This window comes from Bradyrhizobium sp. Gha, from assembly GCF_900113735.1.
Classification (GTDB): Bacteria; Pseudomonadota; Alphaproteobacteria; order Rhizobiales; family Xanthobacteraceae; genus Bradyrhizobium.
The window spans coordinates 1-111395 of the sequence record NZ_FOQM01000005.1; the positions used below are offsets into that span (position 1 = coordinate 1).

The window sequence follows — 111395 nt, forward strand, 5'->3', positions numbered from 1 at the left end:
ATCGCGATCGACTTTTTTAAAATGTCGCGCTCCATGCGCAACTGCTCGTTTTCCCGCTGTAACCGTGCGATCACGTCAGCCTGGTCCGCCGACGGCACCGACGCTTGCGACGTGGGCGCCGCGGCGCTGCCGCCGGCTGCTACCGTGCTCCGCTCCTTCACCCATCGACTGAGCACGGAGCCATCGAGCCCGAGCTCTTTCGATACCGACTTCGCCGAGCGACCGCTCGACAAAACCAGATCAACTGCCTGCCCCTTGTACTCGTCCGAATATGACCGACGCTGCCGTTTCGCCATCCGACACCTCTCTCTGCCTAAGCTATAGGTGTCCACCAATTTAGGGGAGGCCCAATTCTGGATTGCGTCGCTTCGCCCGCAATGACGATGCGGGAGCCGTCGAGCACAACCATTAGCTATGAAACTTCAACCCATCGACGATCTTGTCGATCACCTTGCGCTCGGCGCGCATCGCGATGCCGACAAGATTGAGATCGGCGCGCGCAACCGCCCTCACCGCCTCGCGATTGGCGGCATCATGCGTGGTCCTGAACATGTCGTCGGTATAAACCGCCGGGGTGACGTTGCGCGTCAGCGCTCGATCGAGTGCGCGTGACAATTGCGGAGCGTCGGCCCCATAGATCAGGATCGGTTGGCCGATCAATGCAAGATATTTCGTGGACGAGGCGTCCTCATAGGCATCACCGATGCACTCCGGAAAGGCGGCAGCGACTCCGCTCGTCAGGAACGATGCGACATTAAGTTTCTGCCAAGCCTGGAGGTCGTTGCGAATGACAACGGCGATTTTGGTATCGAATTGCATGAATTCTCCCACGCTCATCCAAGCGCCTGAAAAAAAAAGAAAATTCCGAGCGTTGGACTGTAGGCGTGAATGTAACGCGGATTGCCCCATCGATCACAGCGCGGAATTCGATGAGGCTTGCTATCGGCTGCGCTTCTCTCCGCGGTTCAAGTCGGGTATACGTCGACGTCTTGTCACTGAACTGTCATAAACACTGCGAATGTCGGAAATCGACGCCATCAAGCGAGCCCTCGAACCGGTGCGGCGTCCCGCCGGGTCAAACAATCGACTTGTCGTGGACGATAAGACGATCAGGACCTCCGCCAGACCAGGCATGGAACAGAAGCCCGGTTCCGATAGTTCCGGCGAGAGCTCCCCGCGCGACGAATCTTCAAGCACCAATCTGCCTGCCGACGAGGCGGCGACACCGAACATCCCTTCCCACGCCGCCGCGCCTCACGCGATTGAAATCGAACTCAAGCTGCTCGTGTCTTCGGATCGGCTGGCGGATTTCAACGATGCGCCGATCATCGCGACGAATGCGCGCAACAAGGGCACGCGCAAGCACCTCAAGGCGGTGTATTACGACACGCCCAAACGCGCGCTTCGAGCCGACGGGTTCAGCTTCAGGGTTCGCCAGAGTGGCGCGCGGTTCACGCAGACGGTGAAAGCCGAATCCGGTAACGATCCGCTGCGCCGCGGCGAGTGGGAGGCAGCCGTCCCGTCGATCGAGCCTGATATCGCGCTGGCCATGCCGCTGGTTTCCGACAAGTTGCGAGGCGATCTCGAACGTCACTCGGTCGAAGCCGTCTTCAACAGCGACATCCACCGGCATCAGCGCCTGGTCGACCTGCCATCGGGCACCATCGAGGTCGCCTTCGATCAGGGCCAGCTCACGTCAGGCGGTCGCTCGCTGCCGGTCAGCGAGATCGAGCTGGAGCTTAGGACTGGCAGCCCGTCCGCGATCTGGGAGCTGGCGCTGCGGCTTGCCGAGCACGGCTCCGTGAAACCGTCGATCCGGACCAAATCGGCGCGCGGATTTGATCTCGCGGCCGACACGCCGCCGCGGGCACCGAAGCCGCCAAAGCTTCGGCTCGATCCCTCGATCTCGCTTGACGAGGCCTTCTCCGAGATCCTGCGGTGCTGTCTTCTGCATTTGCTTCAGTCGTTGCCATCCGCCGAGGACGGCCGCGATCCTGAAGGGATGCATCAGCTGCGCGTCGCGCTGCGACGTCTGCGCTCCGCGCTCGACCTGATGCGGTCGGTGGTGTCGCTGAACAAGCTCGACCTGCTGCGCACCGAGGCGAAATGGCTTGCCGGAAGTCTCTCCGGCGCACGTGATTGGGACGTGTTTCGAAAGCAGACGTTGCCGACCGTCGCGGATGGCTGTCCGGCGGTCACCGGCTTCGACAGGCTTGGGGAACTCGCCAACGAGCGCCGCGCGGCCTGCTACGACAAAGCCCGCCTCGCCCTCGCCGACCGGCGCTGTTCCTACTTCATCCTCGGGCTCGGCGCCTGGATCGAAGCGCGCGGCTGGCGCAGCGAGGTGACCCCTGAAGGTCTGGCACGACTGGCCGAGCCTGCGGTCAACTTCGCCCGCAACATCCTGTCGGCTCAGCATGCGAAGGTGCTGAGGCGGGGCCGCAGATTCAAATCGCTGCCGTCGGAGGAGCGGCACCGAGTCCGTCTCGCTGCGAAGAAGTTGCGCTACCTCGCCGACTTCCTGCTGCCGCTCTGCGGACAGCGCAAATCGGCAAGGCGCTTCTCACGCCGGCTCGCCGATCTCCAGCAGGAGCTCGGGATCTACAACGACATGGCGACGACGGCGTCACTGCTTGCAGACGTCGATGCCAGAGCGACCGGCGGCACGGCAGCGGCGGCGATCGCCGGCTGGCAGGCGCATGCCATGGTCGGCATCGAAGCGCGCCTGCTCAAAGCCTGGTCGGAATTCGCGGGAGCCAAGGTGCCCTGGTCGATCGACGCGCCAGAACATCAGGCCAAACTGGTGCAAACCAATGCGGGATGGCTACGCTAGACTTTGATGGCTGCGCCTAACCCTTGGCGTCGCAGGCCCAGGCGCGGATCACGCATTCCTTGCCGCCATATTTGTAGCATTCGCGGGTGGCGGCATTGAGCGTCGCCGAGATCTTCGGCTTCACCGCATAGCCATAGGCTTCACAGGGATTGACCATATCGACCGACATGGCCGCGCAGGCGCGCTTCATCGTCACCGTGGTGCAATCGCCCTTGCACTGCTTTTGTGCGGCGGCACGCGCCTCGCGCTCGGCGCCGTAATCATAAGCCTGGCCATAGGCTCCGCACTTGCCGACGGCAAAAGCCCCGGCCGCATGAGCTTGCGTAATATAACGGGCGCCGGCGACACAAACCGACAGCACAAAGAAAAACATCGCGCAACGGCGCGCGACGACATCAGAACCCATGGAAAAACCCCTCCCCCCAGGCAGGTGGAGGCGACCTTAAGCGCCGGTCGTTTCCACTTGGTGAACGAGGCGTTGAAATTGGACCATCGGGAGCTGTCGTAGGCTGGATTAGCGTAGCGTAATCCACCGAATGTGTCGCCGCGGAAACAGTAGTGCTGGGTTATGCCAGCGGACTGCGCTTCGCGCAGCCGCTGTCTAACCCACCCTACGAAGTGACGGCACCGTCATCCCCGCCGCGCCGCTTCCAGCGCCTGCGGCGTGTCGATGTCGAGGAAGGCGCCTTCGCCGTCGACGGGGACTTCAACGACCGCTTCGGCGTGCTTGGCGATCAAATGCCGCGCGCCGACATCGCCGTCGAGCGTCATCAACTCGTTGAAGAAGCGGCGCGACCACAGCACGGGATTGCCGCGGCGGCCTTCGCTCACGGGCACGACGATGAGATTGCCACGATCCGGCGCGAAGCCGTCGATCAGGCGATCGATGAGGCCGGCATCGATCAGCGGCATGTCGCCAAGGCAAACCACGGCGCCGTCGCTCGCATCAGATACGGCTGCTATCCCTGATTTGACCGAGCTCGCGATGCCGCCGGCGAAATCCGGATTCTTGACGAAACGCACCTTCAGGCCTTGTAGCGCCTGCTCGACCAGCTCGGATTGATGGCCGGTGACGACTATCACCTCGGACGCTTTCGAAGCCAGTGCCTGCTCGGTCGCGATCCGCACCAGCTTCCTGCCGTCGAGCTCGGCCAGCAGCTTGTTCGGTCCGCCCATGCGGGTGGAGCGACCCGCCGCCAGCACGATGGCGGCGACCTGGCTGTTGCCCTCGGTCTCGGGATTCGCGCGCGGCTGCGGGCGCGTGACGATTTCCATCAGGAGGCCACCGACGCCCATGCCCATCAGCTCGGAGCGCGTCACCTCGATGCCGGCGAGGAGCCGCATCAGCACCCAGTCAAAACCGTTTTCGACCGGCGAACGCGCGCAGCCCGGCGCACCCAGCACCGGCACGCTGCCGGCGCGTGCGATCAGAAGCAGATTGCCGGGATCAACAGGCATGCCGAAATGCTCGATCTCACCGCCGATTCCCGTGACCGCGGCTGGAATCACGTCGCGGCGGTCGGCAATGGCCGATGCGCCGAACACGATCACGAGCTCGGCGCCGAGGCCGAGCAATTCCTTGATCGCGGCCGATAGCGCGCGTTCATCGTGTTGCACCCGCCGCTCGGCGATGATGCTGGCGCCGGCCGGCGCGAGACGCTCGGCGGTGACGCGCAGCGTCTTGTCGACCACCTTGGACGACAGGCCCGGCAGCAGCGTCGAGACGACGCCGACGCGCTTGATCACATAGGGCGCGATTCTGAGCACGTCCTTGCCCGCGGCCTTGACGGCGGCATCGCGCAAGTCACCTTTCACACCGAACGGGATAATCTTGACGGTGCCGACCATCTCGCCTTCGACCACCGGCTTGTAAGCGGCGAGGGTGGCAAAGGTGATGGCCTCGTCGATATTGTTGATGCGGTCGACCGCAGGGCGGTCGATCACCAGCAGGCCCGGGCGGGCGGCAAACAGATTGGCGCGGCCGGTGAAGGCGCGCTCGACATGAATGCCCTCGCCGCCGATCGCAAGCGCGATACTGGCGGCCGCAACGTCCTCGGAGACGTCGCCCTCTTCCATCCGCACCACGACGATGTCCTTGATGCCGGCACGCTCCAGCGCTTCGACCTCGGCGGCCCCGATCGTCGTGCCCTTCTTCAGCACCAGCGGACCCTGGCGCAAGGTGTGGACGGTCACCCCGCCGATCGCATCCCTGGGGCTCGCCGGTCCAAACTTCATGCCGCTTCTTCTTTCGGTGGCAGCCGAAGCACCGCCGTGATCTCGGCCATGATCGCCACCGCGATCTCGGATGGCGAGACCGCGCCGATCGCGAGCCCAATTGGCGCGTGGATGCGCGCGATGTCGCTATCCCTCGCGCCCTGCGCCCGCAACCGGTCGCCGCGCTTGGCATGCGTCTTCCGCGAGCCGAGCGCACCGATATAGAAGCAATTGCGCTCGAAGGCGTGGAGCAGCGCGGGATCGTCGATCTTGGGATCGTGCGTCACCGCAACGAAAGCGGTGTAGGCATCGACATTGAGCGGCGGCAGCGCGGTATCGGGCCATTCGGCGACCAGCGGAACATCGGGAAACCGCTCGGGGCTCGCGAACGCCGTACGCGGATCCACCACGGTGACGTCATAGCCGAGCGAGCGCGCCAACGGCGCCAGGGCCTGGCTGATATGGACGGCGCCGACGATGACGAGCTTTGCGGTCGGCGCGTAGACGTTGAAGAAAAGCTTCTTGCCGCCGGCCTCGACGTTGGCGCTCTTGCCCATGCGAAGCTGCTTGTCCAGCTCGGCGCGCAGCGGATCCTTGGCGAAGTCAGCTGCTTTCACCAGCCGCTGCTCGCCGCTCTCGGTGTCGGTCACCAAAATCACGGGGCGGCGCGCGGCCCGCTCTGTGTTCAGTTCGTGCAGGATTGCGAGCTTCACGGCTAGCCGACCTTCTCGACGAAGACGCGGATGGTGCCGCCGCAGGACAGACCGACGTTCCATGCGGTCTCGTCGGCGACGCCGAACTCGAGCATCTTCGGCTTGCCGCTCTCGATCACGTCCATGGCCTCGGTGACCACGGCCCCCTCGACGCAGCCGCCGGAGACGGAGCCAAGAAACGTGCCCTCGTCGTTGATGACGAGGCTCGAGCCGGCCGGGCGCGGGGCCGAGCCCCAGGTCTCCACAACGGTGGCCAGCGCGACGCCACGGCCGGCCTTGTGCCAGTCCTCCGCCGCCTTCAGGATATCCTCGTCGCGATCGAGCATGGGCTTGGCCTCTCAGGCTGCGGGGCGGATCAGGCTGCGGTGATGCGGCGGCAGCGGCCGGGACAGGGTGGTGATCAGCTCCTGGATCGAACTCAAATTATGCACGGGCCGGAATTCGTCAACGTGCGGGAGCATCATTTTGATGCCCTGGGCCTTGGCCTCGAAGCCGCCGAACCGCAACAAGGGGTTGAGCCAGATCAGCCGCCGGCATGAGCGGTGCAGCCGGTCCATCTCGAAGGCGAGCCTGGAATCGGCCTCCCGCTCCAGCCCGTCGGAGATCAAGAGCACGATGGCGCCCTGGCTCAGCACCCGCCGCGCCCACAATTTGTTGAAGTTGTGCAGCGAAGCCGAGATCCTCGTGCCGCCGGCCCAATCCTCGACCGCGGCCGAACAGCTCGCCAGCGCCTCGTCCGGATCGCGCTGCCGCAGCGCGCGGGTGACGTTGGTGAGACGCGTGCCGAACAGGAACACCGAGACACGCTTGCGCGCATCGCCGATGGCATGCAGGAAATGAAGGAAAAGACGCGTGTACTCGCTCATCGATCCCGAGATGTCGAGCAGGGCGACGATCGGGGCCGGCTTTTCGATTCGTCCGAGGCGATGGATGTGGATGATATCGCCGCCGGTGCGCAAGGATGCGCGCAGCGTGCGGCGCATGTCGAGCCGCAAGCCCCGCGCATCGGGCTGGTGCCGGCGCGTCAGCAGCTCCGCCTGCGGCAGCCGCATCATCTCGATGGCACGGAGCGCCTCGGCGATCTCGGCTGCGCTCATCTGCGCAAAATCCTTCTTCTGAAGGATCTCCTTGTCGGAGACCGAGAGGCGCAGATCCTGTTCCTGATGCTGCGGCGTCTCCGTCATCCGCGGCTGCGACATTGCTTCCTGCACGCGCCGAGCGCCGGCCTGCGGCTTCTTCTTGGCCTGCTCCGGCAGCGGCACCGAATCCAGCATGTGCTTCCACTCTTCCGAGGCGCGGAAGAACAGGTTGAAGGCCTGCTTGAATATCTGCGCATGCTCGTGGCGCATGACGAAGATCGATTCCAGCGTGGTGAAGACGTCGGCACGGCTGCCGATGTCGATCACCTGAAGCGCATTCATGGCGTCGATCACCGCACCGGGGCCGACCGGCATGCCGGTCGCGCGGAGCGCGCGGGCAAAGCCGACGATGTTGTCGGCGAATTGCTCGGTTTGCTCGGGTGCAAGGTGGTTGACGGCCATGGTCTCGTATCCATCCCCTCGTCATTCCGGGGCGATGCGAAGCATCGAGCCCGCAATCCCTTCATCCACCGTCACCGCTGCACAATGGATTCCGGGCTCGCGACTTCGTCGCGCCCCGGAATGACGAGCGCAATTGTGACGCGACATCAATTGTCGCTCGTCGCTTCCTTCAGCACCTTTTGCAAGGTGTCGCCCTGCATCCGCGTGATGTCGTCCTGGTATTTGAGCAGCGCGCCCAGCGTGTCGCCGACCAGCTGCGGGGTCAGGGAGCGGGCATCGAGCTCGGACAGGGCTGTCGCCCAGTCGATGGTCTCGGCAACGCCGGGCGACTTGTAGAAGTCCTGGTTGCGCAACGCCTGCACGAAGCGAACCACCTGCTGCGACAGCTTCGCCGAGATGCCGGGCACGCGCGACTTGACGATCGCGAGCTCGCGATCGGCGGCGGGATAATCGACCCAGTGATAAAGGCAGCGCCGCTTCAGCGCGTCGTGAATCTCACGGGTGCGGTTGGAGGTGATGATGACGATGGGCGGATGCGGCGCCTTCACGGTGCCGAATTCGGGGATCGTCACCTGGAAGTCGCTGAGGATCTCCAAAAGATACGCTTCGAACGCCTCGTCGGCGCGGTCGAGCTCGTCGATCAGCAGCACTGGGGGACCGGCCACATCAGGCTCGAGCGCCTGCAGCAGCGGCCGCTTGATCATGTAGCGGTCGGCGAAAATGTCACTCGAGAGCTGCTCGCGATCGGTATCGCCGGCGGCTTCCGCCATCCGGATCGCGATCATCTGCGCGGCGCTGTTCCACTCGTAGACGGCGGACGAGACGTCGAGGCCTTCGTAGCACTGCAGGCGAATCAGCTTCCGTCCCAGCGCCGCCGACAGCACCTTTGCGATCTCGGTCTTGCCGACGCCGGCCTCGCCTTCGAGAAACAGCGGGCGGCCCATGCGCAGCGAGAGATACGTCACCGTCGCCAGCGACCGCTCGGCGAGATAGCCGCGCGACGTCAAGAGTTCGAGCATCGCATCGACCGATGCCGGCAAGGTCGCTGAAGTCATGAATGAGCCAGTCTCGCTACGTCCCGTGAGGGACAACGTTTGACCGAGGCGTGAGGTTCGCTCACTCCTTGGCGTTGGCGGCATCGAGGGCGCGCCGCGTCAGCACGCCGATCAGATGCGCGCGGTATTCGGCGCTGCCGTGGATATCGCTGTTCAGCCCTTCCACCGGCACGTCGATGCCATCGAGCACCTTGGAGGAGAAACGCTTCTTCAGCGCCTCCTCGAACGCCTCGACGCGGAACACGCCGTTCGAGCCGGCACCGGTGACGGCGACGCGCACGTCCGAGGGACGCCGCGCCACGAACACGCCGACCAGCGCGTAACGCGAGGCCTGGTTGCGGAACTTGACATAGGCGGCCTTCTTCGGCAGCGGGAACATCACCTTGGTGATGATCTCGTCGGCTTCGAGCGCGGTCGAGAACAGGCCCTGGAAATACTCTTCGGCCTTGAGGCGGCGCTTGTTGGTGACGATGGTGGCGCCGAGCGCGAGCACGGCGGCCGGATAATCCGCGGTCGGGTCGTTGTTGGCGAGCGAGCCGCCGATCGTGCCCTTGTGGCGCACCGCGGGATCACCGATCTGGCCGGCGAGATTGGCCAGCGCCGGAATGGCCTCGCCGACGATGGCTGATGTCGCGACCTCGGCATGCTTGGCGGTCGCGCCGATCACCAGCGAACGGCCCTTCATCTCGATCGTGTCGAGCCCCTCGATATGGGAGAGGTCGACCAGATGCGGCGGGCTTGCGAGCCGCTGCTTCATGACCGGAATCAGCGTGTGGCCGCCGGCGATGACCTTGGCGTCTTCGTTCTTGACCAGAAGATTGGCGGCCTGCCGGACGGTGCCGGGGCGGTGGTATTTGAATTCGTACATCTGGGTGTCCTGATCGCGGAGGGCGCGCGGTTACGCGAGATCGGATTTCGCCATCGCCTTCGCGCCGGCGGCGATCGAGGCGACGATGTTCTGGTAGCCGGTGCAGCGGCAGAGATTGCCTTCCAGTTCTTCCCGGATCGTATGGTCGTCGAGCTCGTGACCCTTGCGATGCACGATATCGATCGCGGTCATGATCATGCCCGGCGTGCAGAAGCCGCACTGCAGGCCATGGTGCTCACGGAAGGCCTCCTGCATCGGATGCAGCGGCGCGCCATCGGCCGCCAGTCCCTCGATGGTCTTGACCTCGTGGCCGTCGGCCATCACGGCCAGCGTGGTGCAGGATTTCACGGCCTTGCCGTCGAGATGCACGACGCAGGCGCCGCACTGCGAGGTGTCGCAGCCGACATGGGTGCCGGTCAGGCGCAGATTCTCGCGCAGGAACTGCACCAGAAGCGTACGCGGGTCGACATTGCCGTTGACAGGATTGCCGTTCACGATGAGGGAGATTTTTGCCATAAGCACTCTCTATCAGCACCCCGACGGGTCCCGTCGAAGCGGTTCTTTCTTATAATTATTCCAACCCATCATATGGGCCATTATGGCCGGGGGCAACATCGCCCCGGCCGCACGGTGCCATGACGAAAGTGGGGGCGTTCAGCCCTGCACCGCCTTGGCGAAATTCGCGAAAAACTCGTCGGCCAGCTTCTTGGCGGCGCCGTTGATCAGGCGCTGGCCGAGCTGCGCCAGCTTGCCGCCGATCTGCGCTTCGACCTCGTAGGAGAGCAGCGTGCCGCCATCCTTCTCGGCGAGCCTCACGGCCGCGCCGCCCTTGGCGAAGCCGGCCACGCCGCCCTCGCCCTCGCCCGAGATCTTGTACCCGTTCGGCGGATCGAGATCGGAGAGCATCACCTTGCCCTTGAAGCGCGCCGAGACCGGCCCGACCTTCATTTTCGCCGTGGCGCGAAAGCCGCCGTCGTCGGTCTTCTCCAGCTCCTCGCAGCCGGGGATGCAGGCCTTCAGCACCGCGGGGTCGTTGAGCTTTTCCCACACGGTCTCGCGCGGCGCCGCAAGCTGGACTTCGCCGTTCATCGTCATGGCCATGGGGCGCCTCCCGGGATCGCATCGGAACAAGATTGCTCAAGTAACGCAGGGAGGCCGCAAAGGAAAGAGCGGCACCCGCTCACTTGCAATGCATATTCGCACCTGCAAAAAGCCTTGTACGCTCACTCAGGGATTGGCACAGCCGGGTCGTGGTGGTTAGGTCCCGCGCAACATGAGTACAACCCTCTCTCCCCTGCTTGCGCCGATGCTGTCGAGCGCCGCCATGCGCGCCGTCTGCGACGACCGCGCAGCCCTGCAAAACATGCTCGATTTCGAGGCAGCCCTGGCCCGGGCCGAGGCTGCGACGGGTGTGATTCCGGAAGCCGCGGTGGGCCCGATCCAAACCGCCTGCATGGCCGACAGTCTTGACGTCAACGCCCTGGCCGAGGCCGCGACCCGGTCAGGCAATCTCGCCATCCCCCTGGTCAAGATGCTGACCGCCCATGTTGCAAAGACGGACGCCGAGGCTGCGCGCTACGTGCATTGGGGCGCAACGAGCCAGGACGTCATCGACACCGCGACCATGCTGACCTTGCGCGCAGCAATCGATGCGCTGGACGCCGACCTCGGCCGCGCCATCAAGGGGTTCGCCGCGCTGGCTCGCACCCATCGCAACAGCGCGATGGTGGCGCGGACCTGGCTCCAGCATGCGCTGCCGATGCCGTTCGGGCTGAAGGCCGCTGAATATGCCGCAAGCCTCGCCCGCGCCCGCTGCCGGCTGCGGCGGCTGCGGCGTGAGGGCCTCGCCCTGCAATTCGGCGGTGCCGCCGGCACGCTCGCCGCCCTCGGCGACAAGGGGCTCGCAGTGGCCGAACGGCTGGCGCAGGAGCTGAACCTGCCGCTGCCCGAAGCGCCCTGGCACACCCATCGCGACCGCATCGCGGAGGCAGCTTCGGCGCTTGCGATTCTCGCCGGCAGCTGCGGCAAGATCGCGCGCGACGTCTCGCTGATGATGCAGACCGACGTCGGCGAAGCCTTCGAGCCCGCCGGCGAAGGCCGCGGCGGCTCCTCGACGATGCCGCACAAGCGTAACCCGGTCGCAGCCGCAAGCGCGCTCGGCTGCGCAACCATGGCGCCACAGCTCGCCGCGACGATCTTTGCAGCCCAGGTCCAGGACCACGAGCGCAGCGCCGGCCCCTGGCACGCGGAATGGCCAACGCTGCCGCAATTGATGCTGGTCACATCGGGCGCGCTTGCCGCCATCGTCGACATCGCCGAAGGGCTCGATGTCGATGCCCCGCGCATGCGCAGCAATCTCGATGCCACGCATGGGTTGATCATGGCGGAGGCCGTCACGTTTGCGCTCGCCGACAAGATCGGCAAGAGCGATGCACATCATCTGATCGAGGCCGCGAGCAAGCGCGCGGTTGCCGAGAAGAGGCATCTTCGCGAGGTGCTCTCGGCCGATTCGCAGGTCACCGCGCATCTGACGCCTGAGAAACTTGCGGCATTGTTCGAGCCGATGGCCTATCAAGGAGCCTCGCAGGCTCTGATCGACCGGCTGCTTGCTTCGTTGGATCTCTCCTGATGTCATTGCCGGGCTTGACCCGGCAATCCATCGTCTAGGATAGATTCACTTTCTAGATGGATGCGCGGGTCAAGCCCGCGCATGACAAGGAACATGCAATGCCCATGATCGATGCCGACGGTTGCCTGCTCAACGTCTCCGTCGAGGGCCGCGATGGCGGGCCGACCCTGATGCTTTCCAACTCGCTCGGCTGCACGCTGCAGATGTGGGAGCCGCAGATGAAGGCGCTGACGCAGGTGTTCCGCGTCATCCGCTATGATCGGCGCGGTCATGGCAAGTCCGGCGTACCGCCCGCGCCCTATACGATGGAGCGCTTCGGCCGCGACGTGCTGGCAATCCTCGACGACCTCAACATCGAGAAGGTGCACTGGTGCGGCCTGTCGATGGGCGGCATGGTCGGGCAATGGCTGGGCGCCAACGCGCCTGAGCGGTTCGGCAAGCTCATCCTCGCCAACACCTCCTGCTACTATGCCGAGCCGACCAGATGGCTGGAACGCATCGACGCCGTGAAGAAGGGCGGCCTCGCTGCGGTCGCCGACGGCGTGATCGCCGGCTGGCTCACCCAGGATTTCCGTGAGCGCGAGCCCGACATCACCGCGAAGATGAAGGCGATGCTGCTGGCCACGCCGGTGGAAGGCTATCTCGCCTGTTGCGAAGCGCTGTCGACGCTCGACCAGCGCGCGCTGCTGCCTGAGATCAAGAGCCCGACGCTGGTGATCGCCGGCCGCCACGACATGGCGACGCCGATCTCGGCGGGCGAATTGATCCGGTCGAACATTCCCGGCGCCAGCATGACCATCATCGACGCCGCCCACATTTCCAATGTCGAGCAGCCGCATGCGTTCACTGACGCGATCGTGGGATTCTTGACGCAACGCTAGCAACAACCGTCATTGCGAGCGAAGCGAAGCAATCCAGAAATCCGTCCACGGTGACAGACTGGATTGCTTCGTCGCTTCGCTCCTCGCAATGACGGAGGGGAGGAGACAACATGGACGACCAGAAGCGCCGCGATGCGGGCATGACCGTACGCCGCAAGGTGCTGGGCATTGCCTGGGTCGACAAATCGATCGCCAACCGCAATGCCTTCAACACCGACTTCCAGGACATGATCACCCGCTACGCCTGGGGAGAGATCTGGACGCGACCGCATTTCGACGAGCGCACGCGCCGGGTGCTCGTGATCGGCACCATGGTCGCGCTCGGACAATGGGATGAATTCCGCCTGCATGTGCGTGCGGCACTCGCCGAAGGTGGCTTCACCCCCGACGACATCAAGGAAATTCTGTTGCAGCAGGCGATCTATTGCGGTGTTCCGGCGGCGAACCACGCCGTCAAGGAGGCGTCAGCCGTTGTGCAGGAGCTCGGCTTGCTCGAGAGCTAGCGGCGCGGTGTTGGTGACGTCGACGGTCTTCGGCGCCGGCGCGGGCCGCTCGATCACCAGCACGACCGCGGCACCGAGCAGCAGCAGTAGCTCGGTCGCATGCAGCCGGAGCGCGGCCATCTCGCCCACCTTCGAGGCCATCACCATGCTCGCAAACGAGATCAGGCTCCCGATCGCAAGCGCGATGCCGAGCGCCTCGTCGCTGCTCCCGCTCCTGCGGGTGCGGGGAATGGCGAGCAGCGCAAGATAGATCGCGAGGAACGCCACGACGGTCAGTCGCCCGAGCGCCAGCAGCCAGGCGGCGCGCACGGTGCTCATGCCCGACATCTGGAGCTGGTCGCTGAGGAACAGGGCCACGGCAACGCTCGGCCGCTCGTAGAGGCCGTGCACCGGCGCCACGAAAATGTTGAAGGCGACCATGATCCAGGCCGGAATGAAATAGGTCGCCAGCAGCGCGCCGTTGATCGAGCCGATCCGCCAATTCCTGAACATGCCGCTTCCCGTTTCGTCACTGCCCTCGGACAGAGGGCTTTGCCGGGAGCTAACGCGCATCGGACTGGAGCGGCAATTTAAACCCTTTGTTTACCTTAACTGGCCCGTTGACCCGTCTCCCCCAAAGAGTTGGCCCGTTTCCCCCAAAGAGAAGGGGCCCTGCCTTCCGGCGGGCCCCTTCCTGCTACTCCCTCGACCTTCAATCCAACCTATTGTCCTGCTGACCACCCTGCTGCCGGCCCGGCTTGTTGTCGCCCTGGCGCATCGGGTCCTGCTGCTGCTGTCCGGGTTTCTGGCCACCGCCCTGCTGCCCTGGTTGCTGACTTGGGCGCTGCTGACCGGGGCTCTGGCTCTGCTGGCCCGGATTCTGGTTCTGCTGCTTCGTCATTGGGGGGAACTCCCTTGTTGGACGTCACTAGGGATAACAGCCGGCGGCTGATTTGGTTGCCCTGCAGAGCCGGTTCCTCGCAGTTGCGGGAACCAGATTTTGGCAGCCGGCACCGAAATGACTCTGTACAAGCCCTTAATGCCGAGGCCGGGCAGTTGCAGGCACCAGTTCCCTCCTGTTACAAAACGGGAAGAACGCTCGAGGGGCTGCCGGGGCCCGAGAAGAAGCGTAAGCACTCTCTCGAAGGCTTCCCTTTCAGTCGCGTCAGGTTTGGTAACGGCAGCGCATGGATTATTTCGCCCAGCAGCTCATCAACGGCCTCGTGCTTGGCTCCATCTACGGCCTGATCGCGATCGGCTACACGATGGTCTACGGCATAGTCGGCATGATCAATTTCGCCCATGGCGACATCTTCATGATCGGCGGCTTCATCGCACTCATCACCTTCCTGATCCTGATCTCGGTCGGGTTGACCGCGATCCCGGTGATCCTTCTCGTGGTGCTGCTGGTCTCGATGGCAATCACCGCCCTCTATGGCTGGACCATCGAGCGCATCGCGTATCGGCCGCTACGCCACTCCTTCCGCCTTGCGCCGATGCTGTCCGCGATCGGCATGTCGTTCGTGCTGACCAACTACTCGCAGGTTGCGCAAGGCGCGCGGGTCAAGCCGATCCCGCCCTTCATCAAAGGCGGCTACACGCTGCATGAGAGCGCCAACGGCTTCGTCATCCAGCTCTCGAACATCCAGATCATGGTGGTCCTCACCACCATCGTGCTGCTGGCCATCTTCACCTGGCTGGTGTCGCGCACGAGGCTCGGGCGTGACATGCGCGCCTGCGAGCAGGACCAGACCATGGCAGCGCTGCTTGGCGTTGACGTCGACCGCACCATCTCCATGACCTTCGTGATCGGGGCCGCGCTCGCCGCGGTCGCCGGGCTGATGTACCTGCTTTATTACGGCCTGGTCGATTTCTTCATGGGCTTCGTCGCCGGCATCAAGGCCTTTACCGCCGCCGTGCTCGGCGGAATCGGTTCGCTACCCGGCGCCATGCTCGGCGGCCTCGCGATCGGCCTGATCGAGACGTTCTGGTCGGCCTATTTCTCGGTCGAGTACAAGGACGTCGCGGCATTCTCGATCCTGATCGTCGTGCTGATCTTCATGCCGACCGGCCTGCTCGGCCGTCCCGAAGTCGAAAAAGTCTGACGGACCGCCCCGCGTGACAGCCACCTCGCACGAGACCACCAAGACACGTCGCAGCGCCGGCATCCCGTTCCTGCTGAAGACCGCATTCATCAACGCCGTCATTGCGCTGGTGCTGTTCTCGCTGATGATCGGTATCCGCACCGAGGCGGGCTCCGACGGCCAGCTCACCTATTGGACGCGATTCGGCGACCTCGCTTCGCTCGTCGCCGCGGTGTTCGGCGGCTCGATCGTGATCGAGCTGCTGCGGCAATGGATCGGCGCGACCGGCGCCGAGAAGCTCGTGCCCGCTTCGGTGCAGAACGGCGTCTCCTTCATCGGCCGCTACCTTGCGCCCGCGCTCCTGATCTTCACGCTGCTGGTGCCTGTCATCTTTTATAACCAGCGCTACATCCTCGACCTCGCGATCCTCGTGCTCACCTATGTGATGCTGGGCTGGGGCCTCAACGTCGTGGTCGGGCTCGCCGGCCTGCTCGATCTCGGCTACGTCGCCTTCTACGCCGTCGGCGCCTATTCCTACGGGCTGCTCGCCACCAATTTCGGCTGGTCGTTCTGGGTCTGCCTGCCGCTCGCCGGCATCCTTGCCGCGTTCTGGGGCGTGCTGCTCGGTTTCCCCGTGCTGCGCCTGCGCGGCGACTATCTCGCAATCGTGACGCTCGCCTTCGGCGAGATCATCCGCCTCGTCATCATCAACTGGCAGGATCTCACCGGCGGGCCCAATGGCGTCTCGGGCATTCCCCGCCCCTCCTTCTTCGGCATTCCGATCGACAACAGCGACGACGGGCTGGCTGCGAAACTCGGCATCGAATATTCGCCGACCCATCGCATCGTCTTCCTGTTCTACCTGATCCTGGCGCTGGCGCTGCTGACCAACTGGGTGACGATCCGCCTGCGCCGCCTGCCGATCGGACGCGCCTGGGAAGCGTTGCGCGAGGACGAGGTCGCATGCCGCGCGCTCGGCATCAACACGACGACCACGAAGCTCACGGCGTTCGCGACCGGCGCCATGTTCGGCGGCTTCGCGGGCGCGTTCTTCGCGACGCGCCAGGGCTTCATCAGCCCGGAATCCTTCACCTTCCAGGAATCGGCGCTGGTGCTCGCCATCGTCGTGCTCGGCGGCATGGGCTCGCAGCTCGGCGTCGCACTGGCGGCGCTCGCCATGATCGGCGGCTTCGAGCTGTTCCGCAGCCTCGAGACCTACCGCATGCTGGTGTTCGGCATGGCCATGGTGCTGATCATGATCTGGCGGCCGCGCGGCCTGATCGGCCATCGCGCGCCGACCGTGTATCTGACCAAGGCGCAAGCGATCTCCTCCGACCTGGTCAAGGAGGGGCACGGATGAGCGAAGAGACAATTCTCAGCGTCGACCGGCTCACCATGCGTTTCGGCGGCATCGTCGCCGTGCAGGATCTGTCGTTCGCGGCCGAACGCAAGAAGATCACCGCGCTGATCGGACCGAACGGCGCCGGCAAGACCACCGTCTTCAACTGCATTACCGGCTTCTACAAGCCGACCGGCGGCGCCATCCGCCTTTCCCATGATGATGGGCGGCAGATCGCGCTGGAGCGGCTCAACGATTTCCGAATCGCCAAGCTCGCCAAGGTCGCCCGCACCTTCCAGAACATCCGGCTGTTTCCCGGCATGACCGCGCTGGAGAACCTGATGGTGGCGCAGCATAACGCATTGATGCGCGCGTCCGGCTTTACGCTTCTCGGCCTGATCGGCGTCCCCACCTATGGCGAGGCCGAAAAACGGGCGATCGCGCTCGCCACCGACTGGCTCAGGCGGATCAAACTGCTCGATCGTGCCGACGACGCCGCCGGCAATCTCGCCTATGGCGACCAGCGCCGGCTCGAGATCGCGCGCGCGATGTGCACCGAGCCCGCGCTTCTGTGCCTGGACGAGCCCGCCGCCGGCCTCAATGCTCGCGAGAGCGCCGCGCTCAGCGAGCTGCTCCTCTCGATCCGCAGCGACGGTACCTCCATCCTGCTGATCGAGCACGACATGTCGGTGGTGATGGAGATCTCAGACCACATCGTGGTGATGGATCATGGTGTGAAAATCGCGCAAGGCACGCCGCAGGAGGTGCGCGACGATGCCAAGGTGATCGCGGCCTATCTCGGCACCGATGAGGAAGAGGCTGCGGCCGTGATGGAGGGCGGCACGTGACGTCCGCTCCCCGCCCCCTGCTCGCGATCCGCAGCCTGCGCGCCGCCTACGGCAAGATCGAGGCGCTCAAGGGAGTCGATGTCGAGATCAATCCCGGCGAGATCGTCGCGCTGATCGGCGCCAACGGCGCCGGCAAATCGACGTTGATGATGACGATCTTCGGCAGGCCGCGTGCCCGCGCCGGGCAGATCATGTACGAAGGCCGCGACATCACGGACGTCCCCACCCACGAGATCGCGCACTTACGCATCGCGCAGTCGCCGGAAGGCCGCCGTATCTTCCCGCGCATGAGCGTGGCGGAGAACCTGCAGATGGGCGCGGACGCCACGGAGTGCACCGATGCGGAACGCGAGGCGACGCTGGAGCGCGTGTTCACGTTGTTTCCGCGCCTGAAAGAGCGCTATGCGCAGCGCGGCGGCACGCTCTCGGGCGGCGAGCAGCAGATGCTGGCGATCGGCCGTGCCCTGATGAGCCGCCCGCGCCTGCTGCTGCTCGACGAGCCGTCGCTGGGCCTCGCGCCGCTGATCGCCCGACAGATCTTTGACGCCATCCGCGTCCTGAACCGGCAGGACGGCCTGACCGTCCTGATCGTCGAGCAGAACGCCAATCATGCGCTCAAGCTTGCCCACCGCGGTTACGTCATGGTCAATGGCCTGATCACCCTGGCCGGAACCGGTGCCGAGCTGCTGCAGCGCCCCGAGATTCGCGCCGCCTATCTGGAAGGCGGCCGTCACGGTTGAGGCCGCCCGGTCCTGGCGGAGCCGGGTTCAGCGCGGCCGAATGCGCCGAAATATCTGCGCTCATGCCCGTATTTTGCCGGTGACTTCTCCCGGGATTCATTCAAGAATGGCGCCGGTTTGAACCGGGCCAACCCGGCAACTTCCACAGGCGATCACCCGCGAGGTATCTCATGAAGTCACTGAAACTCATCGGTCTGGCATTCGGCGCGTCGGTCGCGCTGTCGAGCGCGGCATTCGCACAGGATGTCACCATCGCAGTCGCAGGTCCGATGACCGGCACTGAATCCGCCTTCGGCCGCCAGATGAAGAACGGCGCCGACATGGCCGTGGCAGACATCAACGCCGCCGGCGGCGTCAACGGCAAGAAGCTCGCGCTCGATGTCGAGGACGACGCCTGCGATCCCAAGCAGGCCCGCTCTGTCGCTGAAAAGATCGCCAGCGCGAAGATTCCGTTCGTCGCCGGGCACTATTGCTCGTCATCGTCGATCCCGGCGTCCGAAGCCTATGCCGACGGCAACGTGCTCGAGATCACGCCGGCTTCGACCAACCCGCTGTTCACCGAGCGCAAGCTCTGGAACGTGGCGCGCGTCTGCGGCCGTGACGATCAGCAGGGCCTGATCGCCGCGCAATACATTGCCAAGAACTTCAAGGGCAAGAACATCGCGATCCTCAACGACAAGACCACCTACGGCAAGGGTCTGGCGGATGAGACCAAGAAGGCGCTCAACAAGGCCGGCATCACCGAGAAGATGTACGAGTCCTACAACAAGGGCGACAAGGACTTCAACGCGATCGTGTCGCGCCTGAAGAAGGACAACATCGATCTCGTCTATGTCGGCGGTTACCACCAGGAAAGCGGCTTGATCCTGCGCCAGATGCGCGACCAGGGCCTCAAGACGATCCTGATGGCCGGCGACGCGCTCGCCGACAAGGAATACGCCTCGATCACCGGCCCCGCCGGCGAAGGTACGCTGTTCACCTTCGGTCCCGATCCGCGCGAGAAGCCGACCGCGAAGAAGATCGTCGATGCCTTCAAGGCCAAGAATATCGACCCCGAAGGCTATACGCTCTACACCTACGCGGCGATGCAGGTCTGGTCGCAGGCGGCCAAGAAGGCCGGCACGACCGACCCCAAGAAGGTCATGGAAACGATGAAGGCCGGCAAGTGGGACACCGTGATCGGCCCGATCGAGTATGACGCCAAAGGCGACATCAAGCAGCTGGACTACGTCGTCTACAAGTGGGACGCCAAGGGCGGCTACGCCCAGATCAAGGGCAACGGCACCTGAGACAGGGCTCCTGACCTTTTAACCCCACCAACGTCAAACGCCCCGGCTCGCCGGGGCGTTTTCTTTCGGCACGCCGTCAGACGGCTGCGAAAAGTTCGTCGCCCGCCGCCTCCTGCGCCTTCCGGAGCGCCTGCAGCAGGTCGTTCGGCCGAAACGGCTTTTGCAGGCATATCACGCCGTCGAGGCCGGGCGCCTCGCCCATGAAATCCAGCGCCGTCATCCCGGAAATTGCCACGATCGGAAATCCGGGAATCCGTTCGCGAATGGCGGCCATGACCTCGATCCCGCTGGCATCGGTCAGGAAAATGTCGATGATCGCCGCATCGAAAGCGTTCTCGCCGAACGCCTTCAGGCTTGCCGCGCCGCTCTCCGCTTCCACCACGTCATATTGGTTCACCCGAAGAACAATCGAGACCATGGCACGGACGTCCTTTTGATCATCGACAACAAGGACACGGGGCATGGGAACAACTCCCGGATTCGTATCATTAATTGGTTCAATTCAACACCGGCGGGCGCCCAGTCACTATGGGGTCCGTCCAGTAAAGCCAACCTTACCGATTCCCTATTCCGATTCCCTGTCCGAGTTAAGTAAGCTGTAACCCTCGGTTGAGTCGTGGGCACGTTCCCTCAGGACACGCGCCCGGAGCCGGCTACCATGGAAGCCAGAGCCGACCAACCAAGGCAGCCGGCCAACGAAGCCAGGTGGACTACCCCATCGACCCAGCGAGAGGTTGACGTGCACGCAAAGAACGATCGAAGCACATTCCTTTCGACCTTGCCGGCCACGCAGCGCGATCGCACTGGAGCATTGGCGATCGTCGGGGTCTCCGCGATCCTGTTCGCGCTCGCCGTGCCCTTCGCGGGCATGCCGCTGGCCCAGGTACCGGGCTTCGTGGCGAGCTATCAATCGGCGCTCACGGTCAGCGACATCATCACTGCCGTTCTGCTGCTGTCGCAATTCTATGTCCTGCGCAGCCGCGCACTGCTGCTGCTGTCCACCGGTTACCTGTTCACCGCGGCGTCCGCGGTAACCCACGCCCTGACCTTCCCCGGGCTGTTCGCGCCGGCCGGACTGCTGGGCGCCGGCTCCCAGACCACGGTCTGGCTCTACATGATCTGGCACAGCGGTTTCCCATTGCTGGTGCTGGCCTATGGATGGCTGAAGGATGTCGATGGTGGCCCCAAGGTCGAGGGACCGACCGGGCGCTCGATCGTGATCGCCGTCCTCGGCGTGATCGCCGCGATGATCGTCATCGCCTGGATCGTCACGGCGCAGCACGATCTGCTGCCGGTCCTGTTGAAGGACGGTCGCTACACCACCACCATGATCGGCGTGGTATCATTCGTCTGGTCCTTGAGCTTCGCGGCGCTGATCACGTTGTGGCTCCGCAAGCCGCATACGGTGATCGACGTCTGGCTGATGGTCACCATGTGCGCCTGGCTGTTCGACATCGCATTGTCGGCGATCGTCAACGTTGCGCGCTACGATCTCGGCTTCTATGCCGGCCGGCTCTACGGCCTTGGCGCCGCGAGCTTCGTGCTCGCCGTGCTCCTGATCGAGAACGTTCGCCTCCAGGCCACCACGATGGGCCTCCTCGGCCGGTTGCGCGAGCAATCGGCTTCGGAGCGCGACTTCTACGACAAGCGCCTCGCGCTCTACGGTGCGGTCGTCGAGTCCTCCAACGATGCCATCATCACCAAATCCCTCGACGGCATCATCACGGGCTGGAACAAGGCCGCCGAGCGCCTGCTCGGCTATTCCGCCGCGGAGGCCATCGGCCAGTCGATCGAGATGATCGTGCCGCAGGATCGCAAGGCAGAGGTCAGAAGCATTCTCAACCGCGTCAGCAACAACGAAACGATCGCCCAGCAGGAGACCGTGCGCGTGCGAAAGGACGGGCGCCCGATCGACCTCGTGCTCAATATCTCTCCGTTGAAATCAGTCAGTGGTGAGATCATCGGCGTCTCCAAGATTGCCCACGACATCACCGAGGAGAAGCAATCACGAGAAAAGCTGCGCCGCGAGATCGAGGAGCGTCAGCGCATCTTCGAGACCTCGCAGGACCTGATCCTGGTCACCGACGGTTTTGGCAATTTCATCCAGGTCAGCCCGAGCGTGACGGAGATCCTCGGCTTCGCTCCGGAAGACATGATCGGGCACAGCGCGACTGAGTTCATCCACCCCGACGATCTCGAGAGGACGCGCGAGGAGATGCGCGCGGCGCGCCGCGGTCGTATCAAGCGCAGCTTCGAGGCGCGCTATTATCATTACGACGGACACGAGGTCACGCTGAACTGGATGGGCACCTGGTCGGAGCCGGTGAAGCGCCATTTCTTCATCGGCCGCGACCTCACCGACAAACAAGCCGCAGAGGCCCAGCTCCGGCAGGTTCAAAAGATGGATGCGATCGGCCATCTGACCGGCGGCGTCGCCCACGACTTCAACAACGTGCTCACCGTCATCACCGGCACGATCGGCATCCTGGCGGACGCAGTCGCCGACCGACCGGAGCTTGCCGCCATCACCAAGCTGATTGACGATGCCGCCGAGCGCGGCGCGCAGCTGACCAGGCATCTGCTCGCCTTTGCCCGCAAGCAGCCGCTGCAGCCGCGCGAGATCGACGTCAATGCGCTGATCCTCGAGGCCACCAAGCTGCTGCACCCCACGCTCGGCGAGCAGATCACCATCATGCCGCAGCTCACCGAGGACGCCTGGCCCGCTTTGGTCGATCCGGGCCAGCTTTCCACCGCGATCCTCAATCTCGCGCTGAACGCACGCGATGCCATGCCGGACGGCGGCACCCTGGTGCTTGAAACCCGCAACATCTTCCTCGACGACGGCTATGCCAGCATGAATGTCGACGTCGTCGCCGGCAATTACGTGATGATCGCGGTCAGTGACACGGGATCGGGGATTCCGGCGGCCCTGCTCGATCGGGTGTTCGACCCTTTCTTCACCACCAAGGAGGTCGGCAAGGGCACGGGCCTCGGCCTCAGCATGGTGTTCGGCTTCGTCAAGCAGTCCGGCGGTCACATCAAGATCTACAGCGAGGAAGGCCACGGCACGAGCGTGAAGATCTATTTGCCGCGCTCCACCGGCGTGCAGGAGACCGAATACGAGGTGCTGCAGAATGTGCCCATCGCCGGCGGCGACGAGAAGATCCTGATCGTCGAGGACGACGCGCTGGTGCGGCAGTATGTCGTGACCCAGGTCAAGAGCCTCGGCTATGCCGCGCTCGAAGCGGCCAACGCGGCCGAAGCCCTCGACATCATCGATGCGGACAAGGACATCGACCTGCTCTTCACCGACGTCATCATGCCCGGCAATATGAACGGCCGCCAGCTCGCCGACGAGGCGGCACGACGGCGCCCGGAGCTGAAGACGCTGTTCACCTCGGGCTACACGGAAAACGCCATCGTCCATCACGGCCGGCTGGATTCCGGCGTGCTGCTGCTGGCGAAGCCCTACCGCAAGTCGGAACTCGCCAGGATGCTCAGGACGGCGCTGGCGAGTTGAGCCCGTCGCTGGCGTGCGCTATCGCTGAAGCCATGCTAACCGCACGGAGTGCCGCCCTTGAAAAACCTCCTCACTGATATCGCCGCAGTTCGCGTCGGCCATGCCCATGACGCGAAGCTCGCCTCTGGTGCCACGGCCATCGTGTTCGACCAGCCGGCGGTGGCGGCGATCGACGTCCGCGGCGGCGGCCCCGGCACCCGTGAGGATGCTTTGCTCGGCCTCGCCAACACGGTCGAGCGCGTCGACGCGATCGCACTGTCGGGTGGCTCCGCCTTCGGTATCGAGACCGGCGGCGGCGTGCAGGCCTGGCTCGCCGAGCAGGGCCGCGGCTTCCGCGTCCGCGAGGCGCTCATTCCGATCGTGCCGGGCGCGATCCTGTTCGATCTGCTCAACGGCGGCGACAAGGCCTGGGGCCGCTTCGCGCCCTATCGCGATCTCGGCTACGCCGCGGCGGTCGCCGCCGGAACGGGGTTTGCGATCGGAAGCGTCGGCGCCGGCCTGGGGGCCACCACCGCGACATTCAAGGGCGGGCTCGGCTCGGCCTCCGCGGTGACCAGCAATGGGGTCACGGTCGCGGCGCTCATCGCCGTCAACGCGGTCGGCAGCGCCACCGTCGGCGACGGACCATGGTTCTGGGCGGCGCCGTTCGAGGTCGATGGCGAGTTCGGCGGCCGCGGGCTGCCTGAGGCGTTCACGGACGACATGCTCAAGATGCGCATCAAGGGCGGGCCCGCCGCAAATGAGCGCGAGAACACCACGATCGGCGTCGTCGTCACCGACGCAGTGTTGACCAAGCCACAGGCCAAGCGGCTGGCGATGATCGCGCATACCGGCTTTGCGCGCGCGATCTACCCGGTTCATGCCCCGACGGATGGTGACGTTTTGTTTGCCGCCGCGACGTGTGGAAAGCCGATCGATCCGGTCGTCGGCCTCACCGAGCTCGGCATGGTCGCCGCCAACGTGGTCGCGCGCGCGATCGCCCGCGGCGTTTACAGCGCAACCGCGCTGCCGTTCCCGGGCGCGCAGCCTGCATGGAAGGACCGGTTCGGCTAAGGTCTCAAAACGCGCGTCAGACGCTCATCGAGATCGAGGAAGAGGCCGCGTTCGACGATGATCCCTGTCCCTGGCTCTGCATCATCTGCGCGAACCAGTCATAGGGCGTATTGCCGGCGCCGGAGCCATTCGAAGAGCTGGAGGCGCCCGGCACGGTCGTCGTCATCTTGAAACCGTCGGCGTAGGTGACGGTGGTCGTGGTCGAGCCGTCGGCGCTGGTCGAGGTGGTCGTGGTCGACCCGCCGCTCGACGATGACGACGAGGAATCCGAGCCGCTGCCCGACGCATCGCCGGAGCCGCTCGCCGCATGCGCGTGGTGGTGGCCGCCATGATGACCGCCGGCGCCCTTCAGCGCCTTCGACATCTCGTCGAGGCCGACGCTGCCGTCGGAATTGGTATCCAGCTTGGAGAACACGTCGTCGGCCTGCGCCAGATTGGTGCCGCCGGCGCCCAGCGCATTCTCGAACTCCGACTTGCTGATCTGGCCATCGCCATTCGCGTCGAGTTGCGAAAACAGATCTTTCAGCGCGGCGTCGCGGTCCGTCGCAGTCGAGAATGTCGAGCTGGCCGGGTCCGTCGACTGGCTTTGCGCGGCAAACAACGCGTTCATCGTGTCCGGCGAGATCTGCGGATGATAGCCCGCATTCACCGACGACGCCGCACTGCCTGACCTGCTGCTGTTGCTGCCGTCGATCGCAAAGGGATTGGTCGCCGCACTTGGCGACGAGCCCGTCTGCTGCGTCGAGGACGATTTCGAGCTCGTCAGCGATTGAATGACATCGAGCGCACTCGAGACCGCACCAAGAGCAAACAACATTGCACAACTCCAACCGATGCGGCATGCCGCGGCCAATGTTCCGCCGTTGAGGTCAGCAAGCCTCGTGCCAGCGCGAAAAGCTCAATGTAATCCAGCCCGGCCGCGCTTTGTGGGCACCGGGAACATCGGCAATTCATGCCGCCACCGGCAGAATTTTCCGCCTACAGGAAGCTGATCCTCCGCGCATTGCCCGGCCGGGAGGCCCATGTTAGGCGAGGCCGTTCGTCCTTCCGCCGCCACGGGAAACCGCGCCATGACCCAAGCCTTCGCCCCACGCCCCCTGGCCATCGCCCCCTCGATCCTGGCTTCGGATTTCTCCAGGCTCGGCGAGGAGGTTCGCGCGGTGGACGCGGCCGGCGCCGATTGGATCCATCTCGACGTGATGGACGGGCACTTCGTGCCCAACATCTCCTACGGCCCCGACGTCATCAAGGCGATGCGCCCGCACACCAAGAAGATCTTCGATGCGCATCTGATGATCGCGCCCTGCGACCCCTATCTGGAAGCCTTCGCCAAGGCCGGCTGCGACCACATCACCGTGCATGCCGAGGCAGGTCCGCATTTGCACCGCTCGCTGCAGGCGATCCGCGCGCTCGGCAAGAAGGCCGGCGTCTCGCTCAATCCGGGCACGCCGATCAACGTGCTGGAATACGTGCTCGACCTCGTCGATCTCGTGCTGGTGATGTCGGTCAATCCAGGCTTCGGCGGCCAGGCTTTCATTCCCGCCGCGATCGGCAAGATCCGCGACATCCGCGCGATGACCGCGGGACGCCCTGTTGACATCGAGGTCGACGGCGGCGTCGGCCCCGACGTCGCGGGCGCGCTCGCAGCGGCCGGCGCCAATGCCTTCGTCGCCGGCACGTCCGTGTTCAGGGGCGGCACGCAGGAAGCCTACAAGACCAACATCGCGGCGATCCGCAACGCCGCCGCGGGCGCACGCGGCGAAGCGATCTGAAGCCGTAGCGGGCTCCGAAAGCGCCGAAAACCTGCGGCTTTAACGGCGCGCATTGCTTAAAATTGCAACTACGATCCGTACTCATCCGGGCTTCACTGATTCGCGCAAATCACCGCTACTAACTCCTGTCTGCTTTTGACGGGAGCACATCATGACGAGGACCCTGGTTTGGACTGGCGTGGCGTTGTGGATCGGTTTCAGCGCGTTCGTTGTGTTTGGCCCATCGGCCGGCCCGGACAAAGTCCCGGCGCGTTCGGCGCGTATCACCCGCCGCGACAGGGCCTGATCCCATGCCGATCGCCCTCACCAAGCTTCAGCCGAGGCGCCGCTGCCGAATCCCGCGCCGTCCGCATCCGAACCTCGATTATTTCTTCGGCCGCCTCGAGCGCGCCGGAGGCACGCGCGACGGTGATGTCCGCCCCGACAATGCAGACCTCGATCATTCGTTCGTTTCACAGCATCGACACTGAGACCCCTTTTTCCGGATTGAAACCATGAAACCGCACTGCCCGAATTGCTTCAAGGAAATGGACAAGGCAGCCGCGTCGCGTAACCTCTTCAGCTGCGAACCCTGCCGCGAGATCATTCAGTATTTTGGCGGCAGCCTGGATCACGGCGAACCCGCTCCCCCGTTCTCCTGGCCGATCCGCCGCAAGCGCGCCGTGCACACCGCCCAGGCGGCCTGATCTGTCCTAGCCCCACACCACGCCGGCATCCGGTTCTGGCAGAGCCATTCGCGGCGGCCGCACGACGGTGACGGTGCAGGTCGCCTCCGCGGCGACCTTGGCCGAGACGCTTCCGAGCAGCATGCGCCTGAACGAGCCTTGCCGGGCACCGATGATGACGTGGTCGACCTGATTGGCCTCGGCAAATTCCAACACGGCGGCGGCAGGATCGACGGCTTCCAGCACATGAACCGATAGCCGGTTTTCGTCGAGCTTCAACGGCGTCGCCCAATGGCGGAGCGCGACGAGGCGGTCGATATGCTTGTTGGAGCCCTGCTCATCCAGCGTCTTGTCGATGGCGATGCGGTTGAGCTTCAGCACGTTGACACAGGCCAGCCGTGCCGACGGCAGGGTCGCGAGGATGCGCTCCGTGGTGACCCGCAGCGCCTCGTTCAGTTCCGGCTCACCCTCGGCTGTATCCAGCGCGACTGCGACGATCGGACTCATCGCAATTTGCGTCGCGAGATCGGATCTCGCGCCCTGCGGCTTGACGTCCGGGTTGAAGCGGCGCCGCCAGGCCACACTGAGAGGATCGCGCTTCAGGCGTTCCGCGCGCGCGGTGAGCTTGACATGGTCCGGATGGGTCAGATCGAACGCCAGCTGAGCTGCCGTCGGATAGCGCCATTCCGGCTCGATCTCGAGGCACCGCAGCACCACCTCCTGGAGCCAGGGCGGATAGTCGCTGCGCAGCGCGCGCGGCGGGTAAGGATCGCGCCACAGCCGGCGCCGCATCGCGCGCAGCGTTTCGCCCTCGCCAAAGGGACGTTCGCCGGTGCTGAAGAAATAGAGCAGCACGCCGAGGGAAAACAGGTCGCTGCGCGGATCGTCGCGCACCCCTCGAAGCCGTTCCGGCGCCATATAGGGCGCAGTGCCGTAAGGCAGGCGGAACTCCGCCTGCAACAGATCGGGCAGATGATTGTGATGAGACAGGCCGAAGTCGATCAGCACGGCTTCGCCCCGCGCCTTCTCGTCACTCCCGCGGAACATGATGCTGCTCGGCTTGATATCGTGGTGGATCACGTTCTGCCGGTGCAAATCGGCAAGGGCGGTCGCGATTTTTGCGACGAGCAGCCGCACTTCCTCGTAAGGCAGCGGCAGGTCGGGCAGCCGCTTGTAGAGGGTCGTTCCCGAAATGCGCTCGATCACGGCATAGGCTTGATGCGCGAAATCGCCGGTGCCGTAGCAGTGCGGCACATGGGGTCCCGTCAATCGGGGCAGGATCATCATCTCCATCTCGAAGGAGACGATCGCGGCCGGATCCTCGCCCTCGGACGCCCTTGGGATCTTCATCAATAGCGGCGCGTCGATACCGGCATGGGTGACGGTCCAGAGCGTCGCCATGCCGCCGGCATGCACGCATTCGCCGATGGTGTACCCGTCGATGACGGCGCCTGGCTTGACGAGAGGTATCGGCATCGGTCTCTACCGCCCCTCCGACAGCCGGTCGGCGAGCCAGTGCGGCAGGCCGTTCTCGCGGATCCGGTTCGCCGCGCTCGCGATGTCATAGGGCGCGCGGCAATACGTGATTTGGCATGATGCCGTATCGAACAGCGCGAACGCCGCCGACGGATCGCCGTCGCGCGGCTGGCCCACCGCGCCCAGCACGGCGAGCCATTGCCGGCCGCGCAGCAGCGGCACCGAAACGTCGGTCTTGGGCACGAGGCCGGTCATCTTCGCCGTCACCGACATCGAATAGAGCGCGGGGCGATGGATGTGGCCGCAGAAGGTCACGTGAGCCGTGGTCGCTATCAGGCTCTTGGCAGCATCCGCCGTCGAGCGGATGTAGTGCCAGCGCTGGGGATGCGAGGCCTCCGAGTGCACGAACAGACGGTCGCCGTCCTCGACGAGCATCGGCAGTTCGGCGAGAAACCGGCGCTGCGCGGCGTCGAGCCGTCCGCGCGTCCATTCGATTGCGATCTGCGCTTCATTGTTCATGGTCTCGGACGAGGAGTTCACCGCCTGGTCGTGATTGCCGCGGACGGCGACGGCGCCCTGGGCGACCAGCTCCATCACGGTATCCACGACCCATTCCGGGTCGGCACCATAGCCGACGAAATCGCCGAGCAGGACGAAGCGTTCCGCGCCCCTGGCGCGGGCCACCTTCAGGCACGCCTCGAATGCCTGCCGGTTGCCGTGGATATCCGAGAAGACAGCGAGAAGCACGCACCCTCCACCCTCAAACTCTTACTGGGCTGACGAAGCCAATTTGAGGGAGTCAACAACATGCGCCTGCGCGAGGCGCTTTACCAGCCGCCCACCGAGGTGATGGGGACTATTGCTCGTCCTTTGGCGCATCCGGGATGGCGGCAGGGATGTAAAGACGACGCCCTTGTGCGCCCGGCGGCGGCGCATCGAACTCCCGGTCGAGGAATCGCCGCCGCTGGCTGCCGCGACGGCCTGGATGAGGCTTTCCCATCTGCCGAGCTGATTGGAACGAAGACCGTTCAGCTCCGGTTAATGGCAGAGCGAAGGAGTAGGCCTCATGAGTACGGGTCATCACAAGGAAACCGCCCATCCTCCGATCATTACAGTAGGCGAACTCATCGACGAACTCTGTCGCCTGCCTGACACCGCCGTCGTCCGCTTCCGGTGTCCCATGCTCAATCAGGAGCTGACATTCTATCACCTTCGGAAGCGGTCGAAGGACACCGTCGAAATCGCGATCAATGCCTATCCGGAGAGTCCGCCCATCGTGCCGACATCCAACGGCGGGTTGCACGCGCGCAGGCATGCGGCAGCTTCGCCCGCGGTTCGCGAGGACGCGCGTCTTCACAAGGCGAGAGGGTGAGTTGGGCGTAGCGGCCTAGCCTGCCTTCAATCCGCGCAGCAACAGAGCGAGCGTCGCATCGACACGCGCCGGCAGCTCGGCATCCTTCCACTCATCGGCATGCGCCGGATGATGGAAGCGACAGGTCGCATCGAACAATGCGCGTGCCGTGACCTTGACGTCGTCAACCGCGAACACGCCCTGCTTGACGCCGTCGGACAGGATCGCCGCGATCTGGTCGATCATGGTATCCTTGTGGCACCTGACGGCCGCACAGGCCTCGCGCGCCAGCGTCAGATAAGTCTCGAACATTTCAGGGTCGTCGAGCACGCGCGAACGTTTTGCAGCAAACAGCGTGCGCAGCCAGCGGTCGAGCCGATCGGCCGCGGGGCCCTGCTCCCTGGCGATTGCCAGAAGCGGCGCGTCGATGCGGTCGAGCCAGCGTTTGGCGACGGCTTCGCGCAGCGAGGCTTTGCTCGGAAAATGGCGGTAGACGCTGCCGTGGCTCACATCGAGCGCACGGGCAACATCGACCACGGTGGCCTTGGCAAGTCCGTAGCGCCGCAAAACGTCCTCGGTGACTTCGAGGATCCGCTCCGGCGTCAGGATAACGGCTTCGTTCATGCCAGCACCTTGTTCCCGTTCAGGGTTCACCCGGCGATGGAGCTGCTTCCGAAGCGCCCCAGCCGGTCGTTTCGGAAAGCTCTCGCCTCAATGAGGCAGTTTTGCAGCCTGCGCCGCGATCTGGCGCGCGACCAACAGATTGAGCCAATGCCCAATCGTGCCGGTGAGATTGATGATTTCGATCGTCATTGTCTTGTGTCTCCATTCGTCCGCGACCCTCGCCCTTGATTGACGACCCTCGATCCGAGTGGACTTCGGACGTCGGGCTCCCCCCGGAGTGGTCACGGGACGCCCAATCGGAGCGTCCGAGAACGGATATACACGTCTCGCTGACAGATTTCAATATCTGTCAGTCAATGATCCGTGATTGACAGTTAACTTTTGCCATCAGGAGGGCTCCCACCCCACCAGCGGGTCTGATCGACAAGCGGCTGTGACACAGTGGTGGCTTGCGCTACGCTCACCCGCCGACGAACTCATCATAAGAAACGGATCCCCCATGCCCATCGTCAACCGCATCGCCGCCCTCTCCGACGAAATGGCCGCCTGGCGCCATGACTTTCACGAGAACCCTGAGTTGCTCTACGAAGTCCATCGGACCGCCGGCATCGTCGCCGAGAAGTTGCGCGCGTTCGGCTGCGACGAGGTGGTGACGGGCATCGGCCGCACCGGCGTCGTCGGCGTGATCCGCGGCCGCAAATCCGGCTCCGGCAAGGCGATCGGGCTGCGCGCCGACATGGATGCGCTGCCGATCATGGAAGCCGCCGATGTGCCCTACGCCTCGAAGGTCCCCGGAAAGATGCATGCCTGCGGCCATGACGGCCACACCGCCATGCTGCTGGGCGCCGCAAAGTACCTCGCCGAGACGCGCAATTTCGACGGCACCGCGATCCTCATCTTCCAGCCCGCCGAGGAAGGCGGTGGCGGCGGCAAGGCCATGGTCGAGGACGGCCTGATGACGCGCTGGAACATCGAGCAGGTCTACGGCATGCACAACATGCCGGGCCTGCCCGAAGGCCATTTCGCCACCACGTCAGGCCCGCTGCTCGCCTCTTCCGACAACATCCAGATCACCGTCCGCGGCAAGGGCGGTCATGCCGGCGCCACGCCGCACCAGGCGATCGACAGCGTCTTGATCGGCTCGCAGATCGTGAACGCGCTGCAATCGATCGTCGCCCGCAACGTCGATCCGCTGAAATCGGCGGTGATCTCGGTGACGCAATTCCATGCCGGCACCGCTTTCAACATCATCCCGGAGACCGCCGAGCTCGGCGGCACCGTGCGCACGCTCGACCCCGAGGTGCGCGATCTGGTCGAGCGCCGCATCGGCGAAGTCGCCGACAGCGTTGCGCGCGCCTATGGCGGCACTGCCGAGACGAAATACTCACGGATGTATCCGGTGACGATGAATCATCCGCGCGAAGCCGGTGTCGCCGCCGACGTGGCCCGCGACATCGTGGGTAGCGAGCGCGTCAACGACCGCATCATTCCGATGATGGGCGCGGAAGACTTCTCGTTCATGCTGGAAGCGCGCCCCGGCGCGATGGTGCTGGTCGGCATGGGCGACAGCCCGGCGTGCCACCATCCGGCCTACGTCTTCAACGACAACATCCTCGGCCACGGCGCCTCGTTCTGGGTGCGCCTGATCGAGACGGCAATGCCGGCGGGCTAGATACGCCGTTTTGCCGAGCATCAGGACGTGCGGCGACGCACGTCTTGCAGATCCGCATCCATGCCGGCGGCAAGCCCGTCGGCGACGATTCGCGCGATCTTCGGGAACGGCTTGCGCGCATCGATGGCCACACTCACGGTCTGCGGATCGGCCCCCTTGTCACGTACGGGCACGAACACCAGCGCGCCGCTGACGAGCTCGGGGGCGGCATCGAGCTCGGAAGTGAAAGCAACGTAGTTGCCGCTCCCCGCGAGGCGCTTCACCAGTTGCAGCGAATTGGTCTCGATCGTCCCCTCCGACAACAGCCAGCCATGGCGTGCCTCGAGGTAGCGCCTGATCGCCAATGCCTTGTTTTGCAGGACGATGGGATGGCCTGCCACCTCCTGCATGCTGGTGGTCTTGCGCTGGGCCAGCGGATGGTTCGGCGCGACTACGCAGCCGAATGGCAGCTCACGGCGCCACAGCACATGGATCTCACGGTGCGGATTGAGATTGAAGGCGGCAATCAGATCGGCGGCTCCGGACAGCAGCGCGGTCTGCGCATCATCCGTGCTGGCGACCTGAATCTCGAGCGAGATACGCGGATGGCGCTCGTTCAGCTCGCTCACGAACCGCGGCAGGAACCCGTTGACATGGCTGTCCATCGCAACGAGGCGCACATGGCCCTGGTTGACGCCCTGCAGCTGCTTGAACTCGGCATTGGCCCGCCGCTCGTCCGAGCGCCAACGGCGCGTCAGCGCGACCAGCGCGTCGCCGGCCGGCGTCAGCCGCATGCCGCCGGTCACGCGCTCGAACAGGGTGACGCCGAGATCGCGCTCCAGGAGCAGGATCTGCCGGTTGATGGCAGACGCCGCGATATTCATTTCCCGGGCAGCGCTCTGGATTGATCCGGATCGCGCCACCTGGTCGGCATAGCGCAATGCCGCCGGAACGAGCGACCCTCTCACGTGACCTGCACCTGCCCGCACCCCATTCTAATTTTGCGAATGGAGAATTGCCTATTCTGTGCTGGACGGCAATGGGTGATTGAGCCGAACATGTGCGCCGAGGTGATCTCCTTCGACCGCTGCAAGGTCCCCGTCGCAGGTTTTGGGGCAAAACGTTCATGACCGCGTCTCGCTCGCATCGGCTCCGGCTGGACGCCATCACGCACCGGTTCGGCGCGAGCACGGCCGTGCGGGATATCAACCTCGATATCGCTGGCGGCGAGCTCGTCGCCCTGCTCGGCCCGTCCGGCTGCGGCAAGTCGACCTTGCTGCGGATCATCTCCGGCTTCATCCGGCAGAGCGAAGGCCGCGTCCTGTTCGACGACAGCATAGCCGATGCCCTGTCGCCCGCGGAGCGCGGCGTCGGCATCGTCTTCCAGAACTACGCGCTGTTTCCGCACATGAGCGTCGGCGAGAACGTCGCTTACGGCCTCCAGGCGCACAAATGGCCGCGCGAGCGCATCGCCAAGCGCGTCGCCGAAATGCTCGATCTCGTCCATATGGGCGAGTTCGCCAGCCGCAGGCCGCGAGAACTGTCCGGTGGCCAGCAGCAGCGCGTGGCGCTGGCCCGCTGCCTCGCCATCGATCCCAAAGTTCTGCTGCTCGACGAGCCCTTCGGAGCCCTCGACAAGAATTTGCGCCTCGACATGCAAATCGAGGTCAAACGCCTCCAGCGCCAATCCGGCATCACCACCATCCTGGTCACCCACGACCAGGAGGAGGCGCTGTCGATGGCCGACCGCATCGCCGTGATGTCGCGCGGGCGCATCGAGCAGATCTCGACCCCGACCGGCATCTACGACACGCCGCAAACGCTGTTCGTGAACGAGTTCGTCGGAACCACCAACGTGCTGCGCGGTGAATTCATCGAAGATTCGGCCGTTCGGCTCGAGCACGGCCACGTTCTCCCCGTCAGCCCGAACAAAACACTTCAGCAGGGGCACGCGGTCATCGTTTCGATCCGTCCTGAGCAGTTGCGCTTCCGACCAGCTCCGTCCGCTGGCGCCTTCACCGCGATCATCACCACGGTGCTGCCGCTCGGCGCGCAGGTCGTCTACGACGTCGCGCTGACCGCGGGCCCCTCGCTCAAGGTCGCGGAGACCCGCGATGCCGAGGGCGCGCTGCGCCCGGTCGGCGCGACCGTTTATCTGGCGCCGGCCTCACCGGCGGCCTGCCATGTATTCCCCGCATCCTGAACCCGGAGAGAACGCCAGCCATGACATCATTCAGGACCATTACGATCGATCGCCGGCGCGTGTTGCGCAGCGCCGGCGGCCTCGCGCTCGCGGCGAGCCTGCCGCCCTTCGCGCACGCACAGAACAAGACGCTGATCGCGGCAACCTTCCCCGGCACCTGGAACGAGGCGGACCGCGACGTCATCGCGCCGGCGTTCAAGCAGCTGACCGGCGCCGCCGTTACGCAATCCATCATCCTCGGCACCGACCAGGTATCGCGGCTCGTTGCCGCCAAGGGCAATAAGCCGCCGTTCGACGTCGCGTTCTTCGACGCACCGCAGGTGATCGATGCGGTCCGCGACGGCCTGATCGTGGAATATCCCATCGCGCAGTCGCCCAACTACAAGGACTTGCTGCCGACCGCCCAGGACAAATGGGGCCCGAAGATCACCATGCAGGTGATCGGCCTCGGCTACAATCCCGACAAGATCAAGACTCCGCCGACGAGCTGGGACGATCTGCTCGATCCAAAATACAAAGGCCGCGTCGGCCTGACCGCGCTCAACAGCCAGCTCGGCATCGCCTTCCTTGCCGAGCTCAACCGCCTCAAGGGCGGCACCGACGAGGATTTCGAGCCGGCGTTCAAGTTCCTGAAGCAGCTCTTGCCGAATGTCGGTGCGATCGGCGCCAATCTCGGCGCATTTGCGACGCTGTGGCAGCAGGAGCAGATCGACATCGCTCCCTACAATTTCAACTTCGTCCAGACGCTCAGGGCCAAGGACGTGCCGGTCGAATTCACGGTCCCGGCGACCGGCCCGGTCGGCTGGTCGACCAGCCTGCACGTCGTCGCAGGCGCCGCCGAGCCCGAGCTTGCAGTCCAATATATCGACCTGCATCTGGCCGCAGCGACTCAGGAGAAGCTGCTGAAGCCGCCCTACGACGTCATTCCGACCAATGCGAAGGTCGAGCTCGAGGGCGCCATCACCAAGTCGCTGGCCAGGACGCTCGACGATGTCGCCAAGATCCGCACCATCAATTGGGAAAAGATCAACCCCCAGCGCGGCGCGCTGATCGATCGCTTCAACCGCGAGATCAAGCTCTAAGGGGGAGACCTGGCGATGGAGGCCGATTCAAGGCTCGTCCTGCCGCTTGCCGCCCTCTTCACGGCATTCTTTGTCGCGCCGCTCGTCGTCCTCCTCCTGCTGTCCCTGCATGGCGACATCGCCATGCGGGGCTGGACGCTCGGCAACTACGTGAAGTTCTTCAGCGATCCCTTCAGCTACTCGATCCTGATCGATACGCTCCTGCTCGGCGTCAAGGCGACGTTAGTGTGCCTGTTGTTCGGTTACCCCGTCGCCTGGCTCTGCGCACGCGCAGGCGCACGTTGGCAGAGCGTGCTGGTGTTCCTGGTCATCCTTCCCATCCTGACCTCAGTGGTGGTCCGCACCTTTTCGTGGATCGTGATTTTGGGCCGGCAGGGCCTGCTCAACCAAATCGTCATGGGGCTCGGCCTCAGCAACGAGCCGCTGCGACTGCTCTATACCGAGATTGGTGTCGTGATGGTGCTTGCCCAGGTGCAGATGCCGCTGATGGTGCTGCCGATCCTCACCGTGCTGTCGAAGCTCGACCCGAATCTCGGCGATGCCTCGCGCGTGCTCGGGGCCGGCGAATGGCGCACCTTCTTCCGCATCACGCTGCCGTTGTCGATGCCCGGCATCATCGCCGGCTGCATCCTGACCTATGCGGCGAGCGTGACGGCCTTCGTCACGCAGACTCTGATCGGCGGGGCGCGGCTGATCTACATGCCGCTTGATATCTACCAGCAGGCGGTCGGCGCCAATAACTGGCCGTTCGCCGCGGCGCTGTCGATCATCTTCATGGTCACGGTGATGATCGTCGTCGGCGTGCTCGGCGCCATCGGCCGCAGGAGCGAGATTCATGGCCGGGCCTAGACGAATCCGCTGGGAAGCCCTGTCGCTCAAATTCGTCTTCGGGTTGCTTGCTGCCATCGCCTTGCTGTTCCTGGTGTTGCCTACCGCAGTCGTGCTGCTGACCTCGCTCACTTCATCGCAATCCCTGCGCTTTCCGCCACCCGGGTTCTCATTGCGCTGGTATGTCGCGCTGCTCGATGCCGACCAGATGCAGCGCGCAGGGCTGAACAGTCTCATCGTGGCGTTCTGGACCACGCTGCTGTCGACGATATGCGGCACGGCCGCAGCGCTCGCGATCGCGCGCAGCCGCTCGCCGATGATGCGCGCAGCGGACCTGCTGTTCATGTCGCCGCTGCTCCTGCCTGCGCTGTCATTCGGCTTTGCCGCGCTGATCTTCATCAACAGGCTCGGCCTCTCGCCGAGCATTCCCCTCCTGGTGCTCGGCCATGCCATCGTCTGCGTGCCTTTCGTACTGAGAACGACCCTCGCCTCCCTGTCGCAGCTCGATGCCAGTTTGCTCGAGGCCTCCGAGAGTCTCGGCGCCGATCGCCTGACGACGTTTCGCCGCATCACCCTGCCGCTGATCGGGCCCGGCATTGGCGCGGGCGCCTTTCTCGCCTTCATGGCCTCCTTCGACAACGTTCCGGTGTCGCTGTTCCTCGCCGACGAGCGCACCGAGATGCTGCCGATTCATCTCTGGCAACAGATCGAGACCAATCTCGACGTTCGCACCGCAGCCGCGTCGGGCGCGATCGTGATCGCCACCCTGATCCTGATGCTGCTTGCCGAACGCTTCGCCGGACTGACCCGGCGGATGCGCTGAACGGAGATTTTCGTGCCAGGACAACTCACGCTCGACAGCCTCAACCGCGCCAGCACGGCCGACTTCGTGGCAGCGCTCGGCGAGATATTCGAATACTCGCCCTGGGTCGCAGCGGCAGCTGCCGCGCGGCGGCCGTTCAAGACGCTTGCCGCCTTGCGCGATGCGATGGTTGCTTCGATCGCGAACGCGCCAGCCGAGCAGCGCCTCAAGCTGATCCGCTCGCATCCCGATCTCGCCAACAAGGCCCAGCGCGCTCAGGGTCTCACTTCGCACTCGACGCGCGAGCAGGACGGGGCCGGCCTCGACCGATTATCGGACACCGAGTTCGCGATGTTCGAGACGCTGAACAACGCCTACAAGGCGAAGTTCGGCTTTCCTTTCATGATCTGCGTGCGCCGCCACACCAAGGATTCGATTCTCGACGCTTTCGCGCGCCGGCTGAACAACGACCCCGCGCAGGAGGAAAAAGAGGCGCTGACCGAGATCGCGCGCATCGCGAGCCTTCGTCTTGCCGGCATGATCGCGAGCGACGAGCCGTTGGCGGTCCACGGCACGCTGTCGGTCCACGTCCTCGACACCCATCGCGGGCTGCCGGCCGAGGGCATGAAGTTCAGCCTGGTCGAGCTGTCACGCCGTGGCGATGAACGCCTGATCGCCGACCTCGTCACCAATGCCGACGGCCGCACCAGCCCTGAGCCGATCGAGGGGCGGCCCGTGCCGATCGGCACCTACGAGCTGCGCTTTCAGGCAGCCGCCTATTTCGCTGGCCGCGACGTCCCGCTGAGCAATCCGCCCTTTCTGGACGTCATTCCGCTACGCTTCAGCGTCTCTGAGCCGGAGCAGCACCTGCACGTGCCGCTCCTGGTCACACCCTGGAGCTACTCGACCTATCGCGGTAGTTGAGGCGAAGGCGAGCCCAGCGCTGCCTCACCTACGCCTGCACCACCTCGTGCCGCATCACGAACGGTGCGAGCAGCGCGTGCACCTCGCCGGCGACGGCGTCGCGCTGATCCGCAGGAAGCCCTGTCAGCGTCACGGTCGCGATCGAGCCGTGGCTGCCGTGCGCGCCGACCTTCACCTTGCAGTCGATGCCGCGCTCGAGCAGCGGCATCAGCACCTTGGTGAACACGCGCTGCGCCGCATCCCAACGCAGCTGCGGCTTGAATACCTTGCCGACTCCGGTGACCGGCATCGGATCGATCGGAATGACCTGCACCGGAACGGCGGCGCGCTCCGGCGTGCGCTCGCGCACCCACGCCTCGAGCTCGCCCGGCTCGACGGACGCGCCCGGCTTCAGCTGAACATAACCGACAGGCAGCTCGCCGGCGTAGGCATCGGGCTGGCCGACCACGGCGGCAAAGCCGACCGCAGGATGGCGAAACATGATCTCCTCGATCGGCGCCGGATCGATGTTGTGGCCGCCGCGGATCACGAGGTCCTTGGCGCGGCCGGTGATCCAGAGATAGCCGTCGGCATCGAGCCGCCCGAGATCGCCGGAATTGACCCAGACCTCGTCGACGAAGGCACCTTTGTTGTGGGCGTCGTTGAGATAGCCGCCGAACACGCCGGGCCCGGCCATGATGACGACGCCGATCTCGTCAGGCTTGCAGTCGCGGATCAGGCGGCCCTCGGCGTCGAGCTGCACGATGCGCACGCGCGAGTAAGGCATGGGAAGACCGACCGAGCCGAGCCGGATCGGTCGTGACGGATAGGCGAGCGTGTGCACGCTCGAGGTCTCGGTCATGCCGTAGACCTCGACCACCGGCAGCTTCAATTTCTCTTGGATCGCAGACCCGACGGCAACCGGGATCGCCGAGCCTCCGCCGGCCGCATATTTCAGGCTGGAGATGTCCGCATTCCCCGGAGGCACCGCGAGCGCTGCAGCCAGAACCGTCGGCACGCTCGACAGCGCTTCGACCTTGAAGCGCTCGACGAGGCCCCAGATGTTCTTCACCGCGTTCGGATTGCGCCAGCCGCTCGGCGACAGCACCACCAGCGAGCCGCCGGCAGAGAGTGTCAACAGCACCTGCGTCAGCGATCCGCCGACGTGAAACAGCGGCATGCCGAACAGCATGTTGGCACCGGGCTTCGACTTCAGCAGTAGGTTCAGCGCCCAGGCTTGATAGACCTGGTTGGCATGGGTGTGCCGCACCAGCTTCGGCGTGCCCGTGGTGCCGCCGGTGTGGAAATAGGCGGCGATGTCGCTGCCGAGAATGTTGCGGCCGCTGACAAGCCGGTCGGACGGTTGCTGCTTGATCAGCTCGTTGAACGCGTAAATTCCGTTCGCGGGATCACCGTCGCCTGCCACCTGCACAATCACCTTGAGATGCTTGAGTTGTGGGCGGATCTGCTCGACCTTCTGCCAGATGTCGGTGCCCGGCATCGGTCCGAGGGCCACCAGGACTTTCGTCTTCGCCGCTTCCAGGATTTCCGCGATCTGGTGCGGCTCGAGCAGCGGGTTGACGGGGTTGGCGATGCCGGCAGCCTCCGCACCGAACAGCGTCACGAAGGCATCGGGCAGCAACGGCAGCATGAAGGAGATGACGTCGCCCTTCTCGACGCCGAGCGCGTGAAACATGTTGGCGGCCTGCGTCACGCGGGCGATCAACTCGCGATAGCTGACCACGACGGGCGCATCGGCCGGATCGGCATTTTGCAGAAACTGGATCGCCGCGCCGTCGGGATTGCGCGCAGCACCCAGCTTGATGGCATCATAGGTGCTCTCGGCCGCAACGCGATCGGCGTAAGGGACCTGCTCGAAGACCCGGACCTCCTCGTCCGTCAAAAGCTCCGGATATTCGTTGCCGATGAGCCGATCGAGCGCGTGGATGCCCGCCATGGAATTCCGTCCTCCCCCAGCTATCGTCCCTCGCCGCCGGTCTTTTGACATTCGGTTCGGCGGGACCGCGACCGATTGACCGGTCGAGCGGACCACAATGATGGATGATTTGGCGTTCGTCCATTGCCTGCCGGCTGCGGCGATAAACCTAGCCTGAAAGGCTTTGAACCTCCCTGCCCGATCCGGGTACCAAAGAACGGGAATTGAGCTCGTCCGCCAGCGTCCTGCCGCAAGACTTGAGGTGACCATGACTACGCCCTTGCGGGACCGCGCCACGCGGCTGACCCTCCCGCTCGCCATGGCATCGGCGATCGCCCTGCCGCGTGCGGCGCCCGCAGAGGACAGCCAGTTCGACAAGATGCGGGCCAAGATCGTCGGCTTCGTCGGCGACAAGATGGAAAAGCTGGGCGGGTCGCGCATCGTCTACGGCGTGGACGGCGACGGCTTGCGCGAGAGCGTCGTCACCGATTTGCGCGACGACGTTTACGGCACCATGCATGCCGGGCATATCGCCTTCTCCGACCTTGCGATCCGCGATGGCGGCGTCGAGCTGAAGATCGCCGACGCCCAGGATCGCGAGCAACTTGCGCGCAAGCTCGCCTCCGCGGCAGAGGGGCTGCCATCGCGCGCGATATCCGTGATCGATCGCGGCGACGGAGCAGTCAGGCTCACGCCCACCGATGCGGCATCCGCCGCGCGGCTGCACCATCTCGTCGAAGACTCCATCGCCATGATCGAGCAACGTCTCCAGGACGCCGGCGTCAAGCCTGTCAGCGTCGCCCCTGACGGCACTGACCGCATCCGCATCTTCCTGCCCGGCGTCACCGACCCCGACCGTATCACCGCGATATTCGCGCGGAAGGTCAGGGTCAGCTTCCGACCGGTCGATGTTTCGATGACGCCGGAGCAGGCGCAATCCGGCAGCCCGCCCGAAGGCTCCGAGATCCTGCTCGGCTTCAAGGACAAGCGGCCTTATCTGGTGACCAAGGACAGCGCGCTCGACGGCGAGGACATCAATTATGCAGCGCCCGGCGTTGTGCCCGGCATCAACGGCGCCAAGGATCCGATCGCCCAATTCCGCTTCAATGGGCGCGGTACGCGGCGCTTTGCCCACGTCACCGCGGAAAACGTCGGCAGGCCCTTGGCCATCGTGCTCGACGACAAGGTGATCTCCGCGCCAGTGATCCGCGAACCCATCGTCGGCGGCTCGGGCCAGATCTCGGGCAATTTCACTCGCGAAGAGGCCAACAGCGTCGCCATGCTGTTGCGTGCCGGCGCCTTGCCCGGGCATCTCACCCTCGTCGAGCGGCAGGTCATCCAGCCCGCCGCCAAGCCATAGAACTTACCGGGCCGTTTTTTAGCGCCGACCGCCCGCCCCGGACGCCAAGCTCTGCCTGCGGCGCCAACCCGAATCACGGGCCGCGGGATCCTGCGCGCGACCAACGGGCAATTGCCGAAACCGCCGATCAGGCTAAAATTTGCCCCTTGCAGCAGGGCGACCGAAAGTTTCATTCAAGCGGTCGTCATTCGATTTCGGTTAAACGTGCCGCGGATACCGACCAGGACTAGAGGCCTTACGCAGGGATAGTACCATGCCGTCCGGCAGTGCAGACGTTTCCTCGATCCTCGACCGCATTCTGGATGCGGCGACGGATAACCTCAGGATCGCGAAGATCCTGGTCCAGATGGGCCTCGACCCCAACAACGTCACCTGGGACGCGATCTTCAACCGGATGCTGGAGATCTTCGTTCATAACATCACGCTGGCCAACATGTTCGCCGCGGTCGGCGCCGTCTTCTTCGTCGCCACCCTCCTGATGCGGACGATGGTCCCCTTGCGCGTCGCCAACATGATCGGTTGCGCTTTCTTCGCCATTTTCGGCGCGCTCTCGGCCAACGTCTCGACGTTCCTGCTGTATCTGCTGCTGCTCCCGATCAACGCCTTGCGCCTGCGACAAATGCTCAAGCTGGTCAAGAAGGCGCGACATGCGGCCGAAGGCGACATGTCGATCGAGTGGCTCAAGCCATTCATGACCGAGCGCAAATACCGCCACGGCGAGACGCTGTTCAAGCTGGGCGACCCGGCCAAGGAGATGCTCCTCACCGTCACCGGCAAATTCCTGGTCAAGGAGATCAACGTCGAGATCGGCCCGGGCGCGCTCATGGGCGAGCTCGGCTTCCTGACGCCCGACAACCGGCGCACCGGAACCATCGAATGCATCGAGGACGGACAGGTGCTGACGATCACCTATGACCGCCTGCTCGAGATCTACTTCCAGGACCCGCAGTTCGGCTATTACTTCCTGGTGCTGACCAGCCAGCGTCTCCTGCAAAACATCGATCGCTTGCAGAAGCAGCTGGCGGCAGCCCGGACAGCGACCACGAACAAGATCGCCTGATCGCCGCTCAGCTCAGCAGCAGCGCCATGCCGGGATCGCCCTTCTCCATCGCGCGCCGGTAGGCGGGACGCGCACCGACGCGGCCGAGATATCTGACCACATTCGGCCAGCGCGCGAGATCATAGGGCTGGAAATAACGCATCGTCGTCAGCGAGAAGCCGATCATGATGTCGGCCGTGGTGAAGCTGCTGCCGGCCAGATATTCGGCCTCGCGCACCCGCGCATCGACCAGATCGAAGGCGCGATCGACGCGCGCCTTGGTGGCAACCAGCATCGGGTTGTCATGCGCGAGCTTGAGCCGGTTCAACAGCATCAGCCGGCCCATGCCGGCCTGCAAGGTGCCGTTGGCGAAGTGGAACCAGTACAGGAATTGCGCAAAGTCGGGATGATCGGCGCGGAGGACGAGGCGACCGTCGCCGTATTTGGCGATGATGTAATCGACGATAGCGCCGGATTCGGCGAGCACGAGATCACCATCGGTGACGACAGGCGCAGCTCCGATCGGATGCAGCGCCTTGTAGTCCGGCGGCGCCAGCATGGTGACGGAATCACGCGTGTAGCGCTTCAGCTCGTAGGGAATCCCGAGCTCCTCGCAGAGCCAGACGATGCGTTCGGATTGCGATTTGCCGAGATGATGGACGGTGAGCATAGGCGTTTCCTGACGGGCGTAAGCTGGATCGGTCGTGAGGCTGCGTTATAGCACCGTCACCTCTGAGGTGGCCGCTTCTTCAGCGGCCCTCGAAGGGCGACGGCCCGGCTGCATCATCGCGGCCCGGCATCCTTCGAGGCTCCCGGCACGATGCTATTGCATCGCGCCACTCGCACCTCAGATGACGGGAGCGACAGTTTGAAAAAACCCTAGCTCACCTCGTCCGTCACCATCCGCGCCACGACATGGTCGCGGCGGATGAAGTGGTGCCAGAGGGCGGCGACGAAGTGGACGACTATCAGCGCCAGCAGCACATAGGCAAAGAAAATGTGCCGGTCCTCGAAGGCGTCCGCTGCCGCCCTGTCCGGGGAGGTGAATTGCGGCACGTGAAACAGGCCGAAGAAGTCCGAGTAGTTGGTCGCACGCGCGCCGGAATGCGCCCAGCCCAACGTCGCGACCAGGATCACCACGAGATAGAGCGCGCCCTGGCTGAGGCGGGCCGCAATCCTCTGCCAGTGCAAGGACTCGGCCGGCAGCGCCGGCGTCGGGTTGATGGCGCGCCAGGCCAGGCGCAGCACCGTGAGCAGCAGGATCACATAGCCGATGTCGGCATGGATCGAGCGGTAGAAGAATTTGTCGGCACGCGCCGGAATGTGATTCATCCACCAGCCGAAGCCGATCATGCCGATGATCGCCAGTGCCAGGCCCCAGTGAAACCACCGGGCAACGCTGCCCCAGCTATTCCCAGTATTTCTGATCATGTCGGCTCCCGGACATTTGCGGATATCCCAACCGCGGCGCGGCACGGCCGCTGATAGCGGGAACATGCGGCATACGCGAAATTGAATCGTTCCAAACTGGGCGGCGGGCTGCTCCCGCCGCAAAACCGCCCTGAAAACCGAATGGTAACCATGGGGCCTTAAGGTAACGACGTGACCCATTCCCCGACGATCCTGGTATTCGATTCCGGCCTTGGTGGCCTTACCGTGCTGCGTGAGGTCGTGGCCGCACGCCCGGATGCGCATTATACCTACGTCGCCGACGACGCCTTTTTCCCCTATGGCCATCACAGCGAGGACGAAATCATCGCCCGCGTCGTGCCGCTGATGGGAGAGCTGATTGCCGCGCACAAGCCCGACCTGGTGGTGATCGCATGCAATACCATGTCCGTTTCGGTCATGAGCCATTTGCGCGCCGCCTATCGCGTGCCGTTCGTCGGCACGGTGCCGGCGATCAAGCCGGCCTGCGCGCAGTCGAAGACCCGCCGCGTCTCGGTGCTCGGTACGAAAGCTACCGTCAAGCGCGAGTACACCCAAGCGCTGATCCGGGATCACGGCCAAGGCTGTGAGGTGACACTGGTCGGCTCGCCCGAACTCGCCACGCTCGCCGAGGCTGCGCTCAGCGGCACCGCTGTCGAGGACAGCGACATTTTCGCGGAGCTGAAACCTTGCTTCGTCGGAAACCCCGAGGATACGACTGCGCGCACCGACACGATCGTGCTCGCCTGCACGCATTATCCGCTGCTGCTGGACCGGATGGAGCGGCTGGCGCCCTGGCCGGTGGAGTGGATCGATCCGGCACCGGCCATTGCGCGCCGCGTCTCCGACCTGCTTGGCCCGCGCAATGGCGGCATGGCCCAATCGGGCGCCGAGATGATATTCACATCGAACCGCGTGCATGGCCTCAGCGCCACGCTGATGCCGTTCTTCGGCGGCCGCGCGCTGGGCTGACTTTTCGCAGCCGGGGCGCGCTGCTAGGCTGCGCCGTCGTCATCGCGCGCAAGGTCATTTCATGTCGGTCCCCGCAAAGCCGCTCAACCGCCTCCGCCAGATGTGGAACGAAGGCCGCCCCGCCTTCGGTGCGATCGCAACGATCCCGAGCGTGCAGATGGTGCAGATCATGGCGCGCTCGCTCGACTGGATCATCGTCGATCTCGAGCACGGACCGATCGGCCTCACCGAAGCCCATGCGATGATCGCGGCGACGACGGGCACGCCGTGCACGCCGCTGGTGCGGATTGCCGCGAACGAGCCCTGGCTTGCAAAGGCGCCGATGGACATCGGCGCCTTCGGGATCAATTTTCCGATGATCACCAATCGCGACCAAGCCGACAAGGCGGTGCGCAGCGTGCGTTATCCGCCGCGCGGTGACCGCCTCTGGGGCCCCTTCCACGCGCCGTTCCGCTGGGGCCAGTCGATGCCCGACTACATGGCGTCAGCCGACGACGAGATGATCTGCATGATCACCATCGAGCATGTCGAGGCCGTCAACCGCATCGACGAGATCATGGCGACGCCGGGCATCGACGTCGCCGTCATCGGCCCCGGCGATCTCGCCACCTCCATCAACAAGCGCGGTCAGATGGACGATCCGGAATTGCTTGCGCTGATCGCGCGTGCCGAAGCCGGCATCCTCAACAGCGGCGTGCCGATCGGCGGCGTGGCGCGCACCGCCGAGCAGGCCAACCAGCTGATCGACCGTGGCTACCGCGCGATCGCGCTCGGCTTCGACTGGTCGCTGTTCCAGCGCGGCATCATGGCGGCGTTCGACGGCATCAAGCGCTGAACGGTGATCGGCCATTATGGCTTGCCGCGAACGGCAGTGCTGCTAGGGTCGCGGCCGCTCGCCGCCCCTGATGTCAGCCCGCGGGAACCGAAGGAACGATGCGCGGTCAACCCAAGAAAATTTCGCTTCCGCGCCGCCTGATTGTCGACCTCATGCGCGCCTCGATGAGCGTGCCATTCGTCTCGCTCTCCCGGTCACTCAATATCCGCCCCCTGCTGGAGGCGCGCGCGGAAGCGGCGGCGCCCGCCGGCTGGGCCGCGATGTTCGTCAAGGCCTTCGCTCTGGTGGCCCGGGACGAGCCGGTCCTGCGGACCGTCTACGCCAAATGGCCCTGGCCGTCGTTCTATGAGTTGCGCAATAGCGTGGCGTCGGTTGCGATTGCCCGGGTCGAGAACGGGGAGGAATGCGTGATGCCGCAGCGAATCGCAGGCCCGGAGGCCATGACGCTGGCTGCGATCGACGCCGAGATCCGCCGCGCCAAGACGGCGCCGGTCGATGACGTCCCCATGTTCCGCAAGATCATGCGGGTCACCCGGCTGCCCCTGCCGCTGCGGCGGCTATCCTGGGCCGTGGGCCTGAATTTCGGCCGCCAGCGCGGCAATTGGTTTGGCAGCTTCGCGGTGAGCTCGGTATCGGCCTATGGCGGCGGCGAACTCCACCCCATCACACCGGGCCCCTTCGTCGTGAGCTACGGGCTGGTCAAGCCCGACCAGACCATCCATGTGGTGATCCGCTGGGATCACCGGGTTACGGATGCGGCCCCCATCGCCCGGGTCCTGACCCGGCTGGAACACGTCCTGAACACTGAAATCGCTGCGGAATTACGTGCCGCCGGCGCCAAGCCGATCCGGGCGGTCAGGACGTAAGATGCCGTCGTTCCGGGATGGTCCGAAGGACCAGACCCCGGAACCTCGAGATTCTCAGGTGCGCAATTGCGCACCATAGTTCGCCCTGCGGGCGCCCCGGAATGACCGCTAAAGAATTGACAGCGAACCCCAAACTCCCCTAAAAGCCCCCTGCTCGCGGGCCGATTTCGGCCCGCGAAGCGTTTCGCGACCCGTGGTCCTCTCCCTTAAGCTTTGGGGATCGGACCTGTCAGTGCCGGGCTAGCCCGTCACCCAGGAGGGCGCGTTTCCTCAAACCATGCAACCGAAGAGGACGCGATGACTAAGCGCAGTGAGGCGAAGTACAAACTCGATCGCCGTATGGGCCAGAACATCTGGGGCCGCCCGAAGAGCCCCGTGAACCGCCGCGAATACGGCCCCGGCCAGCACGGCCAGCGCCGCAAGGGCAAGCTCTCGGACTTCGGCGTGCAGCTGCGCGCCAAGCAGAAGCTGAAGGGCTACTACGCCAACATCAGCGAGCGCCAGTTCCACGGCATCTATGTCGAGGCCAGCCGCCTCAAGGGTGACACCGGCGAGAACCTGATCGGCCTGCTCGAGCGTCGTCTCGACGCCGTCGTGTACCGCGCCAAGTTCGTCTCTACGATCTTCGCGGCCCGCCAGTTCATCAACCACGGCCACATCAAGGTGAACGGCCGCAAGGTCAACATCTCGAGCTACCAGATCAAGGTGGGCGACGTGATCGAGGTCAAGGAAGCCTCCAAGCAGCTCGCCCACGTTCTCGAAGCGAGCCAGCTCCCCGAGCGCGACACCCCCGACTATCTCGAAGTCGACCACGGCAAGATGACCGCCAAATACGTGCGCATCCCCGGCCTCTCCGACGTGCCGTTCCCGGTGCAGATGGAGCCCCATCTGGTCGTCGAATTCTATTCGCGCTGATATCTGCGCGATCCAATACTCAAAGGCCCCGGTTTCCGGGGCCTTTTTGTTGTGGTAACATCCCACTTGATGTCTCAGACGACCGGCCAGCTCGCCAATATCACTCCCTCGGCAACACCGACGGAAACCGAGCTTGAGGCGTGGGCCAAGCTCCCGCGTGACGAGCAGGTCCGCCGATATCAAGCGCTATTTGAGCAGGCCGATTGCAACACATTCACCTCGGACACGCCGGACGACATCCTCGCTGCAGCGCGTCAACGTGTTGCTCAACGTCGCCATGGCTGAGTATCGGCTGTCGGAGCGTACCCGAGCCGATTTGATCGACATTTACGACTTCAGCGAAGCCGATTCGGCAAATATCAGGCGGAGGCCTACTACGCCGGTTTGATCCGATCCTTCGAACTTCTCGCCGACTTTCCTCTGATCGGTCAGCAAGTGGATGAACTCGCGGCAGGCTACCGACGTTTTCGCTTCCAATCACATCTGATTTTCTACACGGTACGGCCCGACCACGTGGAAATCCGTGCCGTCCTTCACGGCGCGCAAGACATCAGACCACAATTGTTCGACTAGATGAAATGACGAGATCAGCCATGCTCTACACCCCTCCCCCCGTTGATCCCAAGGCGCCGCCGGTGCGCATCAATCTGCTCTCGGACACGCAGACCAAGCCGACGGGTGCCATGCGCGAGGCGATGGCGCGGGCCGAAGTTGGCGACGAGCAGGTCGGCGACGATCCGACCGTGAATGCGCTGTGCGAGCGCGTCGCCGATCTGATGGGCAAGGAGGCGGCCGTCTACATGCCCTCGGGCACGATGTGCAACGTGACAGCGACGCTGGTGCATTGCCGTCCCGGCGACGAGATTCTCGCGCATGAAACCGCTCACATCATCGCCCGCGAAGGCGGCGCGCATGCCGCGATCGGCGGCTTCCAGGTGACGCAGCTCAAAGGCGCCGACGGCCAGTTCACGCCGGAGACGTTCCGCAAGGCACTGCATCCGCGCACGCGCTACCAGCCGACGCAGAGCGTCGTCAGCGTCGAGCAGACCGCCAATATCGGCGGCGGCACGATCTGGAAGAAGGCTGCGCTCGACGAGATCGTCGCGATCGCCAGGCAACATGGCCTCGCCACGCATATGGACGGCGCGCGTCTGTTGAACGCCACGGTCGCGAGCGGCATCTCGCCGCGGGAGATGACGGCGGGCTGGGATTCGGCCTGGATCGACTTCTCGAAGGGCCTCGGCGCGCCGATCGGCGGCGTGCTCGCGGGCACGCGTGCCTTCATTGACGCAGTCTGGCAATGGAAACAGCGCCTGGGCGGCTCGATGCGGCAGGCCGGCGTCTGTGCGGCCGCCTGCATCTACGCGCTCGATCATCATGTTGAGCGCCTTGCCGACGACCACGCCAACGCGCGCACGCTCGCGCGCGGGCTCTCGCAGATATCAGGCATCGAGGTGCAGGAGCCCGAGACGAACCTCGTGTTCTTCAAGCCCGACGGCGCCGGCGTCGCCGGCGACAAGATGGTCGCGGCACTGCGCCAGCGCGGCGTGACGCTCGCGATGATGGATGGCCGCATCCGCGCCTGCACCCATCTCGACGTCAATGCGAGCCAGATCGAGGAAACGATCGGCTACGTCAGAGAGATCGTGCGCACGGCATGATCACCGCCCCATCGCCTGATAGATCAGCGTCTTCAGCGCGAGCTGGATGCGGCCGCGCTGCGACGGGGTCTGCACCATGAAGATCCCGAACAGGTCGTCTTCGGGGTCGATGAAGAAGAAGGTGCCGCCGACGCCATCCCAGCGATATTCGCCAAGCGGCCAAGCGGTGCCTGGTGGCACCGACGTGCGCACGGCGACGCCGAGGCCATAGCCCGAGCTCTCGCCCGGATAATAATTCCTGTCGCGCTCGACATGGGTTTCAGGGCCGACGTGATCGGACGTCATCACCGCGATCGTCTCGGGCTTGAGGTAGCGTCGGCCATCGAGCGTGCCACGGTTGAGCAGCATCTGTGAGAAGCGCGCGTAGTCGCCGATGGTGCCGACGAGTCCGCCGCCACCCGACTCCCATTTCAGTGGCTTCCTGATATCGCGAACCTCCGTCACCGGACTGATCGCGCGATCCTGCGGCATCGGCTCGGCGATCCGCCGCCATTTGGCGGGATCGGCGACATAGAACGCGGTGTCCTTCATCCCGAGCGGATCAAGCAACCGCTCCTTCGCGAACTGGTAGAGCGATTCCCCTGATATCACCTCGATGATGCGGCCGAGCACGTCGGTGCCGTGGCCGTAATCCCAGATCATCCCGGGCTGTTCGGCGAGTGGCAGCGCGGCGATCTTCGCGACGAATTCGGCGTTGGTCCTGTCCTTGCTGTCGAACAGACCGGCATCGGCATAGAGCTTGTTCACCAGGTCTCCGCCATAATAGCCATAGGGGATCCCGGCCGTGTGGCGCATCAAATCCTCGATCGTGACAGGACGATTGAGCGGCTCCAGCTCGAGCGAGACCTTGTTGTCCTCGGCCTTCTTCTCGACGCCGACCTTCATGTCGGCAAAGGCCGGAATGTATTTCGAGACGGGATCGTTGATCGCGAGCTTGCCCTCCTCGACCAGCATCATCGCCAGCACGGAGGTGACCGGCTTCGACATCGAATAGAGCCGGAAGATCGTGTCGGCGCTCATCGAGATCTCGGTCGCGACGTCGCGGACGCCGAAATTCTCGTAATAGACCGGCTTGCCGTGCTGCTGCAGCAACAGGATCGCGCCCGGAATCTTGCCGGTCGCGATCTCGTTCCTGATGTAGTCGGAGACTTTGGCCAGGCCCTCGGGCGTGAAGCTGTGCGCGCGGCCCTCGGAGCCAGCCTGCGCACCGACCACACCCAACCAAAGAACGAGTGCCGCGAAGAGCGCGCGGCGCCCGAACATGTCAATTCTCCATGGATTCATAGACCAGTTGCTTCAAAGTCCGCTGGATGCGCTGGCGCTCGCTCGGGGTCTGCTCCAGCAGCACGAAGAACATGTCCTGCTTGGGATCGATCACGAAATAGCAGCCGGAGGCGCCGTCCCACTTCAATTCCCCGAGATCGCCGGGCGGCGGCGGTTTGGCGTTGCCGGGATCGGTGCGAATGGCGAGGCCCAAGCCGAAGCCGAAACCGTCACCGGGGAAGTAGAAGTAGTCGCGGTCGACGCCGGAGCCTGGCCCGACCTGATCGGTCACCATCAACTTGAACGTCTCGGGCTTGAGGATGGTCTTGCCGTCGAGAGAGCCGCCGTTGAGCAGCATTTGCGCAAAGCGTTCATAATCGGCCATGGTCGTCACCATGCCGCCGCTGGCGAACTGGATCTTCTTGACGACCGTCGGATCGTTGATCCGGCCGACCCGGAAATCGCTGTCGTTCGGCACCGGCTGCGCCAGAAGCTTTTGTTTCTCGGGATCGGTGACGAGGAAGCCGGTGTCAACCATGCCGAGCGGGCCGAGCAGCTTCTCCCGCTCGATATCGAGCAACGGCTTGCCGGCCGCAACTTCCATGACACGCGCCAGAATGTCGGTGGAATGGCCGTATTGCCAGAGTGCGCCCGGCTGATTGTGCAGCGGCAGTTTTGCGATGCGCTCGGCGAATTCGGCGAGGTCGAAATCGCCGGCATAGATGTTGGCGTCACGATAAGCCTTGCGAACGAGACTGTCGCCGTAAAAGCCATAGGTGATGCCCGAGGTGTGGGTCATCAGATCGTGCACATTGATCGGCCGGTTCGGGGGCACCAGCTCGAGCGATCTGGTGCCGTCCTCGGCCTTCTTCTCGACACCGACCTTCACATTGGCAAAGGACGGAATGTATTTCGAGACGGGATCGTCGAGCTTGATCTTACCTTCCTCGATCAACTGCATCGCGGCGACCGAGGTGATCGCCTTGCTCATCGAGAACAGGCGGAAAATCGTCTTGTCGGTGATTGGCGCTTTGCTGACCACGTCCTGCACGCCGAAGGCTTCGTGGTAGACCGCTTTGCCGTGCTGCTTGATCAGCACGGTTGCGCCGGCGATCTTGCCGGTCGCGACCTCGTTCTTGAAGAACTCGCTGATCTTGCCGAGCTTGTCCTGATTGAAATGTGCTCCGGCCGGAATCTCGTAGGTGCCTTCTGCGCGCGCAAGCGACATCGTGCCGAATGATATGAGCGCGCCACAGACCAGCGCACGTAGTCCAGTATGTGAAATCATATTCCCTCCCCGGGACATGGCCGAGCGGAGTGTACTTGCCGCCTCATGAGGCACAAGGGCTGCCGTACCGCGCCAAAGCGTCCGTGTGGAAGGACGCACTCGCCTCCGAGAAGCAACAAAATATCACGTGGCCGACCGTCGGCGCGGCCGGCAGCGCGCCGATCGTGGCTTGGACCGCTATCTTCGCGGCACGCTCGGCAGGAAAGCGATACACGCCGGTGGAGATTGCAGAGAATGCCAGCGAGGTCAGCCCATTGGCCTGCGAGAGCTCGAGCGCACGACGGTAGCAGGAGTTGAGCGCCTCGGCCTCACCGTGTTCCCCGCCATACCAGACAGGGCCGACCGCATGAATCACATTGCGCGCGGGCAGACGATAGCCCTTCGTGATCTTGGCATCACCGGTTGGGCATCCTCCGAGCGTCCGACACTCGGCCAGCAGTTCGGGCCCCGCAGCGTCGTGGATCGCGCCATCGACGCCGCCCCCGCCAAGCAGCGACGAATTGGCCGCGTTGACGATGGCGTCAACGCTCAGCGTGGTGATGTCGGCAACAATGACGTCGAGCTGGACAGCGTCGATCCGGCGCGTCAGCGCCTTCACGGATCAAGCCGCGACGGTGACGCCCTTCTCGGAGAAGAGCTGCTGCAATTCACCAGCCTGGAACATCTCGCGGACGATGTCGCAGCCACCGATGAACTCACCCTTGACGTAAAGCTGGGGAATTGTCGGCCAGTTCGAGAATTCCTTGATGCCGTTGCGCAGTTCGGCGGATTCCAGGACGTTGAGGCCCTTATAGCCGACGCCGATGTGGTCGAGGATCTGGACGACCTGGCCGGAGAAACCGCACTGCGGAAATTGCGGCGTACCCTTCATGAACAGAACCACGTCGTTCGACTTCACTTCGTTGTCGATGAATTCCGCGATGCTCATATTCGTGTCCTTCTGGGGCAGAGCCCCCACCAATTGCTTCGGGCCGGCTCAGCCGATCTAACCCGATACCTGCCTATATATGTAGCCCAAACCGTTGTGCATCCAAAGTAAAATGGCAAAGAGCAGCCCCTGAACATCAGGCTAGGGGCAGCTCCGGCGCCATTACATGATGACACGAATATCATCACTTGGGAGGACTTTCATACCGTAACGGAGCCCCTATCTAGGACGAACCTGGCTTTTGGAACCTGGTCTCGCCAGCAACGTTCTCTTGTCCTGTCTGGAGAAAAACGTGACGAAACAAGCCTCCGCTACGGCCAGTCCGCCGCTTTCGTCACAATCGGCCGCCCCGGATGGCCTCGCCCAGGGGCTGGAGGCCGCATTTCTCGCGGTCCGCAAAGAGACCGAACGCCGGGCCGCACCGCTCTCGCCGGAGGACCAGCAAATCCAGTCGATGCCGGATGCCAGCCCCATCAAATGGCACCGGGCCCATACCACCTGGTTCTGGGAGCAATTTCTACTCGGCGAGCACGCCAACGGCTACCGGCCGTTCCATGCTGATTTCGCGTTCCTGTTCAATTCCTATTATGTCAGCGCCGGCCCCCGTCATGCCCGCAATCATCGCGGCGACATCACCCGGCCCAGCGCCACCGAGGTCGGCGCCTATCGCAGCTATGTCGATGCCGCCGTCGTCAAATTCTTCCGAGAGGCCGGCGAGGACAAGCTCCGCGCCATCGCGCCGCTGGTCGAGGTCGGGCTGAATCACGAGCAGCAGCATCAGGAATTGATGTTCACGGACATCCTGCACGCCTTCGCGCAGAACCCGGTCTATCCGGCCTACGACAAGGACTGGCGCTTTCCGTCCGCAACCCGCGCCGGCAACGACTGGCTGACGCTGAACGAAGGCATCCACACCGTCGGCCATGTCGACGACAGCTTCCATTTCGACAACGAGAAGCCCGCACATCGCGCGCTCGTCGGCCCCGTCAAGATCGCGCGCAACCTCGTCACCAACGGCGAATGGCTCGCCTTCATGCGCGACGGCGGCTACCAGCGTGCGACGCTGTGGCTGATGGACGGTTTCGCCGCGGCGACCAAGGAAGATTGGCAAGCCCCAGGCCATTGGCGCGAGGCCGATGGCGGATGGCAGGTGATGACGCTCGCCGGCCTCAAGCCGGTCGATCCAGACGCGCCCGTCTGCCACGTCAGCTATTACGAGGCCGACGCGTTCGCGCGATGGGCGGGAAAGCATCTGCCGACCGAGATGGAATGGGAGGTCTCGGCACGCGCGGGCCAGCTCAATGATGCCTTCGGCATCGTCTGGCAGTGGACCCGCAGCTCGTATTCACCCTACCCGGGCTATCGCGCGGTCGAAGGCGCGCTCGGCGAGTACAACGGCAAGTTCATGGTCAATCAGCTGGTGCTGCGCGGTTCCTCGCTGGCGACGCCTGGTGGTCACAGCCGCGTCACCTATCGCAACTTCTTCTATCCGCACCACCGCTGGCAATTCACGGGGTTGCGGCTCGCTGATTACGACTAGTTCTCATCCGACGACAAATGCGCGCCGGACAGCGCGTTCAGGAGAGTATCATGAATGTGCACGCCAGCGCTTTGGCCGAAGCCCATCTCCCCGACGAGCAGACCACCGCCTTCGCCCGCGAGGCCATCGAGGACCTCTCGCGGCAACCGAAAAAGCTGTCGCCGAAATATTTCTATGACGCGACCGGATCGGAGCTGTTCGAGGCGATCACGCGCCTGCCGGAATATTATCCGACCCGCACCGAGCTTGCGATCCTGAGGGAGCGCGGCAGCGAGATCGCAAAGATCATTCCCGGGAATGCGGCACTGGTCGAGTTCGGCGCCGGCGCGACCACGAAAGTCCGCCTGCTGCTGAACCAGTCCAAATTCGCGGCCTACGTGCCCGTCGACATCTCCGGCGACTTTCTGCAGGCGCAGGCCACCGGTTTGAAGCGCGACTTTCCCGCCCTCGGCATCTATCCGGTGGCCGCCGATTTCACCACGCCGTTCGAGCTGCCGAAGGCGGTTGCGACAATGCCGAAGGTCGGCTTCTTTCCGGGCTCGACCATCGGCAATTTCGAGCCGCATGAGGCGCAGGCGTTCCTGAGGAGTGCCCGCCAGATCCTGGGCAAGGGCGCGCAAATGATCATCGGCGCCGACCTGGAAAAAGAAGAGCGCTTGCTCCATGCCGCCTACAACGATGCGGCCGGTGTCACCGCACGGTTCAACCTCAATGTGCTGGCGCGGATCAACCGTGAGCTCGGCGGCAATTTCGACCTCTCCGCCTTCGCCCATGGCGCGATCTACAATCACGACCGCCACCGCATCGAGATGCACCTGATCAGCCGCAAGAGCCAGACCGTGCGCCTGCTCGGCACCAGCTTCTCGTTCCGGCCTGGCGAGAGCATCCACACCGAGAACAGCTACAAATACAGCCTTGAGCGCTTTGCCACGCTGGCGCAAGGCGCCGGCTGGCGGGTGCGCGAGAGCTGGATGGACGCAGCAAAGATGTTCTCGGTGCACGCGCTGGAGGCGGCGGAGTAAGGCTCCGGCGCCTTAATGCTCCTCAGCCTCTTCCGGCTTCGATCCGAGCGACACTGATTCCCACACCGCGACGACGATCATGATCACGCTCGTTGCAACCGACAGCCAGAGCGGGGAGAGGTCGGCGGCGAACCACCATAGCGCCAGCAGCAGGATGATGCCGATCCCGTGGGACAGCTGGAGGAAGCCGCGGATCGCGTGCTTGAACAGGATGGTGCCGACAAGGAACACCAGGGGACCACCGATCGTGCTGACGATGGTGCGGACGTCGGAATGACCTGACGGGTGCTTCAGCACCAGCTCGTCCGAGACCGCGGTCAGGATGATGCCGGCGACGATCGGCATGTGCAGATAGGTATAGGCGAGCCGCGCCAGCCGGCCGGATTCGGCTGATTTCGAGATCCGCTCCGAGCCGGCCTCAGCGCCCTTGTGGAAATAGACCCACCACATCGCGATGCTGCCGACCAGCGCCGCGACGAAGGCCAGAATGTTCGCCGCGGTCCAGTCGAGTTCGGCAAAGGTCGCGCCGTTGACGACGACGGCCTCACCGAGCGCGATGATGATGAAGCCGGCGCAGCGCTCGGCCATGTGGCCGCCCTCGACGGCCCAGGCCTCGACCGACGAGAAGCCGAGCTTCGGCACCCAGAAGCGCAACGCGGGCGAGACATATTCAATCGCGAGCGCCGCGATCCAGAACCACAGCCTCTCCTCTCCCTGCGCCAAGCCGCCGACAATCCAAAGCACCGCGGAGCCGCAGAGCCAGACCAGGATGCGGATCGCGTTGTGCCGCACGGCGGTGCGATGGCGCGGCGTTGCGAACAGCCAGAACGCGGTGCGTCCGACCTGCATGACCGCATAGGCGATCGCAAACCACAGGCCACGACCGTCAAACGCGCTCGGGATGGTCGTCGACAGCACGAGGCCGCCGAGCATCATCAGGAAGATCAGGATGCGGACCGGCGTCAGCTCGGGATTGAGCCAGTTGGTGACCCAGGCGGTGTAGACCCACACCCACCACACGGCCAGGAACAGCAGCGTGACCTCGACCGCGCCTGAAGGCGTGAAGTGGTGCAGCAGGGTGTGCGAAACTTGCGTGACGGCGAAGACGAAGACGAGGTCGAAGAACAGTTCGGCATTGGTGACGCGGCTGGGCTGGTTCGGCACGATCACGCGAAACATCGCGCCGCGTGGATTGTCCGCAGCCATCAGCGTCCCCGTCGCGCGATCAGGTCAGGTGCAACCTATTCAAGGACTCGGCACGCCGGTTTGCAGCGCCAGCGCATGCAGCACGCCGCCCATCTGGCCCTGCAGGGACCGGTAGACGATCTGGTGCTGCTGGACGCGGGACTTGCCGCGGAAGGATTCGGAAATCACGGTTGCGGCATAGTGGTCGCCGTCGCCGGCGAGGTCGCGGATGGTCACCTCGGCATCGGGGATCGCTGCCTTGATCATCGCCTCGATATCGTGGGCGTCCATGGGCATTCGGGTCTTGCTCCTGTGTCGTCGGCTCACAGCCTCGGCGTCGAATCGCTTGCCGGGGTCCCCTCGCCGGCAACGCCAAACTTAGCGTGAACGGCCTTCTACGTCACGCCTTCCGGCACTATATCCCTGATCCCATCAGGATAAAGCCACGACAAAGTGCCGCGCGCGGCAGATCGATCGAAAAGGCGTGACATCATGAAGCTTCCAGGCCCTGACCACCCGATCACGATCACCCCAAACCCCCGGCGCATCCGCGTCACGGCGGGCGATCTCGTGATTGCCGAGAGCGCCAAGGCGCTGACGCTGAAAGAAGCCAAATATCCGGCGGTGCAATATCTGCCGCGGGAGGATGCCAACATGGCGCTGCTGGAGCGTACCGCCCGGACCACGCATTGCCCCTACAAGGGCGACGCCAGCTATTACAGCATCAAGGCCGACGGCAAGACGCTCGACAACGCGATCTGGACCTACGAGACGCCCTTCCCCGCGATGACGGAGATATCAGGCCATCTCGCCTTCTACCCGGACAAGGTGAAGATCGAGGAAGTGGGGTAGGCTCGCGCTGCAGCGCCACCGTCATGGCCGGGCGCCGTCCCGGCCATCCACGTTCCTGGCTGCTTGCGCCCTATGCCCTGAAGATCGTGAGCCCGAGGATCAGTAACACCAGGAAGATCACAACGAAGACATAGAACAGGAAACGGGCGACGTCGGCGGAAGCCGCCGAGATGCCCGTGAAGCCGAGCACACCGGCCACGATCGAGATCAGCAGGAAAATCAGTGCCCATTTCAGGATCGTCATCGTCGGCTCCGCAGCATTGGCCACCGCCATCGGCGGCTTCTTACCCGCTTCGGAACGGTAACCGCGTCGTCCGGAACGGGTTCCTAGGGTCACGACAGAAGGTTGTCCCGGCACAAACTACGCTTGCTGAATCGGGTTCCCGGCGGCAAAGTCCGGCCGGTACGGAAGCGCAACCGGGGCGACCATGATGACGATGTCACATACCGCGGCAATCGGCGCCGAGGCGCATGCCGAACCGAAGGCCAAAGCGCGCAATCTGTCGCTCGACCGCGCCCGCACCTTCCTGACCCTGGTGGTGCTGTTGCATCACGCCGTGATTCCCTACACCTATTTCGGCCATACCGACCCGAAGTTCTTCTTCGGCTTCGACATGATCGTGCTGGCCACCGACAGCTTCTTCATGGCGATGTTCTTTTTCCTGTCGGGCTTGTTTGCGTGGTCGGGCATCGCCCGCAAGGGAGCACGGACCTATTTGGCAGATCGCCTTCTGCGGCTTGGCCTGCCGTTCGTGATCTGCGCATTCACGATCATTCCGCTCGCCTATTACGCCATCTCGCTCCGGCACAATCCCGAGATCGGCTTCTCGGAATTCTGGTGGAACATGGTCACGAAGGGCCCCTGGCCGAGCGGGCCGATCTGGTTTCTCTGGGTTCTGCTCGCCTTCGATGTAGTCGCCTGCATCCTGCATCGACTATCGCCCGACCTGCTCGATCCCATCAATCGCCTCTCGCTGCATGGTCGCCGCCGGCCCGCGGCGTTCTTCGCGGTCATGCTTGCCGTCACTGCAGCCTTCTATGTTCCCGGGCTGATGTATTTTGGGCCAAGCAGCTGGTTCGAGTTCGGGCCGTTCTCGGTTCAGCACGGCCGCGTGATGCTCTATGCGAGCTACTTCTTTTTCGGGGCTGGCGTCGGCGTCGCGAATATGGATCGCGGGTTGCTCGCAGCTGACGGCCGGATGGCGAAGGTCAGCTGGGATTGGATGGTCTTGGCGATCGTTCCGTATTGCCTGCTCTGGGTGCTGATCTACACCAAGCGCGAAATACTGGGCAATCCGTCACCGCTGCCGAACTGGTATGAGGGGCTCTATGCCCTATGCTTCGCCGTCTTCAGCGTGGCCATCATGTTTCTGATCCTGGCCTTCTTCCAGAGGTTCAGACAATCGGGCTCGGCCAAGCTACTCGATCCGATGCAGGCGGACGCCTTCGGCATGTTTCTGGTGCACTACCCGATCGCGCTTTGGCTGCAATACTGGCTGTTCGACTATGAACTGCCAGCGATCATCAAGGTGACGATTGGATTCGTGCTGACGGTCGCGTTCAGCTGGGCGCTGACGCGGGCCTTGCGCCAGATCCCCGGGGCAAAGAGGGTCCTGTGATATGAAGGCGGCTTAGGCCGCCTTCCCACCCATATATTCCGGCAGAAAGCGCTCGTGCGACGTCCGCAGGCGCTCGATCGTAACCGGCGTCTCGCCCGCGATCGCGATGGCATCGCCGCCGGTGGTGCCGATCCGCACGCAGGGCACCTCGCAGCCGCGCATCTTGGCGAGCACGCGGCCGGCTTCGGTTTCCGGCACGGTGACGAGATAGCGCGCCTGGTCCTCCCCGAACCAATAGGCCTGCGAGACGAGCGAGGTCGGCGCCGCCAGCAGCTTTGCGCCGATGCCGCCCGCGATCGCCATTTCGGCGAGCGCGATCAGGAGACCGCCGTCGGAGAGGTCGTGCACGGCGGTCGCGGTGCCCGCATGGATCATGCCGCGCACGCAATCGCCGTTGCGCTTCTCGGCGACGAGATCGACCGGCGGCGGCGCGCCCTCCTCGCGACCGCAGATGTCGCGCAGATAGACGGACTGACCGAGCCAGCCATGGGTCTCGCCGACCAGGAGGATCGCTTCGCCCTCCGCCTTGAAGGCGAGCGACGCCGACTTGGTGAAGTCGTCGAGCAGACCGACGCCGCCGATCGACGGCGTCGGCAGGATCGCGCGGCCGTTGGTCTCGTTGTAGAGCGAGACGTTGCCCGAGACGACCGGGAAGTCGAGTGTGCGGCAGGCTTCCGAGATTCCCTTCAGGCAGCCCACGAACTGGCCCATGATCTCGGGGCGCTCAGGATTGCCGAAGTTGAGATTGTCGGTGATCGCGAGCGGCTTGCCGCCGACCGCGGTGATGTTGCGCCAGGCTTCCGCGACCGCCTGCTTGCCACCCTCGAACGGATCGGCCTCGCAATAACGCGGCGTGACGTCGACGGTCAGCGCCAGGCCCTTCGGCCCGTCTTGCACGCGCACGACGGCGGCGTCGCCGCCGGGGCGCTGCATGGTGTTGCCGAGAATGACGTGGTCGTACTGCTCCCAGACCCAGCGCTTGCTGCACATGTCGGGCGTGCCGATCAGCTTCTCCAGCGCAGCGCCGAGCGCCATCGGCGCGGGCACCTCGCGCGCATGCACGACCGGCAGCGCGGCTGACGGGACATGCGGCCGGTCATAAAGCGGCGCCTCGTCGCCGAGCTCCTTGATCGGCAGATCGGCCATGACGTCGCCGCCATGCTTGACCACGAAGCGCTTGCTCGGCGTGGTGTAACCGACCACGGCGAAGTCGAGGCCCCACTTCCTGAAGATCGCCTCGGCTTCCTTTTCCTTCTCGGGCTTGAGCACCATGAGCATGCGCTCCTGGCTCTCCGAGAGCATCATCTCATAGGCGCTCATGCCCATCTCGCGGGTCGGCACCGCGTCGAGATCGAGATCGACGCCGAGGTCGCCCTTGGCGCCCATTTCCACTGCAGAGCAGGTCAGACCCGCCGCGCCCATGTCCTGGATCGCGATGACGCAACCCTTCTCCATGATCTCGAGGCAGGCTTCGAGCAGCAGCTTTTCGGCGAAGGGATCGCCGACCTGCACGGTCGGGCGCTTCTCCTCGGATTTGTCGTCGAACTCGGCCGACGCCATCGAGGCGCCGTGGATGCCGTCGCGGCCCGTCTTGGAGCCGAGATAGACGATCGGCATGTTCACGCCGGAGGCCGCCGCATAGAAGATCTTGTCGGCATCGGCGAGGCCCACCGCCATGGCGTTGACCAGGATGTTGCCGTCATAGCGGGTGTGGAAACGCACCTGGCCGCCGACCGTCGGCACACCAAAGGAATTGCCGTAACCGCCGACACCGGCGACGACACCGGAGACCAGATGCCGCGTCCTGGCATGCTCGGGCGCACCGAAGCTCAGCGCGTTCAGGCAGGCGATCGGGCGGGCGCCCATGGTGAACACGTCGCGCAGGATGCCGCCAACGCCTGTCGTCGCACCCTGATAGGGCTCGATGTAGCTCGGGTGGTTGTGGCTCTCCATCTTGAAGACCACGGCCTGGCCGTCGCCGATGTCGATGACGCCGGCGTTCTCGCCCGGTCCCTGGATCACCCAGGGCGCCTTGGTCGGCAGGCCCTTGAGATGGATGCGCGAGGATTTGTAGGAGCAGTGCTCGTTCCACATCGCCGAGAAGATGCCGAGCTCGGTAAAGGTCGGCTCCCGCCCGATCAGCTTCAGGATGCGCTCGTATTCGTCGGGCTTGAGCCCGTGGGCGGCAACCAGTTCGGGGGTGATCTTGGGTTCGTTCTTCATGGATTTTGGGCTTTCGGCGGACGTTTGGCCGTTCTTAGGAACATCGGGGGCTCTCGAAAAGCCCTTTATGGCGCATTTTCCCGCCGTCCCACGTTTTGCAGGCGGGGTCGGCGGCAATCCGGAATTGCAAGGCGCTTACGGATCGGATTTAAGGGCCAAAGACCCGTCATTGAAGGCCTATTTCCTTGCACGAACTGACCAAAGCGACGACGCCCCGCCGGCCCGACCTCCACATCGCCACCGAAGGGGAATTTGAGGGCTGGCGGACCTGGATTCGCGACAGTTTTGAGTCTCATGTCGGCCCCTTCTGGCATCGGATCGAGCCCGACGGCGGCGTCCGCTGCGCCTTCCGGGTCGAGAAAAAGCACCTCAACGGCTCCGGCAACGTCCACGGCGGCTGCTACATGGCGTTCGCGGACTACTCCCTGTTCGCGATCGCCACCCATGTCCTGGACAGCAGGGCCGTGACGACCAATTTTGCCTGCGAATTCCTCGACGCGGCCCGGGAGGGCGAACTGATCGAATGCACCGGCGAAGTCAGCCGCGCCGGCGGTTCGCTGATCTTCCTGCGCGGCAAGATGATGTCAGGCACGCGGCAATTGTTCACGTTTTCAGGCACGATCAAGCGGGTGAAGCGGAAGGCGACCGAGGCCACCGCATAGCTTCAACGCGAGATCACGCCGCCTTTTCCAGATGCGCGGTGAGGCCGGCGAACAGGCCGCGGCCGTCGGTGCAGCCCATGATGTCTTCGACGTGGTTCTCGGGATGCGGCATCATGCCGAGCACGTTGCCCTTGTCGTTGACGAGGCCGGCAATCGAATGCGCCGCGCCGTTGATGTTGTGGCTTTCATCAACCAGGCCGTCGGCAGAGCAGTAGCGATAGAGCACCCGCCCCTCACCCTCGATGCGCTTGATGGTCTCTTCATCCGCCTCGTAATTGCCTTCGCCATGGGCCACCGGCACGCGGATCACCTGGCCGGCATTGTAGCCGCGGGTGAACGGCGTATCGGAACGCTCGACGCGCAGATGCACGTCCTTGCAGATGAATTTCAGCCGCGCATTGCGCATCAAGACGCCCGGCAGCAGGCCGGATTCGCAGAGGATCTGGAAACCGTTGCAGACGCCCAGCACGAGGCCGCCCTTGGCCGCATAGTCGCGCACCGCGTCCATCACGGGCGCCCGCGCCGCGATCGCGCCACAGCGCAGATAATCGCCATAGGAGAAGCCGCCCGGCACCACCACGAGGTCGGTGCCCGCAGGCAGCGACGTCTCGGCGTGCCACACCATCGCGGGCTCGTGGCCCGAGATCAGCTTCAACGCCCGCGCCATGTCGCGCTCGCGATTGATTCCGGGAAAGACGAGGATGGCGGCTTTCATCAGAGCAACTCGACCCGATAGTTCTCGATCACGGTATTGGCGAGCAGCTTGTCGGCGGCCTCCTTCAGCGCGGCTTCCGCCTTGGCCCTGTCGGCGCCGGCGAGCTCGATGTCGAACACCTTGCCCTGCCGCACGCTGGCGACGCCGTCGACGCCGAGCGATTTCAGTGCGCCTTCGATGGCCTTGCCCTGCGGATCGAGGATGCCCGTCTTCAGGGTAACGGTAACTCGTGCCTTCACGTCATCTTCCTCTTCAGCTCTTCACCAGCACCGGACCCGTGCCCTGCGGACGCTCGTTCTCCATGAGGATGCCGAGGCGCTTTGCCACTTCCGTGTAAGCCTCGAGCAGGCCTCCAAGGTCACGGCGGAAACGATCCTTGTCGAGCTTCTCGTTCGACTTGATATCCCACAGACGGCAGCTGTCCGGCGAGATCTCGTCGGCGACGATGATGCGCATCATCTCGTTCTCGAACAGGCGGCCGCACTCCATCTTGAAGTCGACGAGGCGGATGCCGATGCCAAGGAAAAGGCCGGTGAGGAAATCGTTGACGCGGATGGCCAGCGCCATGATGTCGTCGATCTCCTGGGGCGTGGCCCAGCCGAACGCGGTGATGTGCTCTTCCGACACCATGGGGTCGTTGAGCTGGTCGTTCTTGTAATAGAACTCGATGATCGAACGGGGCAGCTGCGTGCCCTCTTCGATGCCGAGGCGCTGCGACAGCGAGCCGGCGGCAACATTCCGCACCACCACCTCGAGCGGCACGATCTCGACCTCACGAATCAACTGCTCGCGCATGTTGAGACGGCGGATGAAATGGGTCGGCACCCCGATGTCGTTGAGGTGCTGAAACAGGTACTCCGAGATCCGATTGTTGAGGACACCCTTGCCCTCGATCACCTGATGCTTCTTCGCATTGAACGCGGTGGCGTCGTCCTTGAAGTGCTGGATCAGGGTGCCGGGCTCCGGGCCTTCGTAAAGAACCTTTGCCTTGCCTTCATAAATGCGACGCCGACGGCTCATTGGGATGTACCGTGTTTTGTTGAAATCCATGTATTGGTGTGCTCCGGTTACCAGGTTACGACCCACAGCGGAGCTGCCGTGAACGGCCTGGAACCCATCAATTTCCCAAAGAAAACCCGAGGAAACAGAACGGGAACCGAGCCTTCAGGCAACCTATCCGATTGGCTGTCCCAGCACAATCGATCCGGCCCTTCCGACGCTGACTTATACCGCCTTGCCTGCGGCTTTTCGGCTCGTTGTTTCGCCGATCCTGCCCTCTATCTAGGCATGCGTGGGGGTCCTCGCAACGAGGGTCACCACGGCCAGAGACCGAAGGAATCGGACGACGCATGAGCGAATTCGACAAGCGCGAAGAAGGCTTTGAGAAGAAATTTGCCCTCGATGAGGAGCAGAAATTCAAGGCGGAAGCCCGCCGCAACCGGCTGCTGGGGCTGTGGGCGGCCGAAAAGCTCGGAATCACGGGCGATGCCGCCACCGCCTACGCCAGGGAGGTGGTCGCGGCCGATTTCGAGGAGGCCGGCAACCGCGGCGTCCTGCGCAAGCTCGTGGCCGATTTCGCTGCTGGGAATGTGGCCGTCACCGAGCAGGCGATTCGGACCAAGATGAGCGAGCTGATCGCGGTCGCGGCCGCCGAGGTGAAGGCCGGGAAGTAAGCTTGACCGCGGGCGGCGGATGGCGATCCGCCGCCCGCCCTCTCGGGCTTGCAGCCGGCTCCTGGCAATGCCAAATGGGCGGCATGTCCCAGGATCACATCTCTAACGTCCTCGCCCAACGCTATGCCTCGCCCGCGATGCGCGCCATCTGGAGTGGCGAGGGCAAGGTTCGCCTCGAACGCGACTACTGGATCGCCGTGCTGAAAGGCCAGCGCGATCTCGGTATCCCGGTCCCCAATGGCGTGATCGAAGCTTATGAGCGCGTGAAGGATCAGGTCGACCTCGACTCCATCATGCGGCGCGAGCGCATCACCCGGCACGACGTCAAGGCTCGAATCGAGGAGTTCTGCGATCTGGCCGGTCACGAGCACCTGCACAAGGGCATGACCAGCCGCGACCTCACCGAGAACGTGGAGCAGCTGCAGGTCTACCGCGGGCTGCAGCTGATCGAGACCAAGAGCATCGCCGCGCTCATTCGCTTCGCCAAACACGCCAAGCAATTGCGCGACATGCCGTTCACGGCGCGCACGCACAACGTGGCGGCGCAGGTCACGACGCTGGGCAAGCGCATCGCCATGTTCGGCGAGGAGATGCTGGTGTCGCATCAGAGCCTGGTTGGCGTGCTCGACACTTATCCCGCGCGCGGCCTGAAGGGCGCGGTCGGCACAAGGCTCGACCAGATCACGTTGTTCAATGGCGATGCCGGCAAGGCGCGTGCGCTCGAAAAGCAGATCCTCAAGCACCTCGGCCTGCCCAAGAGCTTCGATGCGGTCGGCCAGGTCTATCCGCGCAGTCTCGACTTCCGCGCCGTCAGCGTGCTCACCGAGCTCGCCAGCGGGCCCGGCAATTTCGCCAAGACGTTGCGCCTGATGGCAGGCCATGAGCTCGCCAGCGAAGGTTTCGCCAAGGGCCAGGTCGGCTCGTCCGCGATGCCGCACAAGATGAACAGCCGCTCATGCGAGCGCATCAACGGCCTGCATGTCGTGTTGAAGGGCTATCTCGCGATGGCCGCGGGCCTTGCCGGCGACCAGTGGAACGAAGGCGACGTCTCCTGCTCGGTCGTTCGCCGCGTCATGCTGCCCGATGCCTTCCTCGCCATGGACGGCCTGCTCGAGACCCTGCTCTCCGTGCTCGACCAGATGGAAATCTTCGATGCCGTCGTCGCGACCGAGCTGAATCGCTATCTGCCCTTCCTGCTCACCACTACTGTCATGATGGAGGCAGTGAAGAAGGGCGCCGGCCGCGAAGGCGCGCATGAAGCGATCAAGGAGCACGCGGTCGCGGCCATCCGAGACCTGCGCACCGGCACATCAGTGCAGAACGACCTGCTCGAGCGCCTCGCCGCCGATCAGCGCCTCGGCCTGAGCGAAGCCGAGCTCAGCCAAGTGCTCGAGCACGGCCGTGCCAATTCAGGCGATGCCGGCGCCCAGGTCGACTATTTCGCCGAGCAGGTCGATGCGCTGGCGAAGGCGAAGCCTGAGGCGGCAAAGTACACGCCCGGCGCGATCCTGTAAGCGAACACCTGGCTCTCTCCGTTCCCTCCCCCTTGTGGGGGAGGGTCAGGGAGGGGGGTGCCACACGGGGACTCTATCAGTAGGGGCACCCACTCGCGATCCATGATCAACAATCAGTACTTTTTCCGGGCTACCCCTCTCCCTAGCCCTCCCCCACAAGGGGGGAGGGAACGCACCTTTGTCGGGGCGCTGGATGAGTCTCGTCGCCTCACTCTTCCCTGAAGCCATACTCCGGCACGTTGCCGCTGGCGCCGTAATATTTGTACGGCAGGAATTTGCCGGACATCGTGATCTTGACGCGGTCGCCCTTGGGGTTGGCGACGCGCTCGATGCCCATGTCGAAGTCGATCGCCGACATGATGCCGTCGCCGAATTCCTCCTCGATCAGCGCCTTCCAGGCCGGGCCGTTCACCATCACCATCTCGTAGAAACGGTAGATCAGCGGATCGGTCGGCGGCATCGGCGTGCCGGTGCCGCGCATCGGCACCTCGTTGAGCATCGCAGTCTCCGCCTTGGTCAGGCCGAACAGCTCGGCAGCGTTGGCGGCTTGTGGTTTTGTGAGTTTCATCTGGCCCATGATCGCGCCAACGATCAGCACCTCGGAATAGCCGCCGATCTTTTCGCAGATATGTTTCCAGCTCCAGCCCTTCTCACGTTTGATGTCGAGCAGCTTCTCGGTGAGGTCTTCGCGTTTCATGTCAGGTCTCCCTTGGGCAGGCATTGTGATGGGCCTGCCGCTTCGGGAGGCACGAAACGTGCCAAGGCTTAGGGGTTGACACCGGCTCGCGCCTCACACAAGCGGCCTTGCTCACCCTCCGAGATCTTGCGTGATTGCACTCAGCGGCTCGCTCGCAGCGCAGCAAGCTCGAAGTCGGCAGCGGGCTTCTCGATGAAGGTCTTCGGACATTCGGCTGCAGCCTGTTCGAACAGCTTCAACGCCTCGTCCCTGGAGCCGCGCTGCAAAGCTAATTCGGCAGTATAGAAATTGGCTTCGCAGACCTGCCCTTTTTTCTTCCTGGGGTCGGCGTCGTCGGCAGCGCCGAGCACTTGCTCCGCCGTCATCGTACCGAGAAAGAGATTGACGATCGGCGCGGGCCATTGCGTCGCGTCGAGCTGCTTGGCAGCCTCGCCCAGCTGGCTCGGTTGGTTACTGCGCTTGGCAACAATTTCGCGCCATAGGATGGCATAGGCATATTTTGGATTGAGCTGCCTCGCCTGATCGAAGTCGGCCAGCGATTTTGTGAATGATGCAATCTGCCAATAGAGTCTTCCGCGATGGAAATAGGCGCGGGCATCCTTGGGATCGATTTGCACCAGCTGATCGTAGTCCGCAAGCGAGCGCTCGAAGTCCTTTTTGGCCTTGTACGCGTTGGCACGGAGCCCGAAGGCATCCTTGTCCTTGGGACTAAGGCGGATCACTTCATCGTAGTCTGCGATCGCACGGTCGAGGTCGCCTTTCGCCTGGTAGGCCGCTCCCCGAGCGCGGAGCAGAGGGCCGTCCCCCGAAGCAAGTGCCATTGAGTCGCCACCGACGGACGTGGAGATGGGCTCATTCTCCTGACCTTGAACCTGAACCTGCCGATCGTCTCGGTTTTCTTGCTCCTGATGTGCCAGCTGGATGGCCTGGTCGTAATCGGCAATGGCGTGATCGTAATCGCCCTTTTGAGCATAGGCGACACCACGGCAGCCGTAGACAAATCGGCTTCGCGGGTTCAGCTCGATGATACGGTCATAGTCGGCGATGGCGCGATCGAACTCGCCCAATTGGGAAAAGGACGCAGCTCGGAAGTAGTAGAAATACTCCTTCCTTGCCTTGATCGGCATCGTTTGATCGAGCGCGGCCAATGCGCGCTCCCTGTCGCCCTTGGCGAAGTAAACCCGGCCGCGGCACAATTGGCCGCCGCCGGTTTCCGGGCTGATCTCGGCCGCCCGGTCACAGTCGGCCATGGCCCGATCCAGATCGCCCTTGCGGAGATAGGCGAGACCTCGGTCGACATGGACGATGACATTGTCCGGATGGACCAGAAGGGCTTGATCATAATCAGCGATGGCGCGCCCAAAATCTCCCTTCGATTGATAGATTCGGGCACGCCCGAGATGGGCGTATACGGACTTGGGATCGAGCTCGACGACTTTGTCGTAGTCCGCAAGCGCAGCGTCGGTTTCTCGCCTCTCGCTATGCGCAAAGGCTCGCTGAAGACGGGCGTTCAAATTGCCTGGATCGTGCTCGATGATCTGATCGTAATCGGCGATGGCAAGGCCGGGCTGGCCATTTTGACGGTAAAGCATGGCGCGGCGAAAGTGCGTCATGATAACGCTTTGCTGCATGGTAGTTGCCGCCTGAATCAAAGCGGTGCAGCCCGCGATGCGGTCATCGAGTGCAATGCTGACGGGGGTGTAGCACTTGGCATTCAAGGGCATTTCGGCGCGAGCACATGATATGCCGAACAAGATCGTCAGCGCCAACGCGCTTCCGCCTGCTGCCGCGCCAATGACAGCACGCCCTGTCATTCCAATCATGCCGTCCCCAACCGAATTTCCGGCCACTGTCATAGCAACCAACCAAGCTTCTGCACAGCCCTTGGTTGCGACATGCGCTTGAGCTAGGTCATCTGCTCCACCATCCCCTGCAGCCGCACCAGCTCCGCCTCGAGATCGCGCTCCACATCCACGGCGCGAATATCGATCACCCGGTAATCCCGCGCCTCGAGCCAGGTCCGCCGTGAGGCGCGGTCGGCCGCAATCGTCTCGCCCTCGCCGGGGTTGACCAGCTCGATCGCGATCCGGTGCGGGAAGGAGACGAAGTCGGAGATGTGGCGTCCGACCGGGGTCTGCCGCTTGAACCGACCGGCAAAGCGGCGGTCGCGCGTCAGGGCCTGCCACAGCAGGCGCTCGGCGTCGGTCGGGTTGCGGCGAAGCAGGCGCGCGAGGCCGCGCACCGTGGAGCCGCTGTCGGGCACGCCGCCGCCCTGCCCGTGCTCGGCCAAGAGCGCGCGCAGGCGCGTCGCCTGCTCACCGTCAAGCACGCCGCCCTTGGCCGGGCCCTTGCGTCCTTCCGCGATCGCCATCACCACCCCGTGGAGCGTGTGCATGTCCTGCTTGGTCGGCTCCATCCGGCTGAAGATGTTGCGCAGGTTGACGAGCATGGTGTCGCGCTTCTCGGCCGGGCGCAGGAATTCGACCCGGTCGAGCTCGCGGACGAGGTTATCGAAGAAGGCCTGCATCTGGTGCTGCGAGGCGCGCTCGGAGCGCTCCGGCATGGCATGAGGAAGCGCGCCCGCCGTCATCAGCTTGAACCATTCATAGCCGACCAGCAGCACCGCCTGGGCAAGGTTGAGCGAGGCAAAGCCCGGATTGACCGGGAAGGTGATGATGCGGTTGGAAAGCCCGACCTCCTCGTTGGTCAGGCCCCAGCGCTCCCGGCCGAACAGGATCCCGGCCTTGCCGCCGTTCGCAACATGCCCTGAGATCTCGGCGGCGGCGGCCTCCGGCCCGACCACAGGCTTGGCCTGGTCGTGGGGGCGTGCCGTGGTGGCGAACAACAAATCGAGATCGGCGACGGCCTGCTCGACCGTGTCGAACAGTTCGGCCTTTTCCAGAATGGGGTCGGCGCCGGCGGCGGCGCGTTGTGCCGCGATGTTGGGCCAGCCGTCGCGCGGGTTGACGATGCGCAGGGCGCTCAGGGCAAAGTTGCCCATGGCGCGTGCGGCCATGCCGATGTTTTCGCCGAGCTGCGGCTCGACCAGGATCACGATGGGACCGTCGAGGGCGAGCCCAACCTTGGTCTTGTCGGTGCCGGACATCTCATTCCACTTTCTGTTTCAGCTTGCGTCTCGTTCCGCTTCGGAAAGCCCCTGAACCTCTGTCTGAAGACGCTGATCCAAGTCTTCATCGGAGGCCCGCCGCCCGCCTTCCGTGCGGCGCAATTTCTTGAGCGGAGATAACAGGGTTAGCGGCGTTTGCGAAACCGCAATCGCACCTCAATTGGGGACGGTTTCACCGCCCGGCTTGCGCGCGCTTTGCTTTCGGATATGGCTATCAAGCACAACCAAAGCGAAGCCGAAAGGCCGAAGCCGAAGCAACAATTGAGTGGGGGGATGGCGATGCTGAGCCGATGGAAATTGGCGCTTCTGGGACTGGTCTTGATCGCGGTGGGCGGTTTCATCGCCCATCTGACGCAGACCGCAGGCGGCATCCGGATCCAGGATGTCAGGTTCAAGGGCGCCAAGGGCAACACCATGAGTGCCCTGCTCTACATCCCTGCCAATGCCACCGCGCAAACCCCGGCACCCGGTGTCCTCGCCGTCCACGGCTACATCAACTCGCGCGAGACCCAGGACGGCTTCGCCATCGAATTCGCCCGCCGCGGCTATGTCGTGCTGGCACTGGACCAGACCGGCCACGGCTATAGCGACCCGCCCGCCTTCGCCAACGGCTTCGGCGGCCCTGACGGCCTCGCCTATCTGCGCGGCCTCGACATGGTGGACAAGGCCAATATCGGCCTCGAGGGTCACTCGATGGGCGGCTGGACAGTGCTGGCCGCAGCTACCGCGATGCCTGACGGCTACAAGTCGATGGTGCTGGAGGGCTCCTCCACCGGCAAGCCCTTCGCAGCCGACGGCACCCCGAACTGGCCCCGCAATGTGGCGCTGGTGTTTGCCCAGTACGAGGAATTCTCCACCCTGATGTGGGGTGTCGATGTTGCCCGCGATGTCACCAAGAGCCCCAAGCTGTGGGCGATGTTCGGCACGCAGGGGCCGGTCGAGCCGGGCAAGGTCTATGGCGATCCGGCGGCCGGAACGGCGCGCGTGCTCTACACCCCCGCGATGACGCACCCGGCCGAACACATCTCGCATGAAGCGATCGGCTACAGCCTCGACTGGTTCGCCAAGACACTGCAGGGCGGCACCAAGCTGCCGGCCGACGACCAGATCTGGTTCCGGAAAGAACTCGGCACGCTCATTTCGTTCGTCGGCTTTGTCGTGCTGTTGATCGGCACTTTCGATGGCCTGCTGGAAGCGCCGATGTTCTCCCGTCTGCGCCTGCCCGCTGTCCCCGACGGCACCATGCCGCCACATCACGCCGCCACCGGCAGGCGCTGGACCGCCGCGCTCATCCTCTCCGCGCTCATCCCGGCGCTGACCTACTACCCGGCCTTTGCACTGGGCGGCAGCTTCGTGACGCCGTCCGCGTTCCTGCCGCAGGGCGTTACCAACCAGATCCTGGTCTGGGCCATCATCAACGGCCTGATCACGCTGGCGCTCATGGGCTTGGCACCGAAGCGCAAGGGCCGGGCCGGGCTGCTCGGCCAGTCGCTCGTGATTGCGGTCGCCTCGGTCGCAGTTGGCTACGCCGCGCTGTGGCTCGCCGACCTCGCCTTCAAGATCGACTTCCGCTTCTGGATCGTCGCGCTGAAGTTGATGAACCCGAAGCAGGTCCTGATCTTCCTGATCTATCTGATTCCGTTCACGGCGTTTTTCGTGGTGGCGCTGCACGTGCTGCACCGGAATTTCTCGACCATGGAGGCGCCGCGGCTCGCACTCTATCTGACCAACATCCTGGCGCTGACGTTGGGCTTCATCGTGCTGCTGGTCCTGCAATATGGCACGCTGTGGCTGACCGGAAAGCTGTTCAACCCGCTGCCCGATCCCGGCTTCGTGCCGCTCTCGACCATCGTCGCGATCCAGTTCGTGCCGCTGCTCGCCATCGTCGCCGTGATCGCCACTTTCACCTGGCGGCGGACCGGATCGAGCCTGCCAGGCGCCCTGATCTCAGGCCTGTTCGTGACCTGGTACATCGTGGCCGGCACGGCCACCCAGGCTGCCTTCTAGAAGGGCTGATCCCGGCGAAAAGATGGGCTGAAAGTGCATAACCGCTCCGCTTTCGCCCGCCTCCGGGCGGTGCTATAGCGCGGGAGATTTCCACCAGTTCCCAAGAAGGCTTCTCCGATCATGGCAAAAATCAAGGTATCCAATCCCGTCGTCGAGCTCGATGGCGACGAGATGACCCGGATCATCTGGCAGTACATCAAGGACAAGCTGATCAACCCCTTCCTGGATGTCGAGCTGCAATATTTCGACCTGGGCATGGAGCACCGCGACCACACCAACGATCAGGTGACCATCGACGCCGCCGAGGCGATCAAGAAGGTCGGCGTCGGCGTCAAATGCGCCACCATCACCCCTGATGAGGCCCGGGTGAAGGAGTTCAACCTCAAGCAGATGTGGAAGTCGCCGAACGGCACCATCCGCAACATCCTCGGCGGCGTGATCTTCCGCGAGCCGATCATCTGCAAGAACGTGCCGCGCCTGGTTCCCGGCTGGACCAAGCCGATCATCATCGGCCGCCATGCCTATGGCGACCAGTACCGCGCCACCGACATCAAGTTCCCGGGCAAGGGCACCCTCTCGCTGAAGTTCGTCGGCGAGGACGGCACCGTGATCGAGAAGGAAGTGTTCAAGGCTCCCGGCGCCGGCGTCGCCATGGAGATGTACAATCTCGACGACTCCATCATCGACTTCGCCCGCGCCTCCTTCAACTACGGCCTGCTGCGCGGATACCCGGTCTATCTCTCGACCAAGAACACGATTCTGAAGGTCTATGACGGCCGCTTCAAGGACATCTTCCAGGAGATCTTCGACAAGGAGTTCAAGAAGGAGTTCGACGCCAAGGGCCTGACCTACGAGCACCGGCTGATCGACGACATGGTGGCCTCGGCGCTGAAATGGTCCGGCGGCTATGTCTGGGCCTGCAAGAACTACGACGGCGACGTGCAGTCCGACACGGTCGCACAGGGCTACGGCTCGCTCGGCCTGATGACCTCGGTGCTGCTCACCCCCGACGGCAAGACCGTCGAAGCGGAAGCTGCCCACGGCACGGTGACCCGTCACTACCGCGAGCACCAGAAGGGCAAGGAGACCTCGACCAACTCCATCGCGTCGATCTTCGCCTGGACCCGTGGCCTTGCCCACCGCGCCAAGCTCGACAACAATCCCGAGCTCGCGAAGTTCGCGACCACGCTGGAGAAGGTCTGCGTCGACACCGTCGAGGAAGGCTACATGACGAAGGACCTCGCGCTGCTGGTCGGCGCCGATCAGCGCTGGCTCTCGACCACCGGCTTCCTCGACAAGGTCGCTGACAACCTTGTGAAGGCGCTGGCGGCGTAAGCTGCCTCCCCCGTCATTGCGAGCGAAGCGAAGCAATCCAGACTGTCCCGGCGGAGGGACACTGGATTGCTTCGTCGCTTCGCTCCTCGCAATTGTGCATGTTCACTAATTCGCTGATCGAGAAGTTTCGGTTTTGGCGGCGGCAAAATCCTTTGGAGACTTGCTGCCAAGGGCCTGATGGGGCCTGAAGTTGTTGTAGTGGACGATACATTCGAAGAGCTCGTTGGCGAAGTGATCGAGGTTTCGCCCTACTCGGCCGAGTATGTTTTCCTGAAGAAGAGCTGAGGAACGCGACGCAGGCGCCTAAGCGCCTGCCATCGCTTTTTCGATCGCCATCAGCGCCTCGGTCGCCTTGGCGCCGTCGGGGCCACCGGCCTGCGCCATGTCGGGCCGGCCGCCGCCGCCCTTGCCGCCGAGCGCTTCGGAGGCAACGCGCACCAGGCTCACGGCATTGAAGCGCGCGGTCAGGTCCGCGGTGACGCCGACCACGACGCCGGCCTTGCCGTCTTCGGTGACGCCGACGATGGCGACCACGCCGGAGCCGATCTGCTTCTTGGCCTCGTCGGCAAGGCTCTTGAGATCCTTCATCTCGATGCCCTGAACCGCGCGCGCCATCAGCTTGACGCCACCGACCTCGCGCACGCTGGACGCCGCGCCGCCACCGGCGGACGCGCCGCCGCCCATCGCCAGCTTCTTGCGGGCATCGGAGAGTTCACGCTCGAGCTTCTTGCGCTCCTCCATCAGCGCGGTGATGCGCGCCGGAACGTCGTCGATCGAGGTGCGCAGTTCGCTCGCTGCGGTCTTCGCCAGCGCCATGGTCTCGTTGGCATGCCGGCGGGCGTAATTGCCGGTCAGCGCCTCGATGCGGCGCACGCCTGACGCCACCGCGCTCTCGCCGGTCAGCGTGATCAGGCCGATATCGCCGGTGCGCCGCACATGGGTGCCGCCGCAGAGCTCGACCGACCAGCCGAGCGCATTGGCGCCGCGCTCGCGCGCAGTCTTGCCCATCGAGACGACGCGAACCTCGTCGCCGTATTTCTCGCCGAACAGCGCACGCGCGCCGGCCTCGCGAGCCTCGTCGACGCCCATCACGCGCGTCGTGACCTCGTCATTCTCCAGCACCACGTCGTTGGCGATGTCCTCGACGCGGGCGAGCTCCTCCGCCGTGATCGGTTTCGGATGCACGAAGTCGAAGCGCAAACGATCCGGCGCCACCATCGAGCCGCGCTGGGCGATGTGGTCGCCGAGCACCTGGCGCAGCGCCTCATGGATGAGATGCGTCGCCGAGTGATGCGCGCGGATCGACGAGCGCCTGGAATGATCGACCTCGAGCTGCAGCGCCGTGCCGACCTTCAGCTCGCCGCTCTCCAATGTGCCGACGTGAACGAAGAAATCGCCGAGCTTCTTCTGCGTGTCGGTGACGCGGAATTTGACCCCGCCCTCGCCCGTCAGCACGCCGGTGTCGCCGACCTGGCCGCCTGATTCCGCATAAAACGGCGTCTGGTTCAGCACGATCGCGCCGGTCTCACCGGCCTTGAGGGCCGCGACCTCCGCACCGTCCTTCACCAGCGCGGAGACCACGCCTTCGGCGCTCTCGGTCTCGTAGCCCAGAAATTCCGTCGCCCCGAGCTTCTCGCGCAGCGGAAACCAGATCGCTTCGGAAGCCGCTTCGCCCGATCCCTTCCAGGACTCGCGCGCCTTGGCCTTTTGCCGCTCCATCGCGTCGGTGAAGGCGGATTGATCCACACCGATGCCGCGCGACTTCAGCGCGTCCTGGGTCAGGTCCAGCGGGAAGCCGTAGGTGTCATAGAGCGTGAAGGCGACATCACCGTCGAACATGTCGCCCTTCTTCAACGACGCGCTCTTCTCGTCGAGAATGGCAAGGCCCCGCGACAGCGTCTTGCGGAAGCGGGTCTCTTCCAGCCGCAGCGTTTCCTCGATCAAATTTTCCGCGCGCATCAAATCGGGATAGGCCTGGCCCATCTCGCGGACCAGCGCCCAGACCAGGCGATGCATCAGCGGCTCTTTCGCCCCGAGCAGCTGCGCATGGCGCATGGCGCGACGCATGATCCGGCGCAGCACATAGCCGCGGCCCTCGTTCGAGGGCAGCACGCCATCCGCGACCAGGAAGGCGGAGGAGCGTAAGTGGTCGGCGATGACGCGGAACGAGGCGACGGTCTGCTCGTTCGGCCCGCTGCCGAGCGCCGACGCAGTCGCGTCGATCAAGTGACGGAACAGATCGGTCTCGAACACGCTGTCGACACCCTGCATGATGCAGGCCATGCGCTCGAGGCCCATGCCGGTGTCGATCGAGGGGCGCGGCAGATCCACGCGCTCCTCCTTCGTCACCTGCTCATATTGCATGAACACGAGATTCCAGAATTCGAGGAAGCGGTCGCCATCCTCCTCAGGAGAACCCGGAGGGCCACCCCAGATATGGTCGCCGCGATCGATGAAGATCTCCGAGCACGGGCCGCACGGGCCGGTGTCGCCCATCGCCCAGAAATTGTCCGAGGTCGGAATGCGGATGATGCGGTCGTCCGAGAACCCGGCGATCTTCTTCCAGAGCCCGTGCGCCTCGTCGTCGGTGTGGTAGACGGTGACGAGCAGCTTGCCCTTGTCGAGGCCGAAATCCTTCGTGATCAGCTTCCAGGCCAGCTCGATCGCGCGCTCCTTGAAATAGTCGCCGAACGAGAAATTGCCGAGCATCTCGAAGAAGGTGAGATGGCGCGCGGTGTAGCCGACGTTGTCGAGGTCGTTGTGCTTGCCGCCGGCGCGCACGCATTTCTGCGACGTCGTGGCGCGCTGGTAGGGCCGCTTCTCGACGCCGGTGAACACGTTCTTGAACTGCACCATGCCGGCATTGGTGAACATCAACGTCGGATCGTTGCGCGGGACCAATGGCGAGGACGACACGATCTCGTGGCCGTTCTCGGCAAAGAAGTTCAGAAAGGTCGACCTGATCTCGTTGACGCCGCTCATGTTCATCCAATCGGGTGTGCTTGGACCCGTAAATCCGCCATCCAAACCTCTTGATTTGGGCTGATATCTGCGGGCCACAGCGCTTTTAGACAAGGCCAGCTTCGCTGTCCAGAAACTGTGCAAGCAGATGTGCAGGCAGATCAGAGGCTTGCCGCAGGCGCGTCATCCCCTTCGCAATCCCTTTGGAAAGCCGCAAGGGGCGCGTTGACAGGCTTGGCCGGGCTGTGGTCTGTACCCATCTGTATCGTACGGCCACGTCGGGAGAGACCGGCTTCACTGCCGGCGCCGAAGGAGCAACCGCCCCGGAAACTCTCAGGCAAAAGGACCGCGTGGCTTTGACGACATCTGGAAAGAGGCGCCGACGGGCATAAGCCCGGACCGCGTCCGCCGACGGGATAATACTCTCAGGCACAGCGACAGATGGGGCTTCGACTGGTGTCCCAGGGGAATCGTCCCCGGGGAACCGCCGAGGGCCCCCGTGATGCTTGCGTCGGACGACAAGAAATCCCCGAAACGTACACCCCTTTACGACCTGCACGTGTCGCTCGGCGGCAAGATGGTGCCGTTTGCGGGTTATGACATGCCCGTGCAGTATCCCGCAGGGGTGCTGAAAGAGCATCTCCATACCCGCACCCAAGCCGGCCTGTTCGACGTCTCCCATATGGGCCAGATCGCGCTTCGGCCGAAATCCGGCAAGGTTGAGGACGCCGCCCGCGCGCTGGAACGGCTGGTGCCGCAGGATGTCCTGGCGATCGCGCCGGGACGGCAGCGCTACGCCCAGTTCACCAATGAAGACGGCGGGATCCTCGACGATCTGATGGTCGCGAATTTCGGCGATCATTTGTTTCTGGTGGTCAATGCCGCCTGCAAGGCCGAGGACGAGGCGCATCTGCGCGCGAACCTGTCCGAGACCTGCATCATCGATTCGCTTGCCGAGCGCGCGCTGATCGCGTTGCAAGGCCCGAAAGCCGAGTCAGCGCTGGCGAAACTATGTGCAGAGGCGCCCGCCATGAAGTTCATGGACGCCGGTCCGCACAATGTTGCCGGCATCAAGTGCTTCGTGTCGCGCTCCGGCTACACAGGGGAAGACGGTTTCGAGATTTCGGTCCCTGCGGCCGACGCCGAAAGGCTCGCCAAGACGCTGCTCGAAAACCCCGACGTGATGCCGATCGGCTTGGGTGCCCGCGACAGCCTGCGGCTGGAAGCCGGGCTCTGCCTCTACGGCCATGATATCGACACCGAAACCACGCCGGTCGAGGCTGCACTGGAATGGTCGGTGCAGAAAAGCCGCCGCACCGGCGGCGCGCGCGCCGGCGGCTTTCCCGGCGCCGAGAAGATTCTCGCGGATTTCGATCACGGCGCATCCCGCCGCCGCGTCGGCCTGCGCGCCGAGGGCCGCGCGCCGGTGCGTGAAGGCGCGCTGCTGTTCGCCGACAGCGCGGACGGTGGTCCGATCGGAAAGGTCACCTCGGGCGGGTTCGGCCCGAGCCTGAATGCGCCCGTCGCGATGGGTTATGTGCCCACGAGCCTGAGCGCGCTCGACACCAAGCTCTTTGCGGAAGTGCGCGGGCAACGCCTGCCGCTCGCCGTCGCCGCCATGCCCTTCGTGAAAAACACCTACAAACGCTGAGGACAACAAAATGACCACGACGCTGTACACCTCCGACCATGAATGGCTGGCGATCGACGGCGATGTCGCAACCGTCGGGATCACCGATTACGCGCAGTCGCAACTCGGCGACGTCGTGTTCGTCGAATTGCCCAAGGTCGGCCGCACCCTGAAGAAGGCCGAAGCCGCCGCCGTGGTGGAATCGGTAAAGGCCGCCTCCGACGTCTACGCGCCCATCTCGGGCGAAGTGCTCGAGACCAACGAGGCGCTCGCCGCGGAGCCCGCGCTGGTGAACTCGGACGCGCAAGCCGCGGCCTGGTTCTTCAAGATCAAAATTGCCGACAAGAGCGAGCTTGGCGGCCTCATGGATGAAGCCGCCTACAAGGCCCACACGGCGTGAGATGACGAGAACGGCCGCCCCATACTCGGTGTCATCACCCGCGAAAGCGGGTGATCCAGTACGCCGCGGCTTCTCGGTTCCAACGCTGACGCCTGCGTTTACTGGGTGCCCCGCCTTCGCGGGGCACGACAAAGAGATCTAAAGCGAGGACCCATGATGACCGCGCACCGCAAATCCAATGGCGAGACCACCCCTTTCGTTCGCCGCCACATCGGCCCATCGGCGCGCGACGTCACCGCAATGCTCGAGACTGTCGGCGCCAAGAGCGTCGACGCGCTGATGGCGGAAACGCTGCCGGCCTCGATCAGGCAGGCCGCTCCGCTCGATCTCGGCAAGCCCTTGAGCGAGACCGAGGCGATCGCGCATATGGCTGAGCTCGCTCGTCAGAACCAGGTGTTCACCTCGCTGATCGGCCAGGGCTATTCCGGCACGATCCTGCCCGCGGTGATCCAGCGCAACATTCTGGAGAACCCGGCCTGGTACACGGCCTACACGCCCTACCAGCCCGAGATCAGCCAGGGCCGGCTCGAAGCGCTGTTCAACTTCCAGACCATGATCTGCGACCTCACCGGGCTCGATGTCGCCAACGCCTCGCTGCTCGATGAGGCGACCGCGGCGGCCGAAGCGATGGCGCTGGCGGAGCGGCATTCGAAGGTCGAAGCAAAGGCCTTCTTCGTCGACAAGGACGTGCATCCGCAGACGCTGGCTGTGATGCGCACGCGCGCCGAACCGCTCGGCTGGACTCTGGTCGTCGGCGATCCGCTCACCGATCTCGACACGGCCGACGTGCTCGGCGCGCTGCTGCAATATCCGGGAAGCTCGGGCGCGGTGCGCGACATCAGGCCCGCGATCGCGGCGCTGAAGACCAAGGGCGCGCTCGCGATCGTTGCCGCTGATCTGCTGGCACTGACGCTGCTCGCCTCGCCCGGCGAGTTAGGGGCCGACATCGCCGTCGGCTCGGCGCAGCGCTTTGGCGTGCCGATGGGCTATGGCGGGCCGCACGCGGCCTATATGGCGGTGCGCGATGCGCTGAAGCGCTCGTTGCCTGGCCGCATCGTCGGCCTTTCCGTCGATTCACGCGGGATGCCTGCCTATCGCCTGGCTCTGCAGACGCGCGAGCAGCACATCCGCCGCGAGAAGGCGACCTCCAACATCTGCACCGCGCAGGTGCTGCTCGCCGTGATCGCCTCCATGTATGCGGTCTATCACGGCCCCGAGGGGCTCGGGCAGATCGCGCGCAATGTGCATCGTCGCACCGCCGTGCTCGCCAGCGGCCTGCGCAAGCTCGGCTTCGCACCGCAGTCCGAAAGCTTCTTCGACACGCTCAGCGTCGATGCCGGCGCCAAACGTGCCGAGATCATCGCGCGCGCGGCGGCCGAGAAGATCAATCTCGGCGTCGGTGAGACCAACTTGCGCATCGCGCTCGACGAGACCACCACGCCTGCGACTGTGGAAGCGGTCTGGCGTGCCTTCGGCGGGCAATTGTCCTACGCCGAAATCGATGCCACGACGCACGAGGCGCTGCCGGACACGCTGAAGCGTACGACCGCGTTCCTCACCCATCCGGTATTCCACGCGCATCGCTCGGAAACCGAGATGCTGCGCTATATGCGCAAGCTCAGCGATCGCGACCTCGCGCTCGACCGCGCGATGATTCCGCTCGGCTCCTGCACGATGAAGCTGAACGCGACGACTGAAATGATGCCGCTGACCTGGCCGGAATTCGGCAGCCTGCACCCGTTCGCCCCGCACGAGCAGGCCAAGGGCTATCACGCGCTGTTCGCGCGGCTGGAAAAATGGCTCTGCGACATCACCGGCTACGACGCCATCTCGCTGCAGCCGAACTCAGGCGCGCAAGGCGAGTATGCCGGACTTCTGGCTATCCGGGGTTATCATGCCGCGCGCGGAGAAAGCCATCGCAAGATCTGCCTGATCCCCTCATCCGCCCACGGCACCAACCCGGCCTCGGCCGCGATGGTCGGCATGGATGTCGTGGTGGTGGCCTGCGAAGCCAATGGCGACGTCGACGTCAATGATCTCCGCGCCAAGGCCGAGAAGCATTCCAAGGATCTCGCCGCTGTGATGATCACCTATCCCTCGACGCATGGCGTGTTCGAGGAGCACATCAGCGAGATCTGCGACATCGTGCACGGCCATGGCGGCCAGGTGTATCTCGACGGCGCCAACCTCAACGCACAGGTCGGATTGTCCCGGCCCGGCGATTACGGTGCCGACGTCAGCCATCTCAATCTGCACAAGACCTTCTGCATTCCGCATGGCGGCGGCGGCCCCGGCATGGGCCCGATCGGCGTCAAGGCGCATCTTAAGCCGTTCCTGCCAGGTCATCCTGAAAATCGTCACCCCGCGACGAGCGCGGAAGCCCCGGTCGGCCCGGTTTCGGCCGCCCCGTTCGGCTCCGCCTCGATCCTGACCATCTCCTACATCTACATCCTGATGATGGGCGGCGAAGGCTTGAAGCGCGCGACCGAGATCGCGATCCTCAACGCCAACTACGTCGCCGCACGGCTCGATGCGCACTTCCCGGTGCTCTACAAGAACGCCAGGGGACGCGTCGCGCATGAATGCATCGTCGACCCCCGTCCGCTGAAGACGAGTTCGGGAGTCACCGTCGACGACATCGCCAAGCGCCTGATCGATTACGGCTTCCATGCGCCGACCATGAGCTTCCCGGTGCCGGGCACGCTGATGATGGAGCCGACGGAGTCGGAATCCAAGGCCGAGCTGGATCGCTTTTGCGATGCCATGATCGCGATCCGGAAAGAGATTGCCGAGGTCGAGGCCGGCCGCTTCAAGATCGAGGCATCGCCGCTGCGCCACGCCCCGCACACGGTGCACGACATCGCCGATGACGATTGGAAGCGCGCCTATGGCCGCAGCGAAGGCTGCTTCCCCGATGGCGTCTCGCGCACCGACAAATATTGGTGCCCGGTGGGCCGCGTCGACAACGTCTATGGCGATCGCAATCTGGTGTGCTCCTGCCCGCCGGTGAGCGACTACGCGCAAGCGGCGGAGTAGTTATCGCAGGGTGAGTTAGCAGGCGGCTGCGCGAAGCAGTCCGCTCGCGTAACCCACCATTTCTGCTTCGGCCGAAACGAACAGCGGTGGGTTACGCCGTGCAAGCTGCGCTTCGCGCAGCCGCAAGGCTAACCCACCCTACGGCACCGAGCGTGCAGCTAAGGCGCAACCAACAATCGGCTTTCGCGATCCCACCGCCAGAGCCGTTCGCTGGTCAGAAGCGTGCCACCCCACCAGCGCCGAAGCGGATTGTGACGCCGGAAATCCTCTCGGCCCTCCAGAACGGCTTGGCCAAACTCCGTCAGCGACAGGCGGCTTCGGCGATAGGCGGCGTTGCGCCCTCGCGCATCGTGCCGAGCGAGTGTCGCGAGTTTTGGGTCGAGGCCTGATATCGCCGGAATCGGACCGGATGCGAGCCCTTCGAGCAGCGGTCCAAGCTCCCATTGGTCGAATACGCGCGTGTCGAGCAGCCCGCCCGGCTGAAACAGCTCCTTGGTTCGGTTGTGGCCCCGTGCGATCAGGTCGAGAAGCCGCGCTTCCGTCGCGCCCAATCCGGTGACCGGCGACGGCAGTTCCGCCAGCAAGTCCTCCATGGCCCGATTGAGGAAGGGCTGGCTGGGGAAATCCCCGCCGAGCAGTCCGACACAAAGCTCCGGCGTTGGTGCGCGATACGCTTCCCAGGCAATGCGGGCGGCCTCGAAGTCGCACTCCGTAACATCGAACTCCCGCACGGCATGATCGCGGAGCCTGGCACTGTCTGCTCCAAGCAAATCGAAATCGACACATCGGAGCTTGAGACGCTCGGCGGCATATGGCTGGGATCTGAGATAGTCGAGGATCCAGATCAGCTGCAATTGATTGTTCGGGCTGGGATCGAACCACAGCTCGATGAGATCGACGCCATAGGCCTTGCAGAACCAGACCAATCCGAGATTCTTGTGCGCGAGACCCGTCTGGGAGGACCGTTTCACGAGGTCGGACCAATGCACCTCCGGATCGCGTGGGTACATGCGACCTCCGAGATATTGATCAAGATGATGCGACGTCGGCAGCGGCCCCGAAACAAAGCGAAAGATGAGGGGCGCGACCATGTCGGCTGGATTCGCCGGGACGAGGCCAACACCGGACGAACTCGTCAGGATTACACGCTTCATGGCCCCGGCGCCCTACTCCCAGGCGAGACGCAGTCGCTTCCCAAAATTGATATGGAGCAATCCATATCAGGCAGGTGCAACCAATAATCGGCTTTCGCGATCGCTTCGCCAGAGCCTTTCGGTGGCCAGAAGCATGCCGCCCCACCAGCGATCAATGCCGCCCGACCAGTCGGGATCAGACGCTTCATCGCACCACCTGATCAACGCATCACAAAGAGAGACGGGCACTGACGACGTCGGCAACTCAACGTCCTCAGCGCCCGCTCCTCGCGAACTTTGACTCGAAGGCTTACTCGTCCGCGGGCTCTTCGCCGTCGGCGTCGCTCTCGGGCGTGCCGGCCAGGATCTGTTCGGAGATCAGGCCGGAGTTCTGGCGGATCGCGGTCTCGATCTTGGCGGTGATGTCGGGGTTGGACTTCAGGAACGCTTTCGAGTTCTCGCGGCCCTGACCGAGGCGCTGGCTGTCATAGGAGAACCAGGCGCCGGACTTTTCGACGATGCCGGCCTTGACGCCGAGATCGAGAATCTCGCCCATCTTGGAGACGCCCTCGCCGTACATGATGTCGAACTCGACCTGCTTGAAGGGCGGTGCAAGCTTGTTCTTCACCACCTTCACACGCGTCGTGTTGCCGACCACTTCGTCGCGCTCCTTGATCGCGCCGATGCGGCGGATATCGAGGCGGACCGAGGCATAGAACTTCAGCGCATTGCCGCCGGTCGTGGTTTCGGGCGAGCCGTACATGACACCGATCTTCATGCGGATCTGGTTGATGAAGATCACCATGGTGTTGGACTTGTTGATCGAGGCCGTGAGCTTGCGCAGCGCCTGGCTCATCAGACGGGCCTGCAGGCCCGGCAGCGCATCGCCCATCTCGCCTTCGAGCTCGGCCTTCGGCACCAACGCCGCGACCGAATCGACCACCAGCACGTCCACCGCACCCGAACGCACCAGCGTGTCGCAGATTTCCAGCGCCTGCTCGCCGGTATCAGGCTGGGAGATCAGGAGCTCGTCGATATTGACGCCGAGCTTGCGGGCATAGACCGGGTCGAGCGCGTGCTCGGCGTCGATGAAGGCGCAGATGCCGCCCTTCTTCTGGGCTTCCGCCACCGTGTGCAGCGCCAGCGTGGTCTTGCCCGAGGATTCCGGCCCGTAGATCTCGACGATACGCCCTTTGGGCAGGCCGCCGATGCCGAGCGCGATATCCAGCCCCAGCGAGCCCGACGAGACCGCCTCGATATCCATCGAACGGTCGTTCTTGCCGAGCTTCATCACCGAGCCCTTGCCGAACTGGCGCTCGATCTGCGAGAGCGCGGCAGCGAGAGCTTTACTCTTGTCCATGGAAGATCCTTCGACGATACGCAGGGCAGTGGTGGACATTGGGTCGTGCTCCTTATGGCGAGGATTCGCGTGCGGGACAAACGGTTGGCGGGGCGGCTCGTCGATAAAAGCAATGTACACTATCTGTTCTATGTTCGCAATATGTTCTTTTGCGAACTGGGTACGGTCCGTATTTAACCCCCAGTGTCCGAAGCTGAATTTAGAGGTGCCCTAATTCGACTGGGGAACGAATGTTCTCTTTGCAGCCTCTCGGTTCAAGAGACCTGCGGCTCCGGACACCTTCCTAGGCCGCAAGACACAAGAGCCCTTCCCGGAGGAAGATCCGATGGAGCGGGTGGACATCCAGAATCTGATCCACGGTGAATTGCAGCCGCCCAAAGAGTAAGGCCCCCGTGCTGTCCCCATTGGACCCTCGGTGTCCCAGCTTGTTCTGGCTAGTGTCCCCTAAGTGCACTTTTGAACCAAGGCGGCGTGAGATAGTTTACCCCCCATCACCGGCCGAGGCTCTGCCCGTAGGCGTCGGTGGCTGAGAGACCGAGAGCGCTCCCGCCTGCACAACAGGGAGCGCCGCCATGACGGAAAAGCCCGTCTATTTTGTCCGCCATCTTGCTGCAGAGATTGCCGAACAGAATGCCCGCATAAGGGAGCTGATCGCGCGAGCGTCCGAGGTGCTGAAACTGCCAAAGCCAGACACCTTTCTTGGTCGCAAGACCCAGGAGCCCTTCCCAAACGAGGACCCTGTGCCTCTGGTAACAAGCTTGGAATCTCTGGAACCAAGGAACTTATAGGATATGCTCGGCAAATGACGCGCGCGTAGCAAAAGTCGCAGCGGCCCCACCAACGCTGTTACATATGGCGGGGCCGCCTGCTCGACGAGCTCCGGGGCTGGAAATCCGGGCCCGAAGGCCACCAGAGTGTACGCCTCTCTGCCAATGATGATGATTGAAACAAAGGAGCACTCATTTCGGAGTGTCCTAATCCGCGTCTGCGGGTGCAGCGGCCCCGGGTACCTTGCGGGACTGGAGAGAGGATGTGACGCCGGGGCCGCGAGCGCACCAACTCGAATACACCTAGCACGCTGCGACAAGGCTCTGCCGCGTACCTTCCTTGCGCACCAACATATGTGAAGTGTCCTGGATTAACTTCGCTTGTGTCCTGCGGCATCATTGCGCCAATGACGAAGCGGCCAAAGAGAAGAGGCCAATGAGAAGACCTGCCTCGAAGGTCACGACCTTGATGTCTGGCGGCGAGAACGACACGTGCTTCGGCTGAAGCAGCGAACTCCGCAATAAGGCGGCCGCAGTTGGGCGAGTTCGTCCAGCGAACACCGTACAGAGAAATTTGGCAGTTTGTTTCGGGAACGATGGCTTTGGCCGCGCGTCTGTACGGAGCCCCCAGCCAGATAGGACAGCCCCCCGACTGCTGGAGGAAAACCCGCATCACGCGGGTTGGCGGCCCCCCATCGGGGCCGTTTAAATTTCCTGATGCTCGTCTTGATCTTTTATCGGCTTCGAAGGCGGGTACTGTCCGGCCCCAAGCGTCCCAACTGATGTAGAAGGCCGACTCAGTTGGCGTCCGCATCGGTCGCATCGAGCTTGATGAGACTTGGGGCTACGTCGGCAAGAAGCAGAAGCGCGTTGAACGGACAGGCATTCACCTCTGCGGCGCCTGAATTGAAAGGGGCCGCTTCTCAGCGACCCCTTGCCGGTTACAATCTTGTTCGGGATGAAATCCAGCCCCGGCAACAACCACCGTAGCGGTACCAAAAAGCCAAGTGGATTCCGGACAATTACCGTTCGCAATGCTGTCCTAATCTGCCTCCCGAGCGAACAAAAAAGCCCCGGCTCGCAGGGTTGGGGGGCATGAGCCGGGGCCATTCACTTGGGGTCGCCCTTGGGGAAGGGCATTGGGAAAACTCGGCAATCAGCCAAGTGTTCCAGCGAGAGCGGCCCCAATTGATTCGCAGATTGGGCTCACTCGGCGATGCGTGTTTGGCACGGTTCCGTGGCCGCCTCTGCAGACCGGTACACTGCTGCGAGTAAAGCTGCGCTTCTTTGCAAACCGGCGGATGCCTACTGTGCATGGGGTTGTTTTCGCAGTTTGCGTCAAAGCCGCTTCCGGCAAGCTCCCCTGCGGCTACATCAACACCAGTAGCACGACCCCGATCACCAACACCACGAAGCCAGCCGCCGTCGCGGCGGCAAATGACCGCTCAACCTTGTCCATGATGCCACCCCGCTAGCGGCGCGCCACGTCTCCCCCATGGCTTCGCCGTGCCCGCAAAGTGTCGCCAACGGATGTGTCCTAAGTTGTGCGGCCGGATGTCTGAATTGGGACGCGCGGCCTTTTCGCAAGTCACGCCAAGCGTGCGTAAGGCGTCTGTCAGCCGAATGCTCTAGCGTCGCTTCACCCGATGGACCAACATCGGGTCTCCATACCCAGTCGACCCCGCTCTGCCCCGAGCGGGGTTTTCTGTTGTCGGCGCGTGGGCGTGAAACTTGATTACGCAAGTCGACATCGTGTCGGCTCCTGGCTTGTCAGGCTGTCGTAAGCTGAGCGGGCTACGGTCATTGAGCTATGGTGTTGCAGCCCAGCACCTCAGCCTCCAATAACCTTCTCCCCGCCCGGCTCTCCCCTGGCGGGGTTTTTTCTTGTGCGGACTCGCGGGCGCGCGTGCGTGGCCATGTTCAAACCCGCTTAATCCCCGTCCGTGGTTCTCCGGCCATGAACAGAGTTCCTGGCCGAAAGCGCGCGTCCATCGGCTCCGCCTTTCAGAATCTGATTTCGCTTGTTTCGGAGCACGCGCGCTTTCGGGATTTTCGTGAATGTTCCTCGACTTACCGGCAAATTTCACTTGTCGGTGAATATTGTCGCGCTCAACATGTTAGCCGACATGGATAGGTGAATCGTGGAGGTGACCATGAATCACAGGGGCGTTGAGTTCACGATTGCAAAGACGGCGATCCCGGGCGTCTGGCAATGGCAATTCCGGATCGGCGATGAGACCAAGACGGGCAGGACCGAGACGAAGATCGACCTTCTGGCAATCCGTCGCGTGCAGCTGCGCATCGATCGGGAGTTGAAGGCCATCGGGCACAAGGCAGAGCGGCCGAACCGGGGCTAATCGGCGCTGGGCAGCCGTCGCATCGTGAATTCGATGTCGCCGCCGGGCAATTCGCGCCAATTCTCGACCTCGCTCATGTAGCCCGCCTTGGGATAGCGCGCGAAGAAGGCCCGCGCCCTCGCCCGTGCCGCATCGCGCGGCAGCGTGAAACTCTCGCGCAGATAGCCGTCGCCGGCCTTGTCACCCGGTGCGACAGCCTGCTTGCGCCGGCGCGCCATCCGCTCGGCGAGGTCCCGCGGGCGATCCGCCATATCCTGCCTCCTCAACGCAATACTGCCAGAGAATGTAGGATCAGAGCCGGGCCAAGGGGAGTCCCGAAAGTCGCGTTAGCGCGCCCGGCGCGGGGTCAATTGGCGGACTTGGTGGTCTTCTTGGGCGTGCTGGTGACGGCCGTGGCCTTCTTCGGCGCGGGCTGCTTCGGCGCATCGGCGCGCATTCCGCCCCAGGGATCGTTGGCCGCCTTGGCGTCCGGAATCTTCTTGAGCGTTTCCTTGTAAGCCTGGTCGCGCGCGGCATCCGCGGCCTTCTCGTCGTCGGTTTTGGACGGGCCGTCCGCCATCAGATTGATATGGGGCGAATCCTGCGCGAAGGCCGGTCCAGCCATCAGCGCGAGCACCGCCACCAAACGAATAAGCTTCATCACTCACTCCTGATTCATCGTCTCGGCGCCTGGCGGCGCCTCAATTTGCTAGAGCCGATCCGACCTGCACGATGTCGGCCCATGGAGCCAGTCGTCCCAGATCGGGCCGCATTTGGTGCAGCCACTCAGGGCCAGACCGAGCACGGCCAGGCAAAATACCAGGATATATCGACGCGACATCGTCCACCCGCTCCCAAGCGTGGCATCATACCGGGCGAAGTCGGGCATTTTCAAGCCGACCGCCGGCCGGTGACTTGGCCGGTCGCACGCGGGCAAAATGGGCGAAACATCCGGCAACCCAGGAGGGAACGACAGCAATGCCTTCGCAGCCAGAAGCCGAATTCGGGATCATCGAGGCCAGACGCATCCTCGGCGAGGTCTTTGCGCCCTGGGTTCAGGATCTCAACCTCTCCGTCGAGCGCATCGAGCACGCGCCGCCCGCGAACGCGCCGGACTGGCAGCCGGGCGCCCTGCTCCGCATGCCATTCTCGGAGCGGCTATGCCGCAACGGCGGCGTTGTCTGCGGCCAGGCCTTGATGGCGCTGGCCGACACCGCAATGGTGATCGCAAATCTCGCCGCCAACAGCGGCTATCGACCGATGACGACGGTGGACCAGACCACGCATTTCATGCGCGCGGTATCCTCGTCGGACGTGCTGGCGGATGCGCGCGTGGTGCGCCTTGGTCGCACCATGAGCTTCGGCCGCGTCACCCTGCTCTCAGCCATCGACAACAAGCCGGTCGCGATGGTGTCGAGCGCGTTCGCGATGCTGCCGGGCTGACGATCACCCGAAGACGAAGAGAGCCGCGTGAGCGCAAAGAACGCGCCGCGGCTCTCGATGACGATCCTACCGAAGCGACAGACCGAGACGTGATCGCGTCTCCGTCAGCACGCTTCAATCACGCCACAAGAAACGGCTTGTGGGTAAACTCGGCGGAAAGTGGCGCCGTCTCAACGTCGTAAACGAAGTCTGAAGCGCTCTGCAAGTAGCGCCAGTGTTGAGTTTAGATCAACGCAATTTCTATGCACTAATTTACGACCGTCACTTACGGACCAACGCGGATGATTGAGAAGCGCACAGCACGGCGTCACCGGGTCTTCAAAGGCGGCACGATCTGCTTTGAAAATAGCGGCATCGCGTGCACCGTACGAAACATGTCGGACGGCGGCGCGGCGATCGACCTCGATACGTCTGTCACATTGCCACGCTCGTTCACGCTCTCGATCGCGCGCGACAATTTCGTGCGGAATTGCCGTACCGTTTGGCGGTGCGACAGGCGCATCGGCATCGCTTTCCTGCAGTAGCGCGCGCGATGTGAACGACTGTTCGCATCGCATTGCGCGACCACAATCCTCGCCCGGGCGGGCAGACGAAACGCGACGAGTTGTCGCCGATCGATGTGCTCGGGGGCGGATTGAATCCGGCGGCCTCGGTCGCGCGGAATCGGCTTGATGAGATGAACGGGCGCGGCTGGCGTTGGCGTACAGGATCCGGAGGACCGGATCGAACGCCGCGCTGTCCCAATTCACGCCACCGCCAGTGATCGGAAACACCAGCGTGCGTTTCGTCGATGGCGGCGTGAACAGGCCGTCGTTGCGGGCCTCCGCGAACTGCCGTTTGCAGGACCAGGAGGCAAGCCGGCGTGATCTGTAACCGTCCCGCCACACCGCCCCGTTCTATTTCGGCTTGGTCGCCGACCCGCTCGGACGCGCCCCGCCCCACGGGTCATACTTTTCCTTGGGCTCCGGAATACGCTCGAGCGCAGCCTTGTAAGCCTTGTCGTCGACCTTAGGCTGGTTGTCCGCCTTCTGGCTGTCGTTGGAATGACGCCGACCGCCGCCCCCCATCTGAGCCTGCGCGGCGGCTACCGTCAGCGCCAGCACCGCGGTCGCAACGACCAAAATCCTCATTGGTGCTATCCCCTTGATCTGAGGTACAAACTAGCCTGCAATCCCACAATAGCCAATGTGGCGACCTCCACTCCTTCAGCAAATTTTGATTGGGCAGGACTTCGTCTCGACGAATTCGCGCCTATTTGTTGCCCCGCGGGGGAACTTCACGGATGTTGCGGATTGTTGCTCATGTGTCGCTGCTTGCCGGCGCGCTCGCGCTTGGCGCGTGCGGCTTTGCCGACAGCCGTGCGCCGGTGCCTGACTTCATGCGCCTCAAGGAAGCCGAGCAACCGCCTCCCGAACCGCCGCCCGACGTCAAGCGCGTCGTCCGCGAGCAGATTGACGTGGTCTTCCTCAACACGTCCTATCCGCGCGAAGTGCAGGTCGCCCTGCCCCATCACGAGGTCCGCGGAGCGGGCTGGACCGCCTGCGTCCGCGCGCAACTCACCTCGGCCACGGGCTCCGCTTTGGGCATCCAGACTTACATCGTGACGATCAACGGCGGAAAAGTCATCGACCGGCGGCGCGCGGAAGCCGACGACTTCTGCGGGTCGGAAACCTACGAGCCGATCTAGCGACGGATCGCGCCGCGCGGCGATCCGGTTCCGGGAAAAAGCTGTAATTCCGCCGGGAACGATCGTTGCTTCCCATTCTTGTTACCGCCGAGGGCAGTTTCGGAGGAGCACAGGATGAGGACGTTCACGATTGCACTGCTGGCCGGTGTCGGGGCTCTCGCTGCGGCGAGCAGCGCGAGGGCCGCGGATTTCTACACCACCACCGAGTACACCAGTCCGGATCTCGTTCAGGAAGTTCGGCTCGTCTGCGATGACGCCGGCAATTGCTATCGCACCCATGGCGGCGCGCGCGTGATCGTACGCGATTCCTACGCGCGGATGCCGCGCGAGCGCTATTACGAGCGCCGTTCCTATCGCGATTGGGACGATGGTCCGCGCGGCGGCGTCGGCATTCGCGCGCCCGGCGTCAGCGTGGGCGTCGGAGTTGACGGCGACCGCTGGTAAGCAACAAATCACGGTGGACGGGACCGGACGAGGCAGCTCGCCCGGTCCCGCCTGTTTCAGGTCTCAAGCGGATCGACCGGCGCGGCGAGGCGCGTCGATGACGGCAGCTGCGCGATGAAGCGAGCAAGCACCATGCCGGCAAACATCGCGACGACGAAGACGAGGGCGGAGATCGATCCGAAGCCGAGTGCGGTCAGTGCCGGTCCAGGACAGAAGCCGGCAAGTCCCCAGCCGATGCCGAAGATCGCGGGACCGACGATGATCCTCGGATCGATGTCGCTGCGCGTCGGCACGTGGAAGCGATCCGCCAACAACGGCTGCGCAAGCTTGAGGACATGTCTGAAGCCGACGAAGGTCACGGCCACCGCGCCGGCCATCACGAAGGCGAGGCTGGCGTCCCATGTCCCTGCCGGGATGCCGCCGAGATCGAGGAAGTTCAGCACCTTTGCCGGATTCGACATGCCCGAGATGACGAGCCCGAGGCCGAACAGCAAGCCGATTGCGAATTGGACGAGAATGGTCATCGCAATCAGCTCCAGTGCCGTATCAGGTAGACGGTGGCGACGCCCGTCGCCATGAAGGTGACGGTCGCGACCAGTGAGCGAAGCGACAAACGTGACAGACCGCAGACGCCATGGCCCGAGGTACAGCCGCTGCCCCATACCGAACCGAATCCCGTGAGCAGTCCCGCGACAACAAGCGCCGGTGTTCCCGCAGCGATGGTCTGCGCCGGCAGGCTGCCGGTGACGAGCCGCACCAGCACGGGCGCCGCAATCAGGCCCGCGACAAAGGCGAGCCGGCCGGCGAATGCGCGGTCCTCATAGGGCGGAAACAACCGCGACGCGATGCCGCTGATGCCGGCGATCCGCCCCGTCGCCCACATCAGGAGCACGGCGGACAGGCCGATCAGCGCGCCCCCGAGCAGTGAGGCAATCGGCGTGAAAGGCGTGGCGACCATTTGATCCTCCGGATCGAGGGCTTCCCTTCCTGCACTGGACCGGGAGCCTGCCTGATGCTCAATGAGACGTTAACAATACCACTCGAATTGAGGTGGCGTCCCAACTGTATTTTCCAATCTTTGCGCTAAGCATGACCGTAACGCTGGTCGCACGCCCAGCGCGAAAGGGGACGACGGGACGTGGTCGATATCGCGCACCAGGCTGCGATCAAACCGGCATCGGTGAAGGATGCAACGCGCGCGCTCGTCCCGCTCACGTCGATCGAGCCCGGCCAGTGGCGCGCGCTGGCGCAGCGGGCCGTCGAGCCCAATGGCTACTACCTTCCTGCGTGGGAACTCGCCGTCAGTGCCACCGCGCGCGACCGTGTCGGTGCCTCGGCCCTGTCGGTTTGCGGCGGCTCCGCGACGCGCCTGATCGGCTTGATGCCGGTGATCTCGCTTTGGCGGGCCTGGAAGATACCGCTGCCCGCGCTGGTGAGCGCGCATCCCTATGGCACTCTGTGCAGCCCCCTGATCGACCGCGACGTCTCGATCGAGGCCGCGACGGGGCTGCTGCAAAGGGCGCGCGAGGCCGGAGCACATGCGCTGATTCTGCGCGACGTCGCGCTCGACGGCGCCGCGATGGGTTCGCTCGAGGACGCGCTCGGCCGGGCCGGCCTGAAACCGCGCGTGCTCGGCTCCCATCTCCGCGCCAGTCTCGATGCGACGCAGGACGGCGACGGATTACTGAACGCCGCCCTCGGTACCAAGAAACTCAAGGAACTGCGCCGGCAACGCCATCGCCTGGCGGAGCATGGCTCGATCAGCTTCGACGTCGCAAGCAAGGCGAGCGAGATCAGGCCGGCACTCGAGAATTTCCTGCAACTCGAAGCCAGCGGCTGGAAGGGCCTGCGAGGCACGGCATTGATCCAGAACGCCGGCGATGCGGCCTTCATCCGCCGCGCCGTTCCCGCGCTCGCGGAGACCGCTCAATGCGAGATCGTCACCTTGCGCGCCGGCACGACGCCCGTGGCCGCCGGCATCGTGCTGCGCCACCAGGATCGCGCCTTCTTCTTCAAGCTCGGCATCGACGAGCGCTTCGCCAAATATTCGCCGGGCGTGCAGCTCACGCTCGACCTGACGCGCCATCTTTGCGCCGATCCGTCCATTGCGAGCGCGGACTCCACCGCGAGCGCCGATCATCCCATGATCAACCCGATCTGGCGCGGCCGCCTTGCGATCGGTGACGTGCTGATGCCGCTGCATCGGAACAATCCGGTGGTTGGGCTGATCCATGCAGCGCTGGTCGCGCATGGCTATGCCCTCCAGACGGCACGCCGCGCGATCCAGCTGCTCCGCAAGTAGGCCGGCGCTACTCCGCCGCCTGTGCGTTGATCTCGGCCGAGACCTGGCAGATGGCGCGCGCAAGCATGTTCGGATCCTGCGCGCCGGAGACGGCATATTTCTGCGCGAACACATAGGTCGGCACGCCGGAGATACCCTTCTCGGCAGCCTCCTGCGCATCGGCCGACACGCGCGCGACATCCTCGTCGGTGGCGAGGCGCTTGCGCACCTCCTCGGTATCGAGACCGATATCGCTGGCCGCCTGCACCAGCACGCTGACGTCGGTGAGATCGCCGCCATCGCGGAAGTACAGCTCCATCAGGCGCTGCTTCATCTCGGGGGCCTTGCCGATTGCTTCGGCCCAGAGGATCAGGCGATGGCAGTCGATCGTGTTGGGCTGGCGCGCGACCAGCTCGGGCCTGTAGACGAGGCCCTCTTCACTTGCCGCCGCGACCACGCGGCCCGCAATGCCCTTATAGGCCTCGACCGAGCCGAACTTGGTGGTGAGATAATCCTCGCGGCTGATGCCCTCGCGCGGCACCCAGGGATTGAGGAAGAACGGGCGGAAATTCAGCTTCACTGGGACGTCGGGCACGAGCGCCAGCGCGCTCTCGATCCGGTGCTTGCCGATATAGCACCACGGACACACCACGTCGGAGACGACATCGATCTGGAGCGGTTTCAGGGTGCTCATGAGCGCCTCCTTCGGCGGTGCGGGTTTTGCCCAACATAAGCCGCCCCCCCGCCCAGGCAAGTGCGCTAGCACATGGCTGCGGCCATCTGCCTGAGGCGCTCGGCCGTGCGCTCGTCCGCCGGAAAGAACGTCTCCAGCGCCAGCTCCGACAAGGTGATGTCGACGGGCGTGCCGAACACCATGGTGGTGGAGAAGAAGCTTAGTATTTCCCCGTCCTGGCGCAGCTTGAAGGGGATCGCGACATTGTCGCTCGACAGCGGCCCCGCGCGCGCCGGAATCGGATAGCTCTTCAGGTCGTGGTAAAGCTTGATCAGTTCAGGATCGGCCGTCGCCTCGCATTGCCGGTGCAAACGCTCGAGCAGATGCGCGCACCACTCCGCAAGATTGACCGTCCGCGGTGCCAGTGCTTCGGGGTGAAAGGCGAGCCGCAGCACGTTGACGGGCTGGCCGAGCAGCCGTTCCGGAATGCCTGCGAGCAGCGGCGCCACCATGCGGTTGGCAGAGACTAGGTTCCAGTGCCGGTCATAGGCCAGTGCCGGATTGGGCTCATGGGCCTTGAGGACGAGGTCGATCGCTTGCCGGGCTGACTTCAAGGCGGGATCCTCCAGCGTGCGCTGCGGAAAGGCCGGCGCGTAGCCGGCGGCGACCAGCAGCACATTGCGTTCGCGCAAGGGCACATCGAGACGCTCGGCGAGCCGCAGCACCATCTCGCGCGAGGGCGCGGCGCGGCCGGTCTCGACGAAGCTGAGATGGCGCGCCGATATCTCGGCCTCGCCCGCGAGATCGAGCTGGCTCATGCGGCGGCGCTGCCGCCACTCGCGCAAATGGTCGCCGATATGGACCGGCTGGCTGGGTTCGGCTCGTGCCGCGGATGCATGTGCGTTCATGGCCGAAAACCTAGCACGCACATTTCGCCCCATCCATTACCCCCGAGGTAATGGATGTTGGCACCTGGGCGATTGGAACTGTCTCTCCCGTATGAGCGCTGAACCGCGACAAGGCACTTAAGTCTGTAGAGGGTCAGTACCTGGCAATGACCGGGCCACCAAATTTGTATGCTATTCCTATCGTCGCGATGTGAGAATTGAGTTTCAAATCCGTCGCCAACGTCACAATCGAAACTCCGGGGGACACCAGCGGCAGCGAATTGCTCCACGTTCCGAAGTCCGAGTAACGATACTCAGCACGAAGCATCCAGTTTTCAAAGATTTTCGCGTCGATGCCGACACCGGCCGTCCAGCCCATTCGGGTCGTGCTGTTCGTGACCGTCGCAAAAACCGGGATTGCAGTTGGTCCGCAAACTGGATCAGTTAGGCTAGTTTGGCAGGTTGCGGAGCTGGAGAAGTTCTGGAACGCGATACCGCCCGTCCCATAGAGCAAAACATCGGGAGTTATCAGATATCCGAGCCGACCCCGCACATCCGCATCCCATTTAGCTTTTACACTCGATACATCGGCTCCGGGTCCGGGGACACCCAAAATGCAACTGAACGTGCAGCCGGGCACCCCCGCAGTCGTGACGGCACTGTCAAAATAGGCTGCATCGAGGATAATACCTGCAACCCACTGAGGCGCGAACTGATAGTCGTATCCGGCGAAGCCCCCATAGCGACCACCCGAGAGGCGAAAGCGTCGAGGCGAACTACCGTCCACAGTTGGTGGAGGAATTACAAAGCCCGGTGCAACAACGCCAATCGACGTAGTCGCCCAATTGGCGTTGGTCTGCTCGCCGCCGAGCGAGGCCCCAACATAAAAGCCCGTCCAAGTCGAAACGATTGCTTGGGGCACTTTGTACTGAGGGGCTTTCACAGCCATGTCAGCAGCGGATGCGCCCATTGCGCTGGCCGCCAGAACAGATACTGCCAAAGCAAGTCTTTTCATAAAAAGCCTCCCAGCACTCGCCGAATGACACAAAGCACCCGCCGAGTGGCACAAAGCAAAGCATAAACAAGTTCGTCGCGCGCGGATGTAACGTTCAAGCCACAGTCAAAAGCTTTCGGTGACTATCACATCGCCTTCCGATGCCGAGAAGTTTGCAGGTCTCGATCAGCGAGGGTGACCGCCCGGCGCTCGCCGCCCCCAACGGCGCCCGCGAAGAGTCCGTTTTACGATTCAGGCGATTGGCCGGATCGCGCGCTCGACGAAGTTGGAGTCGATCTCGGCGCGGCTGTCATCGAGGAAGCGGGTCAGGCTCCTCCCAACGCAAGACAGCATTCGGATCGCTTCTGCCGGCCGTACCAGGAAGGCGGCGTGGCCGCCCCAATCAGCCAAAGCCGAGCGATCGAGCGTGATGCCCTGACGCGCATAGATCTGAACCTGTCGTTACAGCGGCCTGCACCGGTCGCAAACGTCAGCAAAAGGTCGGTCAAAACACCGCTTACGAGCCAATGATCGTGACTAGAATCTACGTATGGCCGTGTCTGATCCTCGTTCGATCGTATCGACCGCTTGCATTGCAAATTCCCTTACTGCGCGGAAAACCAGCAATGCCCTGTCATACCACCACCCCTTTCTTTCGAAGAGAAATCTGGATTCTTCTCTCGTCAGATGAAGTATCTTCTCGTTAACAAAAACCTTGTGCGGACTTTGGGGGACGCCATTCCGTTCAACTGGAACGATTTCGGCATCATATACCAGGCCATGCATCTCTGCGAAGATCATCGCTTCGATGACCAATATGTCGATACAAAATTTCTTGTGTCTATCTTCGCGCTCAAGTCTCGCGACTTGCGGATGATATTTTCTACTCGCAAGCCATGCATAGACAGCTTTCGAATCAAACAGGAAAATGGCCGCAGCTTCTATGCCATCTTTATCTTTTGCTGCAAGCGCGAGCGCTTGCTGACGGCGGAGAGCGTTCTCGATGAGTGTTTCCGCGATGGCCAGCGGGGAATAGCTCCGCTCGCCTTTGCGAACAAGGTTGCTCTCGTAGAACTTACAAAAGTCCGATGCTGAGATAGTTTCTATCTTTGCTTGTTGTAGCGTTGCTCGGTATCTGGCCCTTCCGTCCTTTGAAATGGTTTTCATCACGTTGTCTTTGGCTTGCGCATACGCAATGACACGCTCGCAAACTTGTCCGCTGCTGGGCGATCGGACGTACTTGGGCATCTTGATGCATTCAAAGCCAGCTTTGGTGAGCGCATCGCGGACGATGCCTGAATCATCATCTAAGATGAATTGGCAATGAGCCATCGATCTAGGAAGCTGCTCTATGATGTCGGCTACCGCACCTCGTTTCTCGTCGTCGCTTATGTCTTTATCGAGAAACACAAACGAGCTAAGGCGCCTCCATTCATTTAAACTTGTCACTTTTGAAAATAGACCCAATATCTTTCTTTGGCGGTACGGAAAAACACATACTAGCCTGCCCGATTTGTTGAATGCTTTGGCTGCACGGTGCCCCTTCCTGTACACGGTGTCGACGAACCAAGGCTGAGAAAAGACCGATATCACGCGACCCCTCATAACCCGCAGTTTTCGGTTGTGTACCGTCGCGATATGCCTGCGCACGGCGACCGATTTCACACTAGCGGCGAGCAACGCAAGAAGGTGAGTCAGCAAAAGGCTTACCCAAATGGAGGCCCTATCCTATTGAGACGCTGCCCGTGAGCGCCGAACCGAGGCGAGAGTTGCCTGATCCTGACTTTGCCTCTACTCTGCCGGTGAACTCGATTGGCGGATCGATCAGCACTGAGACGCTCGCTCCTGAAGAAATTTGAACCGCGGTCACTTGACCGGAACACAGATCTCATCGCCCCTCACGATGAGACAGGCCCGGGGGTTCTATCAACGGCTCCCCCGCCTGCCGATGCCCGTATGCCCGCTGGAAGCAATGACAGTCGCCCGGCTGTGACAGGTTACGACGCAGCCGCATATCACGGTGACTACGAGACCACTTCGGATGCCTCTGATTTCTTGAACCCCAAATTCGGCTCCGGGCTGCGGGACGCATCACCAGGCTCCAACGTCCTGAGCAGGCTAGCGCAGCGGACGCAGCAAGCCATTGGCACCTGGCGCCGCCATCTCCAGCAGGGCCAACTACCGGAAGAGACCGGGCGCTCGGGCGCGAATATCGAGCGCGTATTGCTGGCGCTGCTGAGCCTGCTCGCAATCATGAGTTGCGCTGGCGCGACAGCGGCCCTGGTGCAACTCAAATCCGTGAAATCCGAACTAGCCGCCTTGCATCGCGAACTGCCGGCGCTCAGGGAGCGCGTAGCCAAGCTGGATCAGATCGAAAGGAGCAAGGAAGCATCCGACAAGGCGGGCGACCAAAACGTTCAGTCGTCGCGAGAACGTCGCACTGAAGAGGTTCCCCTTCTTTTCTCTCGCGAAGAGATTCAGCTCATTCGCGACTACATCAAGCCGGCTCCCGTCGCCGGTTCTTCCGCGGCAGCCATCAGCCTCGGCGATCCCGTCACCGGGCCGACGATCCCGTTCCCGTCTCCTATTACGGAGAAATTGCCCAAATTGATCGGCACGACGTTTGCGATCAGAAACGGCGCGATCATCATCCTCAAAAAGGACAGTCATCGGGCCGACGCCGTGCTTGGAGCGAACTAGGATTCGATCTTAATCGCCTCCCCATCGCCCTATGGGTAATCGCGCACGGTCGCAGTCAAGGTATCAAGGCTGGTTATTCGGCGGCCTCTCGATGAACCTGCGGCTGCCGTTCAGCAGTTCGAGGTTATTGGCAATGACCGGATTGCCAGGATCCAGCGAATAAGCCTTCTCAAACTTTCGCCGCGCCGCGCTGAGATTGCCGCGCAGCATGTACGAGTATCCTTGATCATTCAGAATTTGAACAGTTTCGCCTCCCAGCCGGATCGCTTGGGCATAGGCCTGATCAGCCAGATCGAAGCGGCGCAACTTGTCATAGCTCGCTGCGAGCCCAATCCAGGCCGTCAAATCCTTCGGCGACTTCTCGACGGCGTCCTTGAAATAGCGCTGGGAAAGCCCGTAACTGCCGCGATTGTAGTGCTCCAGCCCCAGCCGGACGGGTTCGTCCGATGGGTAATATTTGACGTCGGTCGGCTCCTGCACCGGGTCCCCGCCCGGCGGATCCACGGGAGCCACGATTGCAGCGTCCCTCAATGTTTGCTCGCAGCCCGCAAGGACTGTCCCCAACAAGCAACAGGTCAATATTAATATGATGCGCCGCATAACCCTTGTCCCCGCCCGGCTCCGCGGACGCATTGAAATATCATCGTTGAACTATCCAAAGCGAAGGATCTTTGGCCCCTTTACCTGCTTCCTACTCCGCTGACTCCGCCAACCGGCACCGACACTCCGGCGTTCGATCCAGGCGGCAGTCCTTCGATGTTGACATTCTGGGTAATCGGAGGCTGCTGACCCAACAGTCTCGTCGCAGGCGAGATATCAGGAAGCTGATCCACCGGCTGTTGCGTTTTGCCATAGCGCGTGACGGCGGCTCCCACGCGCCGGGCGTCGTATGCAATCCTGCGATCACTCACATTTCGCGGCCAGGGATTGATGGTGTGGGTGACGGCGTTGACCTGTTTGGCATCACCGGCGGTCATGGTGATGGTGTCTGAACGCTGGAAATAGCGGTCCATCTCATCATGACCGGCGAGGCCGTAACATCCGCCGAGCAGGAGAGGCGCGAACAGAGCCAGATATCTCATGGTCATCTCTCGCTCCGTCAGTTGAGAGTCTTGACGACCGGCTGGTCGGTGACAACAGCGGCGGGCGCCGGAACGGGCGCTCTGACTTCAGGCGCGATGATATGGCCATACGGACCCTTCACGTCGCCACCGGAATTGACGTAGTCGTTGTAACGCTTGCGGACTTCCATCTGGCCGTTGAGGAAGAAATCGACGTCGTTGGCCGGCAGGCGGGAGTCGAGCGGGGATGCCAGCTGCTGACCAGGTGCCGCCGGCGCGACCAGGCGCGGCGTGACGATAATGACCAGATCGGTTTCCTGCTGCTGGTACGATTTGCTGCTGAACAAGGTTCCGATCACCGGTACCGAGCCGATCCAGGGCAATTGCGAAACGTCCTGCCGGTTGCGGGTCTGGAGCAGGCCGGCGATCGCAAAGCTCTGGCCGTCGCGCAACTCGACCGTGGTCCGCGCGTCGCGGCGGGTCAACGCCGGAATGACCGTGCCGGCAATCTGCACCGCATTGGAGAAATCAAGTTCGCTGACCGACGGCTCGACCCGAAGGTTGATCACGCCGCGCGAGAGAACGGTGGGCACAAAGGCCAGCTCGACGCCGAACTTCTTGAATTCGATCGTCACCGTCGGGACCAGGCCAGCGGTGCCGGCGGTTGACGCGACAGGCACCGGGAATTCACCGCCGGCCAGGAAGCGAGCGGCATCGCCGGACAGCGTGGTCAAGTTCGGCTCCGCCAGCCGGCGAGCCAATCCCTTGGTTTCCAGCGCCGAGATCAACAAGTCCACCGAGCCGCCATTGCTGGTTCGGACGATGCTGGTCAACAGGCTTCCGAATGGCGTGGGTGCCAGACCACCTGCGGTGCCGACGAGTGTCCCGATCGTTCCGAGGACCGGAAGGCTGCCTGACCCCGAAGGCGAACCGATCGGCTGTCGGCTCGCCGTCGCCGCGCCCAGGCCCGTATTCCCCACATTGGTGCCATTGGCATTCGCCGCATAAAGGTTGACGCCCAGGTCGCGCCCGGCGTCCCTGTTCACCTCGAGGAAGCGCACCTCCAGCATCACCTGCTGCGGCGCCGCGACGCTCATCGCATTGACGACGACTCCGCCCTTCGCAACGGTGCTGGTGGCGATCGCCATGGCCCGCTCGGCCGAGACCGCGTCGGTTGCGGTTCCGCTGAGCACCACCTGCCCCTCGGAGGCCGAGACGCGAACGCCCCGCATGCCAGTGCTGGACCGGATGTTCTGCTCGAGATTGCCGGTATCGATCACGACCTCGACGTCGAGGATCCCGATCTGCTTCATCGAGGAGTCAAATAATATGACGTTTGTGGTGCCAGTCTGCTTGCCCTGGACATAGATCATGTGGTCGCTGAGCGACTTGACGTCGACGATATCAGGCGAGCCCGCGACAATCGTTGCAAAAGGCGTGTCGACCTTGAAGGTGCGTGACTTGTTGACGGTGACCTTGACCCGCTGGACCTCGTTCATCTCGCTGACGAAGACGCCGCTGGAGGACGCCGTCCGTCGCTCTGCAGCCGCGGCGCGGTCAACCGAATCAAGCAGCATAAGCGCAGGGCCAAGAGCCATCGCGCTCAAGGCGAGGAGCCTCGCTCCTGCCCTTCTCGAAATGCGACCGCCAGCCATTCCGACTCCCCCTCGCCGCGATCCACGGTTCTGGTCCCGTAGATCTACGCGCTCATCGTCTCAACAACTCTCCTTCGCGCACCACACCGCAGAGCTTACGTCGGTCCCACTACAAATCCGTTACTTCGGAATTTCTCGGGTTGGGCACAACTTACCCCCGCAATACAGTTCACCGATTCAATCGGCGCGAATGAAGTTCTAGATCATTTCCTGCGCGCGGCGCCGTTGCAAGGCGAGACCCTCGCCACCTTGTCGCAGCGCCCGAGAAAGTTTCTTAATGTTGCCAGCGAGCACCACTCTTCGGCCTGACGGGAAACATCTTGCAGCATAAGTGCACCCCAGCAGTCCCCGTCGCTTGGCGAGGACTGCCGAAGGCCGGAATTTGGGCAGGCGGGTGCTAGGACAGTGTTCCTAGAACGGAATCGTTGTGGAGGCGCTCGGCGCGTTCAGTGCCGTGCCCCAGATCGGCATGATCATGGTGAAGCCGGCCTGAGAGGCTGTCACCGTCAGTGCATTGGAGCCCGCAGTGGTGTTGACCGTCGGCGCGGAACTGCCATTCGTGTACAAGAAGGGGGCAGCCGCCTGCTTCTGCGTGGCAGACAGGTAGTCACCGGTGCAGCTCGAGGGTGACGTATTCGGTGTCAAACCCGTGACGGCCGGCGCGTAGCACTGCACCATCATCGCCCGCGCGCTAGCGCCCGAAAGCGTGCGCAGCGACTGCATGGTGATTGCATAGCGCGCCAAATCGAAAATAGCGAAAATCAAAGTGAAAAGCGGCACGAAGACGAAGATCAATTCGAACGACGCCATGCCGCGATTGTCGAGCTTTCTCATCACTGCACCAGAGCGACAACTTGGGTATAAGCGATGGTGGACGGAGCACATGAATCGGTGCTCAAGTAAGGAGTGCCGGTCATGGTCAACGTCTTTGCGATCACCTCTGAACAGGTCGTGTTGGTAGGCTGACTCGTGCCGCCGAACGACACGTCTGCCTTGGGGAAGTACATTGCGCCCGCGAGCTTGATCACACCATTGCCGCCAATGCTGACGGCCGCAGTCGATTGATCGTCAATCAGAACCCCATTCAGAGTAGAAGAGAACGTGTTGGTCGTGGGGGCGGCAAGATTGACAGTCCCGCCATTGATGGTGAGGCTCGAATTCCCGAGCAATACAAGCGTGACGTCTGTGCCGTTGACAGTTCCACCAAAAGTTATCGTGGCATTGTAGAAAAAGTACGTGCCTGCCGCAAAATTTACCGTGCCTCCAGCGTTCACCTTTAGGTCGCTGTACACCCCGCTGGCGCTGTTCGGGGTCAGAGAGCAGGTTTGGCCATTGGTAACGTTGCCACCGCATGGTTTTGTCGATGGACTCGTCCTCGTGTTGAACGATGCCGTCTGCAGTCCCTGCAGTGGGTCCATCGCAGATGGCATGAAGTAGTTGTGCGTTGCGCTGACGCTACCGCAGGTGCTGGTTGGGCTGCAGCCAGTTGCACTGTAGACGCCCCAGCCCGAACCCGTGAAGGATGGAGTGCTGGCAAACTGGACACTCGAATCCGACATCAGGGGGCACCCCGTTCCGTTATTGCTGACGTTGCCCCCAATCTTAAGTGCGCCTCCACCGTTCGGATCGGGTCCAAGCGCCAGGCCGCAAACTTTGCTCGGGTTCTGAACCATGGCGATGGCTTGAGCGGGTATGTTGACCGGGCCGCCGAGACCCAGTACCGCCACCAGGTAGGCCGGCTGTTGCTGGCTGACCCTGACGCGAACGGCATTGCCGGTGCCGGCAGCCGGCGTCGTGAACGATCCCGCGCTGAAATTGCCGATATCGACCTGCACAGTCCGCGCGACCTGGCTCGGGAGGCTCACACATCCTGAATAGCTGTCGCCAGTGTTGCAGAACGCGTTCTGCGCCGCGAAAACCCTGCTCTGGGTATCCACGGACGTACCGCAATTCCCAGCACCTGCAATATCGCATGAGAGCCGCAAGGCGCCCGCGTAGGCCGCAGCATCTGCGGCGTTCTGTCCTTGCTGCCTGGTGACGTACCACGACGCGGCCTCTGCCCCGAGCCCCACCGCTCCGATGAGCGGCACGAGAGCGATGACGGTTGCGAATGCGGCTGAGCCTCGTTGGGAGCGGAGCAGATTGCGCATGGGACCCCCTACTGGAAGCGTTCTGAGTAAGAGAGCGTGTATGTACAAGAGTTGGGACACAGCACCGGTCCCCAGATGATCGGAGCCAAAGTGACCGTCGTCGAAAATGTGTAATACTTGGGGATCTGGGTCAGGTTGGCGGAGGAGCACAGACTGCTTCCGCACCAAACCTGGATGTTGCCGATCGTATAACCAGCCACCGACGTCTGTAGGCCTGTCCCCCAGTTCACCGTGCCGTCGGAGCCGAGCGGGGTCTTGTACTGGATGTATTGCCCGAAGGAGCGCAAGGCCGCCCACGCGGATATAAACCGGAAGCCCGCAGCGGCCACGTCGGCGATCGGCATCAGCAGGAATGCCACGATCAGGGCATAGACGAACATCGTCTCAAACGCGACGGCGCCGCGTTGATTCGAGATGAGCGAGATTCTCCGCCCCGCAGCGGAGTTCAGCGCGTCCCGATGGCGCCTCCGGGCACGCGCGCTTCGAACGATGTCCATGACGGTTCTGCCACGCATAGCCGCTCACCAAACATAAGGGACCAGTCTCCAACGCGACGCTTCGTAACTGGAATACTCCGGGCAAGTGCGCCGAAGCAGGTCTTCCTCGTAAAGAATCCGGCAGACCTGGACGCCGATATGCAGGATCAAGACGATCACCGTGAGTGGCGTCAAATATTGCAGCACCACGCCCACAATCACGATCTCCTCCGCAAAATAGAGCGGATGCTTGATCCAGCGGTAAGGACCGGTTTGCACGACTGAACGCGCCTGCGGCACCAGGCTGAACGACCGCCCCAGGTGTCGGATGGTGACAAGCATCATGATCATGCCGATCAGCACGCAAGCGGTGGACAGCAGGTTCGGCAGCGCGTGATCGGTCTTGCCGAAGAGAGAGATCGTCCACGGCAGATAGGAGCCGAGAAATGCGGCCACTCTCGGCATCAGTCCATCCGCATGCGCCTTTGCCGGCGACCTGCTCATGACCAACAGGGCCAGGAGCATGTAGAAAATGGCAAGGCAAAAACTCGACAGAAGCGATGGCCAGGGATCGGTGAATGATCCAATTCTGATGGCGACGCAAACTCCCAACAACAAGAACCACATGCTGCCGAGCAGCTGCATGATCCACTCGTAAGACCGGCCTTTCGACAGGACCATCGTGCTCATGGCTTACTTCACCCCTATGCTGGAGAATGTACGCACGAGATGCAGAAACGGACTTCCACCAAGTATGATGAACATGGCCGGAAGCATGAACAGCACCATCGGAATGGTCAGCTTGGCGCCGAGCTTGTGCGCCCGTTCTTCCAGCTTGGTGATACGTTCTCGCCGTAGATCGATAGCGATGCTGCGCAGAGCCTGCCCAAGCGGCGTTCCGTATTGCAGGCTTTGGCTGACCATGGTGCCGAACCTGCGAAGCCCTTCCGACGTCGATCCCAACTTTTCGAATGCCTCGCTGCGATTTGGCAATATCCGGAGATCATCAAGAAGGCCGTACAAGACCCGGGCCATGGCAGGATCAGTCTGCTTCATTTCCTCTGCGACGCGTTCCAGCGCGCTCTCCAGACCCATTCCTGCTTCGCTACAGACGACCAGCAGGTCGATCATGTCAGGCGTGCCTCGCCGAATGCCGGCGTTAAAACGCCGCGCCAGCACCAACAGGACCAACCGTGGCACCATGATTCCGAGCACCACGCCAATGAGGCTGAAGACCAACACATCGGTCAACGGCTTCCCAAGAAGCTGCGCACCGAACAAGGCAACGATCGGGAACAAGAACATGCTGACGGTTTTGGCTCCAATCCAGATCGACAAGCTTCGATGAGGATTCAAGCCCGACGATTGAACGATGGTTCGGAGCTGATCGAGATTTTCCGCAGAGTAGAAGCGCCGATACCGCGCACCGAGCGACGAAAGCCAGCCGGTGACGTCCTGGAGGGGCGCGGACCGGCCAGGGACGCCCAACACGGCATTCGACACCCGTACGTTCAACGTACGAATGTGCAGTTCGTGGATGATCAACACGAAGGCCGCTGTCGCAAATGCTATGGCGAGAGCCACCAAGCCGAGACCAAAAGTCATAGCGCTGTCTCCCGCCTGACCATCCAACGGATCACAAGGGACCCGATGATCACCGAGGCTGCGGCGTAAGCCAGCAGCCTGTTTCCGGTGGGATCATAGAGCAGCAGATCCACGGTTTCCGGATTAATCGCGTAGAGCAGCCCACCGACGATGACGGGCGACACTGACAGCGCGCGGGAGGAAAAGATCACCTCTCCAGCCAGAGCCTTCGCGCGCGCAGCGAGCGCAACACGCTGCCTCACGGTATCTCCCAATGTCTGCAGGGTTTCGGTCAAGCTCCCACCCGACTTCAGCTGGACTGCAAGTGTGACTGCAAAGATCCCGTATTCCGTCACCTGGGTTCGCCGATAGACAGCTTCGACAGCCTCGTCCGGAGGTCTCCCCACACTCACTTCGCTGCAGACGATGGCAAACTGCCCGGCCGTCGGTTGCGGCATCTCGCGCGCGATGGTCCGAAAGGCTTCGGTCACGGGCAACCCGGATCGAACGGTACTGATCACCAGCTGGATCGCATCGGGCAGTTGCCGAAAAAGCTGGCTGGCGAGACGGTGTCGCTGCCATCCGAACAGACCGCGCACCACCAAGATCGCTACGATTGCCGCCACCGGATAAGCGTAGACGTAGGAAAATTTCAGCACGCTGTTGGCGTAAAGGATTGCCACTGCTGCTATCAGACCGGCAAATAGCACATAAGCGGGGTGGAAAGCGTAAGCTATCCCGGGCTTGTAACTGACCGCGCGGAAGACAAAGTCCCAGCGGGACCCGGCCTCCAACCGCCGTATGGAAGGGAGGTTCGCCGGATCTGAGACCGGCAGCGCTTTCGCTACCTGACGATCGATGCGCCGCTGTCGTGCGTCGAGCCACAGCGTCACGACTGCTGCGCATACCAGGAGCACCAGATCACCGGTCGTCAAGAACTCCATCATGACAGCTGCCTCATAGCCTCAGCCCAGGCTCGATCAAGCCCATAATAGGTAAGACGGCTCTTGAACTTTGGGACTGCCGGGGTGGACCTGTAGGTGCCCGATAGGCGCCCGTGAACATCCTCGTGTTCGTACTCGAACGCGGCGATGTCGTTGGTGGTGATCACGTCACCCTCCAGACCGACCACCTCGCAAATCTGGATGACGCGACGCTGCCCATCCCGCATGCGTTCGACTTGCACGATAATATCCAGCGCAGCGACGATCTGAGACCTGATCGCCCGCAGCGGCAGATTTGGCTGTCCCATCTGCACCATGTTTTCGATACGGGTCATTGCATCACGGGCGCTATTGGCATGCACCGTGGAGATCGAACCATCATGGCCGGTGTTCATCGCTTGCAGCATGTCGAACGCTTCAGCGCCGCGAACCTCGCCCACGACGATGCGGTCAGGACGCATGCGCAGCGCATTCCACACCAGATCGCGTTGCGTCACCTGCCCGGTGCCCTCAAGGCTCGGAGGCCGGGTCTCGAGGCTGATCACATGGGGCTGTTGAAGCTGGAGCTCCGCTGCGTCCTCGACGGTCACAATGCGCTCACTGTGATCGATGAATTGGCTCATGGCGTTGAGCAGCGTCGTCTTGCCGGAACCGGTACCACCCGAGACCAGAACATTGAGCCGGGATCGGGCCGCGATCTCCAGCAATTGTCCGACGGGTGCGGTCATCGACCCGTTTGCGATCATGCCGGCCGTATCCAAGCGGCGGCTCGGAAATTTTCGGATCGAAATGCAGGGACTATGAATCGCCAGCGGCGGAAAGATGATGTTGACGCGGCTACCGTCCGGCAGGCGGCAATCTACCATCGGACTGGATTCGTCAATTCGACGCCCGACTTGCCCTGCAATCTTCTGCGCCACCGATGCGATGTGATCATTGTCGCGGAATCGCACCGCGATCCGTTCGAGCTTGCCGTTTCGCTCGACGTAGACATTACTCGGTCCGTTGACCATGATGTCGTTGATCGTTTGATCCAGCAGAAGCGGACGCAGAGGCCCGTAGCCGGTCATGTCGTCCGCAATCTCGTCCGCCAATTGCAACTGCTCGCGGCCAGACAGTTCGAGCCGGTCCTCGTTGGCGATGCCGTGGATGATTTCCTCTATTTGCCGCCGAAGCACATCGCGCGAAACAGTCGCGGCCACCGACGGTTCGATCTGCTCGATGACCCTTTCACGCAGCGAAGCTGGCATCACGGGCCCCTGGCTAGGGGGCTCTTCGTGCCTTGCAGATGCGCTCAAGCTTGGCGTAGATGCCGGTAAGCTCGGCATTGAGGCAGGCAAACCCGCCGTCAATGCAGGCAAACGAGCTGGCGTATCGTCTTCTCGCCTACCAAATTTTTTCATAGCCGAAGCAGCCTCCTCAACCATCCCTGCCGCCCAGCGCCCACACCGGTGATCTCCCGGACAATCGGGGCGAGGTGACGTCGCAGTCCCGATACGTGCTTGAGAGCCGGAATTCCGAGATTCACGGCTTGGGTCATCCCCTTGCCGAGATCCGGAATGACCATGTCTGGTTCAGCGCCCAAGGCCTTGACGACCGTGGCTTTCGGAAGGCCGCCGGGACGGCCGGCGCGGTTGAGCAAGGTGAAGACCCGATCCTTGCCGGCGATATTGGTGACGGCGTTGCGGAGTGCATGGGCATTGCGAAGTCCGGTAACTTCCGCCTCCAGCAACACCAGCACGTGACGGGAGAGAGTGATCACCGGGTGGATCGATGGCGGGAACGGGACTGGCACATCGACAACGATGTAATTGAACCGCTGGCGGAGCAGACCCAACACGTGCCTCACCCCCGCTTCCGTAATATTCAGCTGCGCATCGAGATTCTCATCGGCGGAAATCAGGCAAACCCGCTCATTGACCTCAATTGCCGCGCGTTCGAGGAACAGCGTGTCCGCCCGCATCGGATTTTCCAGCGCGATGCGCAACCCTGGCCCGGGCTGAACACCCAGCATCACTGCCGTTTCGCCCCCCTGGAGATGCAGGTCGAGCAGCGCGACCTTGGCCTTGGTGGTTTCGGCCAATTGCAGCGCAAGATTGATGGCGATGCTCGTCGCTCCGGCGCCCCCCTGCGCACCGCAGATCGAGATCACGTGCCCGCCACGATCGGTCGGACCGGGAGCCACGTCGCCAAGCAGCTTCGGGCGCAGCTGGTCCAGCACGATGTCGCGGGTCAGCGGCCTCGGCAGATACTCCGTCAACCCGATTTCCATGAGCTCGCGGTAGAAGGTGATCTCCCTACTTTCACCGATCAGAGCCACCCGAACGTCCGGTGGGCAGACGCCGGCCAACCTCTCCAGTTCGGTGAATGGATCATCGATCCCGCTGATGTCCGTCACCAGCGCAAACAGTTCGGTGTCGGTTTCGAGCATCCTGATGGCATTGCGGATCGTGCCACGCCGGATCGACAGGTTAGTGCCTTCGAGGCCTTTGCGCAGAGCGGCTGCACTGAGCTCGTCATTGACGAAACAGACGATCCGGTTGCGCGTGACGACGGACGCTGCTTCTTCAGGCGGACTGACTACTGCTATGTTGGCGATCACCATTGCCTCCCCCTTTACCGATGTGACGATACGGCCGACGCAACCGAAGTTGACGGAGCACTTGTCGGCGACGCATCACCAATCAGCGCCGTGCGCGTAATCCCTGCATCGTCTTTCCTGACCGAATATTTCGTGCTGTTATTGCGTGAATAAATCACGACCGTCGCGTCCGTCTCCCCCGTATCCTGTCGATCGACCGCGGACCGTACGGCCAGGGAAAGCTTTCCGAGCTGCCCTGCGATGATGACCTTCTTGACCTGCTCGGGCGCGAGCTCCAACGAGACGGTGCGCGCGACCTTCCCGGCCGTGGAGTTGCTGGCCGAGCCACCTTGCACGATCTCCTGGTCGGTCGCGACAATCCGAACGTTGTGAGCGACGATTTCGCTCAGCGCGCCATGCTGGTGATCGAGATCCTGCTTCTCGCCTGTCGGCGTCGTCGGCTGCTGGGTCAACACGACATCCACATAGTCACCGGGCGAGATCAGGCCCGAGACACCGGAGGCGGCGTCGACGTTGATGCTGACGGCGCGGCTATCCGGCGCCAGCACGCTGGCGAGAAAACCCCGTTCGCGCGGGCGCAATATGTCCTTTGACGTGACGGGACTGCCGGTGTCGAGGAAGTTGCGGACCAGAGATCCGCGAAGTCCGATCCTGGCGTCAGGCGTATCAACGATCGCGCCTGCAGGAACACCATCGGACGACGGCACCATGCGTACCGTGAAATCTTCATCGCGGGCCAGCGTCCCTCTCGCGAGCGGGTGTCCCGCGACAAAGTACCCGACAGGAGGAGGCGCCGGAACGCTCTCGGTGACCTGTGCGGTCGGGGCCTGCGCTTTCGGCAGGTTCATGTTGTAGGCGATGAGCCCGAGCGCAACGGTCGCGAAAACAAAAACCATGATGATCGAGAGGCGCAAAGTGGATGACATGTCAAAGTCCTTTGCTAAAGACGGTCCAGACACCACCGCACGCTATGGCAACCCCGTAAGGCAGCGGCGCGTGTCGCAAATGACGCCAACGTTCGATCGCGTAGACGCGGCGCGCGAACGACGATCCGGCGGGCGCCAGTCTGGGATATGGCAGGAGGCGCATCACCAGATGCACCAGGGCAAGAACACCACCGGTCAGCGCGGTGATGGTCAACAACTGAATCACGCCTGTAAGAGGGAGGCCGATCGCCAAAGCGACCAGCAGCTTGACATCGCCACCACCAATCAGTCCCCGCTGGTAGATCATGAACAGCAGCAAGAACAAGATCGCCGCAGAGATCAGGGATTCGAGGAGTTGCATCGGGCTGTCCAGTTGACCGACGACCCCGAGGAGCGCCAGCACCAGACAGATGTCATTTCTGATCAGGCGAGTCGCGACATCAATCGTTGCGACATACAGCAACAGCAGGATTTCAAACGACGAGGTTATGGGAACGATCCAGCTCACGAAATGCAGCCTCAACACCAGCGAGCGAAAATCAAAAAACTTAAAGTGGGTCACGCGAGAAAAGAAGCGGAGGGGCACATTCCGGTGCCCCTTCCGGCGTCGGATGCCTGCACTACACGGCTGCAGTGAAGGCGGTGGTGATGGTGGTGATGCCATTCGACAACGCGGTCGCGATAGCACCACCTGCTCCGGTACCGAACGCGGCAGACACTGCGCCGATGATGCAAGCGGCGACGATGATGTACTCGAACGACACCACGCCGTCCTGATCCGTGCGCAGGTTCTTCAAGGCTTCGGTGGTCTTGTTGTAATAGTTCAACATAGGAGAACGTCCTTCTCGGAAGATGCACGGCCACGACTAATCCTAAGCGGGAGGCATATTCCGATGCCCCCCTCCAGGAGCCGTATTTATACGGCCGCGGTGAAAGCCGCGGTGATCTTGCCGATCCCGCCGGTCAGCGCCGTCCCGATGGCACCGGTCGCGCCGGTACCGAACGCTGCAGACACTGCGCCGATGATGCAGGCCGCGACGATGATGTACTCGAACGACACCACGCCGTCCTGGTCCGTGCGCAGACGCTTCAAGGCTTCCGTGGTCTTGATGTAGTAACGCAGCATGGGAAAAACCCCTTCTTTTAAGGTGAAAAACTTCGGAACGTTCGTTGGCGAGGAAAACCCCTGCCGCCAACCAGCATTGCATTTATAGATGTCTGCTCCGAAGCTTTCGCGTGCTCCATAGAGTTGTGCTGCGGATCAAAAGGGGTAACTCCTTGCACCGTTAACTATTCCGCTGACCGGCCGAGAAGTCGCGGCCGAGCGATGAAGCATCGATGAAGGAGCAGCTCGGTGGATCGGTTCAGCAACGGCCTTCACGCCGCGAGCTTCATCCCGTGTGCGAAATCCCAGTAGAGCTTTCGTGCGCGCGCATAAAAGCGCCCGGGCATGAGTTGGCGATCGTCGATCCGGATCACGGGGGCGACCTTGGCGAAATTGCCGGTGGAAAAAATCTCGTCTGCAGTGACGAAATCGGAATAGCGCAGCGTCGCCTCCAACACCGTGATGCCATCACCGCGCAGAAGTTCGATCACGCGCTGCCGCGTGATCCCGTTGAGGAACGTGCCGTTCGGCGCCGGCGTATAGACAACGCCATCCTTGGCCATGAATACGTTGGAATTGCCAAACTCCGCGACGTTGCCGAGCATGTCCAGCATCAGGCAATTCTGGAAGCCGCGCGAGGCGGCCTCGATGAGCGCGCGGGAGCAATTCGGGTAGAGGCAGGAGGCCTTGGCACCAACAGGCGCGGATTCGGCGGTCGGTCTGCGGAACGGCGACAGCGTGATCGCGCTGCCGACCGGCTTGGGGATCGGCGCTTCGTAGATGCAAAGGCACCAGTCCGTCGTTTCCGGATCGAACAGCACGCCGCCGCCGACGCCGTTTTGCGGCCAGTACATCGGGCGGATGTAGAGCTCGGCATCGGACTGGAAGCGCGCGATACCTTCACGCGCCAGTCCAAGCCACATATCGAGATCGACGACCGGTTTGAGGCCGAAGTAGACCGCGGACTCATTGACGCGGGCGCAATGACGATCGAGATCGGGTGTAACGCCTTCAAAGGCGCGCCCGCCATCGAAGATGGTCGAACCGAGCCAGAGCCCGTGGGTGCGCGGTCCCATGATCGGCACGTTGCCCTCGTGCCATTGGCCTTGAAAGAATGTCCATGTACGTGAATGGCTGACGGACTTCATGTTGGAAGCCATGACAAAACCTCCATCCTGGGATGGTCCGTAGACCGCCAGCTCGGGATCCGACAGATCCGCAAGCCGGGGCAATGCGGACTCTCGAAGCGTTTACGGCATTCCCTGTAGAGCTCGGCCAGGGCCTTCATGCGTCCGTGGGCGTCGGGAGCGACGGATCATGGCTCGAACCCTCACTCATGATATCCAAGCCGTTTGCTGGTCATCAGGTTGGGCGAGCGCGCCAGGCGAGCAGAGCGGGCGGCAACCAACTTGCGTCCATGGCGACGCGTCGGACTCCCGGCTGCAGAGAGAGCCGCTTCTCGCGCTCCCAACGGCTCTGACCGTCCCGCGCGGTGCGACACCAAATAAAGTAACCAGTTGCGGTATATGCGCTTGGCCGGCAGATGCCAGACGTTGTTCAAGTCCTTGGCCACCGGATCGACCGGAAAGTCGGCGAAAAGCTCTGGGTGTCTGTCGGCAAGGGCTTTCTGTCGGAAGGCGAGCTGTAGCTCTTCGGCTTCATGGCTGAAGTAACCCTTCGGTATCGTCGGACAGACGTCATTCTCTTCCCGGAGGAAGCGCCCCATATCTCTCCTATATTCGCCCAACAGGCTCTGGGTTTCGTATTCCGGGTGGCCCTGGAAATGAACGAAAAGGCTATTCCTCTGCTGCTTGACGAAGCAGTCGACCCCGGCCTCAGCCGACCAGGTGAGAACCGAATAGCCGCTGTTCGCGAGATCCCCCTCCTCCACCTCGTTCCACCGGGCGTGCGGTATTCTGAATGTCTTCGGCACATCTTGTAGCAACGGATGATGTCTCGTCTTCGTTTGAGCGAAGACACCGAAACATTTACTGGGCAGCTTGTGACGGGCAACGCCGTCCATGTGCAAGACGGCCGCATGCACGGCCAGGC

Annotated in this window: 116 protein-coding genes, 1 pseudogene and 1 riboswitch (1 of these 118 running past the window's edge); of the genes and pseudogenes, 49 read left to right on the forward strand and 68 right to left on the reverse strand. The window is 63.3% G+C overall.

Annotation, left to right across the window (positions count from 1 at the left end):
• Together BM222_RS09360 and BM222_RS09365 are read right to left on the reverse strand one after the other, a co-directional pair.
• Nucleotides 1-296, reverse strand: a 296-nt coding sequence (locus BM222_RS09360) for a transposase (protein WP_143105923.1), incomplete at its 3' end; no start/stop codon positions are given.
• 112 nt (nucleotides 297-408) lie between these two features.
• A complete protein-coding gene (locus BM222_RS09365; protein ID WP_177243102.1) occupies nucleotides 409-819 on the reverse strand; it encodes a DUF2000 domain-containing protein in 411 nt (136 codons plus the stop codon).
• A gap of 313 nt (nucleotides 820-1132) precedes the next feature.
• Between BM222_RS09365 and BM222_RS09370 the strand changes: the two genes are divergently transcribed.
• The gene (locus BM222_RS09370) at nucleotides 1133-2833 is read left to right on the forward strand and encodes a CYTH and CHAD domain-containing protein (RefSeq protein WP_092228192.1); all 1701 of its coding nucleotides are present in this window, start codon (nucleotides 1133-1135) and stop codon (nucleotides 2831-2833) included.
• 16 nt (nucleotides 2834-2849) lie between these two features.
• Here the strand turns inward: BM222_RS09370 and BM222_RS09375 are convergent, their stop codons facing one another.
• The 9 genes from BM222_RS09375 to BM222_RS09415 form a co-directional block, all read right to left on the reverse strand.
• On the reverse strand, nucleotides 2850-3239 hold the full coding sequence (locus BM222_RS09375) for a DUF4189 domain-containing protein (RefSeq protein WP_092227987.1): 390 nt from the start codon (nucleotides 3237-3239) through the stop codon (nucleotides 2850-2852).
• A 224-nt stretch (nucleotides 3240-3463) separates the two neighbouring features.
• Nucleotides 3464-5068 (reverse strand): NTP transferase domain-containing protein, encoded by a 1605-nt coding sequence (locus BM222_RS09380; RefSeq protein ID WP_092227988.1) that lies wholly within the window; start codon nucleotides 5066-5068, stop codon nucleotides 3464-3466.
• Complete coding sequence (locus BM222_RS09385; RefSeq protein ID WP_092227989.1) at nucleotides 5065-5760, reverse strand: XdhC family protein; 696 nt, start codon at nucleotides 5758-5760, stop codon at nucleotides 5065-5067. The genes BM222_RS09380 and BM222_RS09385 overlap by 4 nt, the downstream gene beginning before the upstream one ends.
• A gap of 2 nt (nucleotides 5761-5762) precedes the next feature.
• Nucleotides 5763-6086: an XdhC family protein gene (locus BM222_RS09390; RefSeq protein ID WP_092227990.1), complete on the reverse strand. Its 324-nt coding sequence runs from the start codon at nucleotides 6084-6086 to the stop codon at nucleotides 5763-5765.
• 12 nt (nucleotides 6087-6098) lie between these two features.
• Nucleotides 6099-7301: a vWA domain-containing protein gene (locus BM222_RS09395; RefSeq protein ID WP_092227991.1), complete on the reverse strand. Its 1203-nt coding sequence runs from the start codon at nucleotides 7299-7301 to the stop codon at nucleotides 6099-6101.
• A 146-nt stretch (nucleotides 7302-7447) separates the two neighbouring features.
• Nucleotides 7448-8356 (reverse strand): AAA family ATPase, encoded by a 909-nt coding sequence (locus BM222_RS09400; RefSeq protein WP_092227992.1) that lies wholly within the window; start codon nucleotides 8354-8356, stop codon nucleotides 7448-7450.
• Nucleotides 8357-8417: 61 nt separating this feature from the next.
• Nucleotides 8418-9224, reverse strand: coding sequence for an FAD binding domain-containing protein (locus BM222_RS09405; RefSeq protein ID WP_092227993.1), 807 nt, complete (start codon nucleotides 9222-9224; stop codon nucleotides 8418-8420).
• Nucleotides 9225-9254: 30 nt separating this feature from the next.
• The gene (locus BM222_RS09410) at nucleotides 9255-9740 is read right to left on the reverse strand and encodes a (2Fe-2S)-binding protein (protein WP_092227994.1); all 486 of its coding nucleotides are present in this window, start codon (nucleotides 9738-9740) and stop codon (nucleotides 9255-9257) included.
• Nucleotides 9741-9878: 138 nt separating this feature from the next.
• Entirely contained in the window at nucleotides 9879-10325 is a 447-nt protein-coding gene (locus BM222_RS09415) for an SRPBCC family protein (protein ID WP_092227995.1), read from the reverse strand.
• A gap of 172 nt (nucleotides 10326-10497) precedes the next feature.
• On the opposite strand from BM222_RS09415, the gene BM222_RS09420 reads away from it, so the two are divergent.
• The 3 genes from BM222_RS09420 to BM222_RS09430 all read left to right on the forward strand — a co-directional run bounded on the left by BM222_RS09420 (nucleotide 10498) and on the right by BM222_RS09430 (nucleotide 13237).
• Nucleotides 10498-11853 (forward strand): 3-carboxy-cis,cis-muconate cycloisomerase, encoded by a 1356-nt coding sequence (locus BM222_RS09420; protein WP_092227996.1) that lies wholly within the window; start codon nucleotides 10498-10500, stop codon nucleotides 11851-11853.
• 98 nt (nucleotides 11854-11951) lie between these two features.
• A complete protein-coding gene (gene pcaD, locus BM222_RS09425; RefSeq protein ID WP_092228193.1) occupies nucleotides 11952-12734 on the forward strand; it encodes a 3-oxoadipate enol-lactonase in 783 nt (260 codons plus the stop codon).
• Between the two features lie 110 nt (nucleotides 12735-12844).
• A complete protein-coding gene (locus BM222_RS09430) occupies nucleotides 12845-13237 on the forward strand; it encodes a carboxymuconolactone decarboxylase family protein (RefSeq protein ID WP_092227997.1) in 393 nt (130 codons plus the stop codon).
• Here the strand turns inward: BM222_RS09430 and BM222_RS09435 are convergent.
• Together BM222_RS09435 and BM222_RS40955 are read right to left on the reverse strand one after the other, a co-directional pair.
• A complete protein-coding gene (locus tag BM222_RS09435; protein ID WP_092227998.1) occupies nucleotides 13199-13729 on the reverse strand; it encodes a hypothetical protein in 531 nt (176 codons plus the stop codon). The genes BM222_RS09430 and BM222_RS09435 overlap by 39 nt on opposite strands.
• A gap of 199 nt (nucleotides 13730-13928) precedes the next feature.
• Nucleotides 13929-14117 carry a hypothetical protein gene (locus BM222_RS40955; protein ID WP_177243103.1) on the reverse strand — a complete coding sequence of 63 codons (189 nt, stop codon included), beginning with the start codon at nucleotides 14115-14117 and terminating at the stop codon, nucleotides 13929-13931.
• 286 nt (nucleotides 14118-14403) lie between these two features.
• Between BM222_RS40955 and BM222_RS09445 the strand changes: the two genes are divergently transcribed.
• From BM222_RS09445 to BM222_RS09465, 5 genes are all read left to right on the forward strand, one after another.
• The gene (locus BM222_RS09445) at nucleotides 14404-15321 is read left to right on the forward strand and encodes an ABC transporter permease subunit (protein WP_092227999.1); all 918 of its coding nucleotides are present in this window, start codon (nucleotides 14404-14406) and stop codon (nucleotides 15319-15321) included.
• A 13-nt stretch (nucleotides 15322-15334) separates the two neighbouring features.
• On the forward strand, nucleotides 15335-16660 hold the full coding sequence (gene livM / locus BM222_RS09450) for a high-affinity branched-chain amino acid ABC transporter permease LivM (protein ID WP_092228000.1): 1326 nt from the start codon (nucleotides 15335-15337) through the stop codon (nucleotides 16658-16660).
• Nucleotides 16657-17487 carry an ABC transporter ATP-binding protein gene (locus tag BM222_RS09455; RefSeq protein ID WP_092228001.1) on the forward strand — a complete coding sequence of 277 codons (831 nt, stop codon included), beginning with the start codon at nucleotides 16657-16659 and terminating at the stop codon, nucleotides 17485-17487. The genes livM and BM222_RS09455 overlap by 4 nt, the downstream gene beginning before the upstream one ends.
• Nucleotides 17484-18227, forward strand: a complete 744-nt coding sequence (locus BM222_RS09460) for an ABC transporter ATP-binding protein (protein ID WP_092228002.1) — start codon at nucleotides 17484-17486, stop codon at nucleotides 18225-18227. The genes BM222_RS09455 and BM222_RS09460 overlap by 4 nt, the downstream gene beginning before the upstream one ends.
• A gap of 170 nt (nucleotides 18228-18397) precedes the next feature.
• The gene (locus tag BM222_RS09465; protein ID WP_092228003.1) at nucleotides 18398-19516 is read left to right on the forward strand and encodes a branched-chain amino acid ABC transporter substrate-binding protein; all 1119 of its coding nucleotides are present in this window, start codon (nucleotides 18398-18400) and stop codon (nucleotides 19514-19516) included.
• A gap of 76 nt (nucleotides 19517-19592) precedes the next feature.
• On the opposite strand, the gene BM222_RS09470 is transcribed toward BM222_RS09465, so the two are convergent.
• On the reverse strand, nucleotides 19593-19979 hold the full coding sequence (locus tag BM222_RS09470; RefSeq protein WP_092228004.1) for a response regulator: 387 nt from the start codon (nucleotides 19977-19979) through the stop codon (nucleotides 19593-19595).
• Between the two features lie 276 nt (nucleotides 19980-20255).
• Between BM222_RS09470 and BM222_RS09475 the strand changes: the two genes are divergently transcribed.
• Both BM222_RS09475 and BM222_RS09480 read left to right on the forward strand, forming a co-directional pair.
• On the forward strand, nucleotides 20256-23036 hold the full coding sequence (locus BM222_RS09475) for a PAS domain S-box protein (protein WP_244547073.1): 2781 nt from the start codon (nucleotides 20256-20258) through the stop codon (nucleotides 23034-23036).
• Nucleotides 23037-23093: 57 nt separating this feature from the next.
• Nucleotides 23094-24089 carry a P1 family peptidase gene (locus BM222_RS09480; protein ID WP_092228006.1) on the forward strand — a complete coding sequence of 332 codons (996 nt, stop codon included), beginning with the start codon at nucleotides 23094-23096 and terminating at the stop codon, nucleotides 24087-24089.
• Between the two features lie 16 nt (nucleotides 24090-24105).
• On the opposite strand, the gene BM222_RS09485 is transcribed toward BM222_RS09480, so the two are convergent.
• Nucleotides 24106-24906, reverse strand: coding sequence for an EF-hand domain-containing protein (locus BM222_RS09485; protein ID WP_092228007.1), 801 nt, complete (start codon nucleotides 24904-24906; stop codon nucleotides 24106-24108).
• 253 nt (nucleotides 24907-25159) lie between these two features.
• Between BM222_RS09485 and rpe the strand changes: the two genes are divergently transcribed.
• Entirely contained in the window at nucleotides 25160-25861 is a 702-nt protein-coding gene (gene rpe, locus BM222_RS09490) for a ribulose-phosphate 3-epimerase (protein WP_092228195.1), read from the forward strand.
• A gap of 494 nt (nucleotides 25862-26355) precedes the next feature.
• Nucleotides 26356-26547, forward strand: a complete 192-nt coding sequence (locus BM222_RS09500) for a hypothetical protein (RefSeq protein WP_092228009.1) — start codon at nucleotides 26356-26358, stop codon at nucleotides 26545-26547.
• Nucleotides 26548-26553: 6 nt separating this feature from the next.
• On the opposite strand, the gene BM222_RS09505 is transcribed toward BM222_RS09500, so the two are convergent.
• The gene (locus BM222_RS09505) at nucleotides 26554-28002 is read right to left on the reverse strand and encodes a serine/threonine protein kinase (protein WP_092228010.1); all 1449 of its coding nucleotides are present in this window, start codon (nucleotides 28000-28002) and stop codon (nucleotides 26554-26556) included.
• A 6-nt stretch (nucleotides 28003-28008) separates the two neighbouring features.
• Complete coding sequence (locus BM222_RS09510) at nucleotides 28009-28749, reverse strand: metallophosphoesterase family protein (RefSeq protein WP_092228011.1); 741 nt, start codon at nucleotides 28747-28749, stop codon at nucleotides 28009-28011.
• 319 nt (nucleotides 28750-29068) lie between these two features.
• On the opposite strand from BM222_RS09510, the gene BM222_RS09515 reads away from it, so the two are divergent.
• Complete coding sequence (locus BM222_RS09515; protein ID WP_092228012.1) at nucleotides 29069-29374, forward strand: hypothetical protein; 306 nt, start codon at nucleotides 29069-29071, stop codon at nucleotides 29372-29374.
• Between the two features lie 15 nt (nucleotides 29375-29389).
• On the opposite strand, the gene BM222_RS09520 is transcribed toward BM222_RS09515, so the two are convergent.
• On the reverse strand, nucleotides 29390-29977 hold the full coding sequence (locus BM222_RS09520; protein WP_177243104.1) for a TetR/AcrR family transcriptional regulator: 588 nt from the start codon (nucleotides 29975-29977) through the stop codon (nucleotides 29390-29392).
• A gap of 499 nt (nucleotides 29978-30476) precedes the next feature.
• On the opposite strand from BM222_RS09520, the gene BM222_RS09525 reads away from it, so the two are divergent.
• Nucleotides 30477-31649 (forward strand): M20 aminoacylase family protein, encoded by a 1173-nt coding sequence (locus BM222_RS09525; protein WP_092228014.1) that lies wholly within the window; start codon nucleotides 30477-30479, stop codon nucleotides 31647-31649.
• A gap of 20 nt (nucleotides 31650-31669) precedes the next feature.
• Here BM222_RS09525 and BM222_RS09530 read toward each other — a convergent pair whose 3' ends face one another.
• On the reverse strand, nucleotides 31670-32596 hold the full coding sequence (locus BM222_RS09530) for a LysR family transcriptional regulator (protein ID WP_177243105.1): 927 nt from the start codon (nucleotides 32594-32596) through the stop codon (nucleotides 31670-31672).
• A gap of 158 nt (nucleotides 32597-32754) precedes the next feature.
• On the opposite strand from BM222_RS09530, the gene BM222_RS09535 reads away from it, so the two are divergent.
• From BM222_RS09535 to uraD, 5 genes are read left to right on the forward strand one after another with little or no spacing between them, the layout of a single operon-like run.
• Entirely contained in the window at nucleotides 32755-33831 is a 1077-nt protein-coding gene (locus BM222_RS09535; protein ID WP_092228016.1) for an ABC transporter ATP-binding protein, read from the forward strand.
• A gap of 20 nt (nucleotides 33832-33851) precedes the next feature.
• Complete coding sequence (locus BM222_RS09540; RefSeq protein WP_092228017.1) at nucleotides 33852-34913, forward strand: extracellular solute-binding protein; 1062 nt, start codon at nucleotides 33852-33854, stop codon at nucleotides 34911-34913.
• A 15-nt stretch (nucleotides 34914-34928) separates the two neighbouring features.
• Complete coding sequence (locus BM222_RS09545) at nucleotides 34929-35762, forward strand: ABC transporter permease (RefSeq protein ID WP_092228018.1); 834 nt, start codon at nucleotides 34929-34931, stop codon at nucleotides 35760-35762.
• Entirely contained in the window at nucleotides 35749-36564 is an 816-nt protein-coding gene (locus BM222_RS09550) for an ABC transporter permease (protein WP_092228019.1), read from the forward strand. The genes BM222_RS09545 and BM222_RS09550 overlap by 14 nt, the downstream gene beginning before the upstream one ends.
• A 12-nt stretch (nucleotides 36565-36576) precedes the next feature.
• The gene (gene uraD / locus BM222_RS09555; protein WP_092228020.1) at nucleotides 36577-37467 is read left to right on the forward strand and encodes a 2-oxo-4-hydroxy-4-carboxy-5-ureidoimidazoline decarboxylase; all 891 of its coding nucleotides are present in this window, start codon (nucleotides 36577-36579) and stop codon (nucleotides 37465-37467) included.
• A gap of 28 nt (nucleotides 37468-37495) precedes the next feature.
• Here uraD and BM222_RS09560 read toward each other — a convergent pair whose 3' ends face one another.
• Nucleotides 37496-39403: an acyl-CoA synthetase gene (locus tag BM222_RS09560; protein WP_092228021.1), complete on the reverse strand. Its 1908-nt coding sequence runs from the start codon at nucleotides 39401-39403 to the stop codon at nucleotides 37496-37498.
• Nucleotides 39404-39650: 247 nt separating this feature from the next.
• Between BM222_RS09560 and BM222_RS09565 the strand changes: the two genes are divergently transcribed.
• Entirely contained in the window at nucleotides 39651-40742 is a 1092-nt protein-coding gene (locus tag BM222_RS09565) for a SecDF P1 head subdomain-containing protein (RefSeq protein ID WP_092228196.1), read from the forward strand.
• A 253-nt stretch (nucleotides 40743-40995) separates the two neighbouring features.
• The gene (locus BM222_RS09570; protein WP_092228022.1) at nucleotides 40996-41802 is read left to right on the forward strand and encodes a Crp/Fnr family transcriptional regulator; all 807 of its coding nucleotides are present in this window, start codon (nucleotides 40996-40998) and stop codon (nucleotides 41800-41802) included.
• 7 nt (nucleotides 41803-41809) lie between these two features.
• On the opposite strand, the gene BM222_RS09575 is transcribed toward BM222_RS09570, so the two are convergent.
• Nucleotides 41810-42451, reverse strand: coding sequence for a glutathione S-transferase family protein (locus tag BM222_RS09575; protein WP_092228023.1), 642 nt, complete (start codon nucleotides 42449-42451; stop codon nucleotides 41810-41812).
• Nucleotides 42452-42660: 209 nt separating this feature from the next.
• On the reverse strand, nucleotides 42661-43212 hold the full coding sequence (locus BM222_RS09580; protein WP_092228197.1) for a cytochrome b: 552 nt from the start codon (nucleotides 43210-43212) through the stop codon (nucleotides 42661-42663).
• A gap of 171 nt (nucleotides 43213-43383) precedes the next feature.
• Here BM222_RS09580 and murI point away from each other — a divergent pair, with 171 nt between their 5' ends.
• The 7 genes from murI to BM222_RS09615 all read left to right on the forward strand — a co-directional run bounded on the left by murI (nucleotide 43384) and on the right by BM222_RS09615 (nucleotide 48458).
• The gene (gene murI, locus BM222_RS09585) at nucleotides 43384-44181 is read left to right on the forward strand and encodes a glutamate racemase (protein WP_092228024.1); all 798 of its coding nucleotides are present in this window, start codon (nucleotides 43384-43386) and stop codon (nucleotides 44179-44181) included.
• A gap of 61 nt (nucleotides 44182-44242) precedes the next feature.
• Nucleotides 44243-45016 carry an HpcH/HpaI aldolase family protein gene (locus BM222_RS09590; RefSeq protein ID WP_092228025.1) on the forward strand — a complete coding sequence of 258 codons (774 nt, stop codon included), beginning with the start codon at nucleotides 44243-44245 and terminating at the stop codon, nucleotides 45014-45016.
• 98 nt (nucleotides 45017-45114) lie between these two features.
• A complete protein-coding gene (locus tag BM222_RS09595) occupies nucleotides 45115-45882 on the forward strand; it encodes an acyltransferase (RefSeq protein ID WP_092228026.1) in 768 nt (255 codons plus the stop codon).
• Nucleotides 45883-46179: 297 nt separating this feature from the next.
• Nucleotides 46180-46797, forward strand: a complete 618-nt coding sequence (gene rpsD, locus BM222_RS09600; protein WP_092228027.1) for a 30S ribosomal protein S4 — start codon at nucleotides 46180-46182, stop codon at nucleotides 46795-46797.
• A 69-nt stretch (nucleotides 46798-46866) separates the two neighbouring features.
• On the forward strand, nucleotides 46867-47082 hold the full coding sequence (locus BM222_RS09605) for a hypothetical protein (protein WP_092228028.1): 216 nt from the start codon (nucleotides 46867-46869) through the stop codon (nucleotides 47080-47082).
• A 99-nt stretch (nucleotides 47083-47181) separates the two neighbouring features.
• Entirely contained in the window at nucleotides 47182-47370 is a 189-nt protein-coding gene (locus tag BM222_RS41985) for a type II toxin-antitoxin system RelE/ParE family toxin (protein ID WP_244547074.1), read from the forward strand.
• A gap of 20 nt (nucleotides 47371-47390) precedes the next feature.
• Nucleotides 47391-48458 (forward strand): threonine aldolase family protein, encoded by a 1068-nt coding sequence (locus tag BM222_RS09615; RefSeq protein ID WP_177243106.1) that lies wholly within the window; start codon nucleotides 47391-47393, stop codon nucleotides 48456-48458.
• Here the strand turns inward: BM222_RS09615 and BM222_RS09620 are convergent, their stop codons facing one another.
• From BM222_RS09620 to grxD, 4 genes are read right to left on the reverse strand one after another with little or no spacing between them, the layout of a single operon-like run.
• Entirely contained in the window at nucleotides 48459-49721 is a 1263-nt protein-coding gene (locus BM222_RS09620) for a serine hydrolase domain-containing protein (RefSeq protein WP_177243107.1), read from the reverse strand.
• A gap of 1 nt (nucleotide 49722) precedes the next feature.
• Entirely contained in the window at nucleotides 49723-51009 is a 1287-nt protein-coding gene (locus tag BM222_RS09625; RefSeq protein WP_177243108.1) for a serine hydrolase domain-containing protein, read from the reverse strand.
• Between the two features lie 43 nt (nucleotides 51010-51052).
• Nucleotides 51053-51607, reverse strand: a complete 555-nt coding sequence (locus BM222_RS09630) for an O-acetyl-ADP-ribose deacetylase (protein ID WP_092228032.1) — start codon at nucleotides 51605-51607, stop codon at nucleotides 51053-51055.
• A gap of 3 nt (nucleotides 51608-51610) precedes the next feature.
• The gene (gene grxD, locus BM222_RS09635; RefSeq protein ID WP_092228033.1) at nucleotides 51611-51937 is read right to left on the reverse strand and encodes a Grx4 family monothiol glutaredoxin; all 327 of its coding nucleotides are present in this window, start codon (nucleotides 51935-51937) and stop codon (nucleotides 51611-51613) included.
• Nucleotides 51938-52178: 241 nt separating this feature from the next.
• Between grxD and egtB the strand changes: the two genes are divergently transcribed.
• Nucleotides 52179-53477, forward strand: coding sequence for an ergothioneine biosynthesis protein EgtB (gene egtB, locus BM222_RS09640; protein WP_177243109.1), 1299 nt, complete (start codon nucleotides 52179-52181; stop codon nucleotides 53475-53477).
• Between the two features lie 50 nt (nucleotides 53478-53527).
• Nucleotides 53528-54499, forward strand: coding sequence for an L-histidine N(alpha)-methyltransferase (gene egtD / locus BM222_RS09645; protein ID WP_177243110.1), 972 nt, complete (start codon nucleotides 53528-53530; stop codon nucleotides 54497-54499).
• Nucleotides 54500-54511: 12 nt separating this feature from the next.
• Here the strand turns inward: egtD and BM222_RS09650 are convergent, their stop codons facing one another.
• Both BM222_RS09650 and BM222_RS09655 read right to left on the reverse strand, forming a co-directional pair.
• The gene (locus BM222_RS09650; protein ID WP_177243111.1) at nucleotides 54512-55705 is read right to left on the reverse strand and encodes a low temperature requirement protein A; all 1194 of its coding nucleotides are present in this window, start codon (nucleotides 55703-55705) and stop codon (nucleotides 54512-54514) included.
• Nucleotides 55706-55744: 39 nt separating this feature from the next.
• Nucleotides 55745-55981 (reverse strand): BolA family protein, encoded by a 237-nt coding sequence (locus BM222_RS09655; protein ID WP_092228036.1) that lies wholly within the window; start codon nucleotides 55979-55981, stop codon nucleotides 55745-55747.
• Nucleotides 55982-56176: 195 nt separating this feature from the next.
• Between BM222_RS09655 and BM222_RS09660 the strand changes: the two genes are divergently transcribed.
• Nucleotides 56177-56536 carry a DUF427 domain-containing protein gene (locus BM222_RS09660; RefSeq protein WP_092228037.1) on the forward strand — a complete coding sequence of 120 codons (360 nt, stop codon included), beginning with the start codon at nucleotides 56177-56179 and terminating at the stop codon, nucleotides 56534-56536.
• A 70-nt stretch (nucleotides 56537-56606) separates the two neighbouring features.
• Here the strand turns inward: BM222_RS09660 and BM222_RS09665 are convergent, their stop codons facing one another.
• On the reverse strand, nucleotides 56607-56780 hold the full coding sequence (locus BM222_RS09665) for a DUF1328 domain-containing protein (RefSeq protein ID WP_092228199.1): 174 nt from the start codon (nucleotides 56778-56780) through the stop codon (nucleotides 56607-56609).
• A gap of 184 nt (nucleotides 56781-56964) precedes the next feature.
• On the opposite strand from BM222_RS09665, the gene BM222_RS09670 reads away from it, so the two are divergent.
• Nucleotides 56965-58155 carry an acyltransferase family protein gene (locus BM222_RS09670; RefSeq protein WP_092228038.1) on the forward strand — a complete coding sequence of 397 codons (1191 nt, stop codon included), beginning with the start codon at nucleotides 56965-56967 and terminating at the stop codon, nucleotides 58153-58155.
• A gap of 12 nt (nucleotides 58156-58167) precedes the next feature.
• On the opposite strand, the gene purL is transcribed toward BM222_RS09670, so the two are convergent.
• Nucleotides 58168-60378, reverse strand: coding sequence for a phosphoribosylformylglycinamidine synthase subunit PurL (gene purL, locus BM222_RS09675; protein WP_092228039.1), 2211 nt, complete (start codon nucleotides 60376-60378; stop codon nucleotides 58168-58170).
• A 185-nt stretch (nucleotides 60379-60563) separates the two neighbouring features.
• Here purL and BM222_RS09680 point away from each other — a divergent pair, with 185 nt between their 5' ends.
• Complete coding sequence (locus BM222_RS09680) at nucleotides 60564-61040, forward strand: PaaI family thioesterase (protein WP_177243112.1); 477 nt, start codon at nucleotides 60564-60566, stop codon at nucleotides 61038-61040.
• 13 nt (nucleotides 61041-61053) lie between these two features.
• Here the strand turns inward: BM222_RS09680 and purQ are convergent, their stop codons facing one another.
• Genes purQ through purC form a run of 3 tightly spaced genes read right to left on the reverse strand, consistent with a single transcriptional unit; the run spans nucleotide 61054 to nucleotide 62775 of the window.
• Nucleotides 61054-61755, reverse strand: a complete 702-nt coding sequence (purQ, locus tag BM222_RS09685; protein WP_092228040.1) for a phosphoribosylformylglycinamidine synthase subunit PurQ — start codon at nucleotides 61753-61755, stop codon at nucleotides 61054-61056.
• Nucleotides 61755-61994, reverse strand: coding sequence for a phosphoribosylformylglycinamidine synthase subunit PurS (gene purS / locus BM222_RS09690; RefSeq protein WP_092228041.1), 240 nt, complete (start codon nucleotides 61992-61994; stop codon nucleotides 61755-61757). Before purS ends, purQ begins: the two co-directional genes overlap by 1 nt.
• A 13-nt stretch (nucleotides 61995-62007) precedes the next feature.
• On the reverse strand, nucleotides 62008-62775 hold the full coding sequence (gene purC, locus BM222_RS09695; protein ID WP_172782948.1) for a phosphoribosylaminoimidazolesuccinocarboxamide synthase: 768 nt from the start codon (nucleotides 62773-62775) through the stop codon (nucleotides 62008-62010).
• A gap of 329 nt (nucleotides 62776-63104) precedes the next feature.
• On the opposite strand from purC, the gene BM222_RS09700 reads away from it, so the two are divergent.
• Nucleotides 63105-63428 carry a DUF1476 domain-containing protein gene (locus BM222_RS09700; protein ID WP_092228042.1) on the forward strand — a complete coding sequence of 108 codons (324 nt, stop codon included), beginning with the start codon at nucleotides 63105-63107 and terminating at the stop codon, nucleotides 63426-63428.
• Between the two features lie 74 nt (nucleotides 63429-63502).
• Nucleotides 63503-64942: an adenylosuccinate lyase gene (gene purB / locus BM222_RS09705; RefSeq protein ID WP_244547075.1), complete on the forward strand. Its 1440-nt coding sequence runs from the start codon at nucleotides 63503-63505 to the stop codon at nucleotides 64940-64942.
• Nucleotides 64943-65150: 208 nt separating this feature from the next.
• Here the strand turns inward: purB and cynS are convergent, their stop codons facing one another.
• The 3 genes from cynS to BM222_RS09720 all read right to left on the reverse strand — a co-directional run bounded on the left by cynS (nucleotide 65151) and on the right by BM222_RS09720 (nucleotide 68745).
• The gene (gene cynS / locus BM222_RS09710; protein ID WP_092228043.1) at nucleotides 65151-65639 is read right to left on the reverse strand and encodes a cyanase; all 489 of its coding nucleotides are present in this window, start codon (nucleotides 65637-65639) and stop codon (nucleotides 65151-65153) included.
• Between the two features lie 140 nt (nucleotides 65640-65779).
• Nucleotides 65780-67495, reverse strand: coding sequence for a tetratricopeptide repeat protein (locus BM222_RS09715; RefSeq protein WP_244547076.1), 1716 nt, complete (start codon nucleotides 67493-67495; stop codon nucleotides 65780-65782).
• Between the two features lie 50 nt (nucleotides 67496-67545).
• Nucleotides 67546-68745, reverse strand: a complete 1200-nt coding sequence (locus tag BM222_RS09720; protein WP_092228044.1) for a TrmJ/YjtD family RNA methyltransferase — start codon at nucleotides 68743-68745, stop codon at nucleotides 67546-67548.
• A 300-nt stretch (nucleotides 68746-69045) separates the two neighbouring features.
• Here BM222_RS09720 and BM222_RS09725 point away from each other — a divergent pair, with 300 nt between their 5' ends.
• Nucleotides 69046-70773, forward strand: coding sequence for an alpha/beta hydrolase family protein (locus BM222_RS09725; RefSeq protein WP_092228203.1), 1728 nt, complete (start codon nucleotides 69046-69048; stop codon nucleotides 70771-70773).
• Between the two features lie 120 nt (nucleotides 70774-70893).
• Entirely contained in the window at nucleotides 70894-72108 is a 1215-nt protein-coding gene (locus BM222_RS09730; RefSeq protein WP_092228045.1) for an NADP-dependent isocitrate dehydrogenase, read from the forward strand.
• 105 nt (nucleotides 72109-72213) lie between these two features.
• Here the strand turns inward: BM222_RS09730 and BM222_RS43265 are convergent, their stop codons facing one another.
• Nucleotides 72214-72372, reverse strand: coding sequence for an integrase core domain-containing protein (locus tag BM222_RS43265; RefSeq protein WP_143105930.1), 159 nt, complete (start codon nucleotides 72370-72372; stop codon nucleotides 72214-72216).
• A gap of 39 nt (nucleotides 72373-72411) precedes the next feature.
• A complete protein-coding gene (gene alaS / locus BM222_RS09735) occupies nucleotides 72412-75090 on the reverse strand; it encodes an alanine--tRNA ligase (RefSeq protein ID WP_177243113.1) in 2679 nt (892 codons plus the stop codon).
• Between the two features lie 248 nt (nucleotides 75091-75338).
• Nucleotides 75339-75427: riboswitch (glycine riboswitch) on the forward strand.
• Nucleotides 75428-75571: 144 nt separating this feature from the next.
• Between alaS and gcvT the strand changes: the two genes are divergently transcribed.
• The 3 genes from gcvT (at nucleotide 75572) to gcvP (ending at nucleotide 80135) form a co-directional block, all read left to right on the forward strand.
• Nucleotides 75572-76720 (forward strand): glycine cleavage system aminomethyltransferase GcvT, encoded by a 1149-nt coding sequence (gcvT, locus tag BM222_RS09740; RefSeq protein ID WP_092228047.1) that lies wholly within the window; start codon nucleotides 75572-75574, stop codon nucleotides 76718-76720.
• Nucleotides 76721-76730: 10 nt separating this feature from the next.
• Nucleotides 76731-77099 (forward strand): glycine cleavage system protein GcvH, encoded by a 369-nt coding sequence (gene gcvH / locus BM222_RS09745; protein WP_092228048.1) that lies wholly within the window; start codon nucleotides 76731-76733, stop codon nucleotides 77097-77099.
• 156 nt (nucleotides 77100-77255) lie between these two features.
• On the forward strand, nucleotides 77256-80135 hold the full coding sequence (gene gcvP / locus BM222_RS09750; RefSeq protein WP_177243132.1) for an aminomethyl-transferring glycine dehydrogenase: 2880 nt from the start codon (nucleotides 77256-77258) through the stop codon (nucleotides 80133-80135).
• Nucleotides 80136-80293: 158 nt separating this feature from the next.
• Here gcvP and BM222_RS09755 read toward each other — a convergent pair whose 3' ends face one another.
• Nucleotides 80294-81289, reverse strand: a complete 996-nt coding sequence (locus tag BM222_RS09755) for a hypothetical protein (protein ID WP_092228050.1) — start codon at nucleotides 81287-81289, stop codon at nucleotides 80294-80296.
• A gap of 289 nt (nucleotides 81290-81578) precedes the next feature.
• The gene (gene recA, locus BM222_RS09760; RefSeq protein WP_057747344.1) at nucleotides 81579-82667 is read right to left on the reverse strand and encodes a recombinase RecA; all 1089 of its coding nucleotides are present in this window, start codon (nucleotides 82665-82667) and stop codon (nucleotides 81579-81581) included.
• A gap of 533 nt (nucleotides 82668-83200) precedes the next feature.
• Here recA and BM222_RS09765 point away from each other — a divergent pair.
• Together BM222_RS09765 and BM222_RS09770 are read left to right on the forward strand one after the other, a co-directional pair.
• Entirely contained in the window at nucleotides 83201-83416 is a 216-nt protein-coding gene (locus BM222_RS09765) for a hypothetical protein (RefSeq protein WP_092228051.1), read from the forward strand.
• 2132 nt (nucleotides 83417-85548) lie between these two features.
• Nucleotides 85549-85752, forward strand: coding sequence for a hypothetical protein (locus BM222_RS09770; RefSeq protein ID WP_092228052.1), 204 nt, complete (start codon nucleotides 85549-85551; stop codon nucleotides 85750-85752).
• Here the strand turns inward: BM222_RS09770 and BM222_RS09775 are convergent.
• Nucleotides 85749-86003 (reverse strand): hypothetical protein, encoded by a 255-nt coding sequence (locus BM222_RS09775; RefSeq protein ID WP_092228053.1) that lies wholly within the window; start codon nucleotides 86001-86003, stop codon nucleotides 85749-85751. The genes BM222_RS09770 and BM222_RS09775 overlap by 4 nt on opposite strands.
• A gap of 95 nt (nucleotides 86004-86098) precedes the next feature.
• Nucleotides 86099-86392, reverse strand: coding sequence for a lysozyme inhibitor LprI family protein (locus tag BM222_RS09780; protein WP_092228054.1), 294 nt, complete (start codon nucleotides 86390-86392; stop codon nucleotides 86099-86101).
• A 317-nt stretch (nucleotides 86393-86709) separates the two neighbouring features.
• Between BM222_RS09780 and BM222_RS09790 the strand changes: the two genes are divergently transcribed.
• Together BM222_RS09790 and BM222_RS09795 are read left to right on the forward strand one after the other, a co-directional pair.
• Nucleotides 86710-87174 carry a PaaI family thioesterase gene (locus BM222_RS09790; RefSeq protein WP_092228055.1) on the forward strand — a complete coding sequence of 155 codons (465 nt, stop codon included), beginning with the start codon at nucleotides 86710-86712 and terminating at the stop codon, nucleotides 87172-87174.
• A 281-nt stretch (nucleotides 87175-87455) separates the two neighbouring features.
• Nucleotides 87456-87698: a PilZ domain-containing protein gene (locus BM222_RS09795; protein WP_092228056.1), complete on the forward strand. Its 243-nt coding sequence runs from the start codon at nucleotides 87456-87458 to the stop codon at nucleotides 87696-87698.
• 177 nt (nucleotides 87699-87875) lie between these two features.
• Here the strand turns inward: BM222_RS09795 and BM222_RS43270 are convergent.
• Nucleotides 87876-88061: pseudogene (locus BM222_RS43270) on the reverse strand (hypothetical protein); the annotation flags it as partial.
• Between the two features lie 9 nt (nucleotides 88062-88070).
• Complete coding sequence (locus tag BM222_RS09805) at nucleotides 88071-88304, reverse strand: hypothetical protein (RefSeq protein ID WP_092228057.1); 234 nt, start codon at nucleotides 88302-88304, stop codon at nucleotides 88071-88073.
• 152 nt (nucleotides 88305-88456) lie between these two features.
• Between BM222_RS09805 and BM222_RS09810 the strand changes: the two genes are divergently transcribed.
• Entirely contained in the window at nucleotides 88457-88861 is a 405-nt protein-coding gene (locus BM222_RS09810; RefSeq protein ID WP_092228058.1) for a hypothetical protein, read from the forward strand.
• Between the two features lie 114 nt (nucleotides 88862-88975).
• A complete protein-coding gene (locus BM222_RS09815; RefSeq protein ID WP_092228059.1) occupies nucleotides 88976-89305 on the forward strand; it encodes a hypothetical protein in 330 nt (109 codons plus the stop codon).
• Nucleotides 89306-89361: 56 nt separating this feature from the next.
• On the opposite strand, the gene BM222_RS09820 is transcribed toward BM222_RS09815, so the two are convergent.
• Together BM222_RS09820 and BM222_RS09825 are read right to left on the reverse strand one after the other, a co-directional pair.
• Nucleotides 89362-89829, reverse strand: a complete 468-nt coding sequence (locus tag BM222_RS09820) for a YeeE/YedE family protein (RefSeq protein WP_092228060.1) — start codon at nucleotides 89827-89829, stop codon at nucleotides 89362-89364.
• Nucleotides 89830-89834: 5 nt separating this feature from the next.
• Nucleotides 89835-90263 carry a YeeE/YedE family protein gene (locus tag BM222_RS09825; protein WP_092228061.1) on the reverse strand — a complete coding sequence of 143 codons (429 nt, stop codon included), beginning with the start codon at nucleotides 90261-90263 and terminating at the stop codon, nucleotides 89835-89837.
• A 180-nt stretch (nucleotides 90264-90443) separates the two neighbouring features.
• Between BM222_RS09825 and BM222_RS09830 the strand changes: the two genes are divergently transcribed.
• Nucleotides 90444-91607 carry a GNAT family N-acetyltransferase gene (locus tag BM222_RS09830; RefSeq protein WP_092228062.1) on the forward strand — a complete coding sequence of 388 codons (1164 nt, stop codon included), beginning with the start codon at nucleotides 90444-90446 and terminating at the stop codon, nucleotides 91605-91607.
• Between the two features lie 7 nt (nucleotides 91608-91614).
• Here BM222_RS09830 and BM222_RS09835 read toward each other — a convergent pair whose 3' ends face one another.
• The 5 genes from BM222_RS09835 to BM222_RS09855 all read right to left on the reverse strand — a co-directional run bounded on the left by BM222_RS09835 (nucleotide 91615) and on the right by BM222_RS09855 (nucleotide 95733).
• A complete protein-coding gene (locus tag BM222_RS09835; RefSeq protein ID WP_092228063.1) occupies nucleotides 91615-92280 on the reverse strand; it encodes a DsbA family oxidoreductase in 666 nt (221 codons plus the stop codon).
• Nucleotides 92281-92345: 65 nt separating this feature from the next.
• On the reverse strand, nucleotides 92346-93167 hold the full coding sequence (locus tag BM222_RS09840; RefSeq protein WP_092228064.1) for a helix-turn-helix domain-containing protein: 822 nt from the start codon (nucleotides 93165-93167) through the stop codon (nucleotides 92346-92348).
• Between the two features lie 133 nt (nucleotides 93168-93300).
• A complete protein-coding gene (locus tag BM222_RS09845; RefSeq protein WP_092228065.1) occupies nucleotides 93301-94161 on the reverse strand; it encodes an outer membrane protein in 861 nt (286 codons plus the stop codon).
• A gap of 231 nt (nucleotides 94162-94392) precedes the next feature.
• On the reverse strand, nucleotides 94393-94494 hold the full coding sequence (locus BM222_RS43275) for an IS66 family transposase (RefSeq protein ID WP_143105931.1): 102 nt from the start codon (nucleotides 94492-94494) through the stop codon (nucleotides 94393-94395).
• Between the two features lie 183 nt (nucleotides 94495-94677).
• Nucleotides 94678-95733, reverse strand: a complete 1056-nt coding sequence (locus BM222_RS09855) for a hypothetical protein (protein ID WP_143105924.1) — start codon at nucleotides 95731-95733, stop codon at nucleotides 94678-94680.
• Nucleotides 95734-96195: 462 nt separating this feature from the next.
• Between BM222_RS09855 and BM222_RS09860 the strand changes: the two genes are divergently transcribed.
• Entirely contained in the window at nucleotides 96196-96840 is a 645-nt protein-coding gene (locus BM222_RS09860; protein ID WP_244547077.1) for a hypothetical protein, read from the forward strand.
• A 63-nt stretch (nucleotides 96841-96903) separates the two neighbouring features.
• Here BM222_RS09860 and BM222_RS09865 read toward each other — a convergent pair whose 3' ends face one another.
• The 17 genes from BM222_RS09865 to metA all read right to left on the reverse strand — a co-directional run.
• Entirely contained in the window at nucleotides 96904-97353 is a 450-nt protein-coding gene (locus tag BM222_RS09865; protein ID WP_244547078.1) for a tetratricopeptide repeat protein, read from the reverse strand.
• A gap of 167 nt (nucleotides 97354-97520) precedes the next feature.
• A complete protein-coding gene (locus BM222_RS09870) occupies nucleotides 97521-97928 on the reverse strand; it encodes a hypothetical protein (protein ID WP_092228068.1) in 408 nt (135 codons plus the stop codon).
• An 11-nt stretch (nucleotides 97929-97939) separates the two neighbouring features.
• On the reverse strand, nucleotides 97940-99556 hold the full coding sequence (locus BM222_RS09875) for a type II and III secretion system protein family protein (RefSeq protein ID WP_092228069.1): 1617 nt from the start codon (nucleotides 99554-99556) through the stop codon (nucleotides 97940-97942).
• A 411-nt stretch (nucleotides 99557-99967) separates the two neighbouring features.
• A complete protein-coding gene (locus tag BM222_RS09880; RefSeq protein ID WP_244547079.1) occupies nucleotides 99968-100390 on the reverse strand; it encodes a TadE/TadG family type IV pilus assembly protein in 423 nt (140 codons plus the stop codon).
• A complete protein-coding gene (locus tag BM222_RS09885) occupies nucleotides 100390-101706 on the reverse strand; it encodes a pilus assembly protein TadG-related protein (RefSeq protein WP_092228071.1) in 1317 nt (438 codons plus the stop codon). Before BM222_RS09885 ends, BM222_RS09880 begins: the two co-directional genes overlap by 1 nt.
• 8 nt (nucleotides 101707-101714) lie before the next feature.
• Entirely contained in the window at nucleotides 101715-102203 is a 489-nt protein-coding gene (locus BM222_RS09890) for a hypothetical protein (protein ID WP_244547080.1), read from the reverse strand.
• Nucleotides 102204-102227: 24 nt separating this feature from the next.
• The gene (locus BM222_RS09895) at nucleotides 102228-102827 is read right to left on the reverse strand and encodes a methyltransferase family protein (protein ID WP_244547081.1); all 600 of its coding nucleotides are present in this window, start codon (nucleotides 102825-102827) and stop codon (nucleotides 102228-102230) included.
• A 48-nt stretch (nucleotides 102828-102875) separates the two neighbouring features.
• Entirely contained in the window at nucleotides 102876-103787 is a 912-nt protein-coding gene (locus tag BM222_RS09900; protein ID WP_092228073.1) for a type II secretion system F family protein, read from the reverse strand.
• Nucleotides 103784-104713, reverse strand: coding sequence for a type II secretion system F family protein (locus tag BM222_RS09905; RefSeq protein WP_092228074.1), 930 nt, complete (start codon nucleotides 104711-104713; stop codon nucleotides 103784-103786). Before BM222_RS09905 ends, BM222_RS09900 begins: the two co-directional genes overlap by 4 nt.
• Nucleotides 104710-106113 (reverse strand): TadA family conjugal transfer-associated ATPase, encoded by a 1404-nt coding sequence (locus BM222_RS09910; RefSeq protein WP_092228075.1) that lies wholly within the window; start codon nucleotides 106111-106113, stop codon nucleotides 104710-104712. Before BM222_RS09910 ends, BM222_RS09905 begins: the two co-directional genes overlap by 4 nt.
• Nucleotides 106110-107315 (reverse strand): CpaE/TadZ family protein, encoded by a 1206-nt coding sequence (locus BM222_RS09915; RefSeq protein ID WP_092228076.1) that lies wholly within the window; start codon nucleotides 107313-107315, stop codon nucleotides 106110-106112. The genes BM222_RS09910 and BM222_RS09915 overlap by 4 nt, the downstream gene beginning before the upstream one ends.
• 11 nt (nucleotides 107316-107326) lie before the next feature.
• Complete coding sequence (gene cpaB, locus BM222_RS09920) at nucleotides 107327-108238, reverse strand: Flp pilus assembly protein CpaB (RefSeq protein WP_092228077.1); 912 nt, start codon at nucleotides 108236-108238, stop codon at nucleotides 107327-107329.
• A 1-nt stretch (nucleotide 108239) separates the two neighbouring features.
• Nucleotides 108240-108755: an A24 family peptidase gene (locus BM222_RS09925; RefSeq protein ID WP_092228207.1), complete on the reverse strand. Its 516-nt coding sequence runs from the start codon at nucleotides 108753-108755 to the stop codon at nucleotides 108240-108242.
• Nucleotides 108756-108858: 103 nt separating this feature from the next.
• Nucleotides 108859-109068 carry a hypothetical protein gene (locus tag BM222_RS09930; protein WP_092228078.1) on the reverse strand — a complete coding sequence of 70 codons (210 nt, stop codon included), beginning with the start codon at nucleotides 109066-109068 and terminating at the stop codon, nucleotides 108859-108861.
• 86 nt (nucleotides 109069-109154) lie between these two features.
• Nucleotides 109155-109364 carry a Flp family type IVb pilin gene (locus BM222_RS09935; RefSeq protein ID WP_092228079.1) on the reverse strand — a complete coding sequence of 70 codons (210 nt, stop codon included), beginning with the start codon at nucleotides 109362-109364 and terminating at the stop codon, nucleotides 109155-109157.
• Between the two features lie 251 nt (nucleotides 109365-109615).
• Nucleotides 109616-110503 carry a branched-chain amino acid aminotransferase gene (locus tag BM222_RS09940; RefSeq protein ID WP_092228080.1) on the reverse strand — a complete coding sequence of 296 codons (888 nt, stop codon included), beginning with the start codon at nucleotides 110501-110503 and terminating at the stop codon, nucleotides 109616-109618.
• Nucleotides 110504-110673: 170 nt separating this feature from the next.
• Nucleotides 110674-111395, reverse strand: the 3' portion of a protein-coding gene (gene metA / locus BM222_RS09945; RefSeq protein ID WP_092228081.1) for a homoserine O-succinyltransferase MetA. It continues 436 nt past the right edge of the window; the window shows 722 of its 1158 coding nt (coding positions 437-1158); its start codon lies off the right edge, out of view — the gene reads right to left on this strand; it ends in the stop codon at nucleotides 110674-110676.

Bases quoted from the DNA above. Each gene is read 5' to 3' on its own strand.
- BM222_RS09365 (WP_177243102.1), bottom strand. From the start codon at position 819: ATGCAATTCGATACCAAAATCGCCGTTGTCATTCGCAACGACCTCCAG.
- BM222_RS09370 (WP_092228192.1), top strand. From the start codon at position 1,133: ATGGAACAGAAGCCCGGTTCCGATAGTTCCGGCGAGAGCTCCCCGCGC.
- BM222_RS09375 (WP_092227987.1), bottom strand. From the start codon at position 3,239: ATGGGTTCTGATGTCGTCGCGCGCCGTTGCGCGATGTTTTTCTTTGTG.
- BM222_RS09380 (WP_092227988.1), bottom strand. From the start codon at position 5,068: ATGAAGTTTGGACCGGCGAGCCCCAGGGATGCGATCGGCGGGGTGACC.
- BM222_RS09390 (WP_092227990.1), bottom strand. From the start codon at position 6,086: ATGCTCGATCGCGACGAGGATATCCTGAAGGCGGCGGAGGACTGGCAC.
- BM222_RS09395 (WP_092227991.1), bottom strand. From the start codon at position 7,301: ATGGCCGTCAACCACCTTGCACCCGAGCAAACCGAGCAATTCGCCGAC.
- BM222_RS09400 (WP_092227992.1), bottom strand. From the start codon at position 8,356: ATGACTTCAGCGACCTTGCCGGCATCGGTCGATGCGATGCTCGAACTC.
- BM222_RS09405 (WP_092227993.1), bottom strand. From the start codon at position 9,224: ATGTACGAATTCAAATACCACCGCCCCGGCACCGTCCGGCAGGCCGCC.
- BM222_RS09410 (WP_092227994.1), bottom strand. From the start codon at position 9,740: ATGGCAAAAATCTCCCTCATCGTGAACGGCAATCCTGTCAACGGCAAT.
- BM222_RS09415 (WP_092227995.1), bottom strand. From the start codon at position 10,325: ATGGCCATGACGATGAACGGCGAAGTCCAGCTTGCGGCGCCGCGCGAG.
- BM222_RS09420 (WP_092227996.1), top strand. From the start codon at position 10,498: ATGAGTACAACCCTCTCTCCCCTGCTTGCGCCGATGCTGTCGAGCGCC.
- pcaD (WP_092228193.1), top strand. From the start codon at position 11,952: ATGCCCATGATCGATGCCGACGGTTGCCTGCTCAACGTCTCCGTCGAG.
- BM222_RS09430 (WP_092227997.1), top strand. From the start codon at position 12,845: ATGGACGACCAGAAGCGCCGCGATGCGGGCATGACCGTACGCCGCAAG.
- BM222_RS09435 (WP_092227998.1), bottom strand. From the start codon at position 13,729: ATGTTCAGGAATTGGCGGATCGGCTCGATCAACGGCGCGCTGCTGGCG.
- BM222_RS40955 (WP_177243103.1), bottom strand. From the start codon at position 14,117: ATGACGAAGCAGCAGAACCAGAATCCGGGCCAGCAGAGCCAGAGCCCC.
- BM222_RS09445 (WP_092227999.1), top strand. From the start codon at position 14,404: ATGGATTATTTCGCCCAGCAGCTCATCAACGGCCTCGTGCTTGGCTCC.
- BM222_RS09455 (WP_092228001.1), top strand. From the start codon at position 16,657: ATGAGCGAAGAGACAATTCTCAGCGTCGACCGGCTCACCATGCGTTTC.
- BM222_RS09465 (WP_092228003.1), top strand. From the start codon at position 18,398: ATGAAGTCACTGAAACTCATCGGTCTGGCATTCGGCGCGTCGGTCGCG.
- BM222_RS09470 (WP_092228004.1), bottom strand. From the start codon at position 19,979: ATGCCCCGTGTCCTTGTTGTCGATGATCAAAAGGACGTCCGTGCCATG.
- BM222_RS09485 (WP_092228007.1), bottom strand. From the start codon at position 24,906: ATGTTGTTTGCTCTTGGTGCGGTCTCGAGTGCGCTCGATGTCATTCAA.
- rpe (WP_092228195.1), top strand. From the start codon at position 25,160: ATGACCCAAGCCTTCGCCCCACGCCCCCTGGCCATCGCCCCCTCGATC.
- BM222_RS09500 (WP_092228009.1), top strand. From the start codon at position 26,356: ATGAAACCGCACTGCCCGAATTGCTTCAAGGAAATGGACAAGGCAGCC.
- BM222_RS09505 (WP_092228010.1), bottom strand. From the start codon at position 28,002: ATGCCGATACCTCTCGTCAAGCCAGGCGCCGTCATCGACGGGTACACC.
- BM222_RS09515 (WP_092228012.1), top strand. From the start codon at position 29,069: ATGAGTACGGGTCATCACAAGGAAACCGCCCATCCTCCGATCATTACA.
- BM222_RS09520 (WP_177243104.1), bottom strand. From the start codon at position 29,977: ATGAACGAAGCCGTTATCCTGACGCCGGAGCGGATCCTCGAAGTCACC.
- BM222_RS09525 (WP_092228014.1), top strand. From the start codon at position 30,477: ATGCCCATCGTCAACCGCATCGCCGCCCTCTCCGACGAAATGGCCGCC.
- BM222_RS09535 (WP_092228016.1), top strand. From the start codon at position 32,755: ATGACCGCGTCTCGCTCGCATCGGCTCCGGCTGGACGCCATCACGCAC.
- BM222_RS09540 (WP_092228017.1), top strand. From the start codon at position 33,852: ATGACATCATTCAGGACCATTACGATCGATCGCCGGCGCGTGTTGCGC.
- BM222_RS09545 (WP_092228018.1), top strand. From the start codon at position 34,929: ATGGAGGCCGATTCAAGGCTCGTCCTGCCGCTTGCCGCCCTCTTCACG.
- BM222_RS09550 (WP_092228019.1), top strand. From the start codon at position 35,749: ATGGCCGGGCCTAGACGAATCCGCTGGGAAGCCCTGTCGCTCAAATTC.
- BM222_RS09560 (WP_092228021.1), bottom strand. From the start codon at position 39,403: ATGGCGGGCATCCACGCGCTCGATCGGCTCATCGGCAACGAATATCCG.
- BM222_RS09565 (WP_092228196.1), top strand. From the start codon at position 39,651: ATGACTACGCCCTTGCGGGACCGCGCCACGCGGCTGACCCTCCCGCTC.
- BM222_RS09570 (WP_092228022.1), top strand. From the start codon at position 40,996: ATGCCGTCCGGCAGTGCAGACGTTTCCTCGATCCTCGACCGCATTCTG.
- BM222_RS09575 (WP_092228023.1), bottom strand. From the start codon at position 42,451: ATGCTCACCGTCCATCATCTCGGCAAATCGCAATCCGAACGCATCGTC.
- BM222_RS09580 (WP_092228197.1), bottom strand. From the start codon at position 43,212: ATGATCAGAAATACTGGGAATAGCTGGGGCAGCGTTGCCCGGTGGTTT.
- BM222_RS09590 (WP_092228025.1), top strand. From the start codon at position 44,243: ATGTCGGTCCCCGCAAAGCCGCTCAACCGCCTCCGCCAGATGTGGAAC.
- BM222_RS09595 (WP_092228026.1), top strand. From the start codon at position 45,115: ATGCGCGGTCAACCCAAGAAAATTTCGCTTCCGCGCCGCCTGATTGTC.
- rpsD (WP_092228027.1), top strand. From the start codon at position 46,180: ATGACTAAGCGCAGTGAGGCGAAGTACAAACTCGATCGCCGTATGGGC.
- BM222_RS09605 (WP_092228028.1), top strand. From the start codon at position 46,867: ATGTCTCAGACGACCGGCCAGCTCGCCAATATCACTCCCTCGGCAACA.
- BM222_RS09615 (WP_177243106.1), top strand. From the start codon at position 47,391: ATGCTCTACACCCCTCCCCCCGTTGATCCCAAGGCGCCGCCGGTGCGC.
- BM222_RS09620 (WP_177243107.1), bottom strand. From the start codon at position 49,721: ATGTTCGGGCGCCGCGCGCTCTTCGCGGCACTCGTTCTTTGGTTGGGT.
- BM222_RS09625 (WP_177243108.1), bottom strand. From the start codon at position 51,009: ATGATTTCACATACTGGACTACGTGCGCTGGTCTGTGGCGCGCTCATA.
- grxD (WP_092228033.1), bottom strand. From the start codon at position 51,937: ATGAGCATCGCGGAATTCATCGACAACGAAGTGAAGTCGAACGACGTG.
- egtD (WP_177243110.1), top strand. From the start codon at position 53,528: ATGAATGTGCACGCCAGCGCTTTGGCCGAAGCCCATCTCCCCGACGAG.
- BM222_RS09650 (WP_177243111.1), bottom strand. From the start codon at position 55,705: ATGGCTGCGGACAATCCACGCGGCGCGATGTTTCGCGTGATCGTGCCG.
- BM222_RS09655 (WP_092228036.1), bottom strand. From the start codon at position 55,981: ATGCCCATGGACGCCCACGATATCGAGGCGATGATCAAGGCAGCGATC.
- BM222_RS09660 (WP_092228037.1), top strand. From the start codon at position 56,177: ATGAAGCTTCCAGGCCCTGACCACCCGATCACGATCACCCCAAACCCC.
- BM222_RS09665 (WP_092228199.1), bottom strand. From the start codon at position 56,780: ATGACGATCCTGAAATGGGCACTGATTTTCCTGCTGATCTCGATCGTG.
- BM222_RS09670 (WP_092228038.1), top strand. From the start codon at position 56,965: ATGATGACGATGTCACATACCGCGGCAATCGGCGCCGAGGCGCATGCC.
- purL (WP_092228039.1), bottom strand. From the start codon at position 60,378: ATGAAGAACGAACCCAAGATCACCCCCGAACTGGTTGCCGCCCACGGG.
- purQ (WP_092228040.1), bottom strand. From the start codon at position 61,755: ATGAAAGCCGCCATCCTCGTCTTTCCCGGAATCAATCGCGAGCGCGAC.
- purC (WP_172782948.1), bottom strand. From the start codon at position 62,775: ATGAGCCGTCGGCGTCGCATTTATGAAGGCAAGGCAAAGGTTCTTTAC.
- BM222_RS09700 (WP_092228042.1), top strand. From the start codon at position 63,105: ATGAGCGAATTCGACAAGCGCGAAGAAGGCTTTGAGAAGAAATTTGCC.
- purB (WP_244547075.1), top strand. From the start codon at position 63,503: ATGGGCGGCATGTCCCAGGATCACATCTCTAACGTCCTCGCCCAACGC.
- cynS (WP_092228043.1), bottom strand. From the start codon at position 65,639: ATGAAACGCGAAGACCTCACCGAGAAGCTGCTCGACATCAAACGTGAG.
- BM222_RS09715 (WP_244547076.1), bottom strand. From the start codon at position 67,495: ATGACAGTGGCCGGAAATTCGGTTGGGGACGGCATGATTGGAATGACA.
- BM222_RS09720 (WP_092228044.1), bottom strand. From the start codon at position 68,745: ATGTCCGGCACCGACAAGACCAAGGTTGGGCTCGCCCTCGACGGTCCC.
- BM222_RS09725 (WP_092228203.1), top strand. From the start codon at position 69,046: ATGCTGAGCCGATGGAAATTGGCGCTTCTGGGACTGGTCTTGATCGCG.
- BM222_RS09730 (WP_092228045.1), top strand. From the start codon at position 70,894: ATGGCAAAAATCAAGGTATCCAATCCCGTCGTCGAGCTCGATGGCGAC.
- alaS (WP_177243113.1), bottom strand. From the start codon at position 75,090: ATGAGCGGCGTCAACGAGATCAGGTCGACCTTTCTGAACTTCTTTGCC.
- gcvT (WP_092228047.1), top strand. From the start codon at position 75,572: ATGCTTGCGTCGGACGACAAGAAATCCCCGAAACGTACACCCCTTTAC.
- gcvH (WP_092228048.1), top strand. From the start codon at position 76,731: ATGACCACGACGCTGTACACCTCCGACCATGAATGGCTGGCGATCGAC.
- gcvP (WP_177243132.1), top strand. From the start codon at position 77,256: ATGACCGCGCACCGCAAATCCAATGGCGAGACCACCCCTTTCGTTCGC.
- BM222_RS09755 (WP_092228050.1), bottom strand. From the start codon at position 81,289: ATGAAGCGTGTAATCCTGACGAGTTCGTCCGGTGTTGGCCTCGTCCCG.
- recA (WP_057747344.1), bottom strand. From the start codon at position 82,667: ATGTCCACCACTGCCCTGCGTATCGTCGAAGGATCTTCCATGGACAAG.
- BM222_RS09765 (WP_092228051.1), top strand. From the start codon at position 83,201: ATGACGGAAAAGCCCGTCTATTTTGTCCGCCATCTTGCTGCAGAGATT.
- BM222_RS09770 (WP_092228052.1), top strand. From the start codon at position 85,549: ATGAATCACAGGGGCGTTGAGTTCACGATTGCAAAGACGGCGATCCCG.
- BM222_RS09775 (WP_092228053.1), bottom strand. From the start codon at position 86,003: ATGGCGGATCGCCCGCGGGACCTCGCCGAGCGGATGGCGCGCCGGCGC.
- BM222_RS09780 (WP_092228054.1), bottom strand. From the start codon at position 86,392: ATGAAGCTTATTCGTTTGGTGGCGGTGCTCGCGCTGATGGCTGGACCG.
- BM222_RS09790 (WP_092228055.1), top strand. From the start codon at position 86,710: ATGCCTTCGCAGCCAGAAGCCGAATTCGGGATCATCGAGGCCAGACGC.
- BM222_RS09795 (WP_092228056.1), top strand. From the start codon at position 87,456: ATGATTGAGAAGCGCACAGCACGGCGTCACCGGGTCTTCAAAGGCGGC.
- BM222_RS09805 (WP_092228057.1), bottom strand. From the start codon at position 88,304: ATGAGGATTTTGGTCGTTGCGACCGCGGTGCTGGCGCTGACGGTAGCC.
- BM222_RS09810 (WP_092228058.1), top strand. From the start codon at position 88,457: ATGTTGCGGATTGTTGCTCATGTGTCGCTGCTTGCCGGCGCGCTCGCG.
- BM222_RS09815 (WP_092228059.1), top strand. From the start codon at position 88,976: ATGAGGACGTTCACGATTGCACTGCTGGCCGGTGTCGGGGCTCTCGCT.
- BM222_RS09820 (WP_092228060.1), bottom strand. From the start codon at position 89,829: ATGACCATTCTCGTCCAATTCGCAATCGGCTTGCTGTTCGGCCTCGGG.
- BM222_RS09825 (WP_092228061.1), bottom strand. From the start codon at position 90,263: ATGGTCGCCACGCCTTTCACGCCGATTGCCTCACTGCTCGGGGGCGCG.
- BM222_RS09835 (WP_092228063.1), bottom strand. From the start codon at position 92,280: ATGAGCACCCTGAAACCGCTCCAGATCGATGTCGTCTCCGACGTGGTG.
- BM222_RS09840 (WP_092228064.1), bottom strand. From the start codon at position 93,167: ATGAACGCACATGCATCCGCGGCACGAGCCGAACCCAGCCAGCCGGTC.
- BM222_RS09845 (WP_092228065.1), bottom strand. From the start codon at position 94,161: ATGAAAAGACTTGCTTTGGCAGTATCTGTTCTGGCGGCCAGCGCAATG.
- BM222_RS43275 (WP_143105931.1), bottom strand. From the start codon at position 94,494: ATGCTGTCTTGCGTTGGGAGGAGCCTGACCCGCTTCCTCGATGACAGC.
- BM222_RS09870 (WP_092228068.1), bottom strand. From the start codon at position 97,928: ATGACCATGAGATATCTGGCTCTGTTCGCGCCTCTCCTGCTCGGCGGA.
- BM222_RS09875 (WP_092228069.1), bottom strand. From the start codon at position 99,556: ATGGCTGGCGGTCGCATTTCGAGAAGGGCAGGAGCGAGGCTCCTCGCC.
- BM222_RS09880 (WP_244547079.1), bottom strand. From the start codon at position 100,390: ATGAGAAAGCTCGACAATCGCGGCATGGCGTCGTTCGAATTGATCTTC.
- BM222_RS09885 (WP_092228071.1), bottom strand. From the start codon at position 101,706: ATGCGCAATCTGCTCCGCTCCCAACGAGGCTCAGCCGCATTCGCAACC.
- BM222_RS09890 (WP_244547080.1), bottom strand. From the start codon at position 102,203: ATGGACATCGTTCGAAGCGCGCGTGCCCGGAGGCGCCATCGGGACGCG.
- BM222_RS09895 (WP_244547081.1), bottom strand. From the start codon at position 102,827: ATGCAGCTGCTCGGCAGCATGTGGTTCTTGTTGTTGGGAGTTTGCGTC.
- BM222_RS09900 (WP_092228073.1), bottom strand. From the start codon at position 103,787: ATGACTTTTGGTCTCGGCTTGGTGGCTCTCGCCATAGCATTTGCGACA.
- BM222_RS09905 (WP_092228074.1), bottom strand. From the start codon at position 104,713: ATGATGGAGTTCTTGACGACCGGTGATCTGGTGCTCCTGGTATGCGCA.
- BM222_RS09910 (WP_092228075.1), bottom strand. From the start codon at position 106,113: ATGAAAAAATTTGGTAGGCGAGAAGACGATACGCCAGCTCGTTTGCCT.
- BM222_RS09915 (WP_092228076.1), bottom strand. From the start codon at position 107,315: ATGGTGATCGCCAACATAGCAGTAGTCAGTCCGCCTGAAGAAGCAGCG.
- cpaB (WP_092228077.1), bottom strand. From the start codon at position 108,238: ATGTCATCCACTTTGCGCCTCTCGATCATCATGGTTTTTGTTTTCGCG.
- BM222_RS09930 (WP_092228078.1), bottom strand. From the start codon at position 109,068: ATGTTGAACTATTACAACAAGACCACCGAAGCCTTGAAGAACCTGCGC.
- BM222_RS09935 (WP_092228079.1), bottom strand. From the start codon at position 109,364: ATGCTGCGTTACTACATCAAGACCACGGAAGCCTTGAAGCGTCTGCGC.
- BM222_RS09940 (WP_092228080.1), bottom strand. From the start codon at position 110,503: ATGGCTTCCAACATGAAGTCCGTCAGCCATTCACGTACATGGACATTC.